At 69.1% G+C, this 115343-nt stretch carries 98 protein-coding genes (2 of these 98 only partly in view); 31 read left to right on the top strand and 67 right to left on the bottom strand.

Translation table 11 applies throughout. From position 1 onward, the window contains the following. Positions 1-1247 carry the 3' portion of an ABC transporter ATP-binding protein gene (locus ABNF93_RS11890; RefSeq protein WP_349328007.1) on the top strand. 319 nt of this gene lie to the left of the window's left edge, so only the last 1247 of its 1566 coding nucleotides appear in the window; its start codon lies off the left edge, out of view; the stop codon is at positions 1245-1247. Further along, positions 1244-2050: an energy-coupling factor transporter transmembrane component T family protein gene (locus tag ABNF93_RS11885; RefSeq protein ID WP_349328006.1), complete on the top strand. Its 807-nt coding sequence runs from the start codon at positions 1244-1246 to the stop codon at positions 2048-2050. The genes ABNF93_RS11890 and ABNF93_RS11885 overlap by 4 nt, the downstream gene beginning before the upstream one ends. Positions 2051-2061: 11 nt before the next feature. Here ABNF93_RS11885 and ABNF93_RS11880 read toward each other — a convergent pair whose 3' ends face one another. Both ABNF93_RS11880 and ABNF93_RS11875 read right to left on the bottom strand, forming a co-directional pair. Continuing rightward, positions 2062-2328 carry a DUF397 domain-containing protein gene (locus tag ABNF93_RS11880; RefSeq protein WP_349328005.1) on the bottom strand — a complete coding sequence of 89 codons (267 nt, stop codon included), beginning with the start codon at positions 2326-2328 and terminating at the stop codon, positions 2062-2064. A 20-nt stretch (positions 2329-2348) separates the two neighbouring features. Beyond that, positions 2349-3230, bottom strand: coding sequence for a helix-turn-helix domain-containing protein (locus ABNF93_RS11875; RefSeq protein WP_349328004.1), 882 nt, complete (start codon positions 3228-3230; stop codon positions 2349-2351). A gap of 577 nt (positions 3231-3807) precedes the next feature. Between ABNF93_RS11875 and ABNF93_RS11870 the strand changes: the two genes are divergently transcribed. The 4 genes from ABNF93_RS11870 (at position 3808) to ABNF93_RS11855 (ending at position 9798) form a co-directional block, all read left to right on the top strand. Then, on the top strand, positions 3808-4542 hold the full coding sequence (locus ABNF93_RS11870) for a hypothetical protein (RefSeq protein ID WP_349328003.1): 735 nt from the start codon (positions 3808-3810) through the stop codon (positions 4540-4542). A 79-nt stretch (positions 4543-4621) separates the two neighbouring features. Continuing rightward, positions 4622-6235 (top strand): ArnT family glycosyltransferase, encoded by a 1614-nt coding sequence (locus ABNF93_RS11865; RefSeq protein WP_349328002.1) that lies wholly within the window; start codon positions 4622-4624, stop codon positions 6233-6235. A gap of 156 nt (positions 6236-6391) precedes the next feature. Next, positions 6392-8068: a glycosyltransferase family 39 protein gene (locus ABNF93_RS11860; RefSeq protein WP_349328001.1), complete on the top strand. Its 1677-nt coding sequence runs from the start codon at positions 6392-6394 to the stop codon at positions 8066-8068. A gap of 140 nt (positions 8069-8208) precedes the next feature. Further along, complete coding sequence (locus tag ABNF93_RS11855) at positions 8209-9798, top strand: glycosyltransferase family 39 protein (RefSeq protein ID WP_349328000.1); 1590 nt, start codon at positions 8209-8211, stop codon at positions 9796-9798. 16 nt (positions 9799-9814) lie between these two features. Here ABNF93_RS11855 and ABNF93_RS11850 read toward each other — a convergent pair whose 3' ends face one another. Then, complete coding sequence (locus ABNF93_RS11850) at positions 9815-11098, bottom strand: hydroxyacid-oxoacid transhydrogenase (protein WP_349327999.1); 1284 nt, start codon at positions 11096-11098, stop codon at positions 9815-9817. Between the two features lie 133 nt (positions 11099-11231). Between ABNF93_RS11850 and ABNF93_RS11845 the strand changes: the two genes are divergently transcribed. The 6 genes from ABNF93_RS11845 to ABNF93_RS11820 all read left to right on the top strand — a co-directional run bounded on the left by ABNF93_RS11845 (position 11232) and on the right by ABNF93_RS11820 (position 18094). Further along, entirely contained in the window at positions 11232-12131 is a 900-nt protein-coding gene (locus tag ABNF93_RS11845; RefSeq protein WP_349327998.1) for a DUF4037 domain-containing protein, read from the top strand. A 79-nt stretch (positions 12132-12210) separates the two neighbouring features. After that, positions 12211-12900 (top strand): HAD-IA family hydrolase, encoded by a 690-nt coding sequence (locus ABNF93_RS11840; protein ID WP_349327997.1) that lies wholly within the window; start codon positions 12211-12213, stop codon positions 12898-12900. A 99-nt stretch (positions 12901-12999) separates the two neighbouring features. Next, positions 13000-14595, top strand: a complete 1596-nt coding sequence (locus ABNF93_RS11835; RefSeq protein WP_349327996.1) for an ABC transporter substrate-binding protein — start codon at positions 13000-13002, stop codon at positions 14593-14595. A 12-nt stretch (positions 14596-14607) separates the two neighbouring features. Further along, positions 14608-15555 (top strand): ABC transporter permease, encoded by a 948-nt coding sequence (locus ABNF93_RS11830; protein WP_349327995.1) that lies wholly within the window; start codon positions 14608-14610, stop codon positions 15553-15555. 80 nt (positions 15556-15635) lie between these two features. Next, positions 15636-16430: an ABC transporter permease gene (locus ABNF93_RS11825; protein WP_349328120.1), complete on the top strand. Its 795-nt coding sequence runs from the start codon at positions 15636-15638 to the stop codon at positions 16428-16430. Beyond that, positions 16427-18094 carry a dipeptide ABC transporter ATP-binding protein gene (locus tag ABNF93_RS11820; RefSeq protein ID WP_349327994.1) on the top strand — a complete coding sequence of 556 codons (1668 nt, stop codon included), beginning with the start codon at positions 16427-16429 and terminating at the stop codon, positions 18092-18094. The genes ABNF93_RS11825 and ABNF93_RS11820 overlap by 4 nt, the downstream gene beginning before the upstream one ends. 96 nt (positions 18095-18190) lie before the next feature. Here the strand turns inward: ABNF93_RS11820 and ABNF93_RS11815 are convergent, their stop codons facing one another. The 5 genes from ABNF93_RS11815 to ABNF93_RS11795 all read right to left on the bottom strand — a co-directional run bounded on the left by ABNF93_RS11815 (position 18191) and on the right by ABNF93_RS11795 (position 23517). Then, positions 18191-20035: a glycoside hydrolase family 15 protein gene (locus tag ABNF93_RS11815; protein ID WP_349327993.1), complete on the bottom strand. Its 1845-nt coding sequence runs from the start codon at positions 20033-20035 to the stop codon at positions 18191-18193. A gap of 233 nt (positions 20036-20268) precedes the next feature. Beyond that, complete coding sequence (locus ABNF93_RS11810) at positions 20269-21123, bottom strand: phosphotransferase family protein (protein WP_349327992.1); 855 nt, start codon at positions 21121-21123, stop codon at positions 20269-20271. Positions 21124-21135: 12 nt separating this feature from the next. Beyond that, positions 21136-21915 carry an imidazole glycerol phosphate synthase subunit HisF gene (gene hisF / locus ABNF93_RS11805; protein ID WP_349327991.1) on the bottom strand — a complete coding sequence of 260 codons (780 nt, stop codon included), beginning with the start codon at positions 21913-21915 and terminating at the stop codon, positions 21136-21138. A gap of 137 nt (positions 21916-22052) precedes the next feature. Next, a complete protein-coding gene (locus ABNF93_RS11800) occupies positions 22053-22790 on the bottom strand; it encodes a formylglycine-generating enzyme family protein (RefSeq protein ID WP_349327990.1) in 738 nt (245 codons plus the stop codon). Between the two features lie 181 nt (positions 22791-22971). Then, entirely contained in the window at positions 22972-23517 is a 546-nt protein-coding gene (locus ABNF93_RS11795) for an NUDIX hydrolase (protein ID WP_349327989.1), read from the bottom strand. A 394-nt stretch (positions 23518-23911) separates the two neighbouring features. Here ABNF93_RS11795 and ABNF93_RS11790 point away from each other — a divergent pair, with 394 nt between their 5' ends. Then, entirely contained in the window at positions 23912-25081 is a 1170-nt protein-coding gene (locus ABNF93_RS11790; RefSeq protein WP_349327988.1) for a phosphatidylinositol-specific phospholipase C1-like protein, read from the top strand. Positions 25082-25133: 52 nt separating this feature from the next. Here ABNF93_RS11790 and ABNF93_RS11785 read toward each other — a convergent pair whose 3' ends face one another. The 16 genes from ABNF93_RS11785 to ABNF93_RS11710 all read right to left on the bottom strand — a co-directional run bounded on the left by ABNF93_RS11785 (position 25134) and on the right by ABNF93_RS11710 (position 42762). Next, a complete protein-coding gene (locus ABNF93_RS11785) occupies positions 25134-26012 on the bottom strand; it encodes a carbohydrate ABC transporter permease (RefSeq protein ID WP_349327987.1) in 879 nt (292 codons plus the stop codon). Beyond that, positions 26009-26986: a carbohydrate ABC transporter permease gene (locus ABNF93_RS11780; RefSeq protein WP_349327986.1), complete on the bottom strand. Its 978-nt coding sequence runs from the start codon at positions 26984-26986 to the stop codon at positions 26009-26011. Before ABNF93_RS11780 ends, ABNF93_RS11785 begins: the two co-directional genes overlap by 4 nt. Further along, on the bottom strand, positions 26987-28279 hold the full coding sequence (locus ABNF93_RS11775; RefSeq protein ID WP_349327985.1) for an extracellular solute-binding protein: 1293 nt from the start codon (positions 28277-28279) through the stop codon (positions 26987-26989). Positions 28280-28714: 435 nt separating this feature from the next. Beyond that, complete coding sequence (locus ABNF93_RS11770) at positions 28715-29269, bottom strand: YbhB/YbcL family Raf kinase inhibitor-like protein (protein WP_349327984.1); 555 nt, start codon at positions 29267-29269, stop codon at positions 28715-28717. Positions 29270-29422: 153 nt separating this feature from the next. Further along, entirely contained in the window at positions 29423-30364 is a 942-nt protein-coding gene (locus tag ABNF93_RS11765) for a lysophospholipid acyltransferase family protein (protein ID WP_349327983.1), read from the bottom strand. Between the two features lie 7 nt (positions 30365-30371). Then, on the bottom strand, positions 30372-31952 hold the full coding sequence (gene larAH, locus ABNF93_RS11760) for an NPN-dependent hydroxyacid isomerase, LarAH14/15/16 family (protein ID WP_349327982.1): 1581 nt from the start codon (positions 31950-31952) through the stop codon (positions 30372-30374). Next, positions 31949-33133 (bottom strand): zinc-dependent alcohol dehydrogenase, encoded by a 1185-nt coding sequence (locus ABNF93_RS11755; protein ID WP_349327981.1) that lies wholly within the window; start codon positions 33131-33133, stop codon positions 31949-31951. The genes larAH and ABNF93_RS11755 overlap by 4 nt, the downstream gene beginning before the upstream one ends. Further along, a complete protein-coding gene (locus ABNF93_RS11750; RefSeq protein ID WP_349327980.1) occupies positions 33130-35475 on the bottom strand; it encodes an HAD-IB family hydrolase in 2346 nt (781 codons plus the stop codon). The genes ABNF93_RS11755 and ABNF93_RS11750 overlap by 4 nt, the downstream gene beginning before the upstream one ends. A gap of 306 nt (positions 35476-35781) precedes the next feature. Continuing rightward, positions 35782-36513, bottom strand: a complete 732-nt coding sequence (gene priA / locus ABNF93_RS11745) for a bifunctional 1-(5-phosphoribosyl)-5-((5-phosphoribosylamino)methylideneamino)imidazole-4-carboxamide isomerase/phosphoribosylanthranilate isomerase PriA (protein ID WP_349327979.1) — start codon at positions 36511-36513, stop codon at positions 35782-35784. A 118-nt stretch (positions 36514-36631) separates the two neighbouring features. Continuing rightward, positions 36632-37270, bottom strand: a complete 639-nt coding sequence (gene hisH, locus ABNF93_RS11740) for an imidazole glycerol phosphate synthase subunit HisH (protein WP_349327978.1) — start codon at positions 37268-37270, stop codon at positions 36632-36634. Between the two features lie 25 nt (positions 37271-37295). After that, positions 37296-37445 carry a CG2302 family histidine operon protein gene (locus ABNF93_RS11735; RefSeq protein WP_349327977.1) on the bottom strand — a complete coding sequence of 50 codons (150 nt, stop codon included), beginning with the start codon at positions 37443-37445 and terminating at the stop codon, positions 37296-37298. Beyond that, positions 37445-38155 (bottom strand): imidazoleglycerol-phosphate dehydratase HisB, encoded by a 711-nt coding sequence (hisB, locus tag ABNF93_RS11730; protein WP_349327976.1) that lies wholly within the window; start codon positions 38153-38155, stop codon positions 37445-37447. The genes ABNF93_RS11735 and hisB overlap by 1 nt, the downstream gene beginning before the upstream one ends. Further along, positions 38152-39234 (bottom strand): histidinol-phosphate transaminase, encoded by a 1083-nt coding sequence (locus tag ABNF93_RS11725; RefSeq protein ID WP_349327975.1) that lies wholly within the window; start codon positions 39232-39234, stop codon positions 38152-38154. The genes hisB and ABNF93_RS11725 overlap by 4 nt, the downstream gene beginning before the upstream one ends. A gap of 2 nt (positions 39235-39236) precedes the next feature. Continuing rightward, positions 39237-40079, bottom strand: a complete 843-nt coding sequence (locus ABNF93_RS11720; RefSeq protein ID WP_349327974.1) for an inositol monophosphatase family protein — start codon at positions 40077-40079, stop codon at positions 39237-39239. Between the two features lie 151 nt (positions 40080-40230). Next, positions 40231-41604, bottom strand: a complete 1374-nt coding sequence (hisD, locus tag ABNF93_RS11715) for a histidinol dehydrogenase (protein ID WP_502877578.1) — start codon at positions 41602-41604, stop codon at positions 40231-40233. 171 nt (positions 41605-41775) lie between these two features. Next, positions 41776-42762, bottom strand: a complete 987-nt coding sequence (locus ABNF93_RS11710) for an aldo/keto reductase (protein WP_349327972.1) — start codon at positions 42760-42762, stop codon at positions 41776-41778. Positions 42763-42947: 185 nt separating this feature from the next. On the opposite strand from ABNF93_RS11710, the gene ybaK reads away from it, so the two are divergent. Continuing rightward, on the top strand, positions 42948-43439 hold the full coding sequence (gene ybaK, locus ABNF93_RS11705) for a Cys-tRNA(Pro) deacylase (protein ID WP_349327971.1): 492 nt from the start codon (positions 42948-42950) through the stop codon (positions 43437-43439). A 144-nt stretch (positions 43440-43583) separates the two neighbouring features. On the opposite strand, the gene ABNF93_RS11700 is transcribed toward ybaK, so the two are convergent. The 7 genes from ABNF93_RS11700 to ABNF93_RS11670 all read right to left on the bottom strand — a co-directional run bounded on the left by ABNF93_RS11700 (position 43584) and on the right by ABNF93_RS11670 (position 52575). After that, on the bottom strand, positions 43584-45461 hold the full coding sequence (locus tag ABNF93_RS11700) for a DUF3352 domain-containing protein (RefSeq protein WP_349327970.1): 1878 nt from the start codon (positions 45459-45461) through the stop codon (positions 43584-43586). A 45-nt stretch (positions 45462-45506) separates the two neighbouring features. Continuing rightward, positions 45507-46163 carry a hypothetical protein gene (locus ABNF93_RS11695; protein WP_349327969.1) on the bottom strand — a complete coding sequence of 219 codons (657 nt, stop codon included), beginning with the start codon at positions 46161-46163 and terminating at the stop codon, positions 45507-45509. A 36-nt stretch (positions 46164-46199) separates the two neighbouring features. Further along, positions 46200-49727 carry a DNA polymerase III subunit alpha gene (gene dnaE, locus ABNF93_RS11690; protein ID WP_349327968.1) on the bottom strand — a complete coding sequence of 1176 codons (3528 nt, stop codon included), beginning with the start codon at positions 49725-49727 and terminating at the stop codon, positions 46200-46202. A 187-nt stretch (positions 49728-49914) separates the two neighbouring features. Next, entirely contained in the window at positions 49915-50850 is a 936-nt protein-coding gene (locus ABNF93_RS11685; RefSeq protein WP_349328119.1) for an RluA family pseudouridine synthase, read from the bottom strand. 14 nt (positions 50851-50864) lie between these two features. Further along, positions 50865-51440, bottom strand: coding sequence for a signal peptidase II (gene lspA, locus ABNF93_RS11680; RefSeq protein WP_349327967.1), 576 nt, complete (start codon positions 51438-51440; stop codon positions 50865-50867). Then, positions 51413-52234, bottom strand: a complete 822-nt coding sequence (locus ABNF93_RS11675; protein WP_349327966.1) for a TraR/DksA family transcriptional regulator — start codon at positions 52232-52234, stop codon at positions 51413-51415. The genes lspA and ABNF93_RS11675 overlap by 28 nt, the downstream gene beginning before the upstream one ends. Beyond that, the gene (locus ABNF93_RS11670) at positions 52234-52575 is read right to left on the bottom strand and encodes a DUF167 domain-containing protein (RefSeq protein ID WP_349327965.1); all 342 of its coding nucleotides are present in this window, start codon (positions 52573-52575) and stop codon (positions 52234-52236) included. Before ABNF93_RS11670 ends, ABNF93_RS11675 begins: the two co-directional genes overlap by 1 nt. A 95-nt stretch (positions 52576-52670) precedes the next feature. Between ABNF93_RS11670 and ileS the strand changes: the two genes are divergently transcribed. Then, positions 52671-55937 (top strand): isoleucine--tRNA ligase, encoded by a 3267-nt coding sequence (gene ileS / locus ABNF93_RS11665; protein WP_349327964.1) that lies wholly within the window; start codon positions 52671-52673, stop codon positions 55935-55937. A gap of 163 nt (positions 55938-56100) precedes the next feature. Here ileS and ABNF93_RS11660 read toward each other — a convergent pair whose 3' ends face one another. The 18 genes from ABNF93_RS11660 to mraZ form a co-directional block, all read right to left on the bottom strand. After that, positions 56101-56919, bottom strand: coding sequence for a DivIVA domain-containing protein (locus ABNF93_RS11660; RefSeq protein WP_349327963.1), 819 nt, complete (start codon positions 56917-56919; stop codon positions 56101-56103). Positions 56920-57022: 103 nt separating this feature from the next. Next, positions 57023-57313, bottom strand: coding sequence for a YggT family protein (locus ABNF93_RS11655; RefSeq protein WP_349327962.1), 291 nt, complete (start codon positions 57311-57313; stop codon positions 57023-57025). 127 nt (positions 57314-57440) lie between these two features. Then, complete coding sequence (locus ABNF93_RS11650; protein ID WP_349327961.1) at positions 57441-57935, bottom strand: cell division protein SepF; 495 nt, start codon at positions 57933-57935, stop codon at positions 57441-57443. A gap of 104 nt (positions 57936-58039) precedes the next feature. After that, positions 58040-58762, bottom strand: coding sequence for a YggS family pyridoxal phosphate-dependent enzyme (locus tag ABNF93_RS11645; RefSeq protein ID WP_349328118.1), 723 nt, complete (start codon positions 58760-58762; stop codon positions 58040-58042). An 87-nt stretch (positions 58763-58849) separates the two neighbouring features. Then, on the bottom strand, positions 58850-60343 hold the full coding sequence (gene ftsZ / locus ABNF93_RS11640) for a cell division protein FtsZ (protein WP_349327960.1): 1494 nt from the start codon (positions 60341-60343) through the stop codon (positions 58850-58852). Positions 60344-60523: 180 nt separating this feature from the next. Continuing rightward, complete coding sequence (locus ABNF93_RS11635; protein WP_349327959.1) at positions 60524-61336, bottom strand: cell division protein FtsQ/DivIB; 813 nt, start codon at positions 61334-61336, stop codon at positions 60524-60526. Then, positions 61333-62772, bottom strand: a complete 1440-nt coding sequence (gene murC, locus ABNF93_RS11630; protein ID WP_349327958.1) for a UDP-N-acetylmuramate--L-alanine ligase — start codon at positions 62770-62772, stop codon at positions 61333-61335. The genes ABNF93_RS11635 and murC overlap by 4 nt, the downstream gene beginning before the upstream one ends. Further along, positions 62769-63881, bottom strand: coding sequence for an undecaprenyldiphospho-muramoylpentapeptide beta-N-acetylglucosaminyltransferase (gene murG / locus ABNF93_RS11625; protein WP_349327957.1), 1113 nt, complete (start codon positions 63879-63881; stop codon positions 62769-62771). The genes murC and murG overlap by 4 nt, the downstream gene beginning before the upstream one ends. Positions 63882-63885: 4 nt before the next feature. After that, positions 63886-65274 (bottom strand): putative lipid II flippase FtsW, encoded by a 1389-nt coding sequence (gene ftsW, locus ABNF93_RS11620; protein ID WP_349327956.1) that lies wholly within the window; start codon positions 65272-65274, stop codon positions 63886-63888. Positions 65275-65345: 71 nt separating this feature from the next. After that, positions 65346-66899 carry a UDP-N-acetylmuramoyl-L-alanine--D-glutamate ligase gene (murD, locus tag ABNF93_RS11615; RefSeq protein ID WP_349327955.1) on the bottom strand — a complete coding sequence of 518 codons (1554 nt, stop codon included), beginning with the start codon at positions 66897-66899 and terminating at the stop codon, positions 65346-65348. Then, positions 66896-67975, bottom strand: a complete 1080-nt coding sequence (mraY, locus tag ABNF93_RS11610; RefSeq protein ID WP_349327954.1) for a phospho-N-acetylmuramoyl-pentapeptide-transferase — start codon at positions 67973-67975, stop codon at positions 66896-66898. The genes murD and mraY overlap by 4 nt, the downstream gene beginning before the upstream one ends. Continuing rightward, positions 67972-69369, bottom strand: a complete 1398-nt coding sequence (locus ABNF93_RS11605) for a UDP-N-acetylmuramoyl-tripeptide--D-alanyl-D-alanine ligase (RefSeq protein ID WP_349328117.1) — start codon at positions 69367-69369, stop codon at positions 67972-67974. Before ABNF93_RS11605 ends, mraY begins: the two co-directional genes overlap by 4 nt. A 5-nt stretch (positions 69370-69374) precedes the next feature. Next, positions 69375-71009 carry a UDP-N-acetylmuramoyl-L-alanyl-D-glutamate--2,6-diaminopimelate ligase gene (locus ABNF93_RS11600; RefSeq protein WP_349327953.1) on the bottom strand — a complete coding sequence of 545 codons (1635 nt, stop codon included), beginning with the start codon at positions 71007-71009 and terminating at the stop codon, positions 69375-69377. Between the two features lie 186 nt (positions 71010-71195). Beyond that, the gene (locus ABNF93_RS11595; RefSeq protein ID WP_349327952.1) at positions 71196-72980 is read right to left on the bottom strand and encodes a peptidoglycan D,D-transpeptidase FtsI family protein; all 1785 of its coding nucleotides are present in this window, start codon (positions 72978-72980) and stop codon (positions 71196-71198) included. A 446-nt stretch (positions 72981-73426) separates the two neighbouring features. After that, entirely contained in the window at positions 73427-73966 is a 540-nt protein-coding gene (gene ftsL, locus ABNF93_RS11590; protein WP_349327951.1) for a cell division protein FtsL, read from the bottom strand. A 355-nt stretch (positions 73967-74321) separates the two neighbouring features. Then, positions 74322-75317, bottom strand: coding sequence for a 16S rRNA (cytosine(1402)-N(4))-methyltransferase RsmH (gene rsmH / locus ABNF93_RS11585; protein WP_349327950.1), 996 nt, complete (start codon positions 75315-75317; stop codon positions 74322-74324). 13 nt (positions 75318-75330) lie between these two features. After that, entirely contained in the window at positions 75331-75540 is a 210-nt protein-coding gene (locus ABNF93_RS11580) for a hypothetical protein (RefSeq protein ID WP_349327949.1), read from the bottom strand. A gap of 215 nt (positions 75541-75755) precedes the next feature. Next, positions 75756-76196: a division/cell wall cluster transcriptional repressor MraZ gene (mraZ, locus tag ABNF93_RS11575; RefSeq protein WP_349327948.1), complete on the bottom strand. Its 441-nt coding sequence runs from the start codon at positions 76194-76196 to the stop codon at positions 75756-75758. Positions 76197-76734: 538 nt separating this feature from the next. On the opposite strand from mraZ, the gene ABNF93_RS11570 reads away from it, so the two are divergent. Genes ABNF93_RS11570 through ABNF93_RS11560 form a run of 3 tightly spaced genes read left to right on the top strand, consistent with a single transcriptional unit; the run spans position 76735 to position 81568 of the window. Continuing rightward, positions 76735-77760 carry an AAA family ATPase gene (locus tag ABNF93_RS11570; RefSeq protein ID WP_349327947.1) on the top strand — a complete coding sequence of 342 codons (1026 nt, stop codon included), beginning with the start codon at positions 76735-76737 and terminating at the stop codon, positions 77758-77760. Between the two features lie 5 nt (positions 77761-77765). Continuing rightward, positions 77766-79202 (top strand): DUF58 domain-containing protein, encoded by a 1437-nt coding sequence (locus ABNF93_RS11565; RefSeq protein WP_349327946.1) that lies wholly within the window; start codon positions 77766-77768, stop codon positions 79200-79202. Continuing rightward, positions 79199-81568 carry a transglutaminase TgpA family protein gene (locus ABNF93_RS11560; RefSeq protein WP_349327945.1) on the top strand — a complete coding sequence of 790 codons (2370 nt, stop codon included), beginning with the start codon at positions 79199-79201 and terminating at the stop codon, positions 81566-81568. The genes ABNF93_RS11565 and ABNF93_RS11560 overlap by 4 nt, the downstream gene beginning before the upstream one ends. 138 nt (positions 81569-81706) lie before the next feature. Here the strand turns inward: ABNF93_RS11560 and ABNF93_RS11555 are convergent, their stop codons facing one another. The 3 genes from ABNF93_RS11555 to ABNF93_RS11545 all read right to left on the bottom strand — a co-directional run bounded on the left by ABNF93_RS11555 (position 81707) and on the right by ABNF93_RS11545 (position 83729). Next, positions 81707-82144: an SCO2097 family morphological protein gene (locus tag ABNF93_RS11555; RefSeq protein ID WP_349327944.1), complete on the bottom strand. Its 438-nt coding sequence runs from the start codon at positions 82142-82144 to the stop codon at positions 81707-81709. Positions 82145-82354: 210 nt separating this feature from the next. Then, positions 82355-83164, bottom strand: a complete 810-nt coding sequence (locus ABNF93_RS11550) for a methyltransferase domain-containing protein (RefSeq protein WP_349327943.1) — start codon at positions 83162-83164, stop codon at positions 82355-82357. A gap of 64 nt (positions 83165-83228) precedes the next feature. Then, a complete protein-coding gene (locus ABNF93_RS11545; protein WP_349327942.1) occupies positions 83229-83729 on the bottom strand; it encodes an SAV_6107 family HEPN domain-containing protein in 501 nt (166 codons plus the stop codon). 1117 nt (positions 83730-84846) lie between these two features. Between ABNF93_RS11545 and ABNF93_RS11540 the strand changes: the two genes are divergently transcribed. Continuing rightward, the gene (locus tag ABNF93_RS11540; RefSeq protein ID WP_349327941.1) at positions 84847-86205 is read left to right on the top strand and encodes a phytoene desaturase family protein; all 1359 of its coding nucleotides are present in this window, start codon (positions 84847-84849) and stop codon (positions 86203-86205) included. 25 nt (positions 86206-86230) lie between these two features. Here the strand turns inward: ABNF93_RS11540 and metF are convergent, their stop codons facing one another. Beyond that, positions 86231-87148 carry a methylenetetrahydrofolate reductase [NAD(P)H] gene (metF, locus tag ABNF93_RS11535; protein ID WP_349327940.1) on the bottom strand — a complete coding sequence of 306 codons (918 nt, stop codon included), beginning with the start codon at positions 87146-87148 and terminating at the stop codon, positions 86231-86233. 48 nt (positions 87149-87196) lie between these two features. Between metF and ABNF93_RS11530 the strand changes: the two genes are divergently transcribed. Further along, positions 87197-88366 (top strand): polyprenyl synthetase family protein, encoded by a 1170-nt coding sequence (locus tag ABNF93_RS11530; protein WP_349327939.1) that lies wholly within the window; start codon positions 87197-87199, stop codon positions 88364-88366. Positions 88367-88554: 188 nt separating this feature from the next. On the opposite strand, the gene ABNF93_RS11525 is transcribed toward ABNF93_RS11530, so the two are convergent. The 3 genes from ABNF93_RS11525 to ABNF93_RS11515 all read right to left on the bottom strand — a co-directional run bounded on the left by ABNF93_RS11525 (position 88555) and on the right by ABNF93_RS11515 (position 90687). Continuing rightward, positions 88555-88980, bottom strand: coding sequence for a barstar family protein (locus ABNF93_RS11525; protein WP_349327938.1), 426 nt, complete (start codon positions 88978-88980; stop codon positions 88555-88557). 139 nt (positions 88981-89119) lie between these two features. Beyond that, positions 89120-89506, bottom strand: coding sequence for an Rv2175c family DNA-binding protein (locus ABNF93_RS11520; protein WP_349327937.1), 387 nt, complete (start codon positions 89504-89506; stop codon positions 89120-89122). After that, the gene (locus ABNF93_RS11515; RefSeq protein ID WP_349327936.1) at positions 89503-90687 is read right to left on the bottom strand and encodes an NAD(P)/FAD-dependent oxidoreductase; all 1185 of its coding nucleotides are present in this window, start codon (positions 90685-90687) and stop codon (positions 89503-89505) included. Before ABNF93_RS11515 ends, ABNF93_RS11520 begins: the two co-directional genes overlap by 4 nt. 25 nt (positions 90688-90712) lie before the next feature. Between ABNF93_RS11515 and ABNF93_RS11510 the strand changes: the two genes are divergently transcribed. From ABNF93_RS11510 to aroF, 9 genes are all read left to right on the top strand, one after another. After that, positions 90713-91537, top strand: a complete 825-nt coding sequence (locus tag ABNF93_RS11510; protein WP_349327935.1) for a class I SAM-dependent methyltransferase — start codon at positions 90713-90715, stop codon at positions 91535-91537. A gap of 131 nt (positions 91538-91668) precedes the next feature. Then, positions 91669-93639, top strand: a complete 1971-nt coding sequence (gene pknB, locus ABNF93_RS11505) for a Stk1 family PASTA domain-containing Ser/Thr kinase (protein ID WP_349327934.1) — start codon at positions 91669-91671, stop codon at positions 93637-93639. Further along, positions 93636-94511, top strand: coding sequence for a deoxyribonuclease IV (locus tag ABNF93_RS11500; protein ID WP_349327933.1), 876 nt, complete (start codon positions 93636-93638; stop codon positions 94509-94511). The genes pknB and ABNF93_RS11500 overlap by 4 nt, the downstream gene beginning before the upstream one ends. Then, on the top strand, positions 94508-95458 hold the full coding sequence (locus ABNF93_RS11495) for a DMT family transporter (RefSeq protein ID WP_349327932.1): 951 nt from the start codon (positions 94508-94510) through the stop codon (positions 95456-95458). Before ABNF93_RS11500 ends, ABNF93_RS11495 begins: the two co-directional genes overlap by 4 nt. 179 nt (positions 95459-95637) lie before the next feature. Beyond that, on the top strand, positions 95638-96591 hold the full coding sequence (locus ABNF93_RS11490) for a carbohydrate ABC transporter permease (protein ID WP_349327931.1): 954 nt from the start codon (positions 95638-95640) through the stop codon (positions 96589-96591). 60 nt (positions 96592-96651) lie between these two features. Continuing rightward, positions 96652-97551, top strand: coding sequence for a carbohydrate ABC transporter permease (locus ABNF93_RS11485; protein WP_349327930.1), 900 nt, complete (start codon positions 96652-96654; stop codon positions 97549-97551). Positions 97552-97570: 19 nt separating this feature from the next. Next, entirely contained in the window at positions 97571-98908 is a 1338-nt protein-coding gene (locus ABNF93_RS11480; RefSeq protein WP_349327929.1) for an ABC transporter substrate-binding protein, read from the top strand. A 114-nt stretch (positions 98909-99022) separates the two neighbouring features. After that, on the top strand, positions 99023-99637 hold the full coding sequence (locus tag ABNF93_RS11475) for a molybdopterin-dependent oxidoreductase (protein ID WP_349327928.1): 615 nt from the start codon (positions 99023-99025) through the stop codon (positions 99635-99637). A 227-nt stretch (positions 99638-99864) separates the two neighbouring features. Beyond that, positions 99865-100902 (top strand): 3-deoxy-7-phosphoheptulonate synthase, encoded by a 1038-nt coding sequence (aroF, locus tag ABNF93_RS11470; RefSeq protein WP_349327927.1) that lies wholly within the window; start codon positions 99865-99867, stop codon positions 100900-100902. A 4-nt stretch (positions 100903-100906) separates the two neighbouring features. On the opposite strand, the gene add is transcribed toward aroF, so the two are convergent. From add to ABNF93_RS11450, 4 genes are read right to left on the bottom strand one after another with little or no spacing between them, the layout of a single operon-like run. Continuing rightward, positions 100907-101962 carry an adenosine deaminase gene (gene add, locus ABNF93_RS11465; RefSeq protein ID WP_349327926.1) on the bottom strand — a complete coding sequence of 352 codons (1056 nt, stop codon included), beginning with the start codon at positions 101960-101962 and terminating at the stop codon, positions 100907-100909. A 22-nt stretch (positions 101963-101984) separates the two neighbouring features. Beyond that, the gene (locus ABNF93_RS11460) at positions 101985-103040 is read right to left on the bottom strand and encodes a threonine aldolase family protein (RefSeq protein WP_349327925.1); all 1056 of its coding nucleotides are present in this window, start codon (positions 103038-103040) and stop codon (positions 101985-101987) included. Between the two features lie 56 nt (positions 103041-103096). Next, entirely contained in the window at positions 103097-105100 is a 2004-nt protein-coding gene (locus tag ABNF93_RS11455) for an ABC transporter permease (protein WP_349327924.1), read from the bottom strand. Beyond that, complete coding sequence (locus ABNF93_RS11450) at positions 105097-106554, bottom strand: extracellular solute-binding protein (RefSeq protein WP_349327923.1); 1458 nt, start codon at positions 106552-106554, stop codon at positions 105097-105099. The genes ABNF93_RS11455 and ABNF93_RS11450 overlap by 4 nt, the downstream gene beginning before the upstream one ends. A 487-nt stretch (positions 106555-107041) precedes the next feature. On the opposite strand from ABNF93_RS11450, the gene ABNF93_RS11445 reads away from it, so the two are divergent. Further along, complete coding sequence (locus ABNF93_RS11445; RefSeq protein ID WP_349327922.1) at positions 107042-107863, top strand: RraA family protein; 822 nt, start codon at positions 107042-107044, stop codon at positions 107861-107863. Further along, positions 107860-109140, top strand: a complete 1281-nt coding sequence (locus tag ABNF93_RS11440; RefSeq protein ID WP_349327921.1) for a mandelate racemase/muconate lactonizing enzyme family protein — start codon at positions 107860-107862, stop codon at positions 109138-109140. The genes ABNF93_RS11445 and ABNF93_RS11440 overlap by 4 nt, the downstream gene beginning before the upstream one ends. Before the next feature lie 34 nt (positions 109141-109174). Here ABNF93_RS11440 and ABNF93_RS11435 read toward each other — a convergent pair whose 3' ends face one another. The 7 genes from ABNF93_RS11435 to macS all read right to left on the bottom strand — a co-directional run. After that, positions 109175-110503, bottom strand: coding sequence for a class II 3-deoxy-7-phosphoheptulonate synthase (locus tag ABNF93_RS11435; RefSeq protein WP_349327920.1), 1329 nt, complete (start codon positions 110501-110503; stop codon positions 109175-109177). A gap of 30 nt (positions 110504-110533) precedes the next feature. After that, positions 110534-111559 (bottom strand): 6-phosphofructokinase, encoded by a 1026-nt coding sequence (locus tag ABNF93_RS11430; protein ID WP_349327919.1) that lies wholly within the window; start codon positions 111557-111559, stop codon positions 110534-110536. 103 nt (positions 111560-111662) lie between these two features. Then, entirely contained in the window at positions 111663-112334 is a 672-nt protein-coding gene (locus ABNF93_RS11425) for a response regulator (protein ID WP_349327918.1), read from the bottom strand. 77 nt (positions 112335-112411) lie between these two features. After that, a complete protein-coding gene (locus tag ABNF93_RS11420) occupies positions 112412-113647 on the bottom strand; it encodes an RNA polymerase sigma factor (RefSeq protein ID WP_349327917.1) in 1236 nt (411 codons plus the stop codon). 66 nt (positions 113648-113713) lie between these two features. Then, entirely contained in the window at positions 113714-114037 is a 324-nt protein-coding gene (locus ABNF93_RS11415; RefSeq protein WP_349327916.1) for a YciI family protein, read from the bottom strand. Positions 114038-114289: 252 nt separating this feature from the next. Next, positions 114290-114616, bottom strand: a complete 327-nt coding sequence (locus tag ABNF93_RS11410; RefSeq protein WP_349327915.1) for a dihydrofolate reductase family protein — start codon at positions 114614-114616, stop codon at positions 114290-114292. Beyond that, positions 114588-115343: the 3' portion of a MacS family sensor histidine kinase gene (macS, locus tag ABNF93_RS11405; RefSeq protein WP_349327914.1), read on the bottom strand. The gene runs 411 nt beyond the window's last position; the window shows 756 of its 1167 coding nt (coding positions 412-1167); the start codon falls outside the window, past its right edge — the gene reads right to left on this strand; its stop codon occupies positions 114588-114590. Before macS ends, ABNF93_RS11410 begins: the two co-directional genes overlap by 29 nt.

Here is a 115343-nt window from a genome sequence, read left to right as displayed (position 1 = left end):
ACGTGGCGTTCGGGTTGGAGAACCGCGGAGTGCCGACACCCGCGATCTGGCCGCGGGTCGAGGAGGCACTGAAACTCACCGGGTTCCCGTACGACCGGGACCAGCCCACCGGTCAGCTGTCCGGTGGCGAGAAACAGCGCCTGGTCCTCGCCGGCGTCATGGCGCTCTCTCCCGCCCTCCTGCTGCTCGACGAACCCACGGCGAACCTCGACCCGGACGGCGCCGCCCTTGTGCGTACGGCGGTCGAACGGGTCGTCGCGGCTCGCGGCAGCACCCTGATCGTCGTCGACCACCGGGTGGACGACTGGCTGCCGCTCGTCTCCCGGGTCGTGGTCCTGCGCGCCGGCGGTGGTGTCCTCGCCGACGGCGAACCGGCGCAGGTCTTCGCCACCCAGGGCGAGAGGCTGGCCGCCGCAGGGGTGTGGGTTCCAGGGCACCGGCCGCCTCGGCGGCGCGCACCGGAACCCGCCACCGAACCGCTGCTGGCAGCGGAGGGGCTGACCCACACCTATCCCGCCGCCGGCCGGCCCGCGCTGGTCGACGCGAACGTACGGCTCCACGCCGGCGAGGCACTCGCGCTCACCGGTACCAACGGGTCCGGCAAGTCCACCCTCGCGATGCTGCTCGCCGGGCTGCTGCCTCCGTCGGCGGGCCACGTCCGTGCCATGCCGTCGTTGTACCTCCGGGCCGGGCTAGACCCCCGGTGGACGGGTGCCCGACGTCGGCTGTTCCAGCGGCAGAGTGGCGACTCACCGCTGCACACCTGGCGGGCGACGGAGCTCGTCCGCGCGATGGGCACCGTCTTCCAGGACCCCGAGCACCAGTTCCTCACCTCAACCGTCCGCGCCGAGCTGGCGCTCGGTCCCCGGCTCATCGGTTGCTCCCCCGGCGAGGTGACGTCGCGCGTCGACGACCTGCTGGACCGCCTGCGGCTCGCGCATCTCGCCGACGCCAACCCGTTCACCCTCTCCGGTGGAGAGAAGCGGCGCCTCTCCGTCGCCACCGCTCTCGCGACCGGGCCGGCGGCACTGGTGCTCGACGAGCCGACGTTCGGACAGGACAGGAGCACCTGGCTCGAACTGCTCGACCTGCTGGCGAACCTGCGCGACGAAGGACATGCGGTGACCTTCGTGAGCCACGACGCGGACTTTGTAGCGGCCTTCGCCGACCGCACGCTCGAGATGCGGGCGGGACGGCTTGTCCACGAGAGCGACCAGCGGATGGCAGCGAAGCGAGAACGCGCATGAGTGTGCTGGCGGAGCCGATCGTCGCCAACCCGAAGGCCCTGCTCGGGCGCCTCAACCCCGTCACCAAACTCGCGGCGGCCACGATCGTCATGGTCGGCCTGCTCTTCACCGGTGACGCCGTGACACCTGCGCTCGTGCTCGCCGCCGAACTCGCCGCGGTCTCGGCGGCCGGTGTCAGGTGGCGGGTCTTCCTGCGAAGGCTCTGGCTGCTGATCCTCCTGACCGGTGGGCTCGCGGCCTCGACACTGCTGTTCACCGACCGCCAGGGTGGGGCTCCCCTCCTGGACGCCGGGCCGTTCCTGGTGACCACCGAGAGTGCGCTCGCGGCCCTCGCGATCAGCCTCCGGATCCTGGCGATCGCTCTCCCGGGAGTCGTGGTGTTCGCCTCCACCGATCCGACGGAGCTCGCCGACGCGCTCGTCCAGCACCTGCGTACGCCGCCACGCTTCACGTTCGGCGCCCTTGCCGCGTGGCGACTCGTGCCGGTCCTGGGCGACGAGTGGCGCACCCTGATGCTGGCCCGGCGCGCGCGTGGGATCGACCCCGGCCGATCACCGCTACGCAGGGTCCGGCTCTTCGCCTCCGGGGTCTTCGCTCTCCTGGTCTGCGCGATCAGGCGGGCGATCCGGTTGGCGACGGCGATGGAGTCGCGCGGGTTCACGGGCGAGCACGGTCGGACGCTTGCCCGACCACAACCCCTCCGAGCGGCCGACGGCGTGTTCTTCCTCGCGACGGTCGCGGTGATGGTCGGCGCGACGGCGTTCAGCCTCGGCCTGGGAACCTGGCGGTTCCTGTTCTGGTGACGGGCTGCTGATCAGGCGGTCTCGAAATCGCCGGCCCGCACACCCGCGACGAACGCCTGCCACGAGCCAACGCTGAACGCGAGAATCGGTCCGCCACGGTCCTTCGAATCGCGAACCGCGATCTGCGGACCGAGCCCGGCGACCTCGACACAGTTGGAACCATTACCGCTGTAACTACTGGCCCGCCACGCAGCGACCTCGACACAGTTGGAACCGTTACCGCTGTAACTGCTCGTCCGCCACGCCAGGCGCAACGGGTCCGGTGTGCAAACCCGCATGGTCAATCCCCTCGTCGGATTCAACTTCTGATGATCTTGTCGGCCGCCTGCGCGAGATAGTCCACCGAATCCATTGGGCTGAGGGCCATCGCACGCAAGTGGTCGAAAGCCAGGCTATACCGGTAGATCTCGACATCTCGCTCGACATATCGATTAGCCGTCATAGTTTCGACATAGACGGCATCCGGCTCAGATGGCTCAGGAAATTCCAGGATCGCGAATGTCCCGCTCGTCGCCGGATGCGCTCCGGCGGAGGTCGGTAGGACCTGCAGGGTGATGTTGTCCTGTGCGGCGAAGGCGCGGAGCCGGTCGTACTGCTCGGCCATCACCTTCGGCGAACCCACCAGCCAGGAGAGCGCAGGCTCGGCGAGGACGGTCCAGAACCGAGGCGGATTCTCCTCCCGGGTGAGCAGCCCTTGCCGTGTCATGCGTACTTCCACCCGGCGGTCGATCTCGGCTGGCGAGGACAGCCCCATCGATGCGGCATGGATGATCTCGCGGGCGTAGTCCTCGGTCTGCATCAGCCCGTGGACGAGGTGTGCGTCGTAGCAGCGCATCCCTGCCAACTGCGCCTCGACCTCGATGTAGTCGGCGTAGTCGCTGGGCACGAACTCCGCGTAGGCGTCCCACCAGCCCTTCGTCCGCGCGGTGCGCGTCTTGCTGAGGATCGCCGTCCGGCGCTCACCCTCGACGCCGTACGAATCGAGCAGGTGGCCCAGGTCCTTGGCGCTGATGCCGACGACGGCGGTCTCGATCCGGCTGATCTTGGCGACGGACCAGCCGAGCCGGGTGCCGACATCCTCGAGTGTGAGTTGGGCGCGCTCGCGGAGGAGGCGCAGTTCGGCCGCCAGTCGCCGGCGCTGGATGGTGGGGGACTTCGTTCCGGAGCGTGTGGCGTACATCCGTTTCTTCCGGTTCTGGTGGGGAATGTGGCCGTAGGTGACGCGAATGTCTGATCTCGCGCGTCCCGGCACATCATCGGCGATGATCGTTTGGCCCGCGTAGTGAACGACACAAGTGCAAATTTGCGCATTCGTGGTGTACGCGCACTACCACAGGATTACCGTCGGTGCAGAAGCAGTGCCGCAGCGCCATCACCTCGACGGGGAGGTTCGTAGCGATGGCAACGACGACACCCACGGTCACCTGGAAAAGGGGCCCAGGGAAGAGGGGCACGCGGAAACCAGCGGGAACACCGGCGTCGCACGCCGATGTCTGGTTCCTGGCGGCAGGCGCACGCCCATCCGGAGCTGTCGAAGACGAACTCGACCGCCGGGCACGCGAGCTGGCGACGATCCATCGGCCCCAACGTGACGCACTCAGCTGGCGCCGCCGATGGAGGCTCGTTCCCTGGCCCACCCTGGAGCGTTCGCACTGTGTCTTCTGCGGACGGCAGTGGCTCTGCCCGCCGGCCGCGTGGGCGCATGGACGGCTGTCCACACTCGGCAACCTCAGCCGCGAGATCTGCGAGGAGAGCCCATGACGACATCCTCGCTGACCCTGAAGATCGGCCCGGGTGACACCGCGCCGGACGCGGGCAACCTCGGCGCCACCTACGACCAGGTCATCGCGACCGTCCCGGTCCGCGACGTGCCTTACCCCTGGGTGCAGCTCGTCCGCCCGGGCGGCGAACTGGTGGTGACGTGGCACAACCCGTTCGCGGGAGCGGCCATCGCACGGTTGAGCGTCGCCGCCGACGGGCGGGCGGCCGGAAACTTCGTCGAACTCGCCGACGTCGCCTGCGAGGACGAACCCACACCAGTGATCGCCGAGGCCGAGAACGCGGTCCCGTGGTATCGCACGACCACGCCACTCGATCCCGACACCGTGTGGTCCGACCCGGCCGCGCTCTTCGCCCTGGGTGTCCGACTCCCCCGGCTGCGGTCGGTCGGCCAGAGGACAGGCCCGCAACGCCTACCAAGGGCGGACCAGGCGCAGAAGGACCTGACTCCGCGCCTGGACGGGACCGAGGCCGAGTCCCGGCGGTGGGTCTACGACGGGACCTCCTGCGCCTGCGCCGTCCGCGGTCCGTCCGGGGAGATCCAGGTCGAGCAACACGGCCCGCGACTGCTGTGGCGGGAGATCGAGGCCGCCTACAAGTGGTGGCTGGACCACGACCAACCGGCGTTCGACTCGTTCGGTCTCAGCGTGACGTCCTTCGGCCAGTTCGCCTGGCTCGGGCACCGCTGCTCCGGCCGGATCTGGCGGCTCTGAGGAGGACCGACGCCCGACGAGTGCCATCGGCACTCGGGCACCGTTCCCGTACGCACCATCGTGAGGTTCGAGCAATCCCATGACGCCCGAGGTGAGCGCGCCCTCGTCCGCTCCGACACGCACCCTTCCACCGCAGGATCACGTCGATCAGCAGCCCCGACCGCACCCCGGAGTCACCACGGTCCTGGTCGGGATCCTGCTCGCCCTCGGGGTGGCCGCCATCGCGGTGCTCTACCGGTTGTCGCCGTATCCGTCGGACCAGCTCAACTACTTCGACGCCGCGCGCGAGTTTCCTCACCGGTCGAGCACCGGCGGTGGTGAGCACCAACTCCTGCGCATCGGCCTGATCGTCCCGTTGCGCTTGGCGCAGATGCTGTTCGGCTACTCGCAGGGGGCGTACCTGCTCGTCCCGACGCTCGCGGCGATCGGGCTCGCGGTCGCCGTCTACGCCCTCGGTGTCCTGCTCTTCAACCGCACGGTGGGCTTCGCGGCGGCGGTCCTCACCGTGGGCAACAGCATCGTCTTCACCGACCTCACCGCACCGCTACCGGACCTCCTGGCGACCGCCCTGCTGTGTGGTGCGGTGGCGCTCACCCTCGCGATCAGACAGGGGCGTCACGTCGTCACCGCGAGCGCACGCCGGCAGGCAGGCGCCCTCGTCATGGTGGGCATCCTGCTGGGCTGGAGCTACCTCACCCGTGAGTACATCGTCTTCTGCTGGCCGCTCGTTCCCTTCCTGCTCTGGAAGCGGCTGCCGTACCGACGGCTGCTGTGGATCGTGGCTCCTCTCACGGCCATCGGACTCGTGGAGCTCGGCCTCAACGCCGCCGCCTCGGGAGATGCGCTCGCCCGGCTGCACGCCTCGGCCTCGCACGGCCAGTCGCCGAGGAGTACCAGCTTCATCGGGCACAGCCGGCAGTGGTACCTCTCCCGGCCCGCCGCGATTCTCGGTGGTACGCCGGAAGGAACCTGGCTCAAGGCGGCGCTCCTCGCGACAGTGGCGGCGCCCCTGATCTCCCGCAGGCTCGCGTTCCTCGCCGGTTGGGCGGCGATTTTCGCCCTGCCCCTGATCGCGTTGGGCGGGTTCCTCGACCCCGACCACCCGATGCTGCGGATCACCAAGGAGCGGTACTGGATTCCCCTGATGCCGGCGGTCTACCTGTGCGCGGTCGCGGGTGTCTGGCTCCTGGCGCGTAACCGTGCCACGGTCGTGCCGGCGCTGCGCGGCCGTTCGCGGGTGGTCGCCACCTGGGTGACGCTCGCCGTCGTGGCCGTGCCGGTCGGCATCGCGCAGCATGCCCGGATGACCGAACCCACTCCGCAGAACGCGAGCTTCGCCGCGAACGGTGGCGTGCAACTCGAGCACCTCCGCCCCTGGCTCGACCAGCATTCGACCGGAGTGACGACGGTATGGGCGGAGCCGCGGACGTACCGCCTGGTCAAGCTCTTCGCCACCGGAACCTTCGGCGGCCCGGTCTGGTCCGGAGAGTTGAAACTCTGGCTTCCCGGCGCCAGCCACCCGCAGCCGCTTCCCGGCGACTACGTGGTGCTCTACAGCCCACGCTCCGGGGTCTGTGGACCGTGCCGGGACAACGCCGAGGCGCTGCTGGGCAGTCCGGTCCACGTGCCGGCGTCCTGGCAGCCGGCGTTCATCAGTTCCCGCCGCGTGGTGGAGATCTACCAGGTCCGGTGACGGATCGACGGGCTGACGAGGACGGCGGTGGTCCGGAGTCGTCTCGCCGTCCGCAGCCGCCTTGCCTGTTCGACAAAACTTCCGTCCCGGGCGTTTAGCCTCCGCTGCGCTGAGCCATAACGGGCAGGGGAAGCAACGCAACGGGGGACCCTGATCTTGTCTACTGCCACCTCCCCGCCGAACGTCGTGTCGGCTGCAGCCGCTGCCGGACCTGTCGGGACCGGCGCGGGCCCAGCCGTTCCGACCGCCGGGGGCACGCCACGCACTCCCACCCGCGTGGACCGCTGGCGGCATTCGCGCCCGCTCACCGTCGCCATCGGCGGCCTTCTCGCGGTCGGCGTCGGCGTGGTCGAGGTGCTGTACCGGTTACCGCCGGTGCCCTTCGACCAGGTCAACTACTTCGACGCCGCGTGGGGCTTTCCCAGTCATACGTCGTACATCAGTGATCATCAGGTGCTCCGGCACGGCCTGACCGTCCCGATCCGGATGGCGCAGGAACTCTTCGGCTACTCCCAGGCCGCCTTCCTCGCGGTCCCGATCCTGTCCGGCGTACTCCTGGCCGTGAGTGTCTACGTCATCGGGCTGTTGTTGTTCAACCGGACGGTCGGTTTCGCCGCGGCCGTCCTCACGGTCGGCAACTCCGTGGTCTTCCCCAACCTGACCACTCCGTTGCCCGACGTGCTGGCGACCGCGCTCATGTGCGCCGCGCTGGCGGTCGCGCTCGCCCTCCGGCAACGCCGACTCCTCGTGGCGGGGACGCGGCGACGGGAGATCGTGGCGCTCCTGATCGTCGGCGCCCTGCTCGGATGGAGCTACCTGGCCCGCGAGTACATGGTGTTCGTCTGGCCGCTGATCCCGCTGATGCTGATCCGGCGGGTACGCATGATCCGGCTCGGCTGGCTCATCGTCCCGCTGCTGGTCGTGGGCGGCGGGGAAGCCCTCCTCAACACGCTCGCCTACGGCGATCCGCTGGCCCGGCTGCACGTCGCCGCACACCATGGCGACGGACCGCCGCTGAGCGACGAGCCGTGGCGCAACGAACATCTCGGACACAGCGCCCAGTGGTACCTCACCCGGCTCGCGGCCATCGTCGGCGCGGCTCCGGAGGCGCTGTGGCTCAAGGCCGCCGTCGCGGCGACCGTCGTCGGTGCGTTCTTCCACCGCAGGATCGGGTTCCTGCTGGTGTGGGCGTTGCTGTTCTACGTGCCGCTGGTCGCGCTCGGCGGCCTGCTCGATCCGTACCAGCCGCGGCTGCGGATCAACGTGCAGAGGTACTGGCTGCCGCTGATTCCCGCCATCGTGCTCGCTCTCGTGGCCGTCACCTGGCTGCTCGTCAGCAACCGCGCCAGGGTGGTGCCGTTCCTGCGTGAGCGGGCACGGCTCCGCTCGGCGCTCGCCTCGCTGGCGGTGCTGGCGGCCGTGGCGGTGCCGGTCGGCCTCGCACAGCACGCCCGCGCCACCGGGGACACCGATCCGTACGCACGCTACGCCGCCAACGGTGCCACCGAACTCGAGGACTTCCGATCCTGGCTGCAGCGGACGGATTCGGTCGACACCCTCTGGGCGAACCCGAGTACGAACCGGGTCGTGGGGATCTACCTCAACCCGACGTTCGGCCGGCCGGCGTGGGACGGCGAGCTGACGGTCTGGCATCGGGTGGATGATCCGCAGCCCGGTGATCACGTCGTGCTCTACAGCGCCCGGACGCCGACCTGCGGCGGCTGCATGGCCCACGCGCAGAACATCCTCGGCGATCCGGTCCGGATCCCCGCCTCGTGGCGGCTTGTCTTCCAGGCCAACGACCGGCAGGTCGAGGTCTACCGAGTTCGCTGAATCAGGTTCCGTCTTCCCGGCCTTGTCTGCCACTCCCCTGGTCCGTTGTACTCGTGCCACGTCGACTATTCTCGGCGCGTTTCCGATCACGCCGCCATCGCCTTGATGGTGCTCCTTTTTTCGGAAGGGACGGTCCGCCGATGCCTGTGCGCGCCCACGAACGGCTCCACACGCTTGTCGTCGGGGGTCTGCTCGCGATTGCCACAGTGCTGGTCGAGATCGTCTACCGGCTTCCGCCGTATCCCTCCGACCAGCTCTATTACTTCGATTTCGCCGAGAGTTTTCCCGCTAGTCCCCTGGCCGACAACTCACTTTTTCTCCAGCGATTCGTTCATCAGTTCCTGCGGTACGGACTTGTCTTTCCGATGCGTCTCGCCCAGGAGGTTTTCGGGTATTCGCAGGGGGCCTATCTGTTGGTGCCTGTCGCCGCCGGAGTCGCTCTCGCCGTCGGCGTTTATCTGCTCGGCGTCCTTCTCCTCAACCGCACGGTGGGGGTGGCGGGCGCCGTCCTCACCGTCGGCAACTCCATCGTCTTCCCGGAGCTCACCCAGCCTCTGCCCGACCTGCTCGCCACGTCGCTCTTCTGCTGGGCCGTCGTCGTCGCGGTCGCGATCCGGCAGCGTCGGCGCGTCGTGACCGTGACCCGGCGGCGGGAGACCGTTGCGCTGCTCGTCCTGGGCGTACTCCTCGGGTGGAGCTATCTCACCCGTGAGTACATCGTGTTCTGTTGGCCGCTCATCCCGCTCCTCTTCCTCCGGCGGGTTCCGCTGCGCAGGTGGCTGTGGGTGGCGTTGCCGCTCGTGGTCATCGGCGGCGGCGAGGCCATCGTCAACGCGGTCCTCTTCGGCGACCCACTGGCGCGCCTGCACGCCTCCGCCGCACACGGGAGCGTCGCGCCGGCGGTCACGGACTTCCTCGGGCACAGCCGCCGTTGGTATCTGACCCGGGTGCTCGCGGTTCTCGGCGCGGCGCCCGAGGGTCAGTGGCTCAAGGGCGCGCTCGTCGTCACGGTGCTCGGTGCGGTGTTCTCGCGCAAGCTGGTGGTCCTCGCCGCCTGGGCCGTACTGTTCTACGTCCCGTTGGTCGCGTTCGGTGGCGTCATCGATCCCGACCATCCGATGGTCCGGATCCTCAAGGAGCGCTACTGGCTGCCGCTCATGCCCGCGATCATGCTGGGCGCTGTGGTTGCCGGTTGGCTCGTCGTTCATGCGGTGGTGCGGCGGGCGCCGCCCGTTCGTGCGTACGCCGGAGTCGTCGCGGGTGTCACCGCTCTCGCGGTCGCTGTGGTGCCCGTGAGCATCGCCCAGCACGTCCGCATAACCGATCGCGACGATCCGCTGAACGCGACGTACGCCGTCAACGGTGGTACGCAGCTGGAACAGTTCCGCTCCTGGTTGGCCGCGGACGGCGGCGACGTCGACACGATCTGGGCCGACCAGCGCTCGGTCCGGCTGGTGCGGGTCTTCGTCAACGGCACGTTCGGCGAGCCCGTCTGGCGCGGTCGGATCGCCACCTGGTACACGCCGGAGCAGGTGCCGGCCGGCATGGCGGCGGGGGCGCCGAAGGCCGGCGATCACGTCATGTTCTACAGCCTCCGGTCCACGATCTGCGGATACTGCCGGGGCAACGCCGAGGTCCTTCTCGACAGCCGGCCGGCGAGCCCGCCGGCGACCTGGCGGCTCGTGTTCACCACCGACGACGACGTGGTCCAGGTCTACGAGGTCCGCTGACAGGCGGGCCCGCGGGCTACCAGAGCGTGAAGGAGTCGGCCAAGACCTCACCCAGGAGTCCGGCGGTGGCCTCGATCGGCGCGAGCGCGAGGATCCGCTGCTGCTTGAGGGCGCCGTCGACCAGGGCGTCGACGTCGGTCGGCTCGTAGCCCACCGCGCCGAGGCCGTTGGGCAGGCCGGTTTCGCGCATCAGCCGGCGAATCGCCTCCGGTAGCCGTTCCCTCGCGTCGGCCATGGTGTCCGTGGCGGGATCGAGTACGTGCGCCGCCTCGAGGTGGCGATCGGGGCTGGATTCGTACGTACGCCGGAACGCCGCCGGAGCGGTCAGCACGACCGCCATCCCGTGCGGGACCATCGCCTCGCTCTCCGGATAGTCGGCCGGGCGGAAGTCGCGTACCTGTCCCGCGATCGGATAGGCGCACGCATGCGGGAGGTGGACACCCGCGTTCCCGAAGCCCAGACCGGCGAACAGCGCCGCCTGCAACAGGTCGGTCCTGGCCGCGACGTCGTTCCCGTCGCGGTAGGCGACCCGCAGCGAGCGGGCGAGCAACGGCAGCGCCTGCTGGACCCAGATGTCGGAGATCGGGTTGGCGCCGCAGTAGGCCACCCGTTGCTCGGGCCGGCGCCTCGGGAAGCTGTCGTACGGCCTTGCCGTGAACGACTCCAACGCATGGCACAACACGTCGAACGCCGTCGCCGCCGTGACGCCGGGCGGCATGGACAGGGTGACCGACGGGTCGACCACGGCCAGCACCGGTCGCAGCCGCGGATGACTGATGCCGGTCTTCACCCGTTCGGCCAGCAGGTCCATGACGCAGACAGCCGTGCTCTCGGCGCCGGTGCCGGCGGTCGTCGGGACCGCGACCAGCGGTTTGACCGGTCCCGGCGGCGCGAGCCCGCGGCCGATCGGCGGATTGACGTAGCCGAGCAGGTCGCCCGGATACGAGGTCAGCAGGTTGACGGCCTTGGCCGTGTCGATGCTCGAACCGCCGCCGACCGCGACGAACCCGTCCCAGCGCCCGCCGGCGGCGGTGTCGACGGCGGCCTGGATGCTCTCGTCGGTCGGCTCGACGTGGACACCGTCGTAGAGAGCGGCGACCAGCCCGGCCGCCCGCAACTGCTCGACGACCCGCTGAGGTGTCCCCGTGGCGGCGACGCCGGCATCGGTCACCACCAGCACCCGCGTCGCACCCAGCGCGGCGACGTCGTACCCGATCTCCTCGATGGCACCGGCTCCGAACTTCAGTGCCGGTCCGCCCCAGGTGAACACCGTCTCCTGCATGCCTACCGTCTCCCGCATGCGTTACCGCCTCCCGCGACGTTCGGAAATGGGTTTGCGCGCCGGCGCTGCCTGCTGTGACCGTGACCCACATGCCGCCGGAACGCAAGGCGGCGGCAGCCAACGGATCGTGCCGGACCCCTCAGGAGCACCGATGACACGGCCCATACCGAACACACCGTCGGAAGCCGCGTGCTGGCGCCGCGATGCCGTTCAACCGCTCATCGACGTGTACGCCGGAGAGCCCGACGTCGAAGCGGTCATGCTCAGTGGCTCGGCCGCCCGTGGAAACGCCGACCGCTGGTCCGATGCCGAGATCGGGGTGTTCTGGTCGCGTCCTCCGGCAGAGGACGAGCGTCGGCGGCTCGCCCTGGCAGGCGGCATGCGGGACGCCCATATCTTCCCGCTCTACGAGCCCGAAGCGGTCTGGTGCGACGACATCTATCTCGGCGGGCCGATCGGGTCCGGCCTCCTGGTGGAGGTCGTCCACGCCGAGACCGTGGCCACCGAGAAGGCACTCGCCGACGTCTTCGACGACCACGATCCGGACCCGGCCGGGCTGAACCGCGCCCAGGGTGTCGTGGACGGGATCGCCTACCACGGTCAGGAGCTACTCGCCGGCTGGAAGCGACGGGCAGCGGCGTACCCGCGTGAGCTCGCGGTCGCGGTCGTCGAGCGGGCTGGCGTGATCGACCACTTCTGGCGCTGGGAGATGTACGCCGAACGACGGAATCCGGCGATGCTGGCCCAGCACTTCGCCGCCGTCTGCGAGCGGGTCGTCATGATGCTCCTCGCGCTCAACAGGCGGTACGGACCGAACCTGAAGTGGCTCCCCACGATCGCCGCGTCCCTCGACCACGCGCCGCCTGGTCTGGCCGACCGCATCGGCACCGTGTTCGCGTCGGAACCGGCCGTCGCGGCAACGCTGCTCACCGACCTCGTGCGGGAGACGTTCGACCTGGTGGAAGCCGGCCTGCCCGAAGCTGACGTGGACCGGCTCCGGCGTGTCTTCGGCCACCGTCGCCTCCCCCTCGACGAGCTTCCGGCGAGCTGACCAGCGGCGACTCGTGGTGGACGTACCGGTCACGCCGCGTTCGGTTGCCGTTTTCGCCCACCAGGTACCGTCGGAGGACGTGACCACGACGACAGGCGGCCCGGGCCGCACGACAGCCGCCCTCACCGCGGACGCCGTCCTTCTCGACCTCGACAGCACCCTGGTCAACTCGCTGCCATCCCTCATCCGGTCGTGGAGCCAGTGGGCCGAGGAGCACGCCCTCACCCCCGCCCAGGTGCGCGCGGCCCTGGGACATGGGCTGACCGCGGCGGCCATCGTCGCGCGGCTGCTTCCGCCGGAGCGGAGAGCAGCCGGGCTCGCGCGGGTCGGCGAACTCGAGACCGCTGACGTCGCCGACGTCACGGCGTTGCCGGGCGCGAAGGCCCTGGTAGCCGCCCTCCCACCCGACCGCTGGGCGATCGTGACGTCCGGTAACCAGCTGGTCGCGAGGGCGCGGCTCCGGGCAGCCGGCCTCCCCGAGCCGACCGTCCTGGTCACCGCCGACGACGTGGGCAGGGGCAAGCCCGATCCCGAGCCCTACCTTCTCGGCGCGCGGCGGGTCGGGGCTGACCCGGCGCGGTGTCTCGTCGTGGAGGACGCGCCGGCCGGCCTCGCCGCCGCCCGTGCGGCCGGGATGCGGGCGATCGGCGTGACGACGACGCACCCCGCGGCCGACCTCGACGCCGACGTCGTTGTCGAAGGGCTACAGAACCTTCGCGTCGAGCTTGACGGTGCCGCGCTCACCATCGTGGTGAACGGCGAGGCATGATGGGTCGTCCTGTTCAGCCCGTGTGATCGGCGAGGAACCCGGCCCTGTCGTGGCCGTGGCACCTGTCGGCATGCAGGGCACACCCGCAGGAGGTCACTCATGGGGGCATCCCCTTTCCGGAACGTCGACGCCCGAGCAGCCGCCACGGCGGAGGCGCCCCGCCGCGTCGCGTTGCCGACGCTCCACACTGCCGCGTCCGCGTGCGTCCTCGCACTCGTCCTCGCCCTCACCGCGTGCACCGCGGGCAGCCGGACCGGATCGAACACGTCCGGCCCTGGCCCCGGACGCGGGTCCGCACTCGACGTCGGTTTCATCGCCGAGCCGGCAAGCCTGGACTTCACGAAGAACGACGGCGCCGCGATCCCCCAGGCGCTGCTCGTCAACGTCTACGAAGGGCTCGTCAAGCTCGACGGCGACGGCGAGATCGTGCCGTTGCTGGCGAAGGCGTGGGAGGTCAGTCCGGACCGCCGGACCTACACGTTCACCCTGCGGGAGGGGGTGAGGTTCAGCAATGGCGATGACTTCACCGCCGAGGACGCCGTTTTCAGCATCAACCGCGTCAGGACCGACTGGACGGTCTCGCTGAAGTCGGGCATGGACGTGGTTGAGCGGGCCGATGCGGTCTCGCCGACGACGCTGAGGGTCGCGCTGAAGCGGCCCAGCAACTCCTGGCTCTTCGCGATGACGACCCGGATCGGCGCGATGTTCTCGACCGACGGGGTCTCCGATCTCGCGACCATCCCCGTCGGCACCGGACCCTACGTGATGTCGCGGTGGACGCGCGGCGACGCCCTCGTGCTGGAGGCCAGGAAGGGCTACTGGGGACGTCAACCGGACCTTGACGCGGTGACGCTGCGGTATTTCAAGGACCCGACGGCGATGAACAATGCCATGCGTACGGGCGGAATCGACGTCGTGAGCACGGTGCAGACGCCGGAGAGCCTGGCGGAGTTCGCCGACACGTCGAAGTACCGCGTGATCGAGGGGACGAGCAACGGCGAGGTGGTCCTGTCGTTCAACCATGGCAAGGCACCGTTGACAGACCGCCGGGTGCGGCGGGCGCTGTGCCTCGCGATCGACCGGCAAGCCATCCTTGACACCGCCTGGGCGGGTCACGGCACGCTGATCGGCTCGATGGTGCCACCGACGGATCCGTGGTACGAAGACCTGTCGCGGACCTATCCCCACGACCCCGCCCGGGCGAAGCGGCTGCTCGCAGATGCGGGCGTCGGGTCGCTCCGGCTCCGGCTGCGGATCCCCAACCTGCCTTACGCGGTGGCGGCCGCGCAGGTCGTCAAGAGCCAACTCGCCGACGTGGGCGTGACCGCGTCGATCGATGTCCTGGAGTTCCCGGCCCGCTGGCTCGACGACGTGTTCACCAAAGCCGACTACGACATGTCGATCATCGCCCACGTCGAACCGCGCGACCTCGCCAGCTGGGGCAACCCGGACTACTACTGGCGCTACGACAATCCCCGGGTGCGGGCGCTGCTTGCCGAGGCCGACGCCGGCACCCCCGCCGAGCAGGTTGCACTGCTGCGCCGGGCAGCGCGGATCCTCGCCGACGATGCCGCGGCCGACTGGCTGTTCCTGCTGCCGAACCTCATGGTGACCACACCCGAGGTCAAGGGCCTGCCGACCAACGTCGTGTCGGAGTCGTTCGACCTGACCTCCGTGTCGGTCCGTCCGACCTGAGCCCGCCGCCTCATGCTGTACCGCATCGTCGTCCGTACCGGTGTCTTCGCCGCCAGCCTGGTCGGCGCGAGCGTCGTGGTGTTCGCGTTCATGGCGGTGCTTCCCGGCGATCCCGCCCGTGTCGCGTTGGGTGTCAACGCCACGCCGGCGGCAGTTGCCCAACTGCAGAAGGAGTTCGGCACCGACCGGGCGCTCACGGCGCGGTACCTCGACTGGGTGGGCGGACTCGCCGTCGGTGACTTCGGCCGGTCCTACGTCACGCACGAGGCGATCGGCCCGCAGGTCGTCGACCGGCTCGGCGTCACCTTGTGGCTGGTGGGGTCGGCGATGGTGGTGGCGCTGGTGCTCGCAGTGCCGCTCGGCACGGTCATGGCGCTCCGGCACCGCCAGCTGTCCGGCCTCGCGTTGTCGGCAATGAGCCAGCTCGGCATCGCCGTTCCCGCGTTCCTGGGTGGGATTCTCGCGGTCGCGTTCTTCTCCGTACGCCTGGGCTGGTTGCCGTCGGGTGGGTGGGTGGCACCGGCCGAGAGTCCGGTGGAATTCGTCCGTCACCTGGTCCTTCCGGTGGCGGCGCTCGGTGTCGCGCAGGCCGCCGTGCTGGCGCGGTACGTGCGTTCGGCGATCCTCGACGTGCTCCGGGAGGACTACCTCCGCACCGCCCGGGCCAAGGGACTCACTCCGGGCAGGGCCCTTGTCCGGCACGGGTTCCGCAACGCCGCGATCCCGGTCGCCACCGTGCTCGGGCTGCAACTCGCGACCCTGCTCGTGGGCGCCATCGTGATCGAACGCGTCTTCGTCATCCCGGGGCTCGGCAGCCTGTTACTCGACGGCGTGGCCAACCGTGACCTGCTGCTCGTGCAGGGCGTCGTCATGGTGATCGTCGTCGTGGTCCTGATCGTCAACTATGTCGTCGATCTGTGCTACACGGCCCTCGATCCGCGGTTGCGGGTGAGCCCGTGAAGCCCCTCGAGACACCATCGGTCGCGCCCGCACCTGCGCCGCCGGGGCGGGGCCCGCGGCGACGAGCTGTCAACCCGTCCTTGCTCGCCGGCGGAGTCCTCGTGGGCGCGATCGTCGTCGTGGCCTTGCTGTCCTACGCCTGGACTCCCCACGACGGGTTCCGGATCGACAGCGCCCGCCGGTTGCTCGACCCGACCGGGACGTACTGGCTCGGCACCGACAAGTTCGGCCGCGACATCGCCAGCAGGCTGATGATCGGTGCGCGGACCACCCTGTTCGTCGGGGTCGTCGCCGTCGGGACTGCCGCGCTGGTCGGCACCCCGCTCGGCGTCGTCGCCGGGATGGCTCGCGGCTGGCGGAGCGGACTCCTCCTGCGCGCTTCGGATCTGGCGCTGGCGTTTCCCGCCCTGCTGCTGGCCATCATGTTCGGTGCGGTGTACGGAGCGAGCACGCTGACGGCGATGGTGGCGATCGGGCTCGCCAGCGTTCCGGCGTTCGTCCGGATCGTGCGCGCCGGCACGCTGCGGGTGATGGCGACCGAGTACGTCCTCGCGGCGAGGGCCGCGGGACGCCGGCGGTTCGGCATCGGGCTGCGGCACGTGCTCCCCAACGTCATGGGACTCGTCATCGTCCAGGCGTCGGTGTCGTTCGCGATCGCCGTGCTCGCCGAGGCCGGCCTTTCCTTCCTCGGTTTCGGCACGGCCCCGCCGACGCCCTCGTGGGGGAGGATGCTGCAGGAGTCGCAGGAACTGCTGTTCATCCATCCGCTGCTGGCGGTCTGGCCAGGACTCGCCATCGTCGCGGCCGTCCTCGGCTTCAACCTGCTGGGTGACGGCCTGCGTGACCGGTTCGACCCGCGGATGGAGGAGCGGTGAGCACACCTCCAGCGCTGACCGACGACGCCCTGGACGTACGCAAGGACGTCTTGACAGTCACCGGGCTCGGTGTCGGGCGGCGGGGCGACCCCCTCGTACGCGACGTGACCTTCACCGTGGCCCCCGGCGAACGGGTCGGACTGATCGGCGAGTCGGGCTCCGGAAAGTCACTGACGGCACTCGCCCTTATGGGCCTGCTCCCCGACGGCCTCGCACCGGTCGGGTCGGTGCATCTCGCCGGTGCCAGCCACGAGTTGCTCGGCGCCGGCGAACGCGCACTCTCCCGGCTGCGTGGCCACCGCATGAGCATGGTCTTCCAGGAGCCGATGTCCGCGCTCAACCCGGTGCTGCGGGTCGGCGACCAGATCGCCGAAGCCGTACGCATCCACCGGCCCGAGGCCGATCGCGCGGTGGCGCGCACCCGGGCGGTCGACCTGCTGGACCAGGTGCGCCTACCCGATCCGGCGCGGACGGCGCGTGCGTACCCCCATCAGCTCTCCGGCGGCGGGCGCCAGCGGGTCATGCTCGCGATGGCACTCGCCAACGACCCGGCGGTGCTCATCTGCGACGAGCCGACGAGCGCGCTCGACGTCACCGTGCAGGCCCAGATACTCGACCTGATCGCCGACGGGCCCCTGCGCCGGGACGCCGGCCTGCTGTTCATCTCGCACGACCTCGCGGTCGTCGCGGCCGTGTGTAGCCGGGTGATGGTGATGCGGGCGGGCGAGATCGTCGAGGACGGGCGGGTCGCCGAGGTGCTGTCCCGGCCGAACCATCCCCACACGCAGGCGCTCATCGACGCGACTCGTCACGGCGGTCGCGAGCGGCGCCGTCGCCATCCGGTACGCCGTAACAGCGGTACGGAGACGCGGGTGCTCGAGCTCCGCCATGTCACCCGTACCTTCCCGCGGCGCCGCACGACGCTGCTGGCGAAACCACCCCAGGTGCGGGCTCTCCACGACGTCAGCGTCCAGATCGCACCAGGAGAGCGGTTCGGCATCGTCGGTGAGTCCGGCTCGGGAAAGTCCACGCTGCTCCGGTTGCTCGCCGGCCTGGACCGACCGAGCGGTGGCTCCGTCCACTTCGCCGGCAAAGACATCGGCCACCTTCCGGAACATCGACTGCGGTTCGTGCGGGACGACGTCCAGGTCGTGTTCCAGGACCCGGCCGGTTCTCTCGATCCTCGGATGCGGGTACGTGAGATCGTGGCCGAACCGCTGGTCGCCCGCGGCGGCGGCCGGCGGTCGCGGGTCCGCGCGCACTCCGGTCGGGTCGACGAACTTCTCGCCGCGGTCGGACTTCCGCGCGATGCCGCGGACCGCTATCCGCACCAGTTCTCCGGTGGGCAGCGCCAACGCATCTCCATCGCTCGCGCCCTCGCACCCTCGCCCACCGTGCTCCTTGCCGACGAGCCGGTCAGCGCGCTCGACGCCTCGATCCGGGCGCAGGTCCTCGACCTCCTGGCATCGCTCGCGGATGCGTACGACCTCACGCTGGTCCTGGTGTCCCACGACCTACACGTCGTGCGGCAGGTGTGCGACACGGTGGCCGTCCTCCACCAGGGTGAGATCGTCGAACACGGCCCGACCTTGGAGGTCTACGAACGGCCGGCGCATGCGTACACTCGGGCCCTCCTCGCGGCGGTTCCCACCCTGCCTGGGTGAGGAGTCAGGCCCTAGTCACCGCGGCAGAGGAGGTCCGCGCCGCGCATCCGGCACGGCATGCTGCACGGGCCTCCGGCACCGGCGTTCACCACGGTGTCAGGTCCGCGGCTGACCTTGTTCGGCTTCGCTGATCGCCCAGGCGGCGTTCACGAGACCGATGTGGCTGAACGCCTGCGGGAAGTTGCCCAACAGCTCACCGGTGGCCGGGTCGACCTCCTCCGCGAGCAACCCGACGTCGTTGGCGCAGGCGACCGCGCGCTCGAAGGCGGACCGGGCGCGCTCGACCTGGCCGGACAACGCCAGCGCCTGCGCAAGCCAGAACGTGCACATCACGAACGTCCCCTCCGTACCGGCCAGGCCGTCCACCCCGTGCTCATCGACACCCTGCGCTGTCCGGTAGCGGTACACCAGCCCTCGCTCGTCCGTGAGCCGATCCTCGATGGCGTCGATGGTGGCGAGCATGCGCGGATCGTCCGCGGGAAGGAAGCCGACGACCGGCATCATCAGGGCGGAGGCGTCCAATGCTGTGGACCCGAAGTACTGCGTGAACGCGCCCTCGGACTCGCACCATCCCTCGCCTACGACGGTCTGCCAGATCTCGTCACGCACCTGCCGCCACCGGTCGATCCGGTCCCCCGCCTCCAAGGCGTCGGCAAGCTCGATCGCCCGGTCGACGGCGGCCCAGCACATCACCTTGGAGTAGAGGAAGTGCCGCGGTTCGCCGCGTATCTCCCAGATTCCCTGATCTGGTTCCCGCCAACGTTCGGCCGCGACGTCGGCGCAGGTCCGCAGGAACCTGCGGGTGTCGACGTCGATGTCGACGATCTGGTCGGCAAGCCGGTGCGCGGCGGTGAGAAGTTCGCCGTAGACGTCGATCTGCCGCTGGGTCCATGCGTCGTTGCCGATGCGTACGGGCCGGCTGTCGCGCCAACCGCGAAGGTGCGGCAGGGTGCGTTCGGTGAGGTCGTGCTCGCCACCGACACCGAACATGATCTGCAGCGCCTTGTCCGTGTCGAGCGACGGTGCGGCGGTGGCAAGGAAAGCGAAGAAGTCGCTGGCCTCGTCGGGGCAGGCCGCCACCCAGAGGGCGTCCATGGTGAGACTCGCGTCGCGGACCCAGGAGTAGCGGTAGTCCCAGTTGCGTTCACCGCCCACACCTTCGGGCAGCGAAGTGGTCGCGGCCGCCACGATCGCGCCGCTGGGTTGGAAAGACAGTGCCTCAAGGACCCGACCACTGTGGTGGACCAGGTCACGCCAAGGACCGACGTACGCCTGATGGAGATCGGACCACGAACGCCACGCCCTGACCGTATCGGTCAGCCACCCGGCGATCTGCCCCTGCTCCCAGACCCGTGCCGGGGTCTCGTCCAGGGTCGAACGATGCAACGCGAATCTGAGTGTTTCCCCCCGTCGGAGCGTGGTGGAACCGCGCACGGTTCCGGCATTGGGCGTGAGCGCCACGGGCGTCGTCAACACCAACCACTCCGCACCACCGCGGCTGGTGACGCCGTCGTCGACCGCGGACAGCAACGGAGTGATGAGGCCGTACTCCGGGCGCGGGCGGTACTCGAGTTCGATCTCCGCCGTACCCTCGACACACGTGACCTCCCGGGCGAGGATGTGCGGCGCGCCGACACCGAGCAGGTGGTCGCCGTTGTGGCGGCCGAGCAGGAGGGCGTCGGTGAGGACGACAGTCCCGCGAGGCGTACGAAATGTCGTGTCCAGCACCATCGTCCGTTCCCGGTACTCCCGGGTCACGGCATAGTCGCCGACCGGGCGGATCGACCAGTGGCCGGCATCCTCGTCGAGGAGCCGCGCGAAGACCGACGGGCTGTCGAAGCGCGGAAAGCAGAGCCAGTCCAGCGACCCGTCACGGCTCACGAGCGCGGCCGAGTGCCGATCCGAGAGCACGGCATAGCTGGCGATCGGCGTACTGCTCATGCCGTGCCCCTTTCGCATGACCACTGCGGTGCCTCACTCCGGCACACCTCGTACCTCGCCGTACCTCCGCGGGGGCTCCTCGCGCTCATGCCGTGCCCCTTTCGCATGACCACTGCGGTGCCTCACTCCGGCACACCTCGTACCTCGGCGTACCTCCGCGGGGGCTCCTCGCGCTCATGCAGGCCAGGCGACCACCGACGAAGGTGGGACCGCCAGACCCAAAGGTCCTCCCGTCAGGAACCGAGGCGTTCCTGGGAGCCGGTCCACCGCTGGAGATCCGCGAGCACCTCCGGCTTGTCGGCGTATCGTCCGGCCAGGTCGGCAAGCATCGCCCGGCCCGCCCAGGCCAGGCAGGACGCAGGGATCGATCGCGCCTCCTCGCCGTATCCCGTGGCCCAGCCGTCAGCCAGGGTGGCGAGCAGCTCGCGTTCGTACGGCTGCAATGTCGCGAAGGTCGGCTCCACGGTGAGCAGGGTGTGGCTGCGGGCGAGGTCGAGCAGAGGATGCCCCGCCCGGGCGTTGTCCCAGTCGAGGACGCCGCTGATCCGGTCGCCGTCGACGAGGAGATTTAGCCCGTGCCAGTCCAGGTGGAGCAGCGAGGTGCCCTGCGGTAGTCCCTCGATCGGGGGTACGCCAGAGGTCGGCCATCCACCGCCGTCGCCATCGACGACGCCGCTGAGTGCCGGCGGTGCCGCCAGTGCGTGCAGCCGCCGTTGCGCCTCGCCCATGAGGACGCCGATCCGGTGGGCATCGGCGGGATTGGTGCGTACGGCGTCGAACACCGTCGCACCCGGAAGCCAGGACAGCAGCAGCACGGCGTCGAAGCCCATGTCGACCCGCCGGAGCACCTCCGGCACGGGGAGCCCGGCCCGGCCCGCGACCCCCATGACCGACTGCTGGCGCCCGATGGTGAAGGCGGATCCGGTCCGAAGCGCGAACGGACCACCCGGTGCGGTGACCTTCCACAGCTGGCCGGTGGCTCCGCCGGCAGGTTCGGCCGTCGCGTCGGCCGGGAGTCCGACGCTGGCCAGGAGTTCCGGCAGGTCGTGCTCGCGCCGTGCGTTCCGGGATGCCGCGCCCGTGCTCACCGGCCCGCCCGCTCAACGCACGACATGGCCGGCCTCCCGCAGGCGCGCCTTGACATCCCCGATCCGCAGCTCACCGAAGTGGAAGACGCTCGCCGCGAGAACCGCGTCCGCTCCCGCGTCGACGGCCGGCGGGAAGTCCTCCGGCGTCCCGGCACCACCGCTGGCGATGAGCGGGATGTCGACGACGGCCCGGATGGCCCGGATCATCTCCAGGTCGTAGCCGGCCTTCGTGCCGTCGGCATCCATCGAGTTGAGCAGGATCTCCCCGGCACCCAGCTCGGCTCCCCTGGCCGCCCACGCGACGGCGTCCATGCCGGTGCCGCGCCGGCCGCCGTGTGTGGTGACCTCGAAGCCGGACGGGAGCTGGTCGGCGGTGCCGACCGCGCGCCGAGCATCCAGCGAGAGCACCAGCACCTGCGAACCGAACCGCTGCGCGATCTCGGCGACCAGCTCCGGCCGGGCAATCGCCGCGGTGTTCACCCCCACCTTGTCCGCACCCGCCCGCAGCAGCCGGTCGACGTCCTCGACCGACCGGACTCCGCCTCCGACCGTGAGCGGGATGAAGACCTGGCCGGCCGTCCGGCGTACGACCTCGTAGGTGGTCTCGCGGCCGTGGGCGGAGGCCGAGACGTCGAGGAAGGTCAGCTCGTCCGCACCCTCCGCGTCGTAGATCGTCGCCATCTCCACCGGATCACCCGCGTCGCGCAGATCGGCGAAGTTGACACCCTTGACCACCCGGCCGGCGTCGACGTCAAGGCACGGGATCACCCGCACCGCGAGGCTGTTGCTCATACGGCGAACCCTAGCGGCCGCCCCGGTCAGGCCTCCCCGCCGAGCGGGGTGTGCCATCCTCGCGGCCCAGACTCGACACCGCCGCCGCGGTGGCTCGAGCCCAGATGTCATCACCGGGAGGAGTCAGATGCCCGCGCCTACCCGGAGCGGATCGGATGGTGCTGCGCCAGGGCAGAAGCCACGGGACGTTGGCGACCTCTGGAAGGCAGGGGTGAGCGCGCGATGCGAAATCCCACGTCGTCGATGCGGAAGGTCGGGTGGCTGCGCCGCCGAACCGAGGCCCGGCAGCTCCAATGCTCGTCGGCCCATCCACCGCCACGGAGCACACGGTAGGTGCCGTACACCTCGGCGTCGTAGACGTCCCAGCACCAGTCCCACACATTGCCCAGCATGTCGTACAGACCCCACGTGTTGGGCTCCTTGCCGCCAACGGGGCGGATTTGCCAGTCCGAGTTGCCCCGGTACCAAGCGATCTGGTCAAGCTGGCCATACCGAGGGCCGGCGGTACCCGCACGGCAGGCGTGCTCCCACTCAGCCTCGGTTGGCAGCCGGTACCCATCGGCAGAGGCGTTCCATTCGACCGCCTCTTCGTCGGCATGAAGTCGATAGGCGGGTGTCAGCCCCTCACGCCGGGACAACGCGTTGCAGAACCGGACCGCGTCCCACCACGAAACGCCCTCAACAGGGAACCGGTCGCCTTGGGCAGTGCTCGGCCGTAGACCGGTGACCTGTGCGTACAACGACTGAGTGACTGGCATCGCTGCCATCTGGAACGGTGCAACCTCGACCGGCCAACTCGTCTGCGTCCGCCGGTCTGTGATGGTCACCTGTCCTGGCGGGACCGCGACCATCTCGTTGTCTGGCCCCGATTCCACCAAGCCACCCTACCCGGCGTCATCATCTGCTCTATCGATCGTTCTGGAGTGAACTGAGGAGGCACCCACTATCGGAGCAGGAACGTCGCGTCAGGCCACAGCCTGACGCAATGCGTAGACGATGCGGCCAACGCGACTCGAACAGACACCCGAAGCCGGCCGGGATGCCGCGCCCCTGGCATCACGTTGTCCGCGCCAAGTAGCGCAACACCGCGTATACCAGCGATCCATCAACCGCCTCACCCGTCAGCACCATATCCACCACCTCTTGCCAGGGCTTGAGCACCACCTCGATTACCTCGTGCTCGTCGAGATTGTTGGCTCCAAGTTGCAATGTGCGTGCCACAAAGACATGGCAGGTGTGAGCAATCGTGCCTGGCAGCGGGTTATAACGCCCCAGCAGTTCTATTTCGTGGGCAATATAGCCGGTCTCTTCGGCCAATTCACGCTGCGCCGCTTCTCGAGGAAGCTCACCGACCTGAATTCCACCGGCGGGCAAGTCATACAGAACCTGCCGAAGTGGATGGCGGTATTGCCGCGTCAGCACTACTTGCTCATCCTCGGTAAAGGCCAAAACCGAGGATGACCCTGATGAATTGATGTAGTGAATGTCCATCTCGCCGCCGTCCGGTTTGCGTAGGCGATCCCGGACGATGGTAATCCAATTGCTAAAGACAACCTCTGAAGCGATGACACTCCACTGTTGCGAAGTGACGCCGTTCTCCATCACGTGACTCCTTGGCGGTAGTGGACTGGATCGAAGGGCCGCGCCGTTCGCCGGAGTCGAGACCGCTGGAGAGATCATGATCTCAGTCCCTGCCACCGAGTGGTCGACCTTGTGGCCTGGAAGCCGAGTCTCGGGTTCGATGCCAACCTGCTCGGCGAAGCTTCGTAGCTCCGAGTGGTGGGCATGCGTACGGCTTCGGCATCACCTCAGCTACTGGAAGGCTCCGGGCCGGGATCGGCCGTGGGCGGCCAGAAGGGGTCGAACCCGGTTGAGGCGGGTCGATCTCGCGGTCATGGTGAAGCAACTCTTCTCCGCCCGGGGGGCCGAGCGTTCACGTCGTCGACACCGGCGCCCGCGAGGCTGAGCGGACGTGTCATCACAGGGAGGGAATCGCATGCCCGCACTTGCCCGGATCGGCGTGACCGCGGTGGCTGTCGCAGCAACTGTCGCCGCGCTGAGTGTCGTCCCCTTCGTTCGCGGTGGTGAGCCCGCCGAGCTCCGCCCGAGCGCGAGCGACGACGACGTACGCATGAACCAGATCCAGTTCATGGGGGCGCACAACGGCTATCACCGCGAGATGCAGGGTGCCGAGCTGGCCGAGGCACTGAAGATCGACCCAGGGCTGCCGCAGTGGTCCTACTACTCCCACGCCTCGATCCCGGACCTGTTGGAACGGCAGAACGTGCGCCACGTCGAGCTCGACCTGCTGCCCGACCCCGAGGGCGGCCTCTACGAGTTCCCGCTCCCCCGCCAGCGCGCCGGGCTCGGCCCGATCGACGACCCGGACATGGCCGCTCCCGGCATGAAGGTGCAACACGTGCCGGATGTGGACTACACCACGACGTGCCGGACCTTCGTCCGCTGCCTGACGCAGGTGCGGACGTGGTCGAAGGCCAATCCGGGACACGTCCCGATCATCCTGCAGCTCGAGCTGAAGCAGACCGACGACCGTTGGGAGCAGCTCGGCGGCGCGGTGAGCCCGCCCTGGGACGCCGGCCTGCTGGACGCGGTCGACGCCGAGATCCGCTCGGTTTTCACCGAGACCGAACTCATCACCGCCGACGACCTCCGGCGGCCCGGCCTCACGCTCGAGCAGTCCGTGCTCCAACACGGCTGGCCGACGCTGTCGTGGGCCCGCGGGAAGGTCCTGTTCTTCTTCGACAACGGTGGCGGCATCCGCGAGATGTACCTCGACGGCCGGCCCAACCTCGAGGGTCGCGCCGTCTTCACCCGGGGCGACATCGGCGCTCCGGACGCGGCCATCACCCAGATCAACGACCCCCGTGGTGCCAACACCGCGGCGATCCAGGACCTCGTGCGTCGGGGCTACTTCATCCGTACGCGGTCGGACGAACCCTTCGCCACCGTGAAGAACGAGGAGTTCAGCAGGGTGCGTACGGCTCTTGACAGTGGTGCGCAGCTGATCACGACGGACTTCCCGACGGTGGGTATGGCCGCGCGCTGGGACAGCGACTTCGTGGCCGAGCTTCCCGGTGGCGCCGTCGTACGGTGCAACCCGGTCTCGGCACCCAGCTTCTGCCGCGACAAAGGGTTGGAGCGCTGACCCGGCGGTAGGCCGTCGAGGTGACGACCGTGGGCTGGGCCGCGGGTGCGGCTCAGCCCTTGGTAGCCCCGCTGGCGAGGCCGCCGATCAGCTGGCGTTCGGCGAAACCGAAGAACGCGAGCGCCGGCACCATCGCCAGGGTGATGTAGGCGAGGATCCGGGCCGTGTCGCCGGTGTACTCCCCCTGGAACTGCTGGATCGCCACCGGGATGGTCCACAACTCCTGGCTGTTGAAGATCACCAGTGGCAGGAAGAAGTTGTTCCAACTGCCGACGACCGCGAGCACCGACACGGTGGCGAGCGCTGGACGCGCCATCGGCAGCAGGATCCGCCAGAAGAACCCGAACGCACCACACCCGTCCAGCGTGGCGGCCTCTTCGATCTCACTCGGGATCTCCCGGAAGAACCCCCGCAGGACGATGATCGTCACCGGAAGGCCGAATGCCGCCTGAGGCAGGATCACCCCCCACGGGTTGTCCAGCAGACCCATGGTCCGGAGCATGATGAACAATGGCAGGATCGCCACCGCGAACGGGAACATCAGTCCGATCGCGAACACCATGAACAGGATCTCCCTGCCGCGGAACGCGAACCGCGCGAAGACGTACGCCGCCGCCGCCGAAGTCCCGACCGTGACGAGGGTGGTCATCAACGCGATGAACACGCTGTTCCAGAGCGGACCCCAGAACTGCAGCGACGCAAGGATGCCGGTGTAGTTCTCGACGTTCCACGGCGATGGCAGACCGACGGGATTCGTCGAGAGCTGGCCGTTGTCCTTGAATCCGCCCACGACCGCGTAGAACAGCGGCACGACCACGAACAACCCGACCACCGCGACAAGGGCGTAGAGCACGACAGAGCGGATCAGGGCCCTCGCCCGCGCGCCGCGACGCGACGGTGTCTCCACCGCCGGGACTGTTGCGTTGCTCATCGGTGATCTCGCATTCCGGTGATCGCGCCCGCGGTGTCGCGACGCATGACGAAGCGTTGGTACCCAAGCGCGAAGACGAGGCTGAGGAGGAACATCATGATGCTGATCGCGCTGGCGTAGCCGACTTCCCAACGGACGAAGCCGTACTGGTACATCGTGACCGCCATCGTCTCCGACGCGCCGACCGGCCCGCCCTGGGTCATCAACCAGACCAGGTCGAAGAGCTGGAGGGCTCCGATGACCGACAGGAAGATGGTGATCCGGATCGTCGGGCCCAGCAACGGGAAGGTCACGTGCCGAAAGGCTTTCCAGGTGCCTGCGCCGTCGATCGCGGCCGCTTCGAGAAGTTCGTTCGGGATGCCCTGGCGGCCGGCCAGGTACAGGATCATGTGGAAGCCGAAGTACTTCCAGGTGATGACGAAGAACAGGACGTACATCACGATGGACCGGTCGGCGAGCCACGTCGACTGCCACTCATCCAGTCCGACGGTCCTCAAGAGATAGTTCGCGAGGCCGGTCTCGGGCGAGAAGATCATCGTGAACAGCGCGCCCGTGATGGCCTCGGAGAGGACGAACGGCGCGAAGAACACCAGCCGAAAGACCGCCCTGCCCGGCAGTCGTTGGTTGAGCAGCAGGGCGATGCCGAGCGACATCGGCAGTTGGAGCACCAGCGAGAGACCGATGATCAGTCCGCCACGTCCGAGGTCGCCGAGGAAGACCTCGTCGCCTGCCATCCTGGTGAAGTTTCCCAACCCGACGAAGTCGGTCGGCAGTCCTCCGTAGCCGTTCCAGTCGAACAGGCTGGTGTACATCGCGACGAGCATGGGCGCCAGCACCAGCAGCACGAACAGCACCAGCGCCGGGAGGACGAAGAGCCAGATCGTCACCAGGTCCCGGCGACCGCGGCGCACCCGGGTGCGAGACAGGGCGGCGGCCGAGCCAGTCTCGGCCGCCGCCATCTGTGTCGCGGTCATCTACTGGATTTCCTTCTTCGCCGTGTCGGCGATGGCCTTCGCCACATCGTCAGGCGTCATCTCACCTGCGATGAGCGCCGCCGTGCTGTCGTTGATCGTCTCACCGACGGCGGGCGGGTAGGCCTGGTCGAGGTAGAGTTGGAACGCCGTTGCCTCACTGACCGTCTCCAACAGGGGTTGGACCCGCTCGTCGGGGTAGGCGTCGTCGGTGCCCTCGACTACAGGGATGTAGCTACCATTCTCGACCGCGACGCGGTAGTTCTCCGGCTTCATGATGAACTCGAGGAACTCGACCGTCTCCGGTGGCGCGTTCCCGCCGACCGCGAACCCGTTGCCACCACCGAGAATCTCGGTCTGAGCACCCTTGCCACCTTCGACAGCGGGGAAGGGGAAGAACCCGAGATCGTCACCGATTCCCCGCTCTTCTTCTCGACCGGACGCTCCGGTCTGGGTTGCCGGCGCCCACTGGCCCATGAGTTCAATGGCGACCTTGCCGTTGCCCATCAACGCGGCCTGGCTCTCGGCCCCCTCGCCGTACGGTGCCCCGAGGAAACCCTTCTGGAAGGGGTCGAGGGCGGCGAGTGCCGCGAGGTTCTCGCCGGCCTTCACGAAGTCAGGGCCGTCGAAGGAGCCGTCCGCGATCGCCGCATCGAGCCCGGCCTTGCCGGCCTGGCGCATCGCGAGATAGGTCCAATAGAAGTGGCCCGGCCATTTTTCCTTGCCAGCAAGGCCGATCGGTGTGATGCCGGCCGCCTTCAACTTCTTGACGGCGTCGAGGAACTCGGTCCAGGTGGCCGGCGGCTCGGAGATTCCGGCTGTGGCGAAGTGCTTCTTGTTGTACCAGAACCCCACCATGCCCGTGTCGAAGGGAATGCCGTAGATCTTCCCGTCGATCGTGTAGGCCTCCCTCGCGGTGGGAGAGACGGAGTCGACCCAGGGCTTGACGTCGTTCGTGAGGTCCTTGACCAGCCCGGCATCGATCTGCTGCTGCAGGACGCCGCCTCCCCACGACTGGAAGAGGTCAGGCGGGTTTCCGGACTGGCCTGCGGTCGTCATCTTCGCCTTGAACGGTTCGTTCTGCAGAGCGGTGATCTTGATCTGCACGCCAGGATGGGACTTCTCGAAGTCCTTGGCCATCTTGGCCCAGACAGACTTCATCGGCTCTTCGCTCTGGATGTGCCACCAGTCGATCGTCTTGTCACTCGAGGATCCAGCCCCGTTACCACCGCAGGCGGCTGCAAGCGCCAAGGCCCCTGCCGCGAACAACGCCGAGAGGCGCCGGTTGAACGACATCATTGTTCTCCTTCGAGCCTGTCCTCCGTCGGTTCGACAGTGAGCGGGTCGGCTCAGTCGTCCCTCGGGCGGTCTCCCTGGTACCGGCCGCCATTCACGCCACCACGACGGGCCTCGCCGCACGCCCCGAGTCGAAAGCTCTCCGGAACTCTCCTGAAGCGGGCCGGGTGGTCTTGCGTTCACGACGTTCCTCGTCACCACAGGCGCCGAGGTAACCGCGCCTGGGGCGGGTACGGAGGCACCTGGAACCGAACCGAAAGTTTCGGCTACTGCGCGGTATTTTCGGTGATGTCGGGCACGCTACAACTGCATTTCGGGTACGGTCAAGCATTCTGAATGACACACTTCGAGCACGCTTGAGCCAGGATTCCGGGCGGGGCGGGCCCGTCAGGCCGTTGCGGTGTTCCGGAAATTATCGGCCGTCAGGAACGCGCGTCAGGAGGCGTTCTCATAGGTCGCGACCAACGTGGCCCGGGCCAGCGTGTGCATGAAGAGGTTGAAACCCAGCAAGGCCGGCGACGCGCCGTCGGGCAGGTCGAGAGCCTCGACATCGACGGCGTGGACGACGAAGAAATACCGATGCGCGCCGTGGCCCGCCGGTGGTGCCGCCCCGAGGTACTGCTTCAGACCCGCGTCATTGGTGAGCGTCACCGCCCCCGCCGGCAGCCCGGCACCGTCAGCAGCGCCCGCGCCCGTCGGCAGCTCCGTCACGCTCACCGGGAGGTTGTAGACGACCCAGTGCCAGAAGCCGCTCGCCGTCGGGGCGTCCGGGTCGTAGACGGTCACCGCGAAGCTCCGGGTGCGCTCGGGAAACCCGGTCCACGCCAGCTGAGGCGACGTGTCCTCCCCTCCGGCGCCGAAGATGCCCGAGAGCTGAGGCGTTGGCAGGCTCCAGCCATCGGAGATGTCCGTGCTCGCCAGAGAGAATGCCGGCACCTCCGGCAGGAAGTCGTACGGGTTGACGTCGAACGGTGCCTGCCTCTTGCTCATCGAAGTCCTCCGGCAGTCTGAGTGGATGAAGGGTCCCTTCGTCCCAACCTATTGGATGAAGGTGCCCCTCATCGAAACCCAGGCCGCCAACGGGCGCGGCAGCCGAAAGCGCTACGTGCGTGCGTAGCCTGTCACGACGGGAGGAGCAGCTCGTCACTTCCAGGCGCCGCGGCGACGACCTTCCACCGGTGGAGCGGTCTGGGCCCAGATCCGCCGCCACGACGCCACAGGCGGACCGGACGGGTCAGGTGTCTCTCCCCGTGCCGCCCGGCGGGTCGCGTCCCACCAGTTCGTCGCGTCCTCGTCGAGGAGTCGCGCCACAGCGGCGCGGATCTTCGGGCTGAACACGCGCGGCGACTCGTCGTCACCCGGCCAGATCGGTTCACCGAAGCGCACCCGCACCGGCAGGCGCCCGGGTCGTGGCCAGCCCCGCCCGCGCGGCATCGCTGCGTACGATCCGCGGATCCCGATCGGCACGACGGGCACGTTGTGCTCGACGGCAAGCCAGGCGGCGCCCATCCGGAACCGCCCACCCCAACCGTCAGGCGATCGGGTGCCCTCCGGATAGACGACGACGTTCCAGCCCTCGTCGAGCAGGTCGCCCGGCGTCGCCGAGAGCGTGCCGCCACGCCGCTCGATCGGGAATGTGTTGAACACCATCGCCGATCCGGTGGCCCGCCACCAGGTGTCGAAGAAGTAGTCCGCCGCGGCAGCCACGGCAGTCCGCCGTCGCCACTCGTCGGGAAGCGAGCACAGGATGAGCGGCGTGTCGAGGTGGGAGGTGTGGTTGGCGACGAACAGCACCGGTGTCCGGACCCTCGTCAACACGTCGAGTCCCGTTGCCTGCGGCGTCACCGTCGAACGCAACAACGGGCGGAGCCCAGCACGCTGTACCACGTCGCGGACGGCGTTGGCCGCCGGCTTGCGCGCCCATGCGGTGGGGAAGATCGACTGTGGCTTGGGCAGCTGGTACGGCTCGGCGCTCCGCGGCACCAGAGGTCGGCGCCCCCACCGCCAGCCGCGGGCGACCAGGCGTACCTCCCGCACCGTCTCCTTGACGAAACGCGCTGGGTTCCTGCTTCCGTTGCCGCTCACGACCGGATCACCGCACATCCGAGATGAGGTGCGGCGGGTTGTGGGTGTAGGTGATCGACGGCGAGGACCCCACCGTGCCGCTCACCATCTCCAGCGCGTCGGCCAGGGTGGACGCCGACCGGAATCCCATCCGCTGCACGGCTTTGCGATTGCCGCCGACCCACACCACGTCACCCACGTGGTCCATGGCGTGTGCCGCCCAGTACCACATGTAGAACGGATGGACACCGTGGTAGGCGTACGACGTGCGGTAGAGGTGGATGTACCACGGGTCGGTGGCGTACTGCTTCTCGAACCGTTGCTCGATCGTCGCCGGGTCGGTCGACTCGGCCAGCACCTCTTCGAAGAAGTCGACGTAGCTCGGGTGGTGCAGCTGGCTGAACTCGTACGGCACCGGGTGGTAGAGGATGACCGCTCCGCCCTTACGCACAAGGGGTTGGCCGCGGTAGGAGTTGAAGAAGTACCCGAGTCCCATGCAGGTGGCGAGGATCGGATTCATCACGGCGTTGACGTTGTATGGCCCGAGGTAGGGCACGCCCATGATGAGGACGTCGCTCTGGCCCTGGACCTCGACCGCCTGCTGGCGGAAGACGTTCGCCAGGGTCTTCTCGTGCACGGCCTCGGTCTCACCGGCGTGCACCCCCGTGATGCCGTACGGCGAGCGCACGTTGCGGAAGATCCGGCTCTTGAGCTTGCTCGGCGCCACCGCGAGTCCGCGCCTGGCGGCAAGCATCGACGCCTGGTCACGGACGCTCCACTCCCACTCGCGCTTGTTCATGAACTCGTACGGCGCCGGGAAGACGTTGTTGTTGAGTGTCGTCTCGATCGTGAAGATCTTGACGTGGTCCTTGAGCAGCCGCCCCATCCGCCAGGCGGAGTGGTGCATGGCGGACTTCTCCGCGTCCATGAAGGACCGGGAGTGCACCATCGTGTGGGTGTTGTGGTGGTGTCGCAGCGAGCGGTAGGACGCGAGTCCGATCGGCACCGACTTGTGGCCGCCGTCCATCGGGACGATGTTGATGTTGACGTAGACCAGCAGGTCCGACGTCGCGGCCCGCTTGTTGATCTCGACCTCTTCGCCGTGGTCGGTGGTCCCGATGAACTCCAGGTTGTCGGGATCCTCGGCGTCGTGGTTGTACAGCAGGCCGTCGGGCGCGAACGAACGGTAGACCCGCTCCCCCAGCGCGTGCTGCAGCTCACTCGGCATCATCCGCCGGTGCAGCGCCAGCGCGGCGATGATCTGCACGTCGTCGACACCGGCCTCCGCGGCCAAGGTGAGAACCTGTTCGATCACCCGCTGCCGGATGTCGGGACGCCGCATCGGAGGCAGTGGCAGCGAGACGTCGTCGAAGGCGATCGTCAGCTTCATGCCGGGCCGGAGCAACGCGCGAAGCGGTTCAGAGTTCTGCGGGCTCTCCAGCGCCTGCCGGATCGCGCCGTCGACGTCGTGCAGGCCCGGCAGCGACTCCGGTGAGTACACGACCCTGGTCCCGATCGGGAACTTCTCCAGCCGGAACCCCTCGCCCTCGTGGACGAGGAGCGGCGGAGTGCGGTCGTCGACCTCGAGTACGAATCCTGGTCGGCTCACCTGCTGCTCCTTAGATCGAACGCCACCTTCACCGTGCCCAACCTTCCTGCCGAGTGCGCATGGTCGAGCGCCTCCCGCCAGCGGTAGAGCGGGTACCTGCCCCCGACCACCCCGTCGAGGGACGCGGATGCCGCCAGGTCGAATGCCTTGTCGAACGCGTCGCCACCCCGGCTCGCGTAGCTTCCCGCGACGGTGAGCTCGCGGAACCACACCGGTGACAGGTCGGCGCCGGTCGACGGCATCCCCGAGACGACCACCCGGCCGCCCGCCTTCGTCACCCGCAGAGCCGTGCCGAGGGAGTCCTTGCTGCCCACCGCGTCGACCGCGACGTCGACGCCGCCGAGCAGGAACTCCGCGCTGCGTTCCGGGGCGAGCCGGAACGCCTGCGTCGCACGGCGTACCCGCGCCGGCACCTCGTCCGGAGCCACGATGTCCGACGCCCCGAACGCCTTGGCGAGCTCCCGCTGCCGAGGATGCTTCGCCACGACACTGATCCGGCCGGCGTTCGTGAGCTCCCGCAGCGCCAGGGTGGCGAAGAGCCCCACCGCACCGGCGCCCGACACCAGCACCGAACCACCGTCCGGAACTTCGGCGCGCTGGGCGGTGTGGACAGCGCAGGCCAACGGCTCCACCAGAACCGCGCGCTCGTCGGACAGTCCTTCCGGAACGGCGTGGAGCTGGCTGCGGTGGGCGACGAGGACGCCGCCCCAGCCGCCGCCCGTGTCGGCGCAGTAGCCGGTCTGGAGTCCCGGCGAGACGTGCCCAACCGTGATCCGGTCACAGCGGTTGGTCTGCCCGGAAGCGCAGGACTCGCACCGCTCCACCCCACGCGCCGCGCAGGAGAGTACGGGGTCGAGCACGACCCGGGTGCCCTTCGGCAGGTCGTCGCAGTCGTCCTGCAGGACCCCCACGACCTCGTGGCCGGGGACGAACGGCATCGACACGAGGGCGGAGAAGTAGAGGCTGGTCTGGCCGAACAGCGCGCCGAGGTCCGAGCCGCAGATCCCCGACAGGACAGGCTTGACCCGGGCCCATCCCGGCGCGGCCAGGCGCGGCTCGTCGCGGGTGACCAGGCGTACGGGCGCGGCGGGACCGGTGAGGATGCCGGGGATCCGGCCCCCCATCGCACGGGCGGCGATGTAGCGGGGAAGCGAGCGGTACATCTCGAGAGCGAGCATCATGAGCGGAGCTCCCCCCTGGACTCGCGGGCGCCAACGTCAGGTGCACCAGGCGGCCGGGTGCCGAACTCCTCGGTACCGAACTCACGGGTCGGCATCGTCAGTCGCGAGACCGCGCTGGAGGTACGCCAGTCCTCGACCGGCCATCGTCCCTTGCGCGCCTCCCGCCACAGATGGACGTCCGGGCTCACGGCCACCGGCCGGCCCACGGCCCGCAGCAGCGGCAGGTCGGAATGGCTGTCGGCATAGGCATAGGAACGCGGCAGCTCGAATCCGTTCTGGCCCGCGTACCACTTGAGCCACGCTGCCCGCGACTCCCCCACCAGCGGTGGTGAGGAAAGGTAGCCGGTGCAGCGCCCGTGCTCGTCGACGGCCAGGTCGGCGGCAACGATCTCGTCGAACAGCTCCGACAGCGGCCGGGTCAGCGGCCGGATCGCCCCGGTGATGAGGATCGTGCGGTGCCCGGCCGCGCGGTGAGCGCGGACGCGACGCAGGGCCGCGGCGGACACGCGTTCGAGAACGTGCTGGGCAAGCACCTCGTCGACGACCCGCTCCAGTTCGGCGAGGTCGGCGCCCCGGTAGCGACGGTAGACCGCGCGGAGGAATCCGCCCCGGTCCCGGCGTTCAGCGGCAAGGAAGCCGGGCAGCTTGCGCAGCATCGTCGCGACCTCGCGAAGCTTGCCGTCACGGCCCAGCTCGGGCAGGCGGAGCCACAGGTAGGTCTCGACGACGTTGCTCGACAGCAGCGTGCCGTCCATGTCGAAGGCCGCCAGGATCTCTCCACCCTGCGGAAGCTCCTTCGCCACGGTGGGGGCGCTGCGGCCCCGGCGCCGGCGTACGACGTCGTACTGCCGCATCGACGCCGTGACACTCGGACAGTGCACGTCGACGAGGTAGTGCTTCCAGTCGAAGACGGACGTGTCGAACGCGAACGCCTCCTGGTCTTCGGCCTCGAGACTACGGAAGAGCTCCATCGTCTTGTCGTCGGTGAAGTGCAGCTCGGCCTCGGCGTAGGGCCGGTAGAGGTCGAGGTAGCGGCGCAGGAAGTCGAGCCGACGTTGCTGCTGGTCGAGCTCGCGGGCGATCTTGCGGATACGTTCGCCGCGCGGGGCGTGCCGGACGGCCCAGTCGGCCACCTTGTGGGCGCGTTCGCTCATGACGAGCAGCCGGTCGACGTTCTCACCGCCGGGGAACCGCCACGTCGGGAGCCGGACCGCGCCACGCTCGCTCATGTCGAAGGGGTTCTCGTCGAAGTACGCCCGCACCAGCTCGTAGAGCCGGCTGAACGTCAACGGGTTGCGCCCGCCGGACGAGACGTGGAAATACGCCGGACTGCCCGGCGCGGGCGGCGCGGCGGCCGCGGCCAGGGTCGCTCCGACCACGTGGTCGACGGGCACGATGTCGACGACGCCGTCCGGGCTGGCCGGGAACTCCGGCAGCTCGCCCCGGCCGTAGGCGAGGATGAGCGGCTCGGCCATCTTGAAGCCCTCGATCCAGCCGGGATGCGGGATCTGCAGTGCGCTCTCGATGATGCTGGGTCGGACGACCGTCACGGGCAACGGCGCGGCGATCTCCTCGACGACCCGCTCGCCCATCGCCTTGGTGAAGGTGTAGACGTCGGTCCACCCGAGCGACCGCGCCCGTTCCCCACCGGCCTGCACGAGCTTCTTGTCGACCCACTCCTTGCGCCGGCGTTCGGCGTCCTGGGCCGAGGTGATCGGCCCGGCGCGCCGGTGCTCCCGCTCGGCCTCCCTGCGCAGGCGCGAGAGGACGCCAGGTGACCTCGACGTCTCCTCGATCCGGTCGCGCATCGCGATGCCCCACCTGGCCTCCGTACGCCAGTCGACGTCGTGCTCGACGCTCGCCTCGGGAATCGCGCCCCGCCGGCGACCGGCCGTGTAGGCGGTGGACACATGGACGTAGTGCGGATCGCTGCCACTGTCGAGGATCCTGCGCAGCAGCCGCTCGGTGCCGAGCACGTTGGTCTCGAACGCCTCGTGGATCGGAGGGTCGAACGACACGTCACCCGCGCAGTGGATCACGATGTCAAGGTCGGCCGGCAGTTCGGGGACGTCGGCGAGGTCGCCTTCGAGGACGGTGATCCGGGCGTCTATGAGGGCGCCGGCCTCGCCTGCGTACTGCTCGCGGGCCGACTCGAAGATGGGCTTGGCGAGGAGCTGTTCCATCCGGGCGCGGCCGGTGAGCGAGCCCTTGCGCCGGACGAGGGCGACCACGTGCGTGTCGGGCAGCTCCCCGAGAATGCGGTGCAGAAGGGCTTCGCCGACGAAGCCGGTGACACCGGTGAGAAGCATCCGCTTCCCCCCGAGGCGCTCCCTGAGCTGCACGCGTCTCCCCCTTGATCGAGGCTGCTGGCCGTCGCCGACGGACCCGAGAGTGCACTGGGGTGTCGTGCACTAGGTGCCGGTTCGCCACACCATATCCCGACGACCTCGGCCACCCTCCGAGCCGCCCACGACTGGCGGCCGGAAACGGTGTGCGGGTGGGCTGACCAGGGGTCAGGCGCCGGTGATCATCTGCACGTGGTAGGCCGGGGTCTCTGAACCGCCCCAGGTCCGTGATCATGATCGTGATCATGAAGGTCCTGTGGTCGTATGGACCGAATTTCCTTCATGATCATGGAACCGGCGCCCTTAGCCCCGGGTCGCCGCAAGCGCCTCCTCGAGGGTGAAAGCGCCTGCGTACAACGCGGTGCCCACGATCGCCCCCTCGACCCCGAGCGGTACCACGCCGGCGATCGCCCGCAGGTCGTCGAGCGTCGACACTCCACCGGACGCGATGATCGGCCGGTCCGTGGCCGCACACACCGAACGCAGCAGTTCGAGGTTCGGCCCCTGCAGCATGCCATCCTTGTTGACGTCGGTGACGACATAACGCGCGCACCCCTCGCCGTCCAACCGGGCGAGCGTCTCGAACAGGTCACCGCCTTCCTGTGTCCATCCGCGGGCCGCAAGTGTGCGGCCGCGGACGTCGAGCCCGATCGCCACCCGGTCGGCGTACTCCGCGATCGCCTTCGCACACCACTCGGGATTCTCCAGCGCGGCCGTGCCGATGTTGACCCGAGCGCATCCCGTGCCCATCGCCCAGTGCAACGCGTCGTCGTCGCGGAGACCACCTGACAACTCGACCTTGACACCGAGATCCGCCAGCCGGTTGATGATCTCGGCGAGCAGGGTGCGGTTGTCACCGCGTCCGAACGCCGCGTCGAGATCGACCAGGTGGACCCATTCCGCACCTGCCCGCTGCCAGGCGAGAGCGGCGTCAACTGGGCTGCCGTACTGGCCGCCGGAACCGGCTCGACCCTGGACAAGCTGGACCGCCTGGCCACCAACGACGTCCACCGCGGGGAGAAGTACGAGGCTCATGGTCCGCGAGGCTACCTTTCGTCTGACGGCCCGCCTGAGAGCGGTCGGATCGGGGGCCAGTCGGTCGATCTGCTGGCTCGGAGCCTGGTCAGCGGCGCCTGGTCAGATCGGAGGCTGGTCAGCGGAGGGTGGCGAGCCAGTTGGCGAGGAGTTGGGCGCCGGCGTCGCCGGACTTCTCCGGGTGGAACTGGGTCGCCGACAGCGGACCGTTCTCCGCCGCCGACACGAACCGGTCACCGTCGTACGGCGTCCAGGTCACCAGTGGATCCCGGAACGGGCCACCACCCGACAGCTCCCAGTGGCGTACGGCATAGGAGTGGACGAAGTAGAAACGCTCGTCCTCGATGCCGGCGAAGAGCACCGAGCCGGTAGGAGGCTCGACGACGTTCCAGCCCATGTGCGGGACGATCGGCGCCTTCAGTCGTTCGACGGTTCCCGGCCACTCGCCGCACCCCTCGGCCTCGACGCCGTGTTCGACACCACGGTCGAACAGGACCTGCATGCCGACGCAGATGCCGAGCACCGGCCGTCCGCCGGCGAGACGGCGGCCGATCAGCTGGTGGCCGCGCACCGCACGCAGGCCGCTCATGCAGGCCGCGAACGCGCCGACGCCCGGCACCACCAACCCGTCAGCGTCCATCGCGGCCCCGTAGTCCGCCGTGACGTCGACCTGGGCACCGACCCGGACGAGCGCTCGCTCGGCCGAACGCAGGTTGCCCGACCCGTGGTCGAGCACGACCACCTTCGGTGCGTTCATCGGCGGCTACCAGAGATCAACGCGGTCACAGGCTCATCTCCTTCTGCCCGATCCACAGGAACACACCCGCCAGGACGAGCAGAATGAGCGACACCCAGATCGGCCGCCTCTGCCGGTACGTCGCGATCACGCCGCCGAACAGCACCCCGGCCAGAGCGAAGTACAGAAACTGCATCAGAACGTTCCCTTCCGCTGCGCGGGAGCGCCGCCCTCGCCAGCGCCGCCCTCGCCAGCGCCGCCCTCGCCGGCGTCGCCATCGCGCGGATCGAGCGTGCCCTTGGTGCTGGGCACCCCGGTCTCGCGCGGGTCGAGCGCCACGGCGTCGCGGAGCGCGCGGGCGAGACCTTTGAACTGTGCCTCGACGATGTGGTGCGGATCCCGCCCGGCGAGCACCCGGACGTGCAGGCAGATCACCGCGTGGAACGCCAATGTCTCCAGCACGTGCCGTGTCAGGGACCCGGTGAAGTGGCCACCGATCATGGCGTAAGCCTGACCGTCCGGCTCCCCGGTGTGGACGCAGTAGGGTCTGCCGGCCACGTCGACGACCACGTGCACGAGCGCCTCGTCCAGCGGTACGGTCGCGTCGGCGAACCTCCGGATACCCCGCTTGTCACCCAACGCCTCGCGAAACGCCTGCCCCAACACGATCGCCGTGTCCTCCACGGTGTGGTGGACATCGACGTCAACGTCGCCTTGCGCGCGGACCGTGAGGTCGAAGAGCCCGTGCCGGCCGAGCTGGTCGAGCATGTGGTCGTAGAACGGTACGCCGGTGGACACGTCCACGCGCCCGCTGCCGTCGAGGTCGAGCTCGACGACGACCTTGCTCTCCTTGGTCGTCCGCTCGATCCTCGCCGTACGACGCCCGCTACCCCTCGCCGTGCTCACCGTCCGAGCACCTCCCGCAGGGCCGTCCGGAAGGCCGCCATCTCCTCCGTCGAGCCGATCGAGACCCGCAGCCAGCCGGCCGGCCCGGTCTCCCGGATCAGGACGCCCTTGTCGAGCAGGCCCTGCCAGAGCGCGTGGCGGTCGTCGAACGTCCCGAACAGTACGAAGTTGGCATCGGTGTCGGCGACAGTCAGACCCAGCCCGCGAAGCCACTCGACTGTCTCGTCGCGCCGCTCCCGCAGCTCGGCGACCCGGGCGAGCAGCTCGCCGGTGTGCCGCAGCGCCGCCCGCGCCACCGCCTGGGTGACGGCGGACAGGTGGTAGGGCAGTCGCACGATGCGCAGAGCATCGACGATCGCCGGGTCCGTGGCGAGGTAGCCGAGCCTGCCTCCGGCGAGGGCGAACGCCTTGGACATCGTGCGGGTGACGATCAGCCGGGGATAGGCGGGCAGGAGAGTCAGCGCGCTGGGTGTGCCGTCCCGGCGGAACTCCGCGTACGCCTCGTCGACGACCACGATCCCCGGCGCCACACCGCACACGGTCTCGATCAGGTCGAGCGACAACGCCGTGCCGGTGGGGTTGTTCGGCGAGGCGAGCAGGACCACCGCCGGCTGGTGCGTACGGATCTGCTCGACCACGTGGCCGGGGTCCAACGTGAAGTCCTCGGCCCGGCGCCCGGTCAGCCAGGTGGTGCAGCTGTCGCGGGCGTACTCCGGATACATGGAGTACGTCGGTGCGAACGACAGCGCCAGCCGACCCGGACCGCCGAAGGCCTGCAGGATCTGCAGCATCACCTCATTGGACCCGTTCGCCGCCCACACGTGGGCCGGTGTGAGGTCGTGGCCGAGGTACGCCGCGAGGTCTGACCGCAACCCCAGCGCCTCCCGGTCGGGATAGCGGTTGAGCCCGCGGGCCGCCTCCGCGACCGACTCCGCGATGTCGGCGACGACAGCGTCCGAGGGCGGGTAGGGATTCTCGTTGACGTTCAACAGGACCGGGACGTCGAGCTGCGGCGCTCCGTAGGGCTCCTCACCGCGCAGCTCGTCCCGGAGCGGCAGATCCGCCAAGGTCTGGCCCATCCTCAGATCACCTTCACCATTCCGACGAGGGTCTCCGTGACCTGCGGGGTACCTGCGACCAGCACCTCGAGCCCGGTCGCCGTCGTCACCCACTGGCTGGTGCCGCCGGCCGCATCCACCAGCGCGATCCCGGCGGCGACATCCCACATGTTGACACCGAAGCCCAGGTAACCCTCCTGCGCCCCCAGAGCCACCGACAACAGCTCACAGGCCGACGATCCACTCCGCCGGTAGTCGCGCGCCGCGTGCATGAGATCGCCGAGGAAGTGATGGACGCGGACCCGCTGCTCCATGGGGCTCGGCAGGCCGATGCCGACCAGGGAGTCGGTGAGGTCGGCGGTCGCGGAGATCTTCGGCGTCAGATCCCGCCCGAACGCCTCGTCTCCCCCGGCCGCCGCCCACTGCCCGTCCGCCGGGCGTACGATCGCACCGGCCACCATCCGCCCGGCCTGCTCGACCCCGACGGAGACGGCGTAGTCATGACGGCGGTGGACGAAGTTCATCGTTCCGTCGAGCGGATCGACCAGCCAGCGGACACCGCTGTCGCCGGCGTGCATACCCGACTCCTCCGCGAGCACGGCGTCGTTGGGTCGGACAGCCAGCACCATCCGCAGGATCGCCCGCTCGGCCGCCTTGTCCGCGGTCGTCACGAAGTCGGCGTCGTGGGACTTGGTCTCGACCTCGACCTTTCCGTTGCGCAGCTCCCGCAGGATGGCGTGCGCACCCGCCTGCGCGGCGGCGAGTGCGAGGTCGCGCAGGTCCCCGTTGACATTCGCCACCTCCGAGGGCGTGAGGTCGGTGCGAGTCGCGTCGGCGGGGTTCCGGTCATCGGCCGGTGGGGTCATGAGAACTCGTTTCGTTGGCTCGGTGTCTTCCGTTGGCTCGGTGTCTTCCGTTGGCTCGGTGTGTTCCGCTGGCTCGGTGTCTTCCGTTGGCTCGGTGTGTTCCGCTGGCTCGGCGTCGCGCAGAACGCGCGGGTCGTGGGCGGGTGGGCACTCAGGCATACCCATCGGGATGCCCAGTGAACCTGGAATGCCCAGCGGATCCGGGATGCCCAGTGGACCCGGGCTGTCCGGCGAACCGGACCTGCACCGCCGTACCGTGCGCCGGCAGGTCCTCCGCATCCGCCATGGCGACGACATGCCCCGCCACGTCGCGCAGCGCCCCCTGGTCGTACGCGATCACGTGGACGGCCTTGAGGTAGCTACGTACGGACAGCCCCGATGAATGGCACGCACAGCCACCGGTCGGCAGGACGTGGTTGGAGCCGGCGCAGTAGTCGCCCAGCGACACCGGCGCCCACGGCCCGATGAAAATGGCACCCGCGTTGCGTACCCGCGAGGCCCAGATCTCCGCGTCCTCGGTGTGGATCTCGAGGTGTTCGGCGGCATAGGAGTCGACAACGGCGAGACCTTGCTCGAGATCATCGACGAGGACGATGCCGGACTGTTCCCCCGACAGCGCGGCCGTGATCCGCTGGTTGTGCTTCGCGGCCGGAACCTGGTGTTCGAGCTCCCGCTCGGTCGCCACCGCCAGCGACTCACTCGGCGTCACCAGCACGCTCGCCGCCATCGGATCGTGCTCTGCCTGGCTGATCAGGTCGGCGGCGACGTAGGCCGGGTCGGCGGTGTCGTCGGCGAGGATCGCGATCTCGGTGGGCCCGGCCTCGGAATCGATGCCGACAACTCCCTTGAGCAGGCGCTTGGCAGCCACGGTGGTGATCCGGCCCGGGCCGGCCACGAAGTCGACGGCGGGGCACTGCTCGGTGCCGTAGGCGAACATCGCCACCGCACCGACCCCGCCGATGGCGTAGACCTCGTCGATGCCCAGAAGGGAGCAGACGGCGAGGATCGTCGGGTGTGGCAGCCCGCCGAACTCCTTCTGCGCCGGGGACGCCAGCGCGATCGACTCGACGCCGGCGACCTGGGCGGGAACGACGTTCATCGCGACGGTCGACGCCAGCGGCGCGATCCCGCCGGGAATGTACAGCCCGATCCGGCGATACGGAACCAGCCGCTGTGTCACACGCCCGCCCGGTGCCACCTCGACGGTCGGGTCACGCTCCAGCTCGGCCTCGCTCACCACCCGGAGCCGGCGGATCGACTCCTCGAACGCCGCCTGCAGCTCCGGGTCGAGCTGCTCCCGAGCGCTCGCCAGGGCGCCTTGTGGAACCCGCAGGTCGGTGATCTCCACGCCGTCCAGGCTCGCGATGTCCAGGAGTGCCTCGACGCCACGATGGCGGACGTCTTGGACGATGGGGCGCACCTCGTCGATGGCTGCCTCCACGTCGAACTCCGCGCGCGGGACGAGCGCGCGATAGTCAAGGGCCTCGCCTCGGGCGAGCCGGCCACGGAGATCGATACGACGCATCACCCCACCGAGTCTAGAGGGCCCCGCAGGACCGCCCCGCTCCTCACCAGATGGCGCGACCCGCAGGCTCACAAGGCGGACGATGAGGGCCAGACCGGGTGAAGCCGAAATGCGAGGTTGGTGGCGCGCCCTTCCGGCTCCCCGCCGCGAGCCGGGACGGCTACCGGCGGGCTAATGAGCTGCGTCCAGCTTGGCGCGTTGCTCCGACGTGAGCTTCAGGTCGACACCGACAAGGTTCTCGTTCAGCTGAGCGAGCGAGGACGCGCCAGCCAGCGGAATGACCGGGATGTCGCCTCCGATCAACCACGACAGGACGACCTGGTTCGGCGTGGCACCGGTCTCCGCGGCCACCTCGCGGAGCGCGGCCAGGCGTACTGGCGTTCCGGCGTGGTCGAACTCCGGCCCGAATGGCTTGTCGTCGCGTACGTACCGACCGGACAGCAGCGGGGAGTACGCGACGAGGGTGAGGCCCGGCTCTTCCCGCAGGTAGCTGAGCAGATCCCTCCCGACCGCGCCGTAGTCGCCGTCCGGGGACAGCTCGCCCGGCAGATCGGTCCGCTGGCGCAGGTAGCTGTAGCTGTACTGCAGGACTTCGTAACCAGGCAGTCCCGCCGTCGCCGCGAGGTTCCGGGCGCGCTCGACCCGCCACGCCCAGTGGTTGCTCACCCCGAGCAGACCGACGGTGCCGTCGGCGACGAGCTGCGCAAAACCTTCGACCGTCTCCTGAAGCGGAGTTCCCGGATCCTCGATGTGGGCGTAGAGCAGGTCCAGCTTGTCCACGCCGAGTCGTTTCCGACTGCGCTCGGCGGACTCACGGATCACCTTGGCGGAAAGGCCTTCCGCGTTGTCGACATAGCTCGTACCGGGCGCGAGTGGCCGGGCGCCGAGCTTGGTGGCGATGACGATCTCGTTCCCGACGTTGCGGCTACGGATCCATCGGCCGAGCAGTTCCTCGCTCTGCCCACCCTGGCCACCGTCCTGCCAGAACGCGTAGTTGTTGGACGTGTCGATGAACGTGCCGCCAGCCTCGACGTAGCGGTCGAGGATCGCGAACGACGTCGCCTCGTCGGTGGCCGTGCCGAACAGCATGGCGCCGAGACTCAGCACGCTGACGTCGCGACGTGTCTTCGGATCGTTGCCGATCGTGCGATATTCCATCCGCGTTCCTTCCTCGGCGTCCCTCTCCTGTGCCCAAACCCACCAGGGGCCGGTGGAAGCCTAAGAGCGGATCCGCCCCTCGCACCCGAGCCAATCCCGCCCGACGATTCCGTACCAAATGGGAGGACACCAATGCCCTCGGGCAGAGATTCGCGGTCGCCCTTCTGACAGGGGACACTGGGCCGGTGGCGAAGAAGACCGCACAACCCACACCGGCCGTCGTGGCCCTGCGTCGGGCCGGGGTGTCCTACACACTGCATCCGTACGACCACGACGCCTCGGTTCGGGCGTACGGCATGGAAGCCGCGGATGCCCTCGGCGTCTCACCGGAGAGGATCTTCAAGACCCTCCTGGGTCAGTCCGAGGACGGCCTCTGTGTCGCGGTCGTGCCGGTGAGCGCGACGCTCGACCTCAAGGCGTTGGCCGCCGAGCTGGGCCACAAGCGGATTCGCATGGCTGATCCCGCCGACGCCGAACGCGCCACCGGCTACGTCGTGGGCGGGATCAGCCCGCTTGGTGGACGGCGCCGACTGTCGACGGTCGTGGACGAGAGCGCCCTGCGGCATCCCACGCTCTACGTATCGGCCGGACGCCGTGGGCTCCAGGTCGAGCTCGCCCCGTCCGACCTGATCCGCCTCACCGACGCCCGAACAAGCCGCGTGGCAGCCGCGCCCTGACCGCCTCGCAACCCGGATCGCCCGAGGTGCCAACGCGGTCGTCAGTCAGTCGATTGCCGGCGGCTGGGTCGGAAAAGCCGATGGCGGCCGGGAGTCCCGGCCGCCATCGGGTTTCGCTTCGCCTGGTGAGCTGGGCTCGACCGGTCAGTTGACCAACACCCGGACGGTGAAGGTCCCACCGTCGGCCGTTGTCGAACCGGACACACCCAAGGCCTTGAGCGGCTCGAGGTTGCCGCGCTCTTCCTCAGGAACCGCCTGGAGATACAGCTTCTCGAGCTTGTCGAGGTCGGCGAACAGGCCGAACTGGGCGTCACTGCCGTCGGCCACCGCCGCCTTGAAGCTCTCGCTGGACCCCAGGTCACCGCCGGCGACCAGCTCGTCAGCGTATTCCTGGGTGGTGGCGATCGCGACAGCGTCAGACCCGGTCGCGCTGCCCAGTTCGATCGGGGCGCCCGTCGCCGCGATCATCTGGTCGATCTTCGGCAGCAGCGGCTTCGCCTTGGCCACATCGGTGGTGGACCTGAGCCCGACCATCGGCAGTCCGGCAGCTCCCGGTTCCGACGTTCCCGACGAACTTGAAGCGACCCCGCTCGGAATCGCGTCCTCCAGCCCACGCTCGTCGATCCCGATCGTCAGCTCCTCGCCGAGCAGGGTCACCACATCGGCGGGAAGCTTGATCCCGAACTGCTGTTCCGCCGCCCGGACGAACGAGTCGAGTTGGTCGCCCTGGCCAGCCTGCTGCACCAGCTTCTGCAGCTGCGGCCAGGCCTGCTCGAACGCTGGACCCGCGCCGGCGACGGACATGCCAACGGCGGTGGTGGCGGGAAGCTCCGCGAGCTTGATGCCCGAGGTGCTGAGCTCCGGCACATCAGCGCCACGGGAGACGGCCTTGAGCTGCAGGGCATCGGATTCGAAGCTCAGCGCACCGACGATCCGTCCGGGCGACTTGGCCGGGCCGATCGGGAGCTGCTGGAGCGCTGCCCCGTCACCGCCCAGCTCGGAGAGCTTGGCCGCGTCAGCCCAGAACGACATGACGCCCGACTCGCCGAGTGCGTCCATGTCGTCCTTGAACTGTTGCTCGTCGGCGAGCGGTGTCTCCGCTCCGGCCTTCGCGTACCTGTCTGCCTCCGCCTGCGTGTCGGCGACGATGAGATAACCGTCGACGAACGCGTAGCCTGTCTTGTCGTCGTCTGACGTCAGCTTGTCGAGGGCTGCCCTGACGGTCTCCTCGTCCTCCTTGATCTGCACGGCGGCGACCGCGTCCTCGTCCTTGCCGTCGGTGCCGGGCATGACAGCCACGCCGAGCCGGTCGCCGAGCCACGGCTCGATGTCGGTGGCGTAGTCGACGTCCTTCAGGTCCTCGTCGTCGGACTTGATCGCCTCGAACAATGCCTCGCGGAGGTCGTCACCGCTGCCGAGGCGGTCCTTGGCGTCGGGGAACTTCCGGGCGAAGCCGAGGATGTTGAGCTTCTGCTCGGTCGACGGGTTGAGGTCGACGCGGAGGTAACCCACGGCGCTGCCGGGCAGAACCTGCTCGGGCTGGCCGCCGTTGTTGCGCATCGCGGCGACCGCCCATGCGCCACCGCCGATGAACACGACGAGCACTGCAGCGAGTGCGATGATCAGCCACCGGGGTCCGCGACGCTCCGGCTCGACCGGTGGCGCGTACTGCGCACCACCAGGGTTCCAGGGTCCGCCCGGGCCACCAGGTGGCTGTCCGGGTCCGCTGGGATAGCCGCCGGGCCCGCCCTGCTCCGGTCCGCCGTAACCTGGCTGGCCCTGCTGCTGACCGTAGCCCGGCTGGCCGTACGGCTGCTGACCGTACGGCGGCTGGCCCTGCTGTGACTGACCATACTGCGGCTGACCGTAGGGCTGCTGACCCTGAGCCGGCTGACCGTACCCTTGCTGACCTCCCTGGCCGGGTCCTGGACCGTAGGGCTGCTGGCCGCCTGGTCCGGCGGGACCACCCGGCGGTGAGTAGCCGGGTCGACCAGGATCGTGCGGTGTTTGGTCGTGCGACAAGGAGGACACCCCCGAGGCGGTGCGGAATAGATGGACTGAACGAAACTAGCGCAGAGCTGGTGGTTCTTGCTGACCCGTCGGGCGACCTGTGGATAGTGACGTCGCGGAGATGCCGGCCGGCAGGTCGTCATCTAACCACCCCAGCCACGCGAGGGGTACGACGGGAGCCAGCACCGCGATCGGCCAGGCGAACAGGTAGCCGTACGCATGGAGTCGCAACGGTGCCGCCACGGTCGTGTCGACCGTCGCGGCCGGGTCCGCGGTCCAGACCACCGTGCCGTTGGCGACGAGACTTCCGGCCGCCGACGCCAGCACGGCGGCCAGGCAGGCACCGGCGATGAGCGCCACGACCATCACCACACCCTGGCGGAGGAAGAACGTCGCGAGAACGGCCCCGAGCATCAGCCCGATCACTCCTGCGAGCACGGCGTACCACGAATCCATCGCCACGAGCCGGCCGGCGTCGAGCTCACTCGCCGGGAGCGGACCCACCTGCGTCATGATCAGCTCGATGTCGGGCGCCAGCACCGCCCACGCGATCCCGCATCCGACCCCGGCGAGCGCAAGCGTGAGAACGATCACCATGCACGCCCGAAGTCGCCCCCGGTCGGGCAGAGACTCCTCAGCGGCGTGTCCGTGGGCGTCGTCGAACGCTGACCGCTCGGGCGGAATCGCCGGGCTGGGAGGAGTCGGTGTGGTCACCGGGCCAGATCCTAGAGGACTTGTGCTGAGGTCAGCTCAGGACGGGACACACCCCGGCCCGAGGAGCGCCTTCAGGTCACCCATCAGCGCAGGAGAAGGCGTGACGCGCCAACGGTCCTCGAGCCGCATCACGAGCGTCTTGCTCTCCGAGCGCAGGTGGAGATGCACATGGGTCATGCCGGGATGGGTCGAGAAGATCTCCTTGAGCCGGTCGACGATTGGAGGGGTGCAGCGTTCGCGGGCCAGTGAGATCGCGACCGGTCCGGTCTGCTGGGCGCTGATGTCGGGAAGCGACAGCTCCATCGCGATCAGCTGGGGCGTGTCGTCGCGCCGGTCGAGCCGCCCCTTGACCACCACCACCGCGTCCTCGGTGAGCTGGAGCGCGGTGAGCTGGTAGGTCGACGGGAAGAACATCACGTCGATCCCACCCTCGAGGTCCTCGAGGGTGACGATCGCCCACGGGTCGCCGCGTTTGGTCATCTTGCGCGAGATCCCGGTGATGAGACCGCCGACGGTGACGATCGACCCGTCGGGGCGTTCCTCGTCGGTCAGCAACGTGCCGATCGTGCAGTCGGACGCGCTCGCGAGCACGTGCTCGATGCCGAACAACGGATGGTCGGACACGTAGAGCCCGAGCATCTCCCGCTCGTGGGCAAGCAGGGTCTGTTTGTCCCACTCCCCGATGTCGGGCACCTGCGGTGCCATCAACGCCTCGTCGATGCCGTCGTCACTGTCGCCGAACCCGAACAGCGAGTCCTGACCGATCGCCTCCTGGCGCTTCTGGTCGACAAAGAAGTCGACGGCGTCCTCGTGCCACTGCACGAGCGCCCGGCGGCGGTGCCCCATCGAGTCGAAGGCACCCGCCTTGGCCAGCGACTCGATGACCCGCTTGTTGCAGGCGGTGGCCGGTACCTTGGCCATGAAGTCGCCCGCGTCGGTGAACCTGCCCTTGGCCTCACGGGCGGCCACGATGGCGTCGACGACGTTGTGGCCGACGTTGCGGACCGCGGTGAGGCCGAACCGGATGTCGGTGCCCACCGGGGTGAAGTTGGACGCGGACTCGTTGACGTCCGGGGGCAGCACCTTGATGCCCGACCGGCGACAGGCGTTCAGGTAGACCGCCATCTTGTCCTTGTCGTCCTGCACGCTCGTCAGCAGGGCGGCGAAATACTCGGCCGGGTAGTTGGTCTTGAGGTAGGCCGTCCAGTAGGCCACCTGCCCGTAGGCCACGGTGTGCGACTTGTTGAACGCGTAGTCGGAGAACGGCACGAGGACGTCCCACAGCGCCTTGATGGCACCGTCGGAGTAACCCCTGGAGCGCATGCCCTCGGAGAAGGGGACGAACTCCTTGTCGAGGACCTCCTTCTTCTTCTTGCCCATCGCCCGGCGCAACAGGTCTGCCTGCCCCAGGCTGTAGCCGGCGACCTCCTGCGCGATCCGCTGCACCTGCTCCTGGTAGACGATCAGGCCGTGGGTCTCGCCCAGGTGCTTCTCGCCGACCTCCCGCAGCTCGGGGTGGATCGGGATGATCTCCTGCTGGCCGTTCTTGCGGAGCGCGTAGTCGGTGTGGGCGTTGGCACCCATCGGGCCGGGCCGATAGAGCGCCAGAACCGCGGAGATGTCACCGAAGTTGTCCGGCTTCATCAGTCGCAGCAGCGAACGCATGCCGGCACCGTCCATCTGGAAGATGCCGAGGTTGTCGCCGCGGGCGAAGAGTTCGAAGGTCGGCTTGTCGTCGAGCGGGACCTCCAGCAGCTCGACTTTCTCGCCACGGCTGAACTCGATGTTCTTGACCGCGTCACTCAAGATGGTGAGGTTGCGCAGGCCCAGGAAGTCCATCTTCAAAAGGCCCAGCGTCTCGCAGGTCGGATAGTCGAACTGCGTGATGATCGCCCCGTCGGCCTCCCGCTTCATCATCGGCACGTGGTCGATCAGCGGCTCCGAGGAGAGAATCACCCCCGCGGCATGGACGCCCGTCTGGCGGATCAGGCCCTCCAACCCGCGGCCGGTGTCGATCACCTTCTTGACGTCGGGATCCTGCTCGTAGAGCGCTCGGATCTCGCCGGCGTCGTTGTAGCGCGGATGCTTGTCGTCGAAGAGGCCGGCGAGCGGGACGTCCTTGCCCATCACCGCCGGCGGCATCGCCTTGGTGATCTTGTCCCCGAGCGCGTACGGATAGCCGAGGACCCGCGAGGCGTCCTTGATCGCGGCCTTGGCCTTGATCGTGCCGAACGTCGCGATGTAGGCGACCTTGTCCTCGCCGTACTTCTCGCTGACGTAGCGGATCACCTCGCCACGCCGACGCTCGTCGAAGTCGACGTCGATGTCGGGCATCGAGACACGCTCGGGGTTGAGGAAGCGCTCGAAGATCAGGTCGTACGGAATAGGGTCGATGTCGGTGATGCCGAGCGCATAGCAGGCGAGGCTGCCGCCCGCCGAGCCGCGGGTGGTCGTGGCGATGCCGTTCTGCTTCGCCCACATGATGAAGTCAGAGACCACCAGAAGGTAGGACGGGAAGCCCATCTGGATGATGATCTTCATCTCGTACTCGACCTTCTGGCGGTAGTCCTCGGGGTAGCCGTCCGGGAACCTCCGCTCCATCCCCTTCCAGACCTGCTCGCGGAACCACGACTCCTCGGAGTGGCCCTCGGGGACGTCGAGACGCGGCATGAGGTTGCGGGTCTCGAACATCCCCGCCGTGTCGACCCGCTCCGCGATGGCCAACGTGCTGCGGCAACCGGCCTGCCACGCCTCGGAGCTGTCGATGCCCCGCATCTCCTCGGCCGGCTTGAGGTAGTAGCCCGACCCCTCGAACTGGAACGTCGGCGCCACCAGGGTCGATGCGGTCTGGACGCACAGGAGGGCGGCGTGCGCGGTCGACTCGTGCTCGTAGGTGTAGTGGGAGTCGTTGGTCACCACGAAGGACAGGTCCAGCTCCCCGGCGACCTTCTCCAGGCCGGCCCGCGCCCGCTTGTCGATGTCGATCCCGTGGTCCATCAGTTCGACGAAGAAGTTCTCCCGGCCGAAGATGTCCCGGAAGTCACCGGCCGCCTCCAGCGCTTCCTTCTCCTGGCCGAGCCGGATCTTGGTCGACACCTCGCCCGACGGGCAGCCGGTGGTGGCCATCAGGCCGGAGGAGTGTTCCGACAGCAGCTCCCGGTCGATGCGTGGCTTGCGGAAGAAGCCCTCCATCGACGCCCGGGTCTGCAGCCGGAAGAGGTTGTGCAGACCTTCGGCGTTGCGCGCCCAGATCGTCATGTGCGTGAACGCACCGGCACCGGACACGTCGTCGTCCTTCTGGTGCTGGTGACCCCACCGGACCGGCGCCTTGTGGAATCGTGACTCCGGCGCGACGTAGGCCTCGAGCCCGATGATCGGCGTGACCCCGGCCGCCTGTGCCTTGGTGAAGAAGTCGTACGCACCGTGCAGGTTGCCGTGATCGGTGATGGCGACGGCCGGCATCTGCAGGCGCTCGACCTCGGCGAACATGTCCTTGAGCTTCGCCGCGCCGTCGAGCATGGAGTATTCGGTGTGGACGTGAAGGTGCACGAACGAATCGGCCATGCTCGGATGCGCCTCCTGTTCCGCCTACGCCACAGCTCCGCCTGGAAGACCGTGGCGCGGGGCGCCGGCTGGGGAGAGAGTCCGACTCTAGGCCCACCCGCCGACAGGCCGAAGCCGCCCCGCCGAGTGGTGGTGAACCGGCTCCAACCATCACGCCGATTTCCCTGTGCTGGTGACGTTTCGTGCCTCAGGTGACGCGTTCGGTATCAGCACGGGCCTGGTCGAGTGCACCCGCGAGATCATCGGGATAGGGCGAGGCGAACTCCACCCACGCGCCCGACCCGGGGTGCTCGAACCCCAGCCGATGCGCGTGGAGCCACTGGCGGTCGACGCCCAGGCGGCGAGCCAGGACCGGATCCGCGCCGTAGGTGAGATCGCCGACGCACGGATGGCGGATGGCACTCATGTGCACCCGGATCTGGTGCGTACGCCCGGTCTCGAGCCGGATCTCGAGCAGCGACGCATGCCGCAGTGCTTCCAGCGTCTCGTAGTGGGTAACCGCCGGTTTGCCTCCCGCCACGACCGCCCACTTGTAGTCATGGGTGGGGTGCCGGTCCACGGGAGCCTCGATCGTGCCGCGGGACGGGTCGGGATGGCCCTGGACGAGCGCGTGGTAGATCTTGTCGACCCGGCGCTCCTTGAACGCCCACTTGAGCGCGGAGTAGGCACGCTCGGACTTCGCGACCACCATCAGGCCGCTGGTGCCGACGTCGAGCCGGTGGACGACGCCCTGCCGCTCGGCCGCGCCGGACGTGGCGACCCGGAACCCGGCAGCCGCGAGATGCCCGACGACGGTCGGGCCACGCCAGCCCGGGCTCGGGTGCGCGGCGACACCGATCGGCTTGTCGACCACCACGAGGTCCGGGTCGTCGTGCACGATCCGCATGCCCTCGACCGTCGCGGGTGCGACCGGCGGCTGCGGCGCCGGCAGCTCCACCTCGAGCCAGGCGCCTGCCCACACCCGCGCGGACTTCATCGCCGGCGAGCCGTCGAGCTGGACCTGTCCGTGCTCGACCAGCTCGGCGGCTTTGGTACGCGAGAGGCCGAACAGCCGCGCCAGCGCCGCGTCGAGACGTTCACCTTCGAGGCCGTCGGGGACCGGGAGGCTCCGGCGGTCGCCCATGGCCGGTGTGGCACTCACTCCGCGCCCCCGGTCGGCTTGTCCCCGGCGGACGCCCGCTCGATCGTGCCGTCCCACCGCCGACCACGCAGAGCCATCAGGATGATCAACGCAGCCGCGGCGCAGATCGAACTGTCGGCGAGGTTGAACACCGGCCAGTGCGGCAGTGCGAGGAAGTCGACGACGTGACCACGCAGGAAACCCGGTTCGCGGAAGACGCGGTCGGACAGGTTGCCCAGCGCGCCACCGAGCAACAGCCCGAACGCGACCGCCCACGCCGTGCTCGCGAGCGTCCGCGACAACCGGATCACCACCGCGGCGACGCCGAGCGCGACGAGCGACAGGACGACGGTGTAGCCCTCCGCCAGCCCGAACGCGGCGCCGGGGTTGCGTACCAGCCGCAACGTCAGCAGGCCACCCCACAGCGAAACCGGGTCGCGGTCGGACAGGTAGGCCGTCGCGGCGATCTTGGTGAGTACGTCCGCGACGAGGACGACGGAGGCCACCGACGCAAAGAGGACGATTCGTCGTCGCCTCAGCTGATCATCGACCTCGGCCGCGTCGTTCAGCGACGCTCTTCCCTCTGTTTGCATGACACGCACAGTGTCGCACGCGGGAATGCGAGCAACCGAGCCTTCCCGATGGGGTTGCCGCAGCCCTCGCAGATGCCGTACGTACCGTTCCTGATCCGGCCCATCGCCCGCTCGGTCTGCGCCAGCATGTCGCGGGTGTTGGCGGCGAGGGACATCTCGTGCTCGCGTTCGAACGTCTTCGAGCCCGCATCGGCCTGGTCGTCACCCGCGCCGTCCCCGCTGTCACGGAGCAGGTCGGCGAGTTCGACGGCGGCCGAGTCGAGTTCGGTGCGCAGCCGGTCCGCCTCGGCCCGAAGCTGGAGGTAGAGCTCTTCGAGCTCCGCCTCCGACCACGGCTCCTCGTCGGCGCGGACCTTCAGGGTGGGCGCACGTTCGGCGAGGTCCGCACCGGTCTCGGCGGTCCTCGGGCGCGTCGCCTTCTTCGCAGGTGCCTTCGCGGGAGCCTTCGTCGGCACCGTCTTCTTGGCCGGAGCCTTCTTCGCGGAAGCCTTCGTCGGCACCGTGTCCTTGGCCGGGGCCTTCTTCGCGGAAGCCTTCGTCGGCACCGTCTTCTTGGCCGGAGCCTTCTTCGCGGAAGCCTTCGTCGGCACCGTGTCCTTGGCCGGAGCCTTCTTCGCCGCGGCCTTCTTCACGGGAGCCTTCTTCGCCGGAGCCTTCTTCGCCGGAGCCTTCTTGGCCGGAGTCTTCTTGGCCGGAGCCCTCCCCGCGGTCGCCTTCCGGGTCACCGCGTTCCGGCCGGGCGTGTCGCTCCTCGCGGCGTGCGGACGCCCCAGCTGGCCGTCGTGCGTGACCATCAGCGACCTCCGAGTTCGCTCCGGGTCGGCCGCCGGTCCGCCAGATCACCGGAGTCCCGACCGGAGAGCAGGCGCACCAGGCGTTCCTCGACGTCGGGCGCTGCCACCTCGAAGATCTTGTCCCGGCTCCGCTGTCCGGAAACCAGGCTGACCCGCCGCGCTGGTACGCCGAAAGCCGCCGCGAGCGCCGCTCCGGCCGCGTCGCTCGCCCGACCATCGACCGCGGGTGCGGTGACCGAGACGACCAGGGACGGACCGTTGCGTCCGGTGTACGTACCTCCGACCGAGGTACGCCGTGCACCCGGTTTGACCCGGACCGCGATCCGTTTCGACGACTCCATCCAGACAGTGTGCAACGCCGCCGTCGATCACCCCACCGGCATCGGAGTTCTAAGATGGCGGGCCGAATGTGGACCATCCCAAGACCGGAGTACCGGTGACCAATCACGACAACCCGGGCGATTCCCGCGCCTACCGTGCCGTCGAGCCGCAGGTCGACCTGCCCACACTTGATCACGAGATCCTCGCGTTCTGGCACGAGCGGGGCATCTTCGACAAGTCGCTCGCGCAGACCGAAGATGCGCCTCCGTGGACCTTCTACGAGGGCCCGCCGACCGCCAACGGCATGCCCGGCGCCCACCACGTAGAGGCCCGCGTCTTCAAGGACCTGTTCCCGCGCTTCCAGACCATGCGGGGCCGGCACGTCGAACGCCGGGCGGGCTGGGACTGCCACGGCCTGCCCGTCGAGGTCGCGACGGAGAAGGAGCTGGGCATCTCGGGCAAGCAGCAGATCGAGGACTACGGCATAGCCGAGTTCAACGCCGCCTGCCGGGCCTCTGTCGAACGCTACGTGGGTGCCTTCACCGAACTGACCGAACGCATGGGCTACTGGGTCGACATGTCCCAGGCGTACTGGACGATGAACCCGGCGTACGTCGAGAGCGTCTGGTGGTCCCTCAAGCAGATCTTCGACAAGGGCCTGCTGGTCCGCGACTACCGCATCAGCCCCTACTGTCCCCGGTGCGGCACGGCCCTGTCCGACCACGAGCTCGGCCAGCCCGACGTCTACCAGACCGTGGCCGACCCGTCGGTCTACGTCCGGATGCCCCTCACGTCCGGCCCGCTGGCAGGCACCGACGACAAGCCGGGCGCGGCACTTCTCGTCTGGACCACGACACCGTGGACGCTCGTGTCCAACACCGCGGTCGCGGTCCACCCCGACGTCGACTACGTAGCGGCGACGGACGGCGACGAGACGCTGGTCGTCGCCGAAGGACTCCTGCCGGTCCTTGGTGAGGGGTGGGAGGTCACCGCCCGGTTCCGTGGCGCGGACATGGAGCGCTGGACCTATCGCCGGCCGTTCGCGCTCGTCTCGTTCCCGGCCGGCGCCGACGGTGCGGTGCCCGACACCGCGTACGTCGTGGTCGACCCGTACGTCACCACCGAGGACGGCACCGGGCTCGTCCACCAGGCACCGGCGTTCGGTGAGGACGACTACCGCGTGGCCAAGGCGTACGGCCTGCCCGTCGTCAACCCGGTCCGGCCCGACGGCACCTTCGAGCCCGACCTCGCACTCGTCGGCGGGGAGTTCTTCAAGGCCGCCGACCCGGCCCTGGTCGCCGACCTCGACGCCCGCGGCGTCCTGTTCCGCGGCGAGACCTACGAACACAGCTACCCGCACTGCTGGCGATGCCACACGCCGCTGCTCTACTACGCCCTCCCGTCGTGGTTCATCCGTACGACCGCGATCCAGGACGAACTGCTCGCCGAGAACGAAGGCACGAACTGGTACCCCGACACCATCAAGCACGGCCGCTACGGCGAATGGCTGCGAACCAACGTCGACTGGGCGCTGTCCCGGAACCGCTACTGGGGCACTCCGCTGCCGATCTGGACCTGCCCCGACGGACACCACACCTGCGTGGGCTCACTCGCGGAGCTGGGTGAGCTGGCGGGGCGGGACCTGTCCGACCTGGACCCGCACAGGCCGTTCGTCGACGAGGTCACCTTCGCCTGCCCGGCGAGTGTGGACAGCGCCTCCTGTGACGCGACCGCCGAGCGGGTCAAGGAAGTCATCGACGCGTGGTACGACTCGGGAGCGATGCCGTTCGCCCAGTGGGGCTACCCCTACACCGAGGGTTCGCGGGAGAAGTTCGCGCAGGCCTACCCCGCGCAGTTCATCTGCGAGGCCGTCGACCAGACCCGCGGCTGGTTCTACTCGCTGATGGCCGTGGGTTCACTGGTCTTCGCCCGTTCGTCGTACGAGAACGTCGTCTGCCTCGGCCTCATCCTCGCCGAGGACGGCCGGAAGATGAGCAAACATCTCGGCAACGTCCTCGAGCCGATCCCGTTGATCGAGCGGCACGGAGCCGACGCGGTGCGGTGGTTCATGGCCTGCTCGGGCTCACCGTGGTCGGCGCGGCGGGTGGGTGACGCGACGATCCAGGAGGTCGTCCGCAAGGTCATCCTCACCTACTGGAACTCTGTCGCGTTCCATACCCTCTACGCCCGTCTCGCTGGCTGGGCTCCCGCCTGCGGGACTCCGGCAGGCGGGAGTAGTCGCGTAGGTGGAGCGAGCGGGGCCGAGGGTGGTGCCGACGCCGTGCTCGACCGCTGGTTGCGCTCGGAGACCCATCGCCTGGTCCGGGATGTCAGCGCCGCCTTCGGCCACTTCGACACCCAGCGGATCGGCCAGCTCCTGGCCGCGTTCGTCGATGACGTGTCGAACTGGTACGTACGCAGGTCACGACGGCGGTTCTGGTCCGGCGACCCGGCGGCGCTCGCCACCCTGCACGAGTCGTTGGAGCTGCTCACCCGCCTCCTGGCGCCTCTCACCCCGTTCGTCACCGAACACGTCTGGCAGCGCCTCGTCCGACCGGTCACCCCGGACGCGCCGGAGTCGGTGCACCTCGCGGGGTGGCCGGCCGCCGACGAGGCGGCGATCGACGACGAGCTCGCCGGCCACGTCACCCTCGCCCGCCGGGTCGTCGAACTCGGCCGGGCCGCCCGGGCCGAGGCGAAGGTCCGGACCCGGCAACCCCTTCGCCGGGCACTCGTCGGCGCCACCGGATGGACGACCCTGCCGGAGTCGCTGCGTCGGGAGGTGGCCGAGGAGCTCAACGTGCTCGACCTGCAGGGGCTCTCCGACATGGCCGGCGACCTCGTGGACTACGCCGTCAAGCCGAACTTCCGCGCACTCGGCAAGCGGTTCGGCAAGTACACACCACGGATCGCCGCAGCGGTGAGCTCCGCGGACCCCGGTCGGCTGGTCGCGCAGCTGCGTGACCAGGACCATGCCTACGTCGACGTCGATGGCGAGCAGGTGCGGCTGGATCCGTCCGAGGTGCTCACGTCGGAACGCCCGAGGGAAGGCTGGGCCGTCGCCAACGCCTACGGCGAGACCGTGGCCCTCGACCTCACGGTCACCGACGAGCTACGCCGGGCCGGCACCGCCCGCGAGATCGTCCGCCTGATGCAGGAGGCGCGCAAGAACGCCGGGCTGCAGGTGAGTGACCGGATCGCCCTCACCTGGTCCGCCTCGGATCCCGAGACGGCGGCCGCGTTGCGCGAGCACGAGGCGTTCATCGCCGACGAGGTGCTCGCCGGCCAGATCGGTGAAGGTAAGCCTGCGGAGGCCGACGAGGACCTCGCGGCTGGTGAAGCGGAGAACCTCGGCCTGTCGTTCTGGTTCCGCCGCGCCTGAGGCCGCGGAAACGACCTGACGATGCGTGCCATTCCCCACGATGCGCGGCCGATTCGCCGTGCATCGTAGGGAATGATCACGCATACACGTGATCATTCCCCACGGTTCGAGCAGACGAGAAGGCCCGGGACGCCTGAGACGTCCCGGGCCTTCTCTTGATCTCTTAGAGCGAGGACTCGTCGTCGTCCTCGAGCAGTGCGTTGAGGCGCGGTGTACCGCCGCCACCTCCGGAGGCGACCCGCTCGCCGCGCTCCATGCGTTCGCCACCGGCCGCCATCGCCGCCGGCTTGTGCGAGTTGATCGACCGCGGCCCGTTGGCGTCGGACTGCGGTGACACGCCGTTCTCGACGCTGCCCTGACCGGCGAGCAGACGCAACTGGCTCTCGAAGTAGGCCTTGAGCCGGCTGCGGTACTGGCGCTCGTAGGTACGGAGCTCGTCGACCTCGCGCTGCAGCCGCGTCTTCTCCTTGTCGAGCTGACCGAACAGCTGGTTGCGCTTCTCGTTGGTCTCGCGCTCCAACTGCTCCGACTTCGCCCGCGCCTCGGACTCCAGCCGGCTGGCCAGGCCACGCGCCTCGTTCTCCAGCCGCTCGGAACGGGCCCGGGCGTCGGAGAGGATCCGGTTGGCCTGCTCCTTGCTCTCGGCCACGAGCTGGTCGGCGTTCTGCGTGGCGATCTCCAACAGACGGGCCGCGGCGGTGGACGCCTCGGCGACGCTCTGCGGACCGGCCGCCGGCTGCTGCCGCACCTGCGGATGCACCGGCTCGTGCTGCTCGGGGACGGGCTGCTTCGCGTAGGGCGCACCCTCGCCCCGCTGGGCCGCGGCCAGCTTCTGGCGCAGGTCCTCGTTCTCGTGGTTCAGCCGCTCCAGTTCCGACTCGACCTCGTCGAGGAACTGATCGACCTCGCCCATGTCGTAGCCCTCCCGCAAGCGGACGGGCGTGAAGCGCTTATTGCGCACGTCCTCGGGTGTCAACGGCATGACCTCACCTCAGGCTCGCAGGACTTGACAATGTGGTTCGGAGCAACCGTACCCGGTTTGAGTGGCAAAGACCGAGGGGGCTCCACAAAGGACGGTATTTCGTTCAGTTCGTCACCGTGAGTACAAGCGCCTGAAGTACGTAAATGATGACGATCAGGAGCAGGAAGGACAGATCCAAGGCAAAGCCGCCCAACCTCAGCGGAGGGATTACGCGGCGTAGCGCCTTCAGGGGTGGATCGGTGACGGTGTAGACGCCCTCGAGCGCCACCAGGAGGATGCCGCTCGGCTCCCAGGACCGGGCGAAGAACTGCACCCAGTCGACCACCAACCGGACAAACAAGAACACCAGAAAGATCCACAGGATCACGTAGATCAGCTGGCCGACGATCTGCACGTGCGCTCCTCGGGGTCGCCCATCGGTGAACTGTCGACCCTATCTCCGATTCGAGGCAGGCCCGACCGGGTGGGAAACCGTTCGGCGACCGGTCGGCGCACGCTCGCATCGGCAGACAGCCGCCGCGCTAGCTCTGGTTGAAGAACCCGGCCTCGGCGATCCGCTCCTTGTCCTCGGCCCGGACCTTGACGTTGGCGGGCGAGAGCAGGAAGACCTTGGCGGTGACGCGTTCGATGCTGCCGTGGAGTCCGAAGATGAGCCCGGCGGCGAAGTCGACCAACCGCTTGGCGTCGGAGTCGTCCATGCCGGTCAGGTTCATGATCACCGGGGTGCCGTCACGGAAGTGCTCGCCGATGAGACGCGCGTCGTTGTAGGTGCGCGGATGGAGTGTGGTGATCCGCGACGCCGGAACCTCCGGCGCTACCTGTACACGCCGCCGGTCGGGGAAGGCCGCGACATTGCCCGGGCGTTCGTCGTGCACGGACTGCGACTCGCCCGCGTGGGACTCCCGCTCTTCTGTGTCGTAGTCGCCCTCATAGGCAGGGTCGTACTCGTCGTCGTAGCGGCCTTGGTCCTCAACGAGACCGAGATACACCGCGACTTTGCGCATCGCGCCGGCCATCTGACCTCTCGCCTTCTGCGTTTCAGCTTCGACGGGACGAACCTGTGCTGGTGCCCCACGTGCAGAGGATCCAGCCTCATCACGAGGCTCCGTCCGCGCCGACGCTACCTGTTGGAGGGCCGCACACCTAGTAACCCGCGCCCAACGCGTACGTGTGTCGCGCCGGCGGCGACCGCTTGCTCCAGGTCGTCGCTCATTCCGGCCGAGATCCAGGTCGCGTCGGCGTGTCGCGCCCGGATGCTCGCGGCCACCTCGGCAAGCCGCGCGAACGCCGCTGCGGGGTCACCGTCCAGCGGTGCCACGGCCATCACCCCGCCGAGCCGGAGTAACGGCGATCCGGCGATCTGGTCGGCCAGGTCGGAGACCTCGGCGGGATCGGCGCCACCGCGCCCGGGGCGGTCGTCCAGGCGTACCTGCACCAGGCACCGGAGCGGCTGGTCCACACCACCCACATCCGGGTCGACCGACTGATCGTGCCCCGGCTCGCGGTGTCGCTGGACAGCACGATCGAGAGCCCGCACCAACTCGGGCCGGTCGACCGATTGGACGACCGTGGCATACGTGACGACCGAGCGCGCCTTGTTGGTCTGCAGTTGGCCGACGAAGTGCCAGGTCAGATCCAGATCGGCGCAGGCGGCGGCCTTGCCCCGTGCCTCCTGGTCCCGACTCTCGCCGATGTCACGGACGCCGAGTTCGGCGAGCAGGCGTACGTCCGAAGCCGGAAAGGTCTTGGTGACCGCGACGAGCGAGACCTCCGCCGGATCCCGACCACACTGTGAGCAGGCGTTCACGATCCTGTCGCGGACGCCTTGAAGACCTGTCGCGATCTGCGCGCGCCGGACGTCCTCTGCCGGCCGGCCGCCATGGCCGGGGGCGGTGACGGGCTGGGGTCTCGGCCCGCGGTGAGTCATCCGCTACTTGAGGAAGTCGGGGATGTCGAGGTCATCGTCGTCAGTGACCGGACGGCGCGGTGGACGGGCCGTCGTCGGGGTGAACGGCTTGCTCGCCGCGGGCGAGTCGGTCTGCTGAGGACCGCCGTCACGGGTCGCCTGGTCATTGCTTCCGGCCGGGCGGGACTGCTGGCTGTTGCCCAGTAGGCGCTGGCGGAGTTCCTGGGTCTGCGCCGCGAGGTCGCTCCGCGGCGACCGCGCCTGTGCCGGTGTCGCAGCGGAAGTCTGCTCGTCAGCATGCGGCTGTCCTGGCCGGCCGGCCACCGGACCGGGTGCCGCCGGAGTGCCGCCGCTGCCGGGCCGTCCGGCGTAGCCGCTCGACGACGAGCCAGTCGCCGGCCGCTCACCTCCGCCGTTGGACAGCGGGCTTGGCTCCGGCCGTGCGGGCTCGCCGGGCCGACGGGGTTGGCCGTAGGCCGGTCCGCCCGGCAAGGCCGTCGGTCCGGGCCTCCCGCCCGATCCGCTCCCTTGCCCGACGGCTCCGGCCTGCTGGGCGCCACGTCGCCGCGGCATCCCGCCGTCGAAGCCCGCCGCGATCACCGTGACGCGGACCTCGTCGCCGAGACCATCGTCGATGACGGCACCGAAGATGATGTTGGACTCGGCGTGTGCGGCTTGGGAGACGAGCTGGGCGGCTTCGTTGATCTCGAACAGGCCGAGGTCGGAGCCACCCGCGATGGACAGCAGCACGCCGTGTGCACCGTCGATCGATGCCTCGAGCAACGGGCTGGAGATCGCCATCTCCGCGGCTGCGACAGAGCGGTTCTCCCCACGCGCGGAACCGATGCCCATGAGCGCCGACCCGGCGTTGGACATCACGCTCTTGACGTCGGCGAAGTCGAGGTTGATCAGGCCCGGCGTGGTGATGAGGTCGGTGATGCCGGAGACACCTTGGAGCAGCACCTGGTCGGCCTGCTTGAACGCGTCGAGCACGCTGACCTGGCGGTCGCTGATGGAGAGCAACCGGTCGTTGGGGATCACGATCAGAGTGTCGACCTCGTCGCGGAGGGCGTTGATTCCCTCCTCGGCCTGGGTGGCGCGTTTCTTGCCCTCGAAGGCGAACGGCCTCGTGACCACGCCGATCGTCAACGCCCCGAGCGACCGCGCGATCCGCGCGACCACGGGTGCACCGCCGGTGCCGGTGCCGCCACCTTCGCCGGCGGTGACGAACACCATGTCGGCGCCCTTGAGTACCTCCTCGATGTCCTCGGAGTGGTCCTCGGCGGCCTTGCTTCCCACGTCGGGGTTGGCGCCGGCGCCTAGCCCTCGGGTGAGTTCTCGACCGATGTCGAGCTTGACGTCGGCATCGCTCATCAGGAGCGCCTGCGCGTCGGTGTTGATCGCGATGAACTCGACGCCCTTGAGGCCGACCTCGATCATCCGGTTGACCGCGTTGACACCTCCGCCGCCGATACCGACGACCTTGATGACCGCGAGGTAGTTCTGCGGTGCCGCCACGACGCTCGCCTCTCAATAGACATCTCTAGATCGGGTCGCCCTATAACCCTCACCCTCTAGTTCAGGGTTATAGTTATGTCAACCTCGCCTTGAGCAGCAAGGTACGCAACGCCTCGGAAGCTATTCAACGCAACACGCCGGCATGACGGCCACGCGCCTCGCCGGGGTGTGGTCTCCGAGTCAGGTTCTCGTTGTCGGAAAGCCCGGAACGCTGACGTCATAGACCTTCGCACGCTGCTTCAGAAGGGCAGCGAGGACCCGCGCTTTGCTACGGGAGTCGTCGGCGCTCCCCCACATCACGGTGACGCCCCGGTCGAGGTGAAGGGTCACCGAGTCGACGGTCCTCACCCGTACCGTCTCGACCCTTCGGCGCAGTTCCGCCGGAAGCGCTGCTGCCACCTGTGCCCCGGCCTGCCTGAGACCAGCCACCCGCTCCGGATCCGACTCCCTGGCAGCCGTCTGGATCGTCACGAACCTCGTCCGCATCCCTTCGGCGGTGCGGAAGGCTACGCCCTCGGCGTCGACGACCCGGGGAACGCTGCCGTCACGCCACACCGCGACCGGCGTCCGGCAGGTGGCCTCGATCCGGACCTCGTGCGGCCAGGAACGCTCGACCGACGCCCCCTTGACCGCCGGCAGGGCCGCGACCCGCTTGCGTACGGCGTCGAGGTCGATGCGCGCCAAAGGCCGCCCCAGAGGAACGGCGGCGGACGACAGGACCTCAGCCCTGGAAAGCCCCGAGGCCGGAGTCAAGCCACCGACCACGACGGTCCGTGCGTCGAACAGCGTCGAGAAGCCGAACGCCCAGACGGCAAGCCCGGCCAGGACCACGACGGACGCCAGGACCAGTGCCGGACTGAGACGCAGCAACCGGCGCGACCACTGCCGGCGGGCGAACTTGCGGGCCGACGACGCGGACACGGTCGCCGCCGCGCCCGCGGGCGGCGTCCGCGCCGTCGTTCTGGATCTCGTGGGCCGGGACGGCACGGTCATCGGGCTGCGCCTGGCTCGCTTTCTTCCTCGAGTCGCTCACCGACGAGTTCCAGTACCTCGGGCCCGATGAGCGCCACGTCAGGCGCTCCGAGGGTCAGCACCAGATCGCCCGACCGCACGCGTTCGGCCACCCGGATGGGAGCCGCCGACCACGAGCGTTCGTAGACGATCCGCTCGGGCGGCAGCGGGATGTGCGGGATGATCAACGCGCCGGTGATGCCGGGGATCGGATCGTCACCGGTCGGGTCCATCACGATGACCTCGTCGGCGAGGCCGAGGGCCTCACCCAACTCCCGGAAGAAGAACTGCGTCCGCGTGTGCCGCAACGGCCGGAAGCACACGATCACCCGTCCCTCACCGGCGGCGCCCCGGGCGGCGCGAAGGTTGACGAGCATCTCGGTCGGATGGTGGCCGTAGTCGTCGTAGATCCGCACACCGCCCGCCGTGCCCTTGTACTCGAACCGGCGCCGCGTTCCCGCGTAGCTCGACAGGCCCTCCCGGAGGTCACTCGACGGGAAACCGAGGCCGATCGCGGCGGCGTAGGCGGCAGCGGCGTTCCAGGTGTGGTGCCGGCCGGCGACGTGGACGTCGATCGTGCCCTGGCGGCGGCCGTGGACGACGAGCTCGAACGTCGAACCGAGCGGGCGTACGGCCACGTTGTCGATGCGGACGTCGGCGTCGGTGGCCTCGCCGTAGGTGCGGACGTCGACGCCACGGGCCCGGGCGGCCTCCGCCACCCGGCGGGCGCCCGGATCGTCCACGCACGCGACCAGGAACCCACCCGGCACGATGCACTCGACGAACTGGTCGAACGCCTGGTGGTAGTCGTCCGGCGTCTCGTACATGTCGAGATGGTCGGGATCGACGTTGGTGATGACCGCGACCTCGGGTGAGTACTGCAGAAACGCCCGGTCGGACTCGTCGGCCTCCACCACGAAGATGTCCCCGGTGCCGTCGTGGGCGTTGGTCCCCGTGTCGTTGAAGTTGCCACCGATCGCGAACGACGGGTCAGCGCCGCAGTGCTGGAGCGCCACCGCAAGCATCGACGACGTGGTCGTCTTGCCGTGGGCACCCGACACCGCGGCGACCCGGCGTCCGTCCATCACCGCCGACAGCGCCGCCGCCCGCGAATAGAGCAGCAGCCCACGCCGTCGCGCTTCGACGACCTCGGGGTTGTTCTCCTTGATGGCCGTCGAGATCACCAGCGTGTCGGCACCCTCGACCTGGGCGGGGTCATGCCCGACGAAACAGGTCGCGCCGAGGGCGCGAAGGGCGGTGAGCGCGCGGGAGTCCTTGGCGTCGCTGCCACTCACCGTCATGCCGCGGGCGAGCATGATGCGGGCGATGCCCGACAATCCGGCGCCACCGATCCCCACGAAATGAACGTGACCCAGCTTCTCCGCCGGTACCAGCTCCGGTGGTGGTGGAACGATCACAGGCCTTCCTTTCCGGCGTTCCCGTGCGTGCTGGTGGCAACCGAGCGGACCAGCTCGGCCAGCCGGTCATCGGCGTCCGCGGGCACCAGGTCGTGCGCGACCTTGGCCATCGCGGCCAGCCGGCCCGCGTCGGTGACAAGACCGACGACGTGCTGTCCCACCCATTCGGGGGTGAGGTCCGCGTCGTCGACGAGTACCGCGCCTCCGGCGTCGACGACAGGTTGCGCGTTGTACCGCTGTTCGCCGTTGCCGACCGGGTAAGGCACGAAGACGGCGGGCAACCCGACCACCGCGAGCTCGGTCACCGTGTTGGCTCCAGCCCGGGAGATCACCGCGTCCGCGGCAGCATAGGCCAGTTCCATCCGTTCGATGTAGGGCACCACGACGTAGGGCGGGCTCCCGGCCGGGCTTTCCGGCCGGATGTCGTGTCCCGCACCAGTCGCATGCAGGACCTGTACCCCTGCCGCGCCCAGACTCGCCGCGGCCCCGGCCACGGCCTGGTTCAGGCGTACGGCGCCCTGGGATCCGCCCGTCACGAGCAGGGTCGGCCGGTCGGGATCGAGGCCGAACGCCGCCCTCGCCTCCGCCCGGAGCGCAGACCGGTCCAGCGTCGTGATCTCACGCCGGACGGGCAGCCCCACGAAGGCCGCATGGCGAAGGGGCGTCCCCGGAAAGCTCACAGCCACATGAGAGGTGACGAACCGGGCCGCGAATCGGTTGGCTATGCCGGGTCGGGCGTTCTGTTCGTGGACCACGACCGGTTTGCGCAGCCGGCGGGCCGCGAGATAGGCCGGCATGGCGACGTAGCCGCCAAGGCCGACCACGACGTCCGCGTCCACCCGCGAGATCACACCGGCGGCGGCGCGCACGGCACCGGCGAGTCGGCCGGGGACCGTGAGGAGTCGCGGCGTCAACTCCCGCGGGAGCGGCACCCGGGGGATCACGGCGAGTTCGTGCCCGGCGGCGGGGATCAGCCGCGCCTCCAGGCCCTCCTCCGTACCGAGGAAGGTGAGACCCACATCGGGATCAGCCCGGCGGAGTGCGGCCGCCAGGGCGAGTGCCGGACTGATGTGGCCGGCACTGCCGCCACCGGCGAGAACGATGTGCACGAGCTCACCCTTTCGTTGTGCGAGCCTTCTTGTCTGATGCCACCTTCGGCCTGGACACCACCTTCGTCCCGGCCGCCGCCTTCGTCCCCGACGCCGCTTTCGCGGCGGCACGGGCCTTCCTCCGGTCGGCCAGGGCCGCCCTGGCCGCCGGTTCGTTCCGCGCGAACGACACAAGGAGCCCGATCGCGAACAGAGTCGGAAGCATCGCGGACCCACCGTATGACACGAGCGGCAACGGGATACCCGCGATTGGCAGGAGCACCAGGACCGCACCCATGTTGACGAGTGCCTGGGCGGTCAGCCAGCCGATGATTCCGGCCGTGGCGAGCCTGGTGAAGGTGTCGTCCGCGCGCAAGGCGATCCGGACGCCGACGAAGGCAAGCGTCAGGAAGAGGCCGAGCACGATGATCGTGCCGGCAAGCCCGAGTTCCTCACCGATCACCGCGTAGATGAAGTCCGTGTGCGCTTCGGGCAGTCGTCCCCATTTCTCCCGACTGTTACCGATTCCCACACCCCACCAGCCGCCTGTGCCGAGTGCGAAGAGCGAGTGCGCGGCCTGCCAGCCGGTGTCGCGATAGTCGGCGAACGGATCCAGGAACGTCGTGAGCCGCTCCCGCCGGTGCTCTCGCGTCACCACGAGATAGGTGACGACCAGCCCGACGGCGGCCACGGCGATCCCGAAGAACCGCATCGGCGTCCCGACCACGAACAGCATGACGAGCACCAGCGAGAACAGCACCAGCGACGTGCCGAGGTCGCGCTGGGCGAGGACAAGTGCGAGAACAACGCCGCAGACAGGGACGAACGGGATGATCAGGTGTTTCCACTCGCTGAGGAGTTTCTCCTTGCGGGCGAACAGGTCGGCACCCCACAGGACGAGCGCCAGCTTGGCCGCCTCACTGGGCTGGAGAAGGAACGGGCCACCGAACGACAGCCAGTTGCGGTTGCCGTTGACCGAGACCCCGAGCGGCGTGAGCGTGAGCGCGAGCAGGACGATCGACACGATCAGCGCTGGATAGACCACGGCGCGCAGCACCCGCGGCGGCAGGCGGGACGCCACGAACGCCAGGGGCAACCCGGCTGCCACCCAGATGAACTGCCTCGTCGCCAGGGCGTAGGAGTCGCCGTAGACCGACAACGCGTAGACGCTCGACGCCGAGAGCACCATGACAAGCCCGAGGGCGAGCAGCAGCCCACTGACGCCGATGACGAGGTGGTACGACGTCAGCGGACGGTCGAGCGAGCGCCGGATCTCGGCGAGCCAACCGGACTCGTCGTCGCGGGACCGACGCCAACTGGACAGGTGCCCGCGCCCTGCCGCCGGGCGCGAACTGGTCTGGCGCGCGTGGCCGTCCCCTGCGACGGTCCGGCGGTCGTTGGTGGCGCTCGTCACGCGCGTACCGTCTGTGTGAACACGCGTCGTCGTCCCCTCCGGTCGGCTGGTCTCAGGTCACGCCGTGGGGATCAGCCCCGGTGCCCTCGCACCGACGCCGCGAACGCATCACCTCGAGCGCTGTAACTGGTGAAGAGGTCGAAGGATGCGCAGCCAGGTGCGAGCAGCACGGTGTCACCTGGCTGGGCGAGCCGGCCCGCGGCCCCCACGGCCCGATCCATCACCTCAGTGTCGCTGTCGGCGACTTCGATGACGGGGACATCCGGTGCGTGTCGCGCAATCGCGGACGCGATGAGTTCCCGGTCGCGACCGAGCAGGACCACGCCGCGCAACCGGTCCTTGACGGCGTGTACGAGGTCGCCGAAATCCTGACCCTTGGCGAGGCCTCCGGCGACCCAGACCACGGAGTCGTACGCCAGGAGCGAGGCGAGCGCCGCATGGGCGTTGGTGGCCTTGGAGTCGTCCACGTAGACCACGCCGTCACGCTCGGCCACCCGCTGGATCCGGTGTGGCTCGAGGACGAAACCCGCCAGACCTGCCCGGACGGCGGCCGGGGGCACGCCGTGTGCCCGGGCGAGGGCCGCGGCGGCGAGGGCGTTGGCGATGTTGTGCGGCGCCTGTGACGGTAGATCGCTGACGGCACACAGTTCCGCCGCGGACGTCTGTCGTTCGGCGACGAACGCCCGGTCGGCGAGCACACCGTCGACGACACCGAGCATGCCGACCCCCGGCACGCCGGCCGTGAACCCGACCGCCCGGGCCCCCTCCACCACGTCGGCCTCGCGGACCAGTTCCTCGGTGACAGGGTCGGCGACGTTGTAGACGCACGCGATCTCGCAGCCGGTGAAGATCTTGCCCTTGTCCCCGGCGTAGGCGTCCATCGAACCGTGCCAGTCAAGGTGGTCAGGGGCGACGTTGAGAACCGCCGCCGCCCGGGGACGCAGGGGCCGCGCCCAGTGCAGCTGGAAGCTGGACAGCTCGACGGCGAGGACGTCGTACGGCTCGGGGTCGAGCACGGCGTCGACGACCGGCGCACCGATGTTGCCGACCGCCTCCGCCCGCAGTCCCCCTGCCCGCAGGATCGCCGCCAGCATGCCCACCGTGGTGGTCTTCCCGTTGGTACCGGTGAGGGCGAGCCAGGGCGCGGCGGTCGCGGGATCGCGCAACCGGAGCGCGAGGTCCACCTCGCCCAGGATCGGCAGCCCACGCTCCCCCGCCGCAACGAGCAGGGGCGCACCAGGAAGCCAGCCCGGCGAGGTCACCACCAGGTCAGCGTCGTCAGGAAGCGTGGCCGAGGAGCCCGGGCCCAGGCGTACGTCGGCGCCGAGGGTCGAAAGGATCGTCGCCTTCTCGTGTTCGGCGTCGCCCGCGCGGTCGTCGACGACGACGACCCGTGCGCCCACGCCGAGCAGGCCGGCGGCGGCCGAGTACCCGGACACGCCGATGCCCGTCACCAGGGCGGTGACCGACGGCCAGGGCGAGTGCCGGTCCGCGCCGTCCAGCCAACCCAGCCGGTGGTGACCGTTGACCTGCCCGGCAGTGCGCCCAGTCGCCTGCCCGGCGGTGCGCCCAGTCGCCTGCCCGGCGGTCGGTCCCGTGGTCTGCCCGTCGTGCGATGCCGTCATGTACCCGCCACCCATTCGGCGTAGAAGATCCCGATCGCGCCGGCAACGCAGATGCCGCAGATGATCCAGAAGCGGATCACGATCGTGACTTCGTTCCAGCCCTTGAGCTCGAAGTGGTGGTGGATCGGCGCCATCCGGAAGAGCCGGCGGGGTGTACCCGTCTTCCACCGGGTGAACTTGAAGAAGCCGGTCTGGAGCATGACCGAGGCCGTCTCGATGAGGAACAGCCCACCGATGAGGATGAGCAGCAGCTCGGTACGGGTCATGATCGCGAACCCGGCGATGCCGCCGCCGAGGGCCAGCGCACCTGTGTCACCCAGGAAGATCTTGGCCGGGGAGGCGTTCCACCACAGGAATCCGAAGCACGCAGCAGCGACCGCGAAGGCCACGACGGCGAGGTCGTACGGATCCCGGACCTCGTAGCACTTGGTGCCCGGCTCCTCGAAGCAGGCCTGGTTGAACTGCCAGACACAGATCAGGGTGTACGCGGCGAACACCAGCACCGAGGACCCGGTGGCAAGGCCGTCGAGACCGTCGGAGAGGTTCACGCCGTTGGACGTCGCGGCGATCATCAGCAGCACCCAGAGGACGAAGACCACCGAGCCGAGCTGCAACCAGTCGATGTCGCGGATGAACGAGATGAACGGCGAGCCGGGCGTGACGTCCCGGTCGTCGGGGAACTGCAGCGCGAGGATCGCGAAGACAACCGCGACCGAGGTCTGGCCAGCCAGCTTGGTCTTGGCGCGCAGGCCGAGGCTGCGCTGCTTGGAGACCTTGAGAAAGTCGTCGAGGAACCCGACGAGCCCCAGGCCCACCATGAGCAGCAGGACCAGCGCACCGGACGCCGAGGGCAGCCGCCACGAGTAGACGTGTGCCGCCGCGTAGCCCAGCACGGTCGCCACGATGATGACGATGCCGCCCATCGTGGGCGTACCCCGCTTGGTGTGGTGCGAGGTCGGGCCGTCGTCGCGGATTATCTGGCCGTAGCCACGGGCCGCGAGCATCCGGATCCCGACCGGTGTGCCCAACAGCGCGATCAGTAAGGAGACTCCCCCGGCAAGCAGGATCGCCTTCACGCCTGGCCCTCCAGTGTCTCGGCCCCCTGTCGAATGGCATCACCCAGATAGCGCAGTCCGGCGTCGCGGGACGACTTCACCAGTACCACGTCGCCGCTCCGCAGGTCCTTGCGTAACAACTTCAACGCCTGCGCGGCGTCACGGACGAAGGTCGAGTGGCGAAAACCCGCCGCCCTCGCGCCCCGCTCGATCGGCCTGGCGCCCTCCCCCACGACCACCAGACGTGACACGCCGAGCTCAGCCGCGAGGCGGCCGACCGCCTCGTGCTCCTGCGCCGAGGCCTCGCCCAGCTCCAACATCTCGCCCAGCACCGCGAACGACCGGCGGCCGCCCGCGAGTTCGGGCAGGGTCTGCAGCGCTGCCCGCATCGAGTCGGGGTTGGCGTTGTAAGCGTCGTTGAGGACCGTGACCCCGTCAGCGCGCTCGCCGATCTCCATCCGCCAGCGGGCCAGCGGGACCGCCGCCGAGAGGCGTTCTGCGACCGTCTGAAGGTCCATGCCGATGGCGAGCCCGACGGCCGCGGCGGCCAGTGCATTGGAGACGTGGTGGCGGCCGACCAGCTTCAGGCGTACCTCTGTGGCTCCGTGCGGGCTCACCAGCTCGAAGACCGGACGACCGCCGTCGAGCCAGACCTTCGCCGCACGGACCGCGGCGTCGTCGGCCAGGCCGAAGAGGACCGACGGCGCCTTGGAGCGGTCGGACATCGCCCGGACCAGTGGGTCGTCGGAGTTCAGGATGGCGAGGCCGTCGTCGAGCAGGGCCTCCACCAGCTCACCCTTCGCAATCGCCGTCGCCTCCCGGCTACCGAACTTCCCGACATGGGCGAGCCCGACGTTGAGCACGACCGAGATGTCCGGCGGAGCGATCTGGGTGAGGTACCGGATGTGGCCGATCCCGCGGGCGCCCATCTCCAGGACGAGGTACCGCGTCTCCTCGTCAGCCTGCAACACGGTGAGGGGCATACCTAGCTCGTCGTTGAGCGACCCCTGCGGCGTCACCGTGGGTCCGGCACCCGCCAGCACCTGCCCGAGGAGGTCCTTCGTCGACGTCTTTCCCTGTGATCCGGTTACGGCGACGATGGTCGTGTCCACCAGCCGACCCACCACGAACGCCGCGAGCCGACCGAGTGCCACGACCGAGGCGTCCACGTCGTGGTCGAGCGCGGTCGGCGCGAGGATCGACGGAACGGCGGGCAACGGCTCACTCGCGAGCACCGCGACCGCTCCCCTGCGTACGGCCTCCTCGGCGAACTGGTGGCCGGGACCGTCGGCGACGAAGAGCGCACCTGGGGCCGCCTGGCGCGAGTCGGCGACGACAGGACCCGTCACCACCGCGTCCGGCGACGCGTCGCGGAGTTCGCCACCTACCGCCTCGGCGATCTCGGCGAGAGTCATCCGGATCACCGCTCCGCACCCTTCTTCCGGGCATCCGCGCGGGCGGTGCCGATCGTGTCGGACATCTGTCGAAGAACCTCCTGGACCACGAGTCGGTCGTCAAAAGGTTGTACTACCCCACCGACGTCCTGGCCCTGCTCGTGTCCTTTGCCGAGGATCAGCACGGTATCGCCCGGGCGTGCGGCGCCGATCGCCCGCTCGATCGCCTGCCGCCTGTCGCCGATCTCGACGACCTCGCCACGGAGGGACGCAGGGACGCCGTAGGCCCCGCGGAGGGCGGCCGCCCGGATGGCCGCCGGATCCTCCGAGCGCGGGTTGTCGTCGGTGACAACGGCGAGGTCAGCGTGCCGGGCGGCGGCCTCGCCCATGAGCGGTCGCTTCGCGTGGTCGCGATCTCCCCCGCAGCCGAACACGCCGATCACTCTGCCCTTCGTCCAGCCGCGGACGGACGACAGGACGATCGCGATGGCGTCAGGCGTGTGGGCGTAGTCGACGATCGCCGCGAACGCCGCGCCGGGTTCGGACACGCGCTCCATCCGACCAGGAAGGCTGGCGGTCGCCAACGCGGGCAGGAACGTCTCCGGGCTCAGGCCCGCGCCCGCCAGCATCGCGGTGGCCAGGACGGCGTTGGCGACGTTGAACGTCCCAGGGAGGCCGAGCGTCACCGGCCAGGGCCCGCCGTTCGGACCGTGCAGGACGAAGTGGGACAGGCCGTCGGGTGAGCTGCTCACCTCGGCGGCCCGCCAGTCGGCGGCTGGAGCGCCGGTCGCGGAGTACGTCACGATGTCCAGTCCCCACTCCCTCGCCAGCACGGCCAGACGTGCACCGTGGGTGTCGTCGAGGTTGATCACACCGCGGCGGCTGCGATCCGGGCCGAACAGCGCCGCCTTCGCCGCGAAGTACGCCTCCATGTCCCCGTGCAGCTCCAGGTGGTCCTGGCTGAGGTTCGTGAAGCCGGCGACGTCGAAGACCAGACCGTCCACCCGGCCGTAGGTCAGCGCGTGGCTCGACACCTCCATCGAGACGTGACTGACACCACGCTCGCGCATGACGGCAAGAATGGCCTGCAGGTCCGGTGCCTCCGGTGTCGTACGTACGCTCGGGAGGGTCTCGTCGCCGATCCGCGTACCGACCGTGCCGAGTTGGCCGGTACGACGGCCCAGGTGTCGAAGGGCCGCGTCGAGGAGGAACGCCGTCGTGGTCTTGCCGTTGGTTCCGGTGACACCGAGAACGGTGAGATCGCGTGCGGGATAGCCGTATACCCACGCCGAGACCGCCCCGAGCACGCCCTGTGGATCGGACACAACCAGGGTCGGCAGCCCAGCGGCCCGGCAGCGCTCCAGACCCGTGGGGTCGGTGAGGACGGCGGCCGCTCCGGCCGCGGCCGCCTGTTGTGCGTAGGCGGCACCGTGGGTGGATCCTCCCGGACGCGCGACGTAGAGGTCACCGCCAACGACAGCCCGGGAGTCCTGGGTCACACCTGTCACCACGACTCCGGCGAGCTCGTCCTCAGCGCCGTCATGACCAACAGGTGACCGCGGTTCCGGCTGAGCCGAAACGAGTGCACGAAGCTCGGCCAGCCTCCGCCGGGGCGCGTCCGCCGGTCGCGGCGTCGCCGATCGGGTGGCGGGGACGGCCACAGCCTCTCCTCCCTCCGCGACTCAGGTGCTCCTCGGATCGCTGGTTTGTCTGGTTTCTGCGACCCGCTGTCTGTCCCGAGGTCGACACCTCGCCGGTCGTGCCTGCCCCTGGCCGGACGGTCTGGGGGTGTGCCCTCGACCGCAGGACAGTACCGCGCTCACGCTCCGAGACCGGCCGCGGCCGCGCTACCAGGTGAGTGGCATGGCGGGTGTGGTCGTCCCCGTGGGCGGAACGCCGTACTTCTGGAGGGTGAAGGCCATGATGTCGCGGAAGACGGGGGCCGCGAGGCCACTTCCGCTATTGCCGCCACGCTTCGGATCCTGGACAACGACATAGACGACATAGCGCGGCTGGTCAGCCGGAGCGAACCCGGCGAATGACGCCGTGTAGCCGCGATAGCACCCGCAGGCGGCGTCGACGCGCTGCGACGTGCCGGTCTTGCCGGCGATGCGGTAGCCCGGGATCTGCGCCTTCGTGGCCAGCGCCTCCTCGCCATCGACCACCTGCTCCATCATCGCGGCGACGCTCGATGCCGTCGCCTCGCTGATCACGCGGGACCGCTTCGGTGCGGGCGCCGGGCGGCGCAGCTGGCCTTCCTCGTCCACCCGGCCCCGGACCAGGTTCGGCTCGACCCGCACCCCGCCGTTGGCGACGGTGCCGATCGCGGACGCCATCTGGACGGCGTTGACCGACATGCCCTGACCGAACGCGACTGTCGCGCGTTGCAGGTCACTCCACGACTCCGGCTTCGCCAGCGATCCTTTGGCCTCACCGGCCAGCCCGATGCCGGTGGGTTGGCCGAGCCCGAACCTGCGCAGGTAGCTCGCGTGCTCCGCCTTCGGCATGCGTTCGGCGGCGAGGATGGTCCCGAGGTTGCTCGACTTCGCCAACGCGCCTGTCATCGTCAACGGGATCGTCCCGTGTCCCCAGTAATCGTGGATCTGGTGCCCGTTGCGAAGGAGCGCACCCGGCACCGAGATCTTCGTCTCGGGCGTGACGTAACCGGCGTCGATCAGGGCGGCCGTCGTGAGGACCTTCGCCACGCTCCCCGGTTCGTACACCTCCTGCAAGGGACGGTTCACCCGGTCGTCCGCGGGACTGCTGGTCGGACGGTTCGGGTCGTACGTCGGTGCCGTCGCCATGGCCACGATCTGGCCAGTCTTGACGTCGAGCACCACCGCATCGCCGCTACGGGCGCCCGTGGCCTTCACCTGGTCGGCGATGGCCTTCTGTGCGACCCACTGGACGTCCCGGTCGATCGTCAACGAGACGTTGGCACCGGGGACCGGGTCCTGCTGGACGCTGGGGGCGAGGGGGATCTGCTGGCCACCGGAGCCCCCCTCGTAGACCATCAGACCGTCCTTGCCCCGCAGCTTGTCGTCGAGGGCGTACTCGAGGCCGGCGAGACCGCGTCCTTCACCGCCGACGAACCCGACGAGATTGGCGGCAACGGGCCCCGAGGGATAGCTGCGGAGGGGATCCGGCTGGTTGAAGACGCCGATCAGATCGCCGGCATCGAGCGCCTTCCTGGCCCGGTTCCACCGTTCGGCGGGTACCTTGCGGGCAAGGTAGACGAACCTGCTGTCCGCCTTGCGGAGCTTGGGCAGCAACTCCTCGGCGGGAACCTTCAGGATGGGCGCGAGGGTCTCAGCGATCTGGACCGCACCGGGACGCGTCATCTTCGGGTCAGCGGTGACCGCCACCGTGTCCACTGTGGTCGCCAACGGGACGCCGTTGACGTCGGACAGGTCCCCCCTGGTGGCGCGGAGAGTGACCTCCTGCAGGCGTTCCTTCACCGCGGCATGGGCGAACGAAGCCGCTTCCACCCCCTGCAGTTGGAGCAGGCGGCCGGCGAAGACCGACATCACGAAGGCGACGATGAGAAAACCCACCCGGAGGCGCCGGCTCGCCGTGCCGAGCTTGAACGACCTACTGCTGCCCGGTCGTCCCGCCGCTCTTCGCGCCCTCACGGCGGTCCGCTCGCTCCTCCGCGTCCGGGGGGCGGCCTGGTGGCGTGCCGTCGTCTGACGCGTGGCAGCGCGATGGGTTGGCTTCGCCCGGTTGGCTGGCTGCCGTGCCGGTACGGACTTCTTCAATGGCACTGACCGCATTGGGGACGCAGACTTCTTCTGGGCTACCACTCTCTTCTGGGCCGCTGCTTTCTTGCCGGTCGACACCTTCTGTGGCACCGCCTTGTCGCGGGGTACCCCCCTCTTCTGCGGTATCGCCTTCTTGGCGGGCGACACCCTCCGCTGCGCCACCGCGGTCTTGCGGGGCACCGCGGTCTTGCGGGGCACGGCGGTCTTGCGGGGCACGGCGGTCTTGCGGGGCACGGCGGTCGACTGGCGAGAGTTGCCGCCGCGCGAACGTGGTGCCTCGCGGCGCTCTCGGTCGCGTGGGCGCGATGGACGGCCGGTCATGTGTTCCCTCCGGGCGTCGGCGGCGTTGGGCTGGCCTGCGGTGTCTGTACGGGTGTCTGACCGGGCGTGGCGGTCGGCCGGGCCGGGGAAACTGCGGTCGCTCCGGCCGGCGTCGACGATGGCTTCGGCTTGGGTCTGGGCTTCACCCGTGCCTCTGCCGGTACGGCCTCACCGAGCACCGCACCGTCGGACAGGCGCAGGAACACGGGATTGGCGTTGGGGACCATGCCCATCCGCTGCGCTCGACCGGCGAGGTTCTCCGGTGCCTTGAGGCGAGCAACCCGCTGGTCGAGATCCTCCTGGCGTTCGGCGAGCATCGACGTCTGGCGCTTGAGGTCGTGGATGGCGAACGACCCCCGCTGCAAAGACGTGTTGAGGAGCAGCAGACCGACAAGTCCGACGCCCAGAATGGCGACAACCAGGAGGACGAAGGGCGCTCGGGCAGGGGCCTCGGCCCGCGCCGGTACAACCCGTAGCTGGCGTTCCGGCTGGTCGGGTTCGCGCCATGGCCGCGCGAGGCTCTCGATGACGCTCATGCCGTGCCCCCTCTGCACGACCACTGCGGTGCCTCACTCCGGCACACCTCGTACCTCGCCGTACCTGCGTGGGGGCTCCTCGCGCTCATGCCGTTCCCCTTTTCGCATGACCGCTGCGGTGCCTCACTCCGGCACACCTCGTACCTCGCCGTACCTGCGTGGGGGCTCCTCGCGCTCATGCCGTTCCCCTTTTCGCATGACCACTGCGGTGCCTCACTCCGGCACACCTCGTACCTCGCCGTACCTGCGTGGGGGCTCCTCGCGCTCATGCCGTTCCCCTTTTCGCATGACCACTGCGGTGCCCCACTCCGGCACACCTCGTACCTCGCCGTACCTCCGTGGGGGCTCCTCGCGCTCATGCCGTGCCCCCTCTGTCGCTCGACTTCCGCCCTGCCCGGATGCGTTCGACCGCGCGTAACCGTGCGGAGGTGGCGCGCGGATTGGCAGTGATCTCCTCGTCCGACGCCTTGTCGGCGCCGCGGGTCAGGAGCCGGAGAACGGCCTCGTGTCCGGGTGGCACAACCGGGAACCCGTCAGGTACGTCCGGCCGGGCGAGCGCGGCGAACGTCTGCTTGACCAGCCGGTCCTCGAGCGAGTGGTACGCAAGGACCACCACCCGCCCGCCCACCGCCACCGCGTCGACCGCCGCCGGCAGGGCACGCTGGAGCACCGCGAGCTCGCCGTTGACCTCGATCCGCAGCGCCTGGAAGGTGCGCTTGGCCGGGTGGCCTCCGACCTGACGTTTCGCGGCCGGGATTGCCCCCCGGATGAGGTCGACGAGTCGGGCACTGGTCGTGAAGGGTGTATCGGCTCGCTCGCGCACGATCCGCTCGGCGATCCGCCGGGCGAACCGTTCCTCGCCGTAGTCGCGCAGGATCCTGGTGAGGTCGGTTACCGAGTAGGTGTTGAGAACCTCGGCCGCGGTGATGCCCCTGGTGGGGTCCATCCGCATGTCGAGGGTGACGTCGCGGCTGTAGGCGAAGCCACGGCTCGGGTCGTCGAGCTGGAGCGAGGACACACCGAGGTCGAAGAGCACGGCGTCGACCTCGGTGAGGCCGAGTTGGTCGAGCACGTCGGGAATCTCGTCGTAGACCGCGTGGAGCAAAGTGGAGCGCTCACCGAACTCGTCCAGCCGCTCCCTCGCCGCGTCGAGAGCATGCGGGTCACGGTCGAGTCCGATGAGGCGCGCGTCAGGAAACTCCCGCAGCAGTAGCTCCGCGTGTCCACCGAGGCCGAGTGTCGTGTCGACGACAACGCCGCCACCCGGCCGGCCAAGGACCGGCGCGAGCAGCTCAACCACGCGGTCGGCCAGGACGGGCACGTGGACGGGATGGTCGGCGCATGCGTTCATCTGGTCCGCCACCTCAACGGGCAAGGCCCAGCATGGTGGCGAGTACGGCAGTCGTCGCGATGGACGCCCCGAGGGAGAACGCGATCACCGTGGCACGTGCCCGGACGGCGGCGCGGACGGAGACGTCGTCGGCAGACCGGTGAAGGTCTGGCAGTGTCGCCATGTCCGCGAGGCCTACGACGGTGTCGGCTCGCTCGCGTCGCGCGTGACCGGATGGGTTCACGTCGCCCCCTTGTGTTGCACTTTCGATGGCCGTGCGGCCAGGTCCCCGCCCGCTCGCCCGGGGAAGCCGCCGTCTGGCGCCGGGGAAGGTGCGTCAGAATGCGCAGGGAGCGGGCTGGAGACCTCGCCGCACGAGTAACCGGTGGGTCTCGTATCTGCGAATGTCGTTAGTGGTGGGTCTCAGGTGTCGCCGGCTGGTGACGCTCGTGCGCCGGCTCAGAGAATCCCCGGGAGCACCTCCTCACTCAGGTCGGAGAAGGTCTGTTCCTGCTCGGTGGAGTAGCGCGCCCATGCCTCGGCATCCCAGATCTCCACCCGGTTCATGGCGCCGATGACCACACACTCGCGGGTCAGTCCGGCGTACTCGCGAAGCATCGGCGGGATGGTGACCCGCCCCTGCTTGTCGGGCTTCTCATCCGATGCACCGGCGAACAACATCCGCAGGTAGTCGCGTGCGGCCTTGTTGGTGACTGGTGCCTGCCGCATCTGGTCGGTCAACCGGGCGAACTCCGGGGTCGGCCAGACGTAGAGGCAACGTTCCTGCCCACGAGTGACCACAAGCCCCTCCGCCAGCTCTTCCCGGAATTTTGCTGGGAGGAAAAGCCGGCCCTTCTCGTCGAGCCGAGGGGTGTGGGTGCCGAGAAACGTGGCCGCCACCTCCCCCAGATGCTCACCAGGTGCCGCTCTCCACCACTGGCCGCCACTTTACCCCACTTCCCTCCACCGTCAATCATCCTTGACGCGTGCCGCACCGGTCGCGCCACTGTTTGCGTCGTGAAGGCGCAGGTCAGAAGGGGTGGTGCGAAAGGGAGGGCGATGGAGGGGCACGCCGGCCGGCGTGCCGGAACAATCAACCGGCGGTGAACAACTTGGTCCGACCGGACGTGTCCACTGGGACAGGAGAAACCTCCCGTGCCGAATGTGGCCCCCTGATGAACACAAACCGAGATCGAAGACGTACGGTTCGAACGAAGAGGTCAAGCCGGCACAGTCGCGCCAGACAGCACGAATCCGGCGCAGGTTGGGCGCGGGCCTTTATGCAGTGCTCTGGATAGACCGGGGCCGGACGTTCACGCGGGCGGACGCGCGGTCACGGTTGGCGACAACTCGGCGAACCACCGCCCCGCAGACCGCTCGAACCTGAGAGACTCGGACCAATAGCCGTTTGTCGCGGCACTGCCGGTTAAGGGAGGCCATGGTGTCGACCGGCCCGATCATTGAGCCGACGAAGCGACCGACCGAAAGACGCTGGGCCCCCGCGGCCGACTTTCCCTATCTCGCCCAGACCGCCAGCCGGGTGAGGGAAGCCGTCGAAAGCGTGATCGAGGGCAAACCAGACGTCGTCAAGGTCGCGCTCACGGTCCTGCTCGCCGAAGGTCATCTGCTCATCGAAGACGTCCCTGGCGTCGGAAAGACGATGCTGTCGAAGGCGCTCGCGCGCTCGATCGACTGCAGCGTCCGGCGGATCCAGTTCACCCCCGACCTGTTGCCGAGCGACGTCACGGGCGTGTCGGTCTACAACCAGGAGAACCACGACTTCGAGTTCCGGCCGGGTGGCATCTTCGCCAACATCGTGGTCGGCGACGAGATCAACCGTGCCTCGCCCAAGACGCAGTCGGCCCTGCTCGAGTGCATGGAAGAGGCCCAGGTCACCGTCGACGGCACGACGTACCACCTCGAACTGCCGTTCATGGTCATCGCGACCCAGAACCCGATCGAGATGGAAGGCACCTATCCCCTGCCGGAGGCACAGCGGGACAGGTTCATGGCCCGGGTCTCGATGGGATACCCGAGCGCGCAGGCGGAGTTGGAGATGCTCGACGCCCACGGCGCCAACTCGCCGCTCGACGATCTCGAACCCGTCACCGACGCCCGCGAGATCGCCAAGCTCATCGACATCGTGCAGGGCGTCTACGTCGCTGAGGCAGTGAAGCAGTACGCCATCGCCCTCGTGACCGCCACCCGGCACTCCCCTGATCTCCGACTCGGCGCGTCGCCGCGCGCGACGCTGCACCTGATCCGGGCGGCCCGGGCCGCGGCCGCGCTCGACGACCGCGAGTACGTCCTGCCGGACGATATCCAGACTCTCGCCATCCCCGTCCTGGCCCACCGGCTGCTGCCTGCCGCCGAGGCCCAGATCGCGCGTCGTACGGCAGAACAGGTCGTCTCCGACCTCGTCCGTACCGTGCCGGTACCCGACCCCCAGCGCCGCGCCCGGTGAGCCCGATGGGCGGCCGGTTCTCCTCCCTCACCACCCGCGGCCGTGCGTTCGTCGCCGCAGGAGTCGCCGCCGCCGTCTGTGCTCTCGCCCTCGGCCAGAAGGACCTGCTCAGGGTCGCGATCTTCCTGGTCGCGCTTCCGATCGTGACCGTCCTCGTCGTCGCGCGGACCCGCTACCGGATCGCGGCCAGCCGCACGATCCAACCGGTGCGTGTTCCGGTCGGCCAAGCCAGTCACGTCCGGCTGCGGCTGGAGAACGTCGGCCGGATGCCCACCGGGCTGCTGCTGCTCGAGGACCACGTGCCATACGTCCTCGGTGCGCGGCCCCGGTTCGTCCTCGACCGGATGTCCGCCCGGTGGCGCCGCGACGTCGGCTACTCCGTGCGTTCCGACGTCCGGGGGCGCTTCACGCTCGGCCCCCTGACGCTGCGGGTGACCGATCCGTTCGGCCTGGTCGAGCTCACCCGTTCGTTCAAGGCACAGGACACGCTGCTCGTGACACCGGAGGTCCATCCGCTCGTCTCGGCGCGGATCGGCGGTGAGTGGGCGACCAACGGCGAGAGCCGCCCCCGCGCCGCGGCGGCCGACGGCGAAGAAGACGTCACCGTCCGCGAATACCGTGACGGCGACGACCTGCGTCGGGTGCACTGGCGGTCGAGCGCCCGTCGCGGTGAGCTCATGGTCCGGCGCGAGGACCAGCCGTGGCAGAGTCGCGCCACGGTCATCCTCGACACCCGCCGCATCGGTCACCGGGGCAGCGGACCGGCGTCCTCGTTCGAGTGGTCGGTCAGCGCCGCGGCGTCGATCGGCGCCCACCTGCTGCGGCGGGGGTACTCCCTGCGGCTCGCGACCGACGCCGGCGCCTCCGTCGCCACGGCCGCCCGGGAGTCCGGTCCGTCCGCAGAGGCCGAGGGGCACCTGCTCGACGCGCTGGCCGTGGTCGGCCCGTCGTCGATCGGCCAGCTCACCCACGGTTCGCTGAGCCTTCCCCACGACAATTCGTACGGCCTGCTCATCGCCGTCCTGGGCGTCATCACACCGCCCGAGGCCGAGGCCATGGTCCGTATCCGGCAGCGTTCGGCGTCCGGGTTGGCCATCGTCGTCGACGCGCCGAGCTGGGCCATGTCCAAGGAGCGCTCACCCGCGGCGGTCGCCGAGCAGCTCTCCGAAGCGTTGCGGATCCTGCGCGGCGGTGGCTGGCGGACCGTCGTCGCGCGTTCGGGTGACCCGGTGCCGCACGTCTGGACCCAGCTCGTCGTCGGCGAAGGGTACGGGCAGGGCGGGTCCTCCTCCGCTCCGGCCAGCGGCACCACCAGACCGGTGGGCTACCCGACCGTCGGCGTGCCGACGGACGGCTCCGCCCCTCCCCTCACGGGTGCGGTGCCCACGGCCGACGGGCCCACATCCCCGCGGAGCGACATGGTGGGAGGACCGGCGACGTGAACGAAGCACTGCGAAACACCATCGCGGGAGTGGCCGCCACGTTCCTCGCCTGTCTGGCCCTGCTTCCGGCCTACCAAGGTCAGGAATGGCTCGGGTCCGCGGTGCTCGTCCTGCTCTTCGTCGGGGCCACCGGCTTCGGCCTTCGCCAACTCGGCACCCCCCACCTGCTCGTCCCGCTCGGCCAGCTGGCGGCGCTCGGTTGGGCGTTCATCCTGGTCTATGCGCACGAGGATCTCCGGTTCGGCTTCCTGCCGAGCGGGGGCTCGGTCGAAGCTCTGACCGAACGCATCAACGAAGGGCTGCTCGTCGTCGTCCGGTACGCCGCGCCCGTGCCCTATGACCATGATCTCGCCATGGTGACGGCCCTGGGCATCGGCCTCGTCGCCATTTCCGTCGACACCATGTGCGCCACGTTCCGTCTGGCACCCTGGGCGGGACTTCCGCTGCTGCTGCTCTACAGCATTCCGGCCACCACCGTCTCAGGCGGCATCTCGGCGCTGGCGTTCATTCCGGCGGCGATCGGCTACGTCATCCTCCTCGTCAGTGAGAGCCGCGAACGCCTGAGTCGATGGGGCCGGGTGATCGGGATCGCCGACGACGTGGCCGGGCCGCAGGACAACGTGCAGGCGTCGCTGTTCGGCCAGACCGGCCGCCGCGTCGGCGCGATGGTCATCGGGCTCGCCGTCGTGGTACCCGCCCTGATGCCGGCACTTCCGGAAGGGATCTTCGGCCAGGGGGAAGGCGGCGGCTTCGGCACGAGCGGCCAGACCATCAAGGTCGACAACCCGATCGTCGACCTCCGGCGCGACCTGAGGCTCCCCCAGAACGTCCCCGTCCTCACCTACCGCACCACGACGGACACACCCGACTACATCAAGCTCGTCACGCTCGACGAGTTCGACGGCGAGCGGTGGCGTCCGTCCCAGCGCAGTGTCCGGAACATCGAGAACGAACCGGGCGAGTCCAGTCGGCTGCCCGACCCTCCGGGCCTCAGCCAGTCGGTCCCCCGGACCAACGTGCGTACGACGTTCCAGGTCACCGATGCGCTCGAGTCCCGCTGGCTGCCGTCCCCGTATCCCGCGACCACGCTCAAGGCTCCTGGCGAGTGGGGCTACGACCCCGACACGCTCGACATCGTGAGCCGAGGGAAGAGCTCGGCCGGTCTGATGTATGACGTGAGCACGCTCAAGCTCGGACTCAAACCAGGCGAGCTCGATGCCGCAGGTCTCGCGCCGGAGGCGGTGTTCAGCCGCTACACCGAGCTGCCGCCGCTTCCCGAACAGGTCAAGAACATTGCCCTTCGCCAGGTGGGCGATGCGAAGACCAACTACGACAAGGCGATCGCGCTGCAGAGCTGGTTCCGTACCGATTTCTCCTACGACATCAACGTCGAGTCAGGGCACGGCGAACCAGCGATGCTGGAGTTCCTCGCCGACAAGCGCGGCTACTGCGAGCAGTTCGCGGCGACGATGGCGATCATGGCCCGCTCGCTCGGCATCCCCGCGCGGGTCGGTGTGGGCTACATGGCCGGGACCCGGCAGCCGGACAACCGCTGGCTGGTGACCGCGCACGACTCGCATGCCTGGCCGGAGCTGTACTTCACCGGCTATGGGTGGGTGCGGTTCGAGCCGACACCGCAGGCTCAGACCGGGCTCGCCCCGTCGTGGACCGTCCCGGACTCGGACACCCCGTCGGCTCCGACCCCCGAGACGACAGTCGACCCGGACGACCCCAGCCAGGACACCACCAGCAGTGCCAGTCCCGCGCCGCTGCCAGGTGAGGACGACCCGCTCCGGGGCGCTCCGCAGACACCTGCCGACCCGGGCATCAGTCCGGTTCCGTTCCTGATCCTCGCGTGCGTCCTGTTGGTCGCGGCGGTGCCGTTCCTCGTCCGCACGGCGATCAGGCAGGTCAGGTTGTCGCCACGCCAGCCGCCGGGCCGACTGGTCGAGGGGGCCTGGCGGGAACTTGCCGACTCGAGTATCGACGCCGGGCTGACCTGGGACGATGCCGCGACCCCGCGGGCCACCGGCGCCCGGCTGCGGCCCAAGGTGCCCCAGGACGCTGTTGCAAGCCTGCAGGAGGTCGTCGAGGCCGTGGAGCGGAGTCGGTACGCCCCCGATCCCGGCTCGGCGGGCGACGTCACAGAACCGCTCAAGGCGGTGACGCAGGCGTTGCGGTCTACCGGCTCACGCGCTCAGCAGGCGCGGGCCGTGCTGCTGCCCCCGTCGCTGGGCCGCCAGCTACCTCGGCTGTGGCGTCCGGTGTTCGGGCTGCTCGACCGGATGGACACCGCGGGCGCACGCTCGGTCAGGCAGGTGCTCCAGCTGCCCTGGCGCCGCCGGAGGACACCCGCCGCGCACTGAGTGTGGCAGCCCTACCGTGGAAGCAGTTGCCGCCCTCAAGGGTGCCGCCCTGAAAGGGTGCCGCCCTGGAAACAGCGGCAAGACGCGGATTCTCCGCCAAGTGCCGGACCTGAGAGCCAGCTCAGAGGAGCGAGTCGGTCAGAAGCCGGACTCGCGGCGTCGTCTCCAGCGTTCCTCCATGCGTTGCATGAACGTCCCACTGGCCTTCGCCTTCGCCTTGGCCTTGGGTCGCCGGCCGCCGCGCCCGCGAATGGGGACGACCTTGGACATCTCGCCGGCCGCGGGCATGTGCCGCACACTGGTCGCGACGTAGTAGGCCGACACCAGCATGACAAGGAAGCCGAGCACGCTGACCACGATGTAGGCGGCGACACTGCGCCCGGTCGTCATCATGATCGCGCCGCCGAGCATCAGCACCATGCCGACAACAAACACCACCGCACCGAGTGCTGCGCGGCGGCGTTGTCGGGTGCGTAGATCGACCCCTCGCAGCGCCGAGGCGAGCTTAGGGTCCTCGGCAGCAAGGGCCCGCTCCATCTGCTCGAGCAACCGCTGCTCGTGGTCGGAGAGAGGCACCTGACCTCCAACGGGACACTGCCGTGTTTCGAGCTTTGCTGTGTTCGATCTTCGGGGCCTAGATGCAGTCTAAGCAGGCTTGGACCAGCACGGTAGCCGACCTCTCACGTTCGACGGTTACCGGCGCACTGTTCCGCATATGTCACGCATATGGAGCCAGGCCCGGATGGTCGCTCGCGGGTCACACGGTACCTGACGATCAGCGGTTGATCACACTCGCCGAGCAAGCAGGTGGATCTGGGTCGCGATGGCACGGAACGTCGGGTGTTCCGCGGCAGCTGCCTCCAGTTCGAGCAGTGCCGCGGCGGCCGACGGCTCGTCGGCGAGGGTCGCTGGGGCCAGATCGGCGAATACCCGCACACCGTGCTCGGCAAGGACGACAAGCCCGACGTTCCCGACCGCCCGGCGGAGTTGGGTGGCGGTGAACCTGCGCGGCGTCGGCCCCTCCGGCTGCCACCCTTCGGCCGGCTCCGCCAGGACGGCGCGGGCGTCGGACAAGTGCCCGCCAATGACCTTGGCCAGGACGACGGCGTACCGGTTCGCGGCCACCAGACTGAGGGCGGCGCCCGGGCGCAGGACAGCCGCCATCGACTCGAGGGCAGCGCCCGGGTCATCGACGACCTCGAGGACGCTGTGGCACAGCACGAGGTCGGCGCCCGCCGCGCCGACAAGCTCCGGCAGGTCCGTGACATCGCCCTGCACAGCCTGGACGGAACCGGTGACCGCTGCCTCGTCGGCCCGCCGCTTCAGCGCAGCGAGCGAGTCAGGACTGGGATCGACGACGGTGACCCGGTGTCCGAGCTCGGCGAGCGGAACGGCGAGGTGACCAGTGCCACCACCAGCGTCGACGACGTCGAGCTGGGCGTGCCCTGCTACGGCGGACTGCTCGGCCAGGATCGTGCGAACCAGGCGCCAAACCACCTCGCTGCGGACGGCACGACGATGGCCCGCGCCGCTGGCCGCCTCTCCACGTTGTGCGCGGGGGTCAGAGCCATCAGCGGACCGGCCGCACTCGGGCACGGGACTGTGCCTCCTCGTTCGCATGGACAACTGCTACCAGCCTATTTGTCCAGGCGCCCAGAGGTCAGGCGGCCGTGTCGCGAGCCCGCGGCTGCGGCACGGCGGCGCGGCTCACCTCGCCCGGCTCGTCGAGGAGGTCTCCGTCCCTCGGCAGGGGCGGTTGATGCGGGAGTTCGAGCAGCCGTTCGACGTCTGCCAGAAAGCGTTCGGCATCGCGGACGAGATCGGCCGCCTCCCGGTCGGTCACCGCCTGACGCAGACCGGCCTCGGCGGCCGCCCGCTTACCCGCGCCGGCCGCGAAGAAGGCCGCCCACTCGCCCAGCTCCGGCGTGACGCGGGCGAGCATCGTCCAGGCATCGCGCTGCCCGCGCCGGCCGCTTGGCCTGGACCGTCCGGCCAGGACCGCGGCGGCGGTGCGCAGCGCTGCGATGTGCGCGGCGACGTAGCGCTCTGCAGGCGTCGCGGCCAACTCCGCCTCGGCGAGGGAGGCCCGGGCACGCTCCAGCGCGACGAAGACGCCCGGTCCGAGCGGTGCCTGAAACTCAGGTGTCGCGTGCGTCCGCATGCGGGACTCCTTTCACGAAAGCCGGACGGCACCGACGCAACGCAGTCGGCACGCGCCCGGCGACAACCTCGGCTTCGAGCTCGTCGCACCAGCCGCCGGGCGAGGCACTTCCCCTGCCCTGCGCACCTCGCCCGGACCCAACTGGCGCCCGCCGCGACAGGGTCGAGCTGTCGCACCGGGCAGTTCGCCCGCCGGGGACCCGACTCCCCGACGGACGAGATCGAACGCATGTTCGAACAATGGCAAATGTAGCCCGGCGCGACAACCAGGTCAAGAGCCCGTCGCCGCGGTCTGAGGACTGCGCACGCTGCCCTGTTGCGATCACGGCCCGGAGTCTCGCAGGGACCACCGACAACCGCCGACAGTCAACCGTCGACCGTCGACCGTCGACCGCCGACCGCCGACCGCCGACCGTCGGCTGGCGGCTGGCGACCGCCGGCTGGCGGCTGGCGGCTGGCGGCTGGCGGCCAACCGTCCCGAGATCCAGGTTCATGATCAAGAGGCGGAAACCTGGCGATCGCGGGCCATGTTTCCCCGTTACCTACCTGTTGATCATGAACCGCGGCCGGACGCGGTCTCCCCCGGTCCGTGGGCCCCCACTCCAGCGGTGAACCGGCTACAACTCCGGCGTCGTCGAGCGTCCTGCCGCCGGCACGGGATCTCGGCGTCGACGAGGCGCTGGCGTACGGCGTCGGGGCTGCACGCTCACCCCCAGGGCCTGGCGCTGCGGGCACGACGCGCCGGTGGTGTCGGGCAGCAGGTGATCGGCCGTCGGCCCCACAGAGTCCGCGCGGGCTGTCTCCCGGGCGGGGCGGCCCGCGCGGCGCCGCACACCCCAGACATGGCGAAGCGGCTGGGCCCCACCCCCGTGGGGGCCCAACCGCTCCACCGCTCGCAACCTCGGCCGCCGAGGTGTCGTCGCGCCGCCTGACTAGGGCTGTCCTTGTCCGCCGCGCGTTGCCACGGGCCGTGGTCGTTCCATGTCCGAAATCCTCGCGACTGGAAGGTTTCGCGACTATCCGGCGAGGTACTCATTCGTTCCTAGGTAGTTCCCCAGGGGAATCCCTGGGCACCCCCGACACGCCGGGCGTCCGCGAACGACTACGCTCCGACGTCTGTGGCTCGGGTCGTGGTGATCGGAGGCGGGCTGGGCGGCCTGGCGGCAGCCGCGCGCCTCGCCAAGCTGGGACACGCCGTCACCCTGCTGGAGCGTTCCTCCCACCTCGGCGGGGTCGTGCGTACGGCCGAATGCGACGACCCCGCAGTCGGCCGGTTCCGCTGGGATGCTGGACCAGCCGCGGTGACACTGCCAGCCACGTTGCGTGACCTGTTCCGCAAGTCGGGCCGACCGCTGGAGCGGGTCCTCGAACTCGCGCCGCTACCCACGCCGCGCCGGCACGTCTTCTCCGACGGCACCGCCCTTGACCTTCCAGTGGGCAGCAGATCCGGCCAACGACGCGCGGTCGAGGCAGCGCTCGGCTCCACCACGGGTGCGGCCTGGGAGGCGGTCGTCGACGAACTCGCCCCGACCTGGGAGTTGCTGCGGACCCGGGTGCTCGAGGTTCCGTTCTCCGGCGTAGGAAGCCTCGGCCCCACTGGGGTGCGGGTCCTCGTTCGCGGCCGGTCGTTGCGGGCCTTTGCCCGGCGCCGACTGACCGACGTCCGTGCCAGGAAGCTGCTCGAGTATCCGGTGCTCGCGACGGGTTCCGGCCCCGCGGACGCGCCAAGCTTCACGGCGGTGCGGGCGTACGTCGAACGGACGTTCGGCATCTGGACCTGCGCGGGCGGGTTCGGCGCACTTGTCGACGCCCTGGGCCAGCGGCTCGACGAACGTGCCGTGACCGTACGTCTCGAGGCCGAGGCGGTGGCGATCCGGGGCGACGGTGCCGTCACTGGTGTGGAGCTGCGTGGCGGGGAGCGCCTGGCGGCTGATGTCGTCGTGTCCGGCGTCGACGTACGCACCGTTGCCCGCGGCCTCCTGGCCCGGCCGCCGCGGGCCATGCGCCGCTCCGCCCGGACGCTGCGGGACGCGTCGCCTCCCCCACTCGTCCACGTCGGTCTGGCCGACGCAGCGGACGACCTCCCGCACGAGACCGTCTTCCACGGAGACGACGCCCGTGAGTCACCGACGGTGGTGGTGCGCGCACCCGACGACCCGAGCCTCGCCCCGGCGGGCCATCGCGCCGTGAGCATCATCGTGCACCGCAACGGGGGAACCGGGACCACCGCGGATCCGCTGGAGCTCCTGGCCCGGCGCGGGTGGGACATCCGCGACCGGGTCGTCGCCCGCGTCGACGGCGACGCGACGAGCTACGGACCGGCGTGGCGGGGGGCCGTCCGGGGCCTCGGCGTCGCCCGCAACCACACGGCTGTGCGCGGGCTGTTCATGGTCGGCGCCACGGCGCATCCGGGTCCTGGTGTGCCCGAGGTGTTGTTGGGAGCCGCGGCGGTCGCCACGGAGATCGGCCGCGCGTGAGGCGCCGCGCGAACGCGCCGGACCGTCAGTGGCGAACGCCGGCCTGAGCGACGTTCGAGTAGATCTCCCGGGTGGCGGTCGACCGGTTGAGCGTGTAGAAGTGCAGGCCCGGGGCGCCGCCGGCGAGCAGCTTCAGGCACAGGTCGGTGGCGACCTCCACGCCGATCGCGCGTACGGCGGCCGGGTCGTCCTCCACCGCCAGCAACCGGTCGGCGAGCCAGCCGGGGAACTCCGCGCCCGACAGTGTCGCGAACCGCTGGATCTGGCGCACGTTCGTCACCGGCATGATTCCCGGAATGATCGGGATGTCGCAGCCGTACCGGCTCGCCCGGTCCACCAGGGCGAGGTAGTCGTCGGCGTTGAAGAAAAACTGGGTGACCGCGAAGTCGGCGCCAGCCGCCGCCTTGCGGGCAAGGAACTCGGCGTCGGCGTCGAGGCTGACCGCTTCCGGGTGGCCCTCGGGAAACGCCGCGACACCCACACAGAACTCGCCCAGCTGGCAGAGCAGCTCGACCAGTTCGTCGGCGTGGTCGAGGCCCTCAGGGTGTGGTGTCCACGGCTGGCCGGCTCCGCCTTCGGGATCCCCCCGCAGAGCCAGCACGTTGCCGATGCCCGCATCGGCGTACGCGCCGATCACCGACCGCAGCTCGGCCCGGGAATGTCCGACACACGTGAGATGGGCGACGGGGGTGAGAGTCGTCTCGGCGGCGATCTGCCCGGTGATCCGCACGGTGCGGTCCCGGGTGGAGCCGCCGGCACCGTAGGTCACCGAGACGAACGTCGGCGCGAGCGTCTCCAGCTCACGCAACGCCCGCCAGAGTTGTTGTTCACCCTGATCGTTCTTCGGTGGAAAGAACTCGAACGAATACGAACGGTCACCGCGAGCGAGCAGGTCGCGGATCGTGGTGGTGGCAGGTCTCGTCGAGTGCAGTCCTAGAGCCATGCGCCCAGGTTACTGGCCGGCGGGTCCGTGCCGTCTAGGCTGGCGGACGTGCCGAACACGACGCACGTGCCCTGGCCGCCGCCCGCACCGGCCGGCGCAGAGGCAGCTGCCGCGGGCGAAACAGCGCCCGGGCACCGGCGGGCCGATGCCGGCCACGTTCTCGATCTTCCGGGCCTGCGGCAGCGGGTCGACGCCGCCCTCGACCGGTTCCTCGACGAGCGGGCCGCCGAGCTGCGGGCGATCGACCCCGAGCTCGACGTCCAACTGGACGTGGTCCGTTCGTTCGTCGCGGGCGGCAAGCGACTGCGGCCGGCGTTCTGCTCCTGGGGCTGGCGTGGTGCCGGCGGCGAGGCGGACGATCCGCGGATCGTGACCGCCTCGGCCGCGCTCGAACTCCTCCAGACCGCGGCGATCGTGCATGACGACGTGATGGACGCCTCCGACACCCGGCGCGGAAGGCCGTCGGTGCACAGGCAGTTCGCGAGCCTGCACGCGACCAGGCGCTGGGACGGTCCGGCGGAGCCGTTCGGTATCGGTGCCGCCCTGCTCCTGGGCGACCTGTGCCTGTGCTGGTCAGACGAGATGCTGCGCGGCTGCGGCCTGCCCAACGACCGGCTGCTGGCGGCCTTCAGGTACTTCGACCTGATGCGTACGGAAGTGATGGCCGGTCAGTATCTCGACCTGGTGAACCAGGCGGCGGGAACGTCGTCAGTTCCGGCGGCGATGCGGGTGGTGAGGTACAAGAGCGCGAAGTACACCGTCGAACGGCCGCTCCATCTCGGCGGGGTCCTCGCCGGTGCGTCGCCCCAGTTGCTGGCCGCGTACTCGGCGTACGGCATTCCGCTCGGTGAGGCGTTCCAACTCCGAGACGACGTACTCGGCATCTTCGGCGATCCCCAGGTGACCGGTAAGCCCGCGGGCGACGACCTGCGGGAAGGCAAGCGCACGGTCCTCGTCGCCAAGACGCTCGAGGCCGCGACACCAGCACAGGCCGAGCGGTTCCGCACGTGCTTCGGCGACCGGGACCTCGACTCCGGTGGGGTGGCCGAGCTGCGGGACGTGATCGTGGCCACCGGTGCGCTCGCCACGGTGGAGCGGCTCATCGCCGAGCTCACCGACGCCGCGTCGACCGCGCTCGCGAAGGCCCCGGTCGCGACCGAGGACGCGCGCTCGGCCCTCGGTGAGCTCGCCCGGCTGGCGACGCAGCGCTCCGGCTAGCACCGCCCGGTGCGTCCTCAGGGCTAGGGGGTTTCCCCTGGATCTTGGCCGGGCTCGCGACGTCCCGCATCCCGCCTGGCTGCGTTCTCGTCGTCGCCAAGAGGACACCGCTCTTGACTCCTCCTCGGCCTTGCCAGCCGGGCGCGGATACGCCGCTCGCTATCCGACCCTGATCCACGGGACACCCCCTAGTCGAACGTGGGGACGTCGAGTTCGGGTCCCGTGCCGGCGAGCAGGACGGCGAAGGGGCCCCACTGCTTCTCCCTGGCGCGATCGGAGAACACGTCGAGCGCCATGCGGGCGGTCTGCGGGTTGAGCTCGGCGAGACCCGCCCATCCCTCCCACAGCACAAGGATCCCCGCGTCGTCGCGCACCTCGCTCAGGCAGTCGGCGAACGCGTCGAAGTTGCGCCCGAAGTACGTCGGGAACCCGAACGTCGCGGCAACGGTGTCGAGGAGTCCCGCCTTGTCGACCACGGTAGTCGTGTCGAACTCGACGAAGCGCCAGCCAGCCTGCTCGGCGGCCGCTTTCACCTTCGCCTCGCTCGGTGCGGACCGCCACTGGTAGACGCCGGGGGCCTGTTCCCCAGCGAGCAACTTGTCCAGCTCAGGCATCGCCCACTCCTTCCGGGCAGCTCCCCCGCGCCCGTTCCCCGGCTCCGCGTCCACGCAGGCCGGTGTGAAAAGTTCCGTGTCGAAACGGCCGGTGAGCTGACGGCGCCAGTGAAGTGACGGCGCCAGTGCCGGCGTGTGGTCAGAAGCCGAGCGCCTGGGCCTGCCGGCGTACCTGCCGACCGCGGTTGTCAGCCAGCGCCGCGATCGGTGTGCCATCGAGGCCGTCATCGGGCGTGTGGAGCCATCGGACGGCTTCCACCTCGTCATAGCCGGCGTCATGGAGGACCGTGAGTGTCCCCGCCAGGCCTTTGACCACCCGGTCACCGGCCAGGAAGTCGGCCGGGACGTGGAGCACTCCCCGCTCCCCGTGCGGCAGGGCGATCAGCTCCCTGTCGCGCAGGAGCTGGCGTACGCGGTTGACGCCCACACCGAGCCGCTCGGCCACCTCGGGGAGGTTCAGCCAGGCGGGGACGAGGTGGTCGAGGTCGTTGGTGGCGGCACTCGTGGTCGACTCGTTCCTGCTCACCCTGCCAAGCCTGCCACCGTTGCCTGGACGCTAACCGCCGGGTCTGTGAGGAGTTCGGCATCTACCCGGACGCCCCTGCCGGCGAGGCGCCGCCCCTGCACCAGGTCACGGGGCCGGCCGACGGCGATCAGCGCGGTGAGGCGGTCGTCTCCGGTGAGCCAGAACGCCGACCAGGACGGGTCGCGGTCGGGGTCCCCGCGCCACACGATCCGATCGCTCGCCGCGGGATGTCCGGCGTACTGGACAAAGCGGCCGAACTGCTCGCTCCAGACGTACGGCACCGGGTCATAGGTCTCGTCCCGGCCCAGGAGGGTGGCGGCGGCAACGGCCGGTGCCCGCAGCGCGTCGTCCCAGTGTTCGCCGCGGATCCGAGTGGCGTAGCGGGGCGACCAGCGGGCTGTCACGTCGCCAGCCGCCACGACTGCGGGCCAGCTGGTGAGAAGGTCCGGTCCCACGGCGACGCCGTGGTCTAGCGCGAGTCCGGAGCCCTCGAGCCAGGAGGTTGCCGGCCGGACACCCACACCGACGACGACGAGGGAGGCGGAGAGCCGGCGTCCGTCGGCGAGGTCCACGCCGTCAGGACGTACGGCCGCCACGCGCTGGCCGCAGAGCAACTCGACGCCGGCGGCGGCGTACCACGGCGCGAAGTGCCGTCCGACCTCGGCGGGCAGCGCGTGCGTGACCGGGGTCGCGGCCTGCTCGAGCACGGTGACTCGGCAGCCGTGCCGAGCGGCGGCCGTCGCCACCTCGGCACCGATCCATCCCGCGCCGACGACGATCACCCGCTCACCGGCCTGCAGTCGGGACCGCAGCGCGACGGCGTCGTCGCGGGTACGGAGGTAGATCGCGCCGTCGCCGGGGAGCCGGAACGGTTCGGCTCCGGTCGCGATGACGAGTCCGTCGTAGGCAAGGGTCCCAGCGTCGGTGTCGAGCTCTCCTTCGCGCAGGTCGGTCGCTGTCGTGTCGAGGCGGACGTCGACCTTCAACGCGGCCGCGTCGAACGGCAGCGTCGGGTCGTCGGCGTCGCCGAGCAGGACGGCCTTGGACAGGGGCGGCCGGTTGTACGGCGGATGTGGCTCGGCTCCGACCAGGACCAGCTCACCCGAGTACCCCTGGCCGCGCAGGGCAATGACGGCCTGCAGGCCCGCGAGTCCCGCACCGGCGACAACGACACGTTCCATCGTTCGCAGCCTATGGTGGCCTCCCATGACAACCGATCACGCGGTGTCCGGCTCGGGCGGTGCCACCGTCTCCAACACTCCTTCGCACGATGTCCTCATCGGCGAGGCGTACGCCGATGACTCCAGGCTGGCTGCCCGGGTCTCGATCTACGACTGGCAGCGGCCGCACCTCGATCTGGTGGGGCTCGCCCTTGCGCGGCTGGGCGACGTCGGCGGTCCGGTGCTGGACGTCGGTTGGGGCACTGGTGCCTACACCTCGCGCCTCCGGGCGACCAGGCCGGACCTCCGTGTGGTTCCGGTCGACCTGTCTGTGGGCATGCGGCCGGAGGTCGTCGGCGAGGTCGACCGGCTGCCGTTCAGCGACGGCAGCGCGGGCGGGGCCCTGGCGATGCACATGCTGTACTACGCGACGGATCCGCGTGCCGCGCTGGCTGAGTTGCGCCGCGTACTCCGGCCGGGTGGCCGGCTTGTCGCGAGTACGAACGCCCACGACGACAAAGCCGAGATGGGTGGGCTGTGGCAGGCGAGCCTGCGTGATCTGGGCATCGTCGACCCGCCGGCCTACTCCTTCGACGACCGCCGGTTCTCCCTCGACGTCGGCATCGAGCTCGTCCGCCAGGTGTTCGGGACGTGCGAGGTGCAGGAGCGCCGCTACCGACTCGTCGTCCCCGAGGTCGCTCCGGTGCTCGCCTACGTCGACAGCACGCGTGACCTCGCCCGTCACCTGCCGCCGTCGGTGTCGTGGGAGGACTACCGTGGAGCCGCCGAGTGCCGGATCCGCGCCGAGATCGAGCGCACCGGAGCGTTCCACGTGACCGGGCACATGGGAATCCTGGCCGCCACCGCGTGACTCACCATCCGCCCCGGCCGGAGCACGGAGAGTGACACCGCTCGACGACGAGCGGCGCGGCCTGCTGGGCGGGTTGGCACGGTGTCCCTACACTCGTGACGTCCGAACCGATTTGTCAGCGAGGCCCTCGCGTGGACGTAAGCGTCAGTGACCCCATGGTCGGTCGCCTGCTCGACGGCAGGTACCGGGTGGGGCGCCGCATCGCGCGCGGCGGCATGGCGATGGTCTACGAAGCCGTCGACACCCGGCTGCACCGCACGGTCGCGCTCAAGATGCTCCACGCCGGCCTGGCCGACGATGCCGACTTCGTCCGCCGCTTCCACCGCGAAGCGCGTTCTGCGGCCCGGCTGTCCCACCCCCACGTCGTGGCGATGTTCGACCAGGGCGAGGACGACGGCACGCCCTACCTCACGATGGAGTACGTACCCGGCCGGACGTTGCGCCACGAGCTGTCCAGCAGGGGTCGCCTTGATCCTCGGGAAGCGCTGACGTTCCTCGACCTGATCCTGCAGGCGCTCGCGACGGCACACGAGGCGGATTTGATCCATCGGGACGTGAAGCCGGAGAACGTCCTGCTCGGCGACGACGGTTCGGTCAAGGTCGCCGACTTCGGCCTGGCGCGCGCGGTCTCGCAGGCGACGAGCACGGCGACGCAGGGGCTGCTCATCGGCACCGTCTCCTACCTCGCGCCCGAGCAGCTCACCCACGGCGCGGCAACCGCGCGTGGCGACGTCTACGCGGCCGGCATCATGCTCTACGAGATGCTCGTGGGGGCCAAGCCGCACGACGGCGACTCGCCCATCCAGGTGGCGTACAAACACGTCAACGATGACGTCCCACCGCCGTCGCAGGCCGTGCCCGGGATTCCGGCGTACGTCGACGGTCTGGTCCTGCGCGCGACCGCGCGCGACCCCAATCAGCGTCCCGCCGACGCGCGGGCGTTTCTGCAGTTGGTCCGGCGGGCGCGCAGCGCGCTCGGGCAGGGGGTCGACGACGCGCAGCTCACCCAGGATCTCGGGATGGCCCAACGGCAGGGCCAGCCGTCGCAACCGCCGCGGGCCGAGCACACGTTGGTGGCGCCCATGGAGCCGATGCCGGCCGGGGCGCATCGTCAGGGGGGGCGGCTTGGTCCGTTCACCCCGAGTGGTGCCCCAGGCGTCGTCGGGGTCCGGCAACCTTCCTACGACGACGAGGACTACGAGGGTCGGCCACCGCCGCCCTGGTGGCGACGCCTCTGGGTCATCGGCGCGTTCGTCCTGGCTCTGTTCGTCGTGGCCGGCAGCGTCTGCTGGCTGGCCGCGGTGGGTCCGTTCACCCGCGTACCCGAGGTGATCGGCACGAGCAGGGCCGCCCTCCCGCAGCTAGGTGAGCGCTCCGGCGTGGTGTTCGTACCAAGGCTCGTCTTCCACGAGCAGGTACCCAAGGATCGCGTCATCCGTTCCATCCCCACCCGCGGCGAACGCATGTTCCGTGGCGGCACTGTCGAGGTCTGGGTATCCCGCGGACCGGAGCGTCATCTCGTTCCCACCGTCATCGGCATGACCGAACGTCGGGCCCGGAGGGTCGTCACGGGCGCCAACCTCGCAGTCGCTCCGATCCAGCAGGAGTACAACTCCGACGTCGAGGCCGGCCGGGTCATCCGTACCTCGCCCACCCCGGACACGCCACTTCGCCGCGACGCGCCGGTGACGCTGGTGGTCAGCAGGGGCCCGGAGCCGTTGTCCATTCCGTCCGTCGTCGGGCTCGAGATCACCCAGGCCACGACCACGCTGGAAGGGCTCGGGCTGACAGTGGCGAGATCCGACGCATTCTCCGACACTGTGCCACCGAACGCGGTCATCAGCCAGGACCCGCAGCCGGGTCAGGGCCATCGCGGCGACACGGTGAATCTCGTCGTGTCCAAGGGCCCGGAGTTCATCCCCGTGCCAGACGTCGTACGCATGGGCGAGGAGGAGGCGACGAAGGCCTTGACCGATGCGGGCTTCGAGGTCGAGGTACGCCAGTCCTCGCTCTACCTCGGCATGAACGTCATCGCGAGCCAGAACCCGCCGGCCGGACAGCCGACGCGGGTGGGGTCCACGATCATCCTCGAGAAGGTGTGAGCCTGCCTCTACGCCCCATCGGTTCTCACGTACCGGTCTCGGGCGGACTCGTGAAGGGCGCGTTCCGGGTGGCCAGCGGGATCGGCGCCTCGGCGCTCCAGGTCTTCGTCGGCAACCCGCGCGGGTGGGCCCTCGCACACGGCGACCCGGCGCAGGACCATGCGTTCCGGGACCAGTGCGCGGAGGCAGGGTTTCCGGCGTACGTCCACACGCCGTACCTCGTCAACCTCGGCTCGCCCACAGCCACGACCGTGCGGCGGTCGCTGGACTCGATCGCCCACAACCTCGCCCGCGGGCACCGTATCGGCGCGCGGGGCGTCGTCGTCCACACCGGTTCATGCGTCGCGCAGGGCGGCTTCGACCAGGCGATGCGGCAGGTGCGGGAGGGGCTGCTGCCGCTGCTGGACAAGCTCCCGGACGACGGGCCCACGCTGCTGTTGGAACCGACCGCCGGACAGGGACAGTCGCTGTGCGCCGGCGTCGACCAGTTGCCCGCCTATCTGGACGCTCTCGAACGCCATCCGAGGCTCGGCATCTGTCTCGACACCTGTCATGTCTTCGCCGCGGGCGCACCGCTCGACCGGCGGCGAGGCATGACGCGCACGCTCGACACGCTGGTGGAGACGATCGCACCGGTACGCCTGGAGCTGGTGCACGCGAACGACTCCAAGGACCCGTGCGGCAGCTTCCGCGACCGGCACGAACGGATCGGTCAGGGCCACATCGGCAAGGCGGCGTTCGGTGAGTTGCTCCGCCATCCCGCCGTTCAGGGCGTTCCGCTCATCGTGGAGACGCCGGGCGGCAAGGACGCCTGGGCCGAGGACATCGCGCTGCTCCGCAGGCTCGCCGCACGGAAACGCCGGTCCCGATGACCGGGCCACCCCCTGACCTGCGTACGCCTCACACGGCCGGAGAGGCGTCGGCACCCGAACGGCTGGACCGCGGGTCCCTGCTCGCCGTCCTCGGCCTGCTGGCGGTGACTGCGACCTGGGGATCGACGTTCTTCCTCATCAAGGACCTCGTCGTGCGGGTGCCGGTGCCGGACTTCCTCGCGGTGCGGTTCGCCGTCGCAGCCGCCGTCCTCGGGCTCCTCGCGGCCAAGAGCGTCCGCCGACTCTCCCCACCCACCCGCCGCCGCGGCATCGCCCTGGGCGCCGTCTACGGCTTCGCCCAGATCCTGCAGACCGAAGGGCTCGCGCACACGTCGGCGTCGGTGAGCGGCTTCGTCACCGGGATGTACGTCGTCATGACACCGCTGCTCGCCGGCGTGCTGCTGCGGCAGCGGATCGGCCGGGCCGCCTGGCTGGCGGTGTGTCTCGCCACTGTCGGGCTCGCGGTCCTGGCGCTGCGCGGTTTCGCGTTCGGCTACGGTGAGACGCTCACGCTCCTGTCCGCAGCGTTGTACGCCCTGCACATCGTCGGTGTCGGCGCCTGGACGAGCAGACGAGACGCGCTCGGGCTCTCGGTCGTCCAGCTGGCGATCATTGCGGTGGTGTGCGGTGTCGCTGCGCTGCCGGGCGGCATCGCGGTGCCTGACCGGACCGGCGACTGGGCGTCGTTGCTCTACATGGCACTCGTCGCCGGGGCGTTCGCGTTGGTGACCCAGACCTGGGCGCAGGCGCACCTCACCGCGACGCGGGCCGCCGTCATCATGTGCATGGAGCCGGTCTGGGCCGCCGGTTTCGCCGTCGCGATCGGCGGAGAGCTCGCGACTGTGCGGATGGTGGCCGGCGGCGGACTCATCCTCGCCGCGATGTACACCGCCGAGTTGGCGCCGGCACGCTCGCCGCGAGCGCGGTCGACCACCACGCCTTGCTGACGTTGTAAGGACGTCCACCTTCGGCTACGACAATGGCTTGAAAACTTTCGGTCCGGCGGCCATTCTCAACGCTGAGTCCCACCTGGGAACGTGCCCACAAGGTTCGCGCAGGCAGCGTCCCGTGTCCGACGAGGATCCGGCGAAACGCGCCGTCACGAGCACGCTCGAAAGGTACGACGTTGACTGCCACGACCGATGTTGCGACGAGTCCGAACCGCCCGACCACCGGGACGCCGATCCGGACCGCATGGAGTCCGCGGGAGAAGTCCAACCTCCGCAAGGCCCTGCTGTTCATCAGCCCGTGGATCGTCGGTGTCCTCGCCTTCGTGCTGTATCCGATCGTCTACTCGTTCGCCCTCAGCCTGACGAAGTACTCCGGGATGCAGGCACCCGAGTGGTTCGGCGTCGGTAACTACGTGCGACTGGTCCAGGATCCGCTGGTCTGGACCTCGATCTACAACACGCTCTTCTACTCCGGCTGGGCGGTGCCTATCGGTCTGGTCGTCGCCCTGCTGCTCGCCCTGGCGATGAACCGGCCGGTGCGGGAGGTGGCGTTCTACCGCACCGCGTTGTACATACCATCGCTCGCACCGATCTTCGCGCTGTCGTTCATCTTCATCGTGCTGGTGAATCCGGGCACGGGCATCGTCAACCAGTTCTTCGGGCTGTTCGGCGCACCGCCGACGGACTATCTCGCCGATCCGACGACCGCGAAGATCGTCATCGTCGCCACCGCACAACTGGGTGCGGGAAACGCGGCGCTCATCTTCCTCGCCGGGCTCAACAACATCCCGCAGACGTTGTACGAAGCCGCGCGGATCGATGGAGCCAACGCCTTCCAGTCGTTCTTCCGGATCACGATTCCGCTTCTCACACCGGCGATCCTGTTCAACCTCATCACGGGAATCAGTGGCGGCCTGCAGGTCTTCACCCAGGCGTACATCATGACGCGAGGTGGCCCCAGCAACGGCACGTTGTTCTACATGTACTACCTCTACAAGAACGCCTTCAGCTATGCCGAGTTGGGCTATGCATGTGCGCTCGCTCTCATCCTGTTCCTTGCCGGGGTGGTGCTCGCCGTGGCGGTCTACCAGGTGTCGAGGCGCTTCGTGAACTACGAGGTCGCCACCTGACGTCATTCAGGCAGCCCTGTTCGGCACCTCGTCGCGCGCCCGAGAGAAGAGGACTTCAGCATGGCACTCCAGACCGACACCGGCATCGAGTCCCCACGTCACGACAGTGGTCCGGTGCTGTCCGCGCGTTCGCGTGCGGTGCGCAGAGCCTGGGACAAAGTAGGCAACCGCATCTTCCTGGTGGCGATGGCGGCCCTGTTCCTGCTGCCGTTGTACTGGATGATCGCAACGGCACTGAAGTCGAACGAAGAACTCGCGACGACACCGCCGACGATCGTGCCGGACAGTTGGAAGTGGAGCAACTTCGTCGAGGCGTTCCAGACGATCCCGTTCGCGACGTACTTTTCCAACTCGGTCATCATCACCGTGCTCGGGGTGATCGGCTCGGTGGTCTCGAACCTCATCGTGGCGTACGGCTTCGCGTGTATCGACTGGCGCGGGCGCGACAAGGTGTTCTACATCGTCCTTGCGACGCTGTTCATCCCGTTCCCGATCGCGATCATCCCGACGTTCGATCTCTTCGCCTGGTTGGGGTGGATCAACACGTTCCTGCCGCTCGTCGTCCCGCACTTCCTCGCGAGTGCGTTCTTCGTCTTCCTGCTGCGGCAGTTCCTGCTCCAGGTACCGCGGGAACACCTCGACGCCGCACGCGTCGACGGCGCGAACGAATGGCAGATCCTGTGGCGCGTGGTGTTCCCGATGGCGCGACCGGCGGTCGCCGCCGTCGCGATCTTCGCCACTGTCGACTCCTGGAACGACTTCATGGGACCGCTGCTGTATCTGCAGGACGAGGCGAAGCAGACCCTCGCCATCGGACTCGAGGCGTTCAGGAGTACGCACGATGTGCAGTTCAACCTGCTGATGGCGGCATCGGTGATGATCGTGGCCCCGCTCGTCATCTTGTTCTTCGCGTTCCAGAAATACTTCATCCGCGGTATCACGCTCGGCAGTTTCAAATAGGAGAGGACACCCTCGAAAGATGAGAACTCCCCGTATCCGTCCTCGCCGACTCGTGCTCGCCGCGCTCGCGCTGGTCATGGTCGCGGCGACCGGCGCCGCCTGTTCGAACGACCGCGGCGACAACGAGCTTCTGGTCTGGACCTCGCTCGGTGGCGAGATCGACATGAAGCCGCAACAGGAGATCATCGCCGAGTTCGAGAAACAGAATCCCGGCGTGCACGTGCAGATCGTGCCGAAGGCAGGTCGGTTCACCGGTGACAACACCGCCCTCATCGCGGCCGTCCGCGCGAACGAACCACCTAACGTCTTCATCACCGACCGGTTCACTGTCGCGAACCAGGCGTCGACCGGTCTGCTCGCCAACCTCACGCCGTTCGTCGAGGCCGACGGAGAGAACCTCCCGGACAACTACCTTCCGTTCGCGATCGACGAGGCTTCCTACAACGGCGACCTCTATGCCTTGCCCTTCGACACCGACGCGCGCGGCCTTTACTACAACAAGGAGACTCTCCGCGAGGCCGGCGTAGATCCCGAGGTGCTGGACCCTTCGAACGGCCCGCCCACGATCGATGAGGTCCTCGAGATCGCGGAGCAGGTCAACGAGACCGACGAGAAGGGCAACTACACCCGGATGGGCATGATCCCGTGGGACGGTCAGGCGTTCCACGCGACCTGGGGGCTCATCAACAATGCCAAGTGGTACGACAACGACTCCTGCGAGATCACCGTGCAGTCGCCAGGTTGGGAGAAGACGTTCGGGTTGTTCCAGGCCTGGGCGGAGAAGTTCGACTACCAGAAGGTGTCGGCGTACCTCGCGACCTACCGCCCGCCGAACGCCGACCCGACCACGTCGCCGTTCTACACCGGCCGGCTGGCGATGGCGATCGACGGTAACTGGAGCCTGGCCAGCATCAAGCAGTACGCACCCGACCTCGACTACGGGGTGACGTACATGCCGGTACCAGAAGAGGGTGACGAGCCGATGACCTGGGCCGGCGGCTTTGCCCTCGTCATGCCCAAGAACGTGCAGAACCCCGACCTCACGTGGAAGTTCATGAAGTTCTACGCCGGCGAGGAGGGTCAGCGGATCTATGCCAAGGGCGCCAGCAAGATCCCGACCTGGAAGTCGCTCATCGATGACAAGAGTGTCACCGGCGAACAGGGAATCTTCCCGAGCATGATGCCGTACGCGACCAACCGGCCGGCGTTGCCCGTGGGTGCCCAGATCTCCGACGCGATGAGCGCCGCACAGTCCAGCGTGCTGCTCGGCGAGGTCACACCGGAGGAAGCGCTTCAGCAGGTCCAGGATCGGGTGGGCCCGCAGATGAAGCAGTTCTGCCCGTTCACCTTGAGCTGACGAGCCGCTGGGAAGGCCGGCCATCAGGCCCTGCTGCACGCTCCGTCCCAGCATCTGAGAGCATGGGTTTTCGTGCAGGGTCGGCGCGGTGACACAGACGGCACGACGAGCACCGTGACGGAGATCGACGTCCGTCGCGGGGTTCCGGCGGGCCATCGCGTCGCCAGTGAGTGGCGGGTCTCCCACTACGGGCCGGTTCCCCGGCGTACCGACCCTGGCGGCTGGGACCTCCGGATCAGCGGTGCCACGGCCTCGGGCCACGACCATCTGCTCGGTCTGGCCGCTCTCGAGGCCCTTCCGCGGGTCCGGGTACACGCCGATCTGCACTGCGTCAGCGGTCACACCGTGCTCGACCTGTGCTGGTCGGGCATACCCACCACGGCGCTCTTCGACCTGATTCCGCCACGCGAGGACGTACGTTACGTGATGGCCTGGGCGCAGTTCGGTTACTCCGCCAACCTGACGCGGGCCGACTTCGCCGCCGAGGGGTCGTTGCTCGCCACCCACGTCGCCGACCGTCCGCTCGAGCCCGAACGCGGTGGCCCGCTCCGGCTCGTCGTCCCGCACCTGTACTCGTGGAAGGGCCCGAAGTGGCTCCGTCAGATCGAGTACCTCACCCAGGACAGGCGCGGGTTCTGGGAGGAACGCGGCTACCACAACTCCGGCGACCCGTGGACTGGGCGGCGCTACTCCCATCAGGAGGAGACCGGCGAGGGCCCTCCCCTCTGACCGGCGCCAGTCCCTCCGGCCGGCGTCAGTCGTTGATTCGTCAAGCATTGTTAGGGGTTCACCACTGCGCGCCTGTCCAACGTGGCAAGGGACACGTGGCCTGATTGTGACCATCAGGCGCGTCCGGATCCCGGACGACCATGCCAGTAGGTGAGAGCGCACGGATACGCTCCACTCCTCGAGCGGCACGCAGGTCCGCCGCTAGTGGTATGGGAGGCCCACCTGTCATGGTGGTCGTCATGGCGCCGGGCGCACCGGAGGAACAGGTCGATGCGGTCGTCGCACGGATCGAGTCCACGGGCAGCCAGGCATTCGTCAGTCGAGGGGTGCTGCGCACCATCATCGGCGTGGTGGGCGACGCCGCGGACTGCTACGAACTCAACCTGCCGGTGATGCCGGGAGTCTCGACGGTGCTGCGGGTGTCAGCGCCCTACAAGCTCGTCAGCGCCCAGGCGCACACGGGACGTTCTGTCGTGCAGATCGGTCCGCCCGGACACCAGGTCTCGATCGGGCCTGGCACGTTCACGCTGATCGCCGGGCCGCCGGCCATCGAGAGCCCGGAGCAGGCCCTGGGAGCCGCCCGGCTGGCGGCAGCCGCCGGCGCGACAGTCCTTCGTGGGGGCGTGCACAACGCACGAACGCTGCCGCCGGGCTTCCCGAGCCAGGGCGAGGCGGGGCTGAAGGTGCTCGCCAACGTCCGCGACACGACCGGTCTGCTGATCGCGGTCGAGGTCGTCGACCCCGGTGACGTCGATCTCGTCTCGTCCTACGCCGATCTGCTCCAGGTCGGCGCCGCCCACATGCAGAACCTCCCGCTCCTCGACAGCGTGGGTCGATCCGGCCGGCCGGTCCTGCTCACCCGCGGCCGGCAGGCCACGGTCGACGAGTGGCTGATGGCGGCGGAGTTCGTCGCCCAGCGCGGCAACCTCGCCATCGTGCTCTGCGAGGGCGGGATCCGTACGTTCGAGACCGCGACCACCGCCACTCTCGATCTCGGGGCGATTCCGCTCGCCCAGCAACTCTCCCACCTGCCGGTGATTGTCGACCCGTCCCGCGCCTGCGGCCGGCGCGACCTGGTGGTGCCGCTCGCCCGGGCGGCCATCGCGGTCGGCACCGACGGGCTTCTGGTCGATGTTCATCCCGACCCGGAGAACGCTCTCGTCGACGGGCGCCAGTCCTTGGCCGGAGCCGAGCTGCGTGAGCTCGCCTCCGCCGTACGTCAGTTCCCCCGGATGCTCAACCGGTCCCCCACGGCCGCGGGCTAGGTGGCTAGGGCGCGCCCCGACGCACGGGCTCGCTCGTGGAGACCTGGGGTCCGGCAGCTACCGCGTCGATCTCCGCCAGCAGGCGCTCACGCAGCGGCTCCTCACACAGGGCGGCTCGAACGCCGGTGCGAGCGATCTGGACAAGGCAGGCCTGGGTCAGCCCGAAGACGGTGGCGGCTCGCACGTACTCGTCGTTCAGCTGCGCACCGAACATCCCCGGGTCGTCGGTCGAGAGGGTGACCGGCACACCGTGGTCGAGGAACCTCGGCAACGGATGGACCTCCCAGGACGCCACCGCCCTCGTCCGGACGTTGGATGTCGGGCACATCTCCACGGTGATCCGGCGTTCCCGCAGGTGGTCGAGCAGCCGCGGATCGGAGACCGCACCGATCCCGTGCCCGATCCTTGCCGCACCCAGGTCGTGGATCGCCGACCAGACGCTGGCCGGTCCCGTCGTCTCTCCCGCGTGCACGACGCTCGCGAGTCCAGCCTCGCGGGCGAGAGTGAAGTGCCGGCGGAACTGCGCCCGTCCGACGCCCACCTCCAGACCGCCGAGGCCCAGCGCGACCAGGCCGGCCGGGCGATGCCGCAGGGCGAACGCCACCGTCTCCCATCCGCTCCGCTGGCCCTCGCCTCCGGCGATGTCGAAGATCCAGTTGAGGCCGACACGGTGCTCCGCCGCCGCCAGTTCGCGGCCCTGGGTGAGCGCCTCGGCAAGCTCGTCCGGGGCGATCCCGGCCCGCAGGTGCGAGGTCGGCGTGACGGTGACCTCGGCATACCGGACGTTGTTGCGGGCCGCGTCGCGCGCGAGCCCGACGACCAGGGCGACGATGTCAGCGCTGGTGCGGACGAGGCCACTCACGACGCCGTAGACGGCCAGGAAGTGTGGGAAGTCGCGGAACTCGTAGTAGGCCGCCAGCGCGGCTCGTTCGGTGGGAACGCCGGCGTCCGGGTGGCGACGCGCCAGCTCCAGCACCGTCTCGACGGACGCGGAACCCACCAGGTGCAGATGAAGCTCGACCTTGGGCAGGGAAGCGACAGCTGACATGACGTCCGACATGGGTGGGACCTCCGCTGGTCACTTACTCCGCGAGTATGCGGGCGAGCACGTCACCGGCCCGCTTGCACGCGTCCGCGTCGACGTCGAGGTGGGTGACGAGCCGGATCGTCGACGGGCCGAGCACGGACACCAGGACCCCTTCGGCGCGCGCCTGCAGAGCTACGTCTCCCGCGGCCAGTCCCAAACCCGCGATGTCGAGAACCACGATGTTGGTCTCGACATCGGCCAGGTCGACAAGGCCCCGGCGGGCGTCGGCGAGCGTTTCGGCGAGGGCCCGCGCATGGGCGTGATCTTCGGTGAGCCGCTCGACGTGGTGGTCGAGTGCGTACGATCCGGCGGCCGCCAGGACGCCGGCCTGCCGCCATCCCCCACCGAGCCGCTTGCGCCAGACCCGGGCCTCGGCTATCTGGTCCGTCGTACCGGCCACGAGCGAGCCGACCGGAGCACCCAGCCCCTTCGACAGGCACACTGAGACCACGTCGGCGAGAGCGGCGTACTCGCCGAGTGGTGTACCGGTCGCCACGCTCGCGTTCCACAACCGGGCACCGTCGAGATGGACGCCGACACCGGCCGACCGCGTGATGGCGCGCAGCTTGCGGAGGGGATCCAGCGGCTGGATGCTGCCGCCGCCGAAGTTGTGGGTGTTCTCGACCGACACTCCCGCGGTCGACACGAAGTACGGACCGGCTTTGGGCGCCAGCAGCGTCTGCACGGCACCGAGGTCGAGCAGGCCGCGTGGATGGGACCAGGTGCGGGTGGTGATGCCGAAGATCGCCGCGTGTGCCCCCAACTCGGCCCGGGCGATGTGGGCCCGTGACTCGCACAGAACCTCCTCGCCAGGTCGCACCAACGAACGGACGGCGAGCAGGTTGGCCATCGTCCCGGTGACCGTGAAGAGCGCGGCCTCCTTGCCGAGCAGGTCCGCGACCCGCTCCTCCAGGCCACGACAACCCGGATCCTCGGCATAGACGTCGTCGCCGACCTCCGCCCGCACCATCGCTGTCCGCATGCCGGGGGTCGGTGTGGTGACCGTGTCGCTGCGGAGGTCGATCACGTCCTGGGAAGTCTGAGTGGCCACGACGGCACCGTAACCGATGCCGTCGTGGCCACCGCCCTGTCACCCCAGGGCCACCGTCATCCCTTCACGGCGCCGACGGAGAGACCCTCGACGAGGAACCGCTGTGCGTAGGCGTAGGCAAGCACCACCGGGACGCTGATCAGGATCGACGCCGCCGAGAGTTGACCCCACGGCACGATGTCGCCGACGATCATCTGCTGGAGACCGAGTGGAAGCGTCTTCAGGCTCTCGTCGGTGAGGAACACGAAGGCGAACAGGAACTCGTTCCACGCGTTCGTGAGTGTGAAGAGCCCGACCGCCAACAACGCCGGCTTGGCGAGCGGAAGGATGATCAGCCGGAACGCCTGCATCCTGGTCGCACCATCGGTCATCGCCGCCTCCTCCAGCTCGAACGGGATTCCCCGGAAGTAGCCCATGAGGAACCAACAGGCGAAGGGCAACGCGAACGTCGGATACGTCAGGAACAGCGCTCCGAGGTTGTCGATCAGGTGCAGGTTGCTGACGATCCCGTAGAGGGGGATGAACAGCAGGGCGCCCGGCATCACATAGGTCAGCAGGACCGACCCGGTGATCGTCGGTGCGCCACGGAACCTCAACCTGGCAAGGGCGTACGCCGCCAACGCCGCCACGCTCACCGCAACCACAGTGGTCACCAGGGCCACCACCAACGTGTTGCGGAACCATGTGCCGAACGGATTTTCCGCCAGCAGGTTGAAGAACTGGTCGCTGGTCCACGGCGTCGGCCAGAGCATGCTGACCCGGCTGGTCATCTGCAGGTCCGTCTTGAACGCCGTGATGATCATCCAGTAGATCGGCGCCAGAACGAAGAACAGCAGGCCCGCCAGCGCGATCCACAACGGAACTCGCCCGAGGCGGTTGCCGCTCAGTCCCTTGTTGCCGACCTGCGTCAGCACCTCCGAGGCCTTGGCACATCCGATACCGAAGCCGATGAGGATCGCCACCCCGACAGCCGCCTTCACGAAGAGCTGTGGGTCGAGCTTGACCAACAGAGCCGTGAAGGCCACCCCCACCGTCCAGAGGATAGGCCGACTGATCCGTGCGAAGAACCGCGCGACCATGCCATCGCCGTTGCCCGTGCCCGTACCGCCGCGCAGGTACCGTGCGAGGACGAAGATCAGCACCGCGGTGAACGGCAGCAGGATCACCGCCGCGGCCGAGCCGAGGCCGAGTTGGAGCTGCTGGATCGCTGTCTGGTAGGCGAAGATGGTGTACAACGCTGTCGAGCCGGCCGGGCCGCCCTGGGTGAGCAACCACACCGAGTCGAAGTTGTTGAACGTCCAGATCGTCGACAGCAACACCGTGACCAGCATGACGTACTTCAGGCCGGGCAGTGTGACATGGATGAACCTTCGCCACGCCGACGCGCCGTCGACCGCGGCCGCTTCGTACAGTTGGCTGTCGATCGCCTTCAGGCCGGCGAGGAAGTTGATGGTGAAGAAGGGAATCCCCTTCCAGGTGTTCACCATCACCACCGACGCCATCGCGAGGTCCGGGTCTGCGAGCCAGGTCGTCGGCCACTGCGGCAGCACATGAAGGTCGGCGAGCAACGGCCCCAGGTGAAGCTGGTTCAGCAGGTAGTTCAAGCTGCCGAACAGTGGGTCGAAGATCGACCGCCAACTCACCGCGGCCACCACCGTGGGGATCACCCACGGCAGGAGGACGAGCCCCGTGACCAGGGACCGCCCCTTCCTGAGGTTGTGCAGGAGAAGCGCCGCGATCAGCCCGGCGCTCACCTTGAAGACCTCGGAGTAGGCGGTGTAGACGATCGTGTTGGACACCGAACGACCGAAGAACGGGTCGCCGAACAACCTGACGTAGTTGTCGAACCCGACGAAAACGTTGTCGGCGCCATGGCGGGCCGTGAAGCTGAGCCTGATCGCGTCGAGGAACGGGATCGCGATCAGGCCCACCAACAGCAGCACCATCGGGCCGACGAACGGGTAACCCACCCGCCAGTCCGCACCGAGGAGCCGCCGAGTCCTGACGACCGCACCTGACTGTGGACGTGCAGGACGGACTTCACGGAGCGCACTGCTCACTGCTTGAACCCCAGCTGCTCGAACGCCTGGACCATCCGCTTGTGGGCGTTCTCCACGGCGGCCTCGACCTCGACACCCTTCTGGATGATCTCGCCCATCATGTCGGTGAGGATGTACGCCTGCCCGACGGCTCCTCGACCTGGACTCGCGTCCTGCGGGAAGTGGTAGCCCGTCGTGGTCTCGATCGGCAGCTCCTTCGTGGCCAACTCGTAAGTGGGCTTGAAGATCGGGTCCCCTTCGAGGTAGAAGGGGTCGGAGTTCCAGACCTTCTCGTATGCCGGGTAGACCAACGCACCGGCGTCCTTCGCCAACGGGAGCAGACCATCACCCGAGGCGAGGTACTTCGCCACGATCTTGGCAAGGTCGGGGTTCTTCGCGCCCTTGAAGATCACGAACGCCATGACTCCCGCCGTCGTGAGCGAGACGTCGGTCGCCGGTCCAGCGAACCCCGGGAAGGTCCACGTCACCGGGTGGACGGCGTTGCCGGTCGTCATGGCCTCGGCATAGATGCTGTAGGAGTTGAGCGTGAAACCGGTGACCCCGGCGAGATAGGCCTCGTTGTTGCCCGTGTCGGTCCAGCTCATGACACCGGGTGGCAGCATCGGCTTGTACTTGTCCGAGGTGTAGATCTCGGACAGGAAGCGGACGGCCTCGATGGTCTCCCGAGAGTTGAAGACGACCTTCCCGCCCTCGTCATCGCTGATTCCGCCACCGTAGGCGTTGATCAGCGATTCGACGAGTCCGTTGGCGTCACCGCCGCGGTTGACGGTGAGACCCCAGCCGTAGCGTTGCTGGTCGGGGTTGGAGATCTCGAGAGCCGCGTCGCGGGCGTCTTCAAAGGTCTTGATGTCCTCGTAGGCGATGCCCTTCTCCTCCAGCCAGTCCTTGCGCGCGAACACGCCGGAACCCATGGTGTAGAAGGGGATTCCCCACCACTTGCCGTCGATCACCAAGGCGTATTCAGCGGTACCGCCGGCGGGCCCGTGCTGTGCCACCAGCTCGTCCACGACGTCCGTCACGTCCTCGATGAGGTCGAGCTCCTGCATCTGCGAGACGAACCGCCCCGCGTCGACCGAAGCCATGTCCGCGACGTTGCCGGCTCTGACGGCAGCCTGCTGCTTGGCCACGAAGTTGCCCTCGTCGGCATTGAACGTGGCGTTCTTGACTGTCGTCTTCGTGTCCTTGGCGAAGGTCTGGAGGATGTTCTCCACTGCGGTGTTCGCCTTGTCGAAGTACTGCCGCGTCGACAACGTGCGGGTCGTCTGGCCTTCGAAGTCCTTGGCCTCGTCGAGCAGCTTCTTCGGCACCGACGCGTTCGATGCCTGCGGCGGAGCGTTTCTCGTCTTACTTGCCTCGGTCCGGCACGCCGCCACGCCGGGTACGGCAAGGGCCGCGCCCACCAATCCCGCTCGGGCGAGGAATCGACGGCGATCCAAGCTCGCTGGACGTTCCATGAGCACACCTCTCACGTACACCTTCAGGCGTCGAGGCCGTCCGACTCACTGGGTACGCACCAGCCGGGCTAACCGAGTGGCCGTCTGTTCAGTGAGGATGGAGCGGGCCAATCGACGAAACTTTCGAACTGTCGGGGGTGGATCCACACTGGGTGGCGTCACCATAGTGACCCCGGCGCGTAATTACCAGATCCTTTGGTAAAGCGGCCGCAACTCAGCAGGTCGAGGCCATACTTCGCGGCAACACACCTGAAGTCCGGAAGGTGTTCATGCGCTGGGCGCATGGACCTCCATAAGAGATCGACATGTTCGTCCGAGCGTGTGCACGGACCGAAGCCTGCGAAAGTTTCGTTCCGCAGTCGAGCTGGTTGCGACGCCAGGCTCGTCGACCCCGACATCGTGACCGATCTCGGAAGACCGAGGGGTCGTCCGTGGCCGCGTGAGATGCTGAAGCGTCGACGACCGACTACGGAGGTCCCTTCTTTTCATGCGCATCCAACCCACCCCTGACCACCTCATCGAGCTCACCCGTGAGTGGTCGGGCGAGCGTTTCGCCGACGGCCGACCGCGGGTTCCCGACGACGTGCTCGACCGGCTCCGACTCGCCACCACGGAAGAGGCGTGGGGCACCCTGCTGCGCGCGGGCTACGATCGCCAGTTCGCCGGTGGATGGCGCGAGACCCATCCCGGCACGATCCTCGTCGGCCGGGCGGTGACGTCACAGTTCCTTCCGCATCGGCCCGACTACGACGCGGCAACCGTCACGGCGGGGGCACGGGAGGGCCATCTCGCCCCCGACAAGCAGAACTCCTGGATCATCCAGACGCTGCAGCAGGGCGACGTGATGGTCACCGACATCTTCGGCAAGGTGAAGGAGGGCACGGTCGTCGGCGACAACCTGAGCACGGCGGTCGCCGCCCGCACCGGAGTCGGAGCGGTCATCCATGGTGGTATCCGCGACTACCAGGGAATCGTGGAGCTGAAGGATGTCAACTTCTTCTTCCGGGACGTCGATCCGACACCGATCCGGCACGTGACCCTCGCGGGAATCAACATCCCGGTCCGCATCGGGGAGGCGACCGTGCTGCCCGGCGACGTCGTCCTCGGTACGCCGAGCGGGCTGGTCTTCATTCCGCCGCACCTCGCCGAGAAGGTCGCCGAGTCCAGTGAGAACATCCGGACCCGCGACGTGTTCGGAAAGCTCCGCCTCGCCGAAGGCGTCTACACCAGCGCCGAGATCGACGTCGGCACCTGGCCGGACCACATCGAGGAGGACTTCCAGCAGTGGAAGAAGGAGCAGCAGCAGTGACCGAGGATCCCGAGCAGCTGCTGGACAATGTCACCACCCATTCCCGACCGAGTGACCTGCGCATCACCGATCTGCGGATCGCCACCCTGGTGGGGGTTCCGTTCCGTTCGACCATCATCCGGATCGACACCAACCAGGGGATCGCGGGTTTCGGCGAGGTACGCGACGGCGCGAGCAAGACCTTCGCCCTGCTGTTGAAGGCGAGACTGCTCGGCGAGAACCCCTGCAACGTCGACAAGTTGTTCCGCAAGGTCAAGCAGTTCGGCCACCATGCACGTCAGGCCGGTGGCGTGTGCGGGGTCGAGATGGCGCTGATGGACCTTGCCGGCAAGGCGTACGGCGTACCCGCGTACGCTCTCGCGGGCGGGAAGTTCCGCGACAGGGTGCTCTGTTACGCGGACACGCCACGTTCGCCGGACCCCACCGTGCTGGGCGAACGGCTCCTCGCCCGGCGCAAGCGTGGTTACCAGTTCCTCAAGTGTGACGTGGGAATCGACCTGCTCTGGGACGTGCCCGGCGCCCTCATCGCCCCACCGGGTGCACGCGAGTCAAGAGCGACGATGCATCCGTTCACCGGGATCCAGGTGACCGAGAAGGGTGCCGAACACCTCGCCGCGCACGTCTCCACCGTGCGCGACATCGTGGGCTACGACATCCCGCTGGCGGTCGACCACTTCGGCCACATCGGTGTCAACTCCTGCTTGCGGGTGGGCCATGCGCTCGAGCCGTTCACCCTAGCGTGGCTCGAGGACATGGTGCCGTGGCAGCTCACCGAGCAGTGGCGCGAACTCACCACCCAGCTGAACACGCCCACCTGTACCGGCGAGGACATCTACCTCGCCGAGAACTTCCGGCCGCTGCTCGAACGTGAGGCCATCCGGGTCGCGCACCCCGACCCGGCCACCTCCGGTGGCATCCTCGAGACCAAGAAGATCGGTGACCTCGCCGAGGAGCACGGCGTCGCGATGGCGCTGCACATGGCCGGCACGCCGATCGCCACCCTGGCGAGCGTGCACATCGCCGCGGCGACCAACAACTTCCTGGCGCTCGAACACCACGCGGCCGACATCCCGTTCTGGAGCGACCTCGTGACGGGGTTGCCCAACCCGCTCGTCGAGGACGACGGGCACATCGCGGTGCCCGACAAACCCGGCCTCGGATTCGACGACATCAACGAGGAGCTGTTCCGCGAGCACCTCGACCCCGCCGACACGACGTTCTTCGCCGACTCCTCGACCTGGGACGGCGAACTCCTCCGCGACCGGCTCTGGAGCTGAGCTCCGCCTCGTCATGCCACCGGGCGTGAGGTTCTCACGCCCGGTGCAGCATCTCCGCGACGAGGAACGCCAGCTCCAACGACTGCGCACGGTTGAGGCGCGGGTCGCACACGGTTTCGTACCGGTGGACGAGATCGGCCTCCTCCAGCGCATGCCCGCCACCCACGCACTCGGTGACCTCGTCACCGGTGAGCTCGACGTGCAGGCCGCCCGGCACTGTGCCGAGTGACCTGTGGACCTCGAAGAAGCCCTCCACCTCGTCCATCACGTCGGAGAAGCGCCGGGTCTTGTAGCCGCTGGGCGTCTCGAAGGTGTTGCCGTGCATCGGGTCGCACACCCACGCGACGGTCGCCCCGCTGGCGGTGACCTTCTCCACCAACGGCGGCAGGGCGTCGCGGACCTTCCCCGCACCCATCCGGGTGATGAACGTCAGCCGGCCCGGCTCGCGATCAGGGTCGAGCGCGTCGATGAGCGCCAGGGCGTCCTCGGGTGTGCTCGTCGGGCCGAGCTTCACCCCGACCGGGTTGCGGATCCCCTTCGCGAACTCCACGTGCGCGCCGTCGACCTGGCGGGTGCGCTCGCCGATCCAGAGGAAGTGACCGGAGCAGTCGTACGGCGTTCCGGTGCGGGAGTCGATCCGGGTGAGCGCGTCCTCGTAGTCGAGCAGCAGCGCCTCGTGGCTCGCGTAGAAGTCGACCGAGTGGAACTCGGCCGGGTCTGCACCACAGGCGTGCATGAACGAGATGGCCCGGTCGATGTCGCGGGCCATGCGGTCGTAGCGCTCCCCCACCGGGCTGTCGCGTACGAAGTCGGTGTTCCAGGCGTGCACCTGCCGCAGGTCGGCCTCGCCACCGATGACGAACGCGCGGGCGAGGTTGAGGGTGGCCGCGGACGAGTGGTAGGTACGCACCAGCCGGTCCGGGTCGGGCGCCCGGTCCTCAGGTGTGAACGCGAAGCCGTTGACCGCGTCGCCGCGATAGGCGGGCAGCTCCACTCCCGCCCGGGTCTCGGTCGGCTTCGACCGCGGCTTGGCGTACTGTCCGGCGATCCGGCCCACCTTCACGACCGGCACGCTGCCGGCGTAGGTGAGGACGACCGCCATCTGCAGGATCGTGCGCAGCTTGTTCCGCAGCGCGTCGGCGCCCACCCCGTTGAACGTCTCGGCGCAGTCGCCGCCCTGCAGGAAGAACGCCTTGCCGGTGGCGACGTCGGCGATCCTCGCCTTGAGCGAGTCGCACTCGCCCGCGAACACCAACGGCGGGAAGGTACGGAGCTGGGCGGCCGCGGCGTCCACGGCACCAGGGTCAGGCCACTCCGGCTGCTGGGCGGCCGGGAGCGCCCGCCACTTCTGACGGGAATTCACCCGGCAAGGTTACCGGTAGGGGGTCGGCGCTCAGCCGAACAGGACCCCCGCCTCGGCGTACAGGTCCGGCGTGACCACCTTCAGCTCGCGGGTCGCGTCGGCCAGCGGAGCGCGGACGATCTCCGTGCCGCGGAGGGCGACCATCTTGCCGAAGTCGCCGTCGTGGACCGCCTCGATCGCGTGGAGCCCGAACCGGGTGGCGAGCCAGCGGTCGAACGCCGTGGGCGTGCCGCCGCGCTGGGTGTGGCCCAGGACGACCGCCCGAGCTTCCTTGCCGGTGCGCTTCTCCAGCTCCTTGGCGACCAGGTCACCGATCCCGCCGAAGCGGACGTGCCCGAAGGCGTCGAGCTCCTCGCTGTGCAGGGCGTGCGTACCCTCCTTGGGCGTCGCGCCCTCGGCCACCACGATGATCGGCGAGAAGTTGGTACGGAACCGGCTCTCGACGTGCTCGACCACCTTGTCGATGTCGAACGGCTGCTCGGGGATGAGGATCACGTTGGCGCCGCCCGCGAGGCCGGAGTGCAGCGCGATCCAGCCGGCGTGGCGGCCCATGACCTCCACGACCACGATCCGGTGGTGAGACTCGGCGGTCGTGTGGAGCCGGTCGATGGCCTCGGTCGCGATGTTGACCGCGGTGTCGAACCCGAACGTGAAGTCGGTGGCGCCCAGGTCGTTGTCGATCGTCTTCGGTACGCCGACGACCTTGACGTCCAGCTCCGCGAGCTTCGTCGCCACCCCGAGGGTGTCCTCGCCACCGATGGCGATCAACGCGTCCACGCCACCCGAGGCCAGATTGTCCTTGATGCGCTCGACGCCGTTTTCGACCTTGAACGGGTTGGTACGCGAGGAACCGAGGATGGTTCCACCCCGCGGAAGGATTCCACGCACCTGTGGGATGCCGAGCTCGCTGGTGACGTTCTCCAGGGGGCCGCGCCAGCCGTCACGGAAGCCGAGGAACTCATAGCCGTACTCCCCGACGCCTTTACGGACGACGGCCCGGATGACCGCGTTCAGGCCGGGGCAGTCGCCACCCCCGGTGAGGACACCAACGCGCATGGACAGGTCCCTTCGCAATGACAGAACAAAGACCGCAAGAACAGGTCGACGTCGAGCCTAGACCCGGCAGTTGATGGCCCGTCGGCAGGGCGGGGATCCGGTGTCAGACGTCGGGTGATTCGTCGGGTTCGCCGTCGTCGAGGCCACTCTGCATGGCGTAGCGGACGAGCTCGACCCGGTTGTGCAGCTGCAGCTTGCGCAGGGTGTTCTGGACGTGGTTCTGCACCGTGCGGTGGGAGAGGACGAGCCGGTCGGCGATGGCCCGGTAGCTCAGGCCCTTGGCCACCAGTCGCAGGACCTCGGTCTCCCGCTCGGTGAGCTGGGGCGCGACGGGTTCGGCGACCCGCGAGGCACCGGAGAGGCGGCGGAACTCACCCAGCACCAGCCCGGCCAGGCCCGGGGTGAAGACGGCGTCGCCGTCGGCGGTTCGGCGTACGGCGTCGACGAACTCCTCCGGGGAGGCGGACTTGACGAGGTATCCGGTCGCGCCCGCCTTGACCGCGGCGAGGACGTCGCCCTGCTCCCCGCTGGCGGAGAGGATGAGGACGCGGCTGCCGGAGTTGGCCTCCAACAGCCGCCTCGTCACCTCGACGCCACCGAGCTCCGGAATCTGCAGGTCGAGGACCACGACGTCGGGTCTGGTGGCCTCCGCCCGGCGCAGCGCTTCCTCACCGGCTCCCGCCTCGGCGACCACGTCGAATCCCGCTTCGCTGAGATCGCGGGCGACCGCGTTGCGCCACATCGGGTGATCATCGACGACCATCACGCGGATCATGGTCCCCGACAGTACGCAAAACGGCCGGCGTCCTGCTAGTAGTACTTCGTCAGGTATGTCGGTTCGTGTGTTGTGCGCTACCCCAGCTGGTCGCGGCGGCGAGTCAGGTAGGCGGTCTCGGCGGTGTTGCCGGCCAGCTCGATGGCCTTGTCGTACGCCGCGCGCGACTTCTGACTGCGGCCCAGCCGGCGCAGCAGGTCGGCGCGGGTCGCGTGGTAGGCGTGATAGTCGGCCAACTTGTCCTCGAGACGGTCGACGGTCGCCAGGGCCACCTCCGGGCCGTCGAGCTCGGCGACCGCGATGGCCCGGTTGAGGGCGACGATCGGCGAGGAGTCGAGGCGGACGAGCTGGTCGTAGAGCGCGACGACCTGCGACCAGTCGGTGTCGCGTACGTCGCGGGCGGAGGTGTGCACGGCGTTGATCGCCGCGAGGATCTGGTAGGGACCCGGAGCCACCCCGGCGGCCAGCCGCTCCCGCACCAGCCGATGACCCTCGGCGACCATGCCTGCGTCCCAGGCCCCTCGGTCCTGCTCGTCGAGGGTGACCAGTTCGCCGCTGGTCGAAACCCGGGCGGTGCGGCGGGCCTCGGTGAGGAGCATCAGCGCCAGCAGCCCGGCCACCTCACCGTCGTCGGGCATGAGGGCACGGATCAGGCGGGTGAGCCGGATCGCCTCGGCGGTCAGGTCGTGGCGTACGGGATCGGTGTCGGGGCCGGTCGCCAGGTAGCCCTCGTTGAAGACGAGATACAGGACGGCGAGAACGCCGGACACACGCGCCGGGAGATCCTCCGCGGACGGCACCCGATAAGGGATGCGAGCCGCCTTGATCTTGGCCTTCGCGCGGGTGATCCGCTGCCCCATGGCGGTCTCCTGCACCAGGAAGGCACGGGCGATCTCGGGAACGGTCAGACCGCCGACCATGCGCAGCGTCAGCGCGACGCGGGTCTCCATCGCCAGCGCCGGGTGACAGCAGGTGAAGATCAGCCGGAGCCGCTCGTCGTCGATGGCGCCAAGCGGCTCGGGCGGGTCGTCGTCGGACAACATTTTCTGAGCCTCCTTCTGCTTGTCGCCGCGCTTGCTCTCGCGCCGGATCCGGTCGATCGCTTTGCGGTTGGCAGTGGTGGTCAGCCAGGCGCCGGGGTTGGGGGGTACGCCGTCGGCCGGCCACCGCTCGACGGCGGTCGCGAACGCCTCGGCCGCCGCCTCCTCGGCGATGTCGAGGTCGCCGAAACGTCTGGTCAGGGCGGCGACGACCCGCGCCCACTCCTCGTGGTGGGCCTGGGTGATCGCCTCCCGGACGTCGACCACGCTCATTGCGGGGTGGTCATTCCGGGGTCCCCGCGAAATCGTGGAGCGACGCGGAGCGGTTTCGTGAGGTGTTCACAGGAACGGCCGTACCTCGACCTTCCGGTTGCAGGCCTTCGACCCCTCGGCGGCGAGCCTGAGCGCCGCGTCGAGGTCGGGGGCCTCGATGATCCAGAAGCCGGCGAGGTACTCCTTCGACTCCAGGAAGGGCCCGTCGGTGAACACCGCCTCCCCACGCCGGTTGTCGATGACGGTGGCCGCGCTGGGCGCCGCGAGGCCGCCGGCGAAGACCCAGTGACCCTCCGCCTCGAGCCGGTCGTTGAACGCGTTGATGGCAGCCATCTCGTCCGGGGTGGCGAGGCCGGCCGTGTCGTGGATCACGGAAACCAGGTACTGCATCTGAAGATCATCTCCTGTGCTGTGGGGCGCCGCTCGTCGGCGGCCGCTCACCCGTGCTACGAACGTCTCTGCCCCGATCCGACACCCTTCCCGGACTTCTTTCGAGGACCTGCCGGTACGCCGGTGGTGAGCGATCCGACAGCGACGGTATCCCGTCCGGCGTTCGGGGTGGCCACGCCGCGGCGGTGGGTCGGAGGGCCCGGCGAGCGTGCCACGGCTGGGGCCCGCAGCGCGGCGCCTGTGTTACGTGCTTCAGGTGGCGTACTGCGGGCGCCCGATGGGCCGGTAGACCTGGAGCGTTACGCCCTTCGGCGTGGCCCGCGAGTCGACCAGGTCAAGCGCTGTGTCCGGGCCGGCATCGGGGAACAGCCGCGTCCCCTGGCCGACGACCACGGGACAGGTGAGCAGGATGATCTCGTCGACCAGCTGGTGGTCGAACAGCCAGCGGACCAGGCTGCCGCTGCCGTGCACCTGCAGCTCACCGGCCGGTTTGGCTTTCAGCTCGCGGGCTGCGGCCGCGACATCACCGGGCCCGCCTGACGAAGTCCTGCTAGGTCGCTGGCGCTGTGTCAGTTGCACGGGCGGCGGGCACCCGGGGGACGCGCAGCTCCCACTCGGTCCCCTCCCCCGCCGCACTCCGCGATGTAGCCGTCCCGCCGAGCTCCGCCAGCCGTCCGACGATGGAACGACTCACACCCATCCGCCCATCGGCCGCCGCCGCCTCGAGCCGGCCGGGCTGGATCCCCGGCCCGTCGTCGCGGACGCTCACGACCACGCCGTGCTCGTCGTCCTCGAGCAGCAGGTAGGTGCGCGCTCCCGCCGCGTGCTGGTCAACGTTGTCGAGGGCCGCCTTGACCGCGGCGACCAGCTCCCGGGCGACCTCCGAGGGCACGAGCACCGGTTCGGCAGGAGCGGCGACCGACACATTCGTGGCGGCGAACCCGGCGAGCTCCCGGGCCAGGTCGACCTGGCCGTGAGTGGCGGTCCCGAGCGGTTCGCTTCCACCCCGGATGAGGCTCCGCAACCGCTCCTCCTGCTCGCCGGCGGCCCGGCCAAGCTCCGCCGCCTCACCGCCGATCGCGAGTCCGCGCCGCTGGACGTAGGCGAGCACCTGCAGGACCCCGTCATGAACCGCGCGGGCGAGGCGTTCACGCTCCGCGGTTCTCGCGGCCAGCTCCGTCGCCCGGGCTCGCTCCGTGGCTGCCTGGCGGACCAGTGCGGACGTGTAGCCCACGACGAGGGCGGCCAGCAGCAGCAGGAACAGGTTGCCCAACGTGGAGTCGTTGATGACCGCCCGCGTCGACAG

Origin of the sequence: Actinopolymorpha sp. B9G3 (assembly GCF_040120725.1) — a bacterium.
Classification (GTDB): domain Bacteria; phylum Actinomycetota; class Actinomycetes; order Propionibacteriales; family Actinopolymorphaceae; genus Thermasporomyces.
This window is presented reverse-complemented; position numbering and strand designations above follow the sequence as displayed.

Excerpts from the sequence above, each read along its gene's own strand:
- ABNF93_RS11485 (WP_349327930.1), top strand. The coding sequence starts at position 96,652 with ATGGCACTCCAGACCGACACCGGCATCGAGTCCCCACGTCACGACAGT.
- ABNF93_RS11770 (WP_349327984.1), bottom strand. The coding sequence starts at position 29,269 with ATGAGCAAGAGGCAGGCACCGTTCGACGTCAACCCGTACGACTTCCTG.
- ABNF93_RS11525 (WP_349327938.1), bottom strand. The coding sequence starts at position 88,980 with ATGCCTGAGCTGGACAAGTTGCTCGCTGGGGAACAGGCCCCCGGCGTC.
- hisD (WP_502877578.1), bottom strand. The coding sequence starts at position 41,604 with ATGCGTCGTATCGATCTCCGTGGCCGGCTCGCCCGAGGCGAGGCCCTT.
- lspA (WP_349327967.1), bottom strand. The coding sequence starts at position 51,440 with ATGCAAACAGAGGGAAGAGCGTCGCTGAACGACGCGGCCGAGGTCGAT.
- ABNF93_RS11885 (WP_349328006.1), top strand. The coding sequence starts at position 1,244 with ATGAGTGTGCTGGCGGAGCCGATCGTCGCCAACCCGAAGGCCCTGCTC.
- ABNF93_RS11855 (WP_349328000.1), top strand. The coding sequence starts at position 8,209 with ATGCCTGTGCGCGCCCACGAACGGCTCCACACGCTTGTCGTCGGGGGT.
- ABNF93_RS11795 (WP_349327989.1), bottom strand. The coding sequence starts at position 23,517 with ATGGAGAACGGCGTCACTTCGCAACAGTGGAGTGTCATCGCTTCAGAG.
- ABNF93_RS11815 (WP_349327993.1), bottom strand. The coding sequence starts at position 20,035 with ATGAGCAGTACGCCGATCGCCAGCTATGCCGTGCTCTCGGATCGGCAC.
- ABNF93_RS11835 (WP_349327996.1), top strand. The coding sequence starts at position 13,000 with ATGGGGGCATCCCCTTTCCGGAACGTCGACGCCCGAGCAGCCGCCACG.
- ABNF93_RS11865 (WP_349328002.1), top strand. The coding sequence starts at position 4,622 with ATGACGCCCGAGGTGAGCGCGCCCTCGTCCGCTCCGACACGCACCCTT.
- aroF (WP_349327927.1), top strand. The coding sequence starts at position 99,865 with ATGGTGGTCGTCATGGCGCCGGGCGCACCGGAGGAACAGGTCGATGCG.
- ABNF93_RS11565 (WP_349327946.1), top strand. The coding sequence starts at position 77,766 with ATGGGCGGCCGGTTCTCCTCCCTCACCACCCGCGGCCGTGCGTTCGTC.
- ABNF93_RS11495 (WP_349327932.1), top strand. The coding sequence starts at position 94,508 with ATGACCGGGCCACCCCCTGACCTGCGTACGCCTCACACGGCCGGAGAG.
- ABNF93_RS11545 (WP_349327942.1), bottom strand. The coding sequence starts at position 83,729 with ATGCGGACGCACGCGACACCTGAGTTTCAGGCACCGCTCGGACCGGGC.
- ABNF93_RS11790 (WP_349327988.1), top strand. The coding sequence starts at position 23,912 with ATGCCCGCACTTGCCCGGATCGGCGTGACCGCGGTGGCTGTCGCAGCA.
- rsmH (WP_349327950.1), bottom strand. The coding sequence starts at position 75,317 with ATGAACGCATGCGCCGACCATCCCGTCCACGTGCCCGTCCTGGCCGAC.
- ABNF93_RS11445 (WP_349327922.1), top strand. The coding sequence starts at position 107,042 with ATGCGCATCCAACCCACCCCTGACCACCTCATCGAGCTCACCCGTGAG.
- ABNF93_RS11880 (WP_349328005.1), bottom strand. The coding sequence starts at position 2,328 with ATGCGGGTTTGCACACCGGACCCGTTGCGCCTGGCGTGGCGGACGAGC.
- hisF (WP_349327991.1), bottom strand. The coding sequence starts at position 21,915 with ATGAGCAACAGCCTCGCGGTGCGGGTGATCCCGTGCCTTGACGTCGAC.
- ABNF93_RS11605 (WP_349328117.1), bottom strand. The coding sequence starts at position 69,369 with ATGACTCTCGCCGAGATCGCCGAGGCGGTAGGTGGCGAACTCCGCGAC.
- ABNF93_RS11415 (WP_349327916.1), bottom strand. The coding sequence starts at position 114,037 with ATGCAGTACCTGGTTTCCGTGATCCACGACACGGCCGGCCTCGCCACC.
- ftsL (WP_349327951.1), bottom strand. The coding sequence starts at position 73,966 with ATGAGCGTCATCGAGAGCCTCGCGCGGCCATGGCGCGAACCCGACCAG.
- hisH (WP_349327978.1), bottom strand. The coding sequence starts at position 37,270 with ATGAACGCACCGAAGGTGGTCGTGCTCGACCACGGGTCGGGCAACCTG.
- ABNF93_RS11735 (WP_349327977.1), bottom strand. The coding sequence starts at position 37,445 with ATGCAGTTTCTGTACTTCGCTCTGGCCGGGGTGCTGTTCGGCGGCGTG.
- ABNF93_RS11670 (WP_349327965.1), bottom strand. The coding sequence starts at position 52,575 with ATGGAGTCGTCGAAACGGATCGCGGTCCGGGTCAAACCGGGTGCACGG.
- ABNF93_RS11430 (WP_349327919.1), bottom strand. The coding sequence starts at position 111,559 with ATGCGCGTTGGTGTCCTCACCGGGGGTGGCGACTGCCCCGGCCTGAAC.
- metF (WP_349327940.1), bottom strand. The coding sequence starts at position 87,148 with ATGGCTCTAGGACTGCACTCGACGAGACCTGCCACCACCACGATCCGC.
- ABNF93_RS11685 (WP_349328119.1), bottom strand. The coding sequence starts at position 50,850 with ATGGGCGACCGCCGGAGCCTCCCGGTCCCCGACGGCCTCGAAGGTGAA.
- ABNF93_RS11775 (WP_349327985.1), bottom strand. The coding sequence starts at position 28,279 with ATGTCGTTCAACCGGCGCCTCTCGGCGTTGTTCGCGGCAGGGGCCTTG.
- ABNF93_RS11755 (WP_349327981.1), bottom strand. The coding sequence starts at position 33,133 with ATGATGCTCGCTCTCGAGATGTACCGCTCGCTTCCCCGCTACATCGCC.
- dnaE (WP_349327968.1), bottom strand. The coding sequence starts at position 49,727 with ATGGCCGATTCGTTCGTGCACCTTCACGTCCACACCGAATACTCCATG.
- ABNF93_RS11515 (WP_349327936.1), bottom strand. The coding sequence starts at position 90,687 with ATGGAACGTGTCGTTGTCGCCGGTGCGGGACTCGCGGGCCTGCAGGCC.
- murD (WP_349327955.1), bottom strand. The coding sequence starts at position 66,899 with ATGACGGCATCGCACGACGGGCAGACCACGGGACCGACCGCCGGGCAG.
- ABNF93_RS11830 (WP_349327995.1), top strand. The coding sequence starts at position 14,608 with ATGCTGTACCGCATCGTCGTCCGTACCGGTGTCTTCGCCGCCAGCCTG.
- ABNF93_RS11650 (WP_349327961.1), bottom strand. The coding sequence starts at position 57,935 with ATGGCCGGCGCGATGCGCAAAGTCGCGGTGTATCTCGGTCTCGTTGAG.
- ABNF93_RS11710 (WP_349327972.1), bottom strand. The coding sequence starts at position 42,762 with ATGGAATATCGCACGATCGGCAACGATCCGAAGACACGTCGCGACGTC.
- ABNF93_RS11845 (WP_349327998.1), top strand. The coding sequence starts at position 11,232 with ATGACACGGCCCATACCGAACACACCGTCGGAAGCCGCGTGCTGGCGC.
- ABNF93_RS11875 (WP_349328004.1), bottom strand. The coding sequence starts at position 3,230 with ATGTACGCCACACGCTCCGGAACGAAGTCCCCCACCATCCAGCGCCGG.
- ABNF93_RS11675 (WP_349327966.1), bottom strand. The coding sequence starts at position 52,234 with ATGGTCACGCACGACGGCCAGCTGGGGCGTCCGCACGCCGCGAGGAGC.
- ABNF93_RS11570 (WP_349327947.1), top strand. The coding sequence starts at position 76,735 with ATGGTGTCGACCGGCCCGATCATTGAGCCGACGAAGCGACCGACCGAA.
- ABNF93_RS11725 (WP_349327975.1), bottom strand. The coding sequence starts at position 39,234 with ATGGGCCAGACCTTGGCGGATCTGCCGCTCCGGGACGAGCTGCGCGGT.
- ABNF93_RS11785 (WP_349327987.1), bottom strand. The coding sequence starts at position 26,012 with ATGAGCAACGCAACAGTCCCGGCGGTGGAGACACCGTCGCGTCGCGGC.
- priA (WP_349327979.1), bottom strand. The coding sequence starts at position 36,513 with ATGAGCCTCGTACTTCTCCCCGCGGTGGACGTCGTTGGTGGCCAGGCG.
- ABNF93_RS11420 (WP_349327917.1), bottom strand. The coding sequence starts at position 113,647 with ATGAGCGTGGTCGACGTCCGGGAGGCGATCACCCAGGCCCACCACGAG.
- ABNF93_RS11510 (WP_349327935.1), top strand. The coding sequence starts at position 90,713 with ATGACAACCGATCACGCGGTGTCCGGCTCGGGCGGTGCCACCGTCTCC.
- ABNF93_RS11720 (WP_349327974.1), bottom strand. The coding sequence starts at position 40,079 with ATGACCCCACCGGCCGATGACCGGAACCCCGCCGACGCGACTCGCACC.
- ABNF93_RS11480 (WP_349327929.1), top strand. The coding sequence starts at position 97,571 with ATGAGAACTCCCCGTATCCGTCCTCGCCGACTCGTGCTCGCCGCGCTC.
- add (WP_349327926.1), bottom strand. The coding sequence starts at position 101,962 with ATGTCGGACGTCATGTCAGCTGTCGCTTCCCTGCCCAAGGTCGAGCTT.
- ABNF93_RS11635 (WP_349327959.1), bottom strand. The coding sequence starts at position 61,336 with ATGACCGTGCCGTCCCGGCCCACGAGATCCAGAACGACGGCGCGGACG.
- ABNF93_RS11780 (WP_349327986.1), bottom strand. The coding sequence starts at position 26,986 with ATGACCGCGACACAGATGGCGGCGGCCGAGACTGGCTCGGCCGCCGCC.
- ABNF93_RS11425 (WP_349327918.1), bottom strand. The coding sequence starts at position 112,334 with ATGATCCGCGTGATGGTCGTCGATGATCACCCGATGTGGCGCAACGCG.
- ABNF93_RS11450 (WP_349327923.1), bottom strand. The coding sequence starts at position 106,554 with ATGGAACGTCCAGCGAGCTTGGATCGCCGTCGATTCCTCGCCCGAGCG.
- ABNF93_RS11660 (WP_349327963.1), bottom strand. The coding sequence starts at position 56,919 with ATGCCGTTGACACCCGAGGACGTGCGCAATAAGCGCTTCACGCCCGTC.
- ABNF93_RS11870 (WP_349328003.1), top strand. The coding sequence starts at position 3,808 with ATGACGACATCCTCGCTGACCCTGAAGATCGGCCCGGGTGACACCGCG.
- ABNF93_RS11850 (WP_349327999.1), bottom strand. The coding sequence starts at position 11,098 with ATGCGGGAGACGGTAGGCATGCAGGAGACGGTGTTCACCTGGGGCGGA.